Genomic DNA, 115,343 nt, shown 5'->3' with positions numbered 1-115,343 from the left:
GCCGCTGCTCCCACTGCGGCCGAGCCCCACAAGGTGGCGGCGGTATTGATGCCGCGCACGTTGCCTTCTTCGCGCATGATCGCGCCCGCGCCCAGGAAGCCCACGCCCGACACCACATAAGCCACCACATGCACCGCCCCTTCGTGACCGCCCATGCGATTGGCCATGTCGACGAAGACCGCCGCGCCCAGGGCCACCAGCACATTGGTGCGCAGGCCGGCGGTACGTTGCCGGTACTGGCGTTCCAGCCCGATCAGGCCACCCAGGATGAAGGCGGCGGTCAGGCTGATGGAGGTATCGAGCAGGGATTCGAGATTGATGTTGGCGATGATTTGCATGGGACTTCCGCTACGTTCATGGGGCCGCACGAGGGCCGGGCTGCGCAATGGTGCGCGATGATGCCCCAGAAATGCAACAGGGACATGACAAATTCCGGATCACCCATTGTGCTTCTCGTCCCCTGCACGCGGCATCGACACGCACTACAATCGCCAATCCCGCGCAGGACGTCATGATTTCCCGTGCGGCAAGATCACTTATCCACAAGGAGTTTCCATGAGCAGCAAAGTAGCCCTGATCACCGCCGCCGGCAGCGGCATGGGTGCCGCCGCCGCGCGCCGCCTGGCGGCCGATGGCTTCCAGGTCGGCATCCTGTCTTCCTCCGGCCGTGGCGAGGCGCTGGCCGCCGAGCTGGGCGGCATCGGCGTGACCGGCTCGAACCAGTCAGTGGAGGACCTGCAGAAGCTGGTCGACCAGGCCGTGGCCCGCTGGGGCCGCGTGGACGTGCTGGTCAACAGCGCCGGCCATGGTCCGCGTGCGCCCATCCTCGACATCACCGACGAAGACTGGCACCGCGGCATGGATACCTACCTGCTCAACGTCATCCGTCCCACACGCCTGGTGACGCCGCTGATGCAGTCGCAGGGTGGCGGCTCCATCATCAACATCTCCTCGGCCTGGGCTTTCGAGCCCTCCGACATGTTCCCGACCTCAGCCGTATTTCGTGCCGGGCTGGCCGCGTTCACCAAGCTCTTCGCCGACAAGTACGCACCGGAAAACATCCGCATCAACAACGTCCTGCCCGGCTGGATCGACAGCCTGCCGCAGCGTGAGGAACGCCGCGCCGGCGTGCCCATGCAGCGCTATGGCACCAGCGAGGAAGTGGCCGCGACCATCGCCTTCCTCGCTTCCACCGGTGCGGGCTACATCACCGGACAGAACATCAAGGTCGATGGCGGACTGATGCGTTCGGTGTAATACAGCCAACCTGACCCCGTACGACGGCCCTGCCTTGCAGGGCCGTTTTGCTGCCGTGCAGTGTATTTCATTCTCCGAGCCTTTTTGCGCAAAAAAGTATCAGTCCTGCTTCGCTGGTGATGTAGAAGCCGCAGCCAGAGGGGCACTAAGATGCAGTACATGAAGAAAACTGACAACAGCGATTTGTCAGTTTCAATAAGGAAAATGCTCTCGATTGAGAGGAGACACGATGCAGCCCGACCTGGAACTGGTCCATATCCGCAAGGGCGAATCCTTTGCGGCATGGATGCACGGCTACCCCTTCCGTACCGTGCGCTGGCACTACCATCCGGAGTACGAGATCCACCTCGTGGTGGCGACTTCGGGACGTTTCTACGTCGGTGACCACATCGGCGACTTCGCGCCGGGCCAGCTGGTGATGACCGGCCCCAATCTTCCGCAGAACTGGATCTCCGACATCGGCCGCGATGAGGTGGTCCCAGTGCGCTCGCTGGTGATCCAGTTCCCCGAGCAGCTGGTGGATCAATGCGCCGCCAGCATTCCCGAGATGGAAGCCATCATGCCGCTGCTCGAACGCAGCCATCGCGGACTGCTGTTCGATGCCGCCACCAGCGACACGGTACGCCCGCTGATGCAGCGCCTGATCGACCAGCGCGGCCTGAAGCGGCTCGCCCTGTTCTGGGAAATCCTCGACGTGCTGGCCAATTCGCCCGAGCCGGAAGTGCTGGCCAGCCTCTCCTACAAGCTGGACCTGTCGGGCGTGAACAGCAGCGGTCTCAACCGCGCCATCGCCTACCTGCGCGAACACCTCACCGATGACATCGGCGAACAGGACCTGGCCGACATGGTGGGGCAGAACCTGAGCACCTTCTCGCGCGCCTTCAAGCGCCACACCGGGACTACGCTGGTGCGCTACAAGAACCAGCTGCGCGTGGACCTGGCCTGCCTGGCGCTGCTCAACAACCCGGAAGCGCGCATCACCGACATCTGCTACGAGACCGGGTTTTCCAATCTCTCCAACTTCAACCGGCACTTCCAGAAGATCAAGGGCATGTCGCCTTCGGAGTTCCGCAATACCTTCGCCAGCAATGGCCTCTTTGCCGCGACCGGATAGCGTCGGCCGCTTGCCGTAAATAATTTAAATCATTTAAATCATTTCCTTGTCAGGGAAACCGCATTCAGGAAAGCCCCCGCTTTCCGGAACAGGACAGGTGTTGCCTGTCACTTCGCAACGAGCATGCCGGGCAATCCCGTCATCAAGCACACGACCAACAACAATGGAGACTGCAATGAAGAAAGCACTGACCGCACTGGCCCTGTCCACCGCCACGCTGGTGGCGTTCACCGCGCCGGCAGGCGCCCAGGAACTGTCCAAGCTCAAGATCGGCATGAGCTTCCAGGAAATGAACAACCCGTATTTCGTCTCGATGAAAAAGGCCCTGGATGATGCGGCCAAGTCCTTCGGTGCCAAGGTCATCGTCACCGATGCCGCCCACAACGTGGCCAAGCAGATCGCCGACATCGAAGACATGCTGCAGCAGAACATCGACATCCTGCTCATCAACCCGACCGACTCCGCTGGCGTGGAAGCGGCAGTGAAAGCGGCCAAGGCGCGCAACGTGATCGTGGTGGCGGTCGATGCCAATGCCTCCGGTCCGGTGGACATGTTCGTCGGTTCCAAGAACAAGGACGCCGGTTACCAATCCTGCCGTGCGCTGGCTGATGCCATCGGCGGCAAGGGTGAAGTGGCGATCCTCGACGGCATCCCCGTGGTGCCCATCCTGCAGCGCGTGGAAGGCTGCAAGCAGGCCCTGGGCGAATACAAGGACATCAAGCTGGTGGCCACCCAGAACGGCCGTCAGGACCGCTCGGTGGCGCTGGGCGTGGTGGAGAACATGATCCAGTCGCGTCCCAACCTCAAGGGCATCTTCTCCGTCAATGACGGCGGTGCGATGGGCGCGCTGGCCGCCATCCAGGGCAGCGGCAAGGACATCAAGCTGACCTCGGTGGATGGTGCTCCGGAAGCCGTCAAAGCCATTGCCGATGGCGGCCCCTTCATCGAAACCACCGCGCAATTCCCGCGCGACCAGGTGCGCGTGGGCCTGGCCATGGCGCTGGCCAAGAAGTGGGGCGCACGCGTGGTGCCCAAGGAAGTGCCCATCGACGTCATGCCGGTGACCAAGAAGAACGCGGCCGGCTTCAGCTGGTAAGCCGCTGGCGCGGCAGCCCTGGGTTGCCGCGCCTCCCTTTCCCTTGATGGAGGCAGCCATGCTCCAACTGACTGGTATCAAGAAGAACTTCGGCCCGGTGACGGTGCTGCGCGGCGTGGACCTGCAGGTGCGCGCCGGTGAGGTGCACGCGCTGTTGGGCGAGAACGGCGCGGGCAAGTCCACCCTGATGAAGATCCTGTGCGGCATCGTCACGCCCGATGGCGGCGAAATCCGCATCGATGGCCAGGCCTGCCGTTTTGCCAGCTATCACGAGGCCATCGCCGCCGGTGTCGGTGTGGTGTTCCAGGAATTCTCGCTGATTCCTTACCTGGATGCGGTGGACAACATGTTCCTGGCACGCGAGCTGCGCAGCTCCTTCGGCCTGCTGCAGCGTGCGGCCATGAAGCGCCGCGCGGCGCAGATCATCGCGCAGCTGGGTGTGGAGATTCCGCTGGATGTGCCGGTGTGCAAGCTCTCGGTGGCGCAGCAGCAGTTCGTCGAGATTGCCAAGGCACTGGCGCTCGATGCCCGCCTGCTGGTGCTGGATGAGCCGACCGCGACCCTCACGCCCGGTGAGGTCGAGCACCTGTTCAAGGTGATGCGCGGCCTGCGTGAGCAGGGCGTGGCGATCATCTTCATCTCGCACCATCTGGAAGAAATCTTCGAGATCTGTGACCGCATCACCGTCCTGCGCGATGGCGCCTACATCGGCACCTGTGCTGTCAGCGAAGTGGACCAGTCGCGCCTGGTGGAGATGATGGTGGGGCGGCGCATCGAGAACTGCTTCCCGCCCAAGGCCGCGGCCGCCCCCGAAAGCGATGTGGTGCTGGAGGTGGAGGCCTTGCAGCTCAAGCGCAATGGCCCGGTATCGCGCTTCCGGTTGCGGCGCGGCGAAATCCTGGGCTTTGCCGGCCTGGTCGGCTCGGGCCGCACCGAGACCGTGCTGGCCATGCTGGGCGCGCATCCGGCGGTGCAATGCAAGCTCTCCATGCGCGGTGTGCCGTTGCGCTTTACCGATCCGGCACAAGCCCTGCAAGCGGGGATCGGCCTGCTCCCGGAAAGCCGCAAGGAGCAGGGGCTCATTACAAGCTTTCCGATCCTGCACAACATCTCGCTGAACAATTACGGCAAGTATCGCGCGGCGGGCCTGTTCCTGGATCGCCGCCGTGAAGCCGAAGCGACGCGCATCGCCATGCAGCGCGTACGCGTGAAGGCGCCTGATGCCCAGGCGCGGGTCGATACCCTGTCCGGCGGCAACCAGCAGAAGGTGGTGATCGCGCGCTGGATCAATCACAACATGCAGGTGCTGATCTTCGATGAACCGACACGCGGCATCGATGTGGGCGCCAAGGCCGAGATTTACCAGCTCATGCGCGAATTCACCGCGCAGGGCTATTCCATCATCATGATTTCTTCCGAGTTGCCGGAGGTGGTCGGCATGTCCGACCGGGTCTGCGTCTTCAAGGGCGGCGGCATCGTGGCCACCGTCGAAGGCGATGCCGTCACCGCCGAAGAGATCATGACCCATGCCACCACCGGGAGACTCCACCATGCAGCATGACGCAAATACCCTGGGCAACGCCCCCGTGCGCGCCTCTTCGCAGGCGCGCTGGCGCGCCCTGATCCATTCACCGCTGGCACTGCCGCTGGCCGGGCTGGTCGTGGTCTCGCTCCTGATGGGGCTGGCTTCGGACAATTTCTTCACCGTCTCCAACTGGCTCAACGTGCTGCGCCAGGTGTCCATCGTCGGCATCCTCGCTGTGGGCATGACTTTCGTCATCCTCACGGGCGGCATCGATCTGTCGGTGGGTGCGGCCATGGCATTGGCCGGCACCTTGTCGGCCGGGCTGATCGTCAACAGCGGCCTGCCTGCACCGCTGGCATTGCTGGCCGGGGTGGCGCTGGCGGTAGGCATCGGCCTGCTCAACGGCGCGCTGGTGGCGTGGGGGCGCATGCCGGCCATCATCGTCACGCTGGCCACCATGGGCGTGGCGCGCGGGGTCGGGCTGATCTACTCGGGAGGCTATCCGATCTCGGGCCTGCCCGGCTGGATCTCGTGGTTCGGCGTGGGCCGCATCGGCATGATCCCGGTGCCGGTGATCCTGATGCTGGTGGTCTACGCACTGGCCTGGGTGCTGCTGCAGCGCACGCCCTTTGGTCGCCACGTCTATGCCATCGGCGGCAATGAGATGGCGGCGCGGTTGTCGGGCGTAAAGACCACGCGCATCAAGCTGGCGGTGTATGCGATTTCCGGTTTCACCTCGGGCCTGGCCGCCATCATCCTCACGGGCCGCCTGATGTCGGGCCAGCCCAATGCGGGCGTGGGCTTTGAGCTCGATGCGATTGCCGCCGTGGTGCTCGGCGGTACCGCCATCGCCGGTGGACGCGGGCTGGTGGTCGGTACGCTCATTGGTGCGGTGCTGCTGGGCATCCTCAACAATGGCCTGAACCTGATGGGCATCAATCCCTACCTGCAGGACATCATTCGCGGCGTGATCATCCTGCTGGCCATCTATATCGCCCGGGAATGGCGCTGAGCTTTTCCATTCCTTTTTTTCATACTCAATTTCATTCACAAGGAGACAGAACATGACCCAATCTCTCGATGGCAAGATCGCCGTCATCACCGGTGCCGCCTCCGGCATCGGCCTGGCCACCACCGAAAAGCTGCTGGCCAATGGCGTGACCGTGGTGATGGTGGACTGGAACGCCAAGGCCCTGGACGAACTGGCCGCACGGCTGGGTCCGCAAGCGATCCCCCAGGTGACCAACCTGCTGGACGCCGACAACTGCGCGGCGATGGTGCCGGAGATCCTGGCCAAGGTCGACCACATCGACATCCTCTACTGCAATGCCGGTACCTACATCGGCGGCGAGCTGGTCGATACCACGCCCGAGGCCATCGACAAGATGCTCAACCTCAACGTCAATGCGGTGATGAAGAACGTGCATGCCGTGGCGCCGCACATGATCGCGCGCAAGACCGGCGACATCATCGTCACCTGCTCGGTGGCCGGGCATTTCCCGACTTACTGGGAGCCGGTCTATGCGGGTTCCAAATGGGCCATCACCTGCTTCGTGCAGACCATGCGACGCCAGATGATTCCCCATGGCGTGCGCGTCGGCCAGGTCTCGCCCGGCCCGGTGATCTCGGCACTGCTGGCCGACTGGCCGGAAGAGAACCTGCGCCTGGCCAAGGAATCGGGCAGCCTGATCGAGCCCTCGGAAGTGGCCGATGCGGTCGAGTACATGCTGACCCGCAACCGCAACGTGACCATCCGCGATATGCTCGTGCTCCCCACCAATTTCGATCGCGTGTGAGTCAGTCAACGCGGCAGGTGGCCCATTTCCAAACCAGCGAGGAAAGATGGAGACCTATCTGATCGGCATCGATGTCGGTACCGGCTCGGCCCGGGCCGGCGTATTTGATCGCAGCGGCAAGCTGTGTGGCAGCGCCAAACATGACATCGATCTCTTCCGCGACGAGCGCCGCGCGCGCGTCGAACAATCCAGTGCCCAGATCTGGGACGCGGTATGCCACGCGGTGCGGGGTGCCGTTGCCAAGGCCGGCATTGATCCGCAGAGCGTCACCGGCATCGGCGTGGATGCCACCTGTTCGCTGGTCGTGCAAGGCGCGCCGGCCGGCGTGGGCGATGCCGACCATCCCGAGCGCGATGTGATCGTGTGGATGGATCACCGTGCGCTGGAGCAGGCGCAGCGCATCAATGCGGGCGGGCATGCGGTGCTGTCCTATGTGGGTGGCGTGATCTCGCCGGAGATGGAGACGCCCAAGCTGCTGTGGTTGAAGGAGCACTTGCCGGAGGTGTATTTCGGCGCTGCTCAGTTCTTCGATCTCACCGACTTCCTGACCTGGAAGGCGACGGGTTCGCTGCAGCGCTCGTCCTGTACCGTGACCTGCAAGTGGACTTATCTGGCGCATGAAGGACGATGGGATGCCGATTACTTCCGCCGCATCGGCCTGGGCGATCTGGCCGAGGAAGGCTTTGCGCGCATTGGCCAGGAAGTGGTGTGGCCCGGTACCGCTTTGAATGGCGGCTTGTCGCCCGAGGCTGCGCAGCAATTGCAGTTGCGGCCCGGCATCGCGGTGGCGGCCGGACTGATCGATGCGCATGCGGGCGGCGTCGGCACGGTCGCTGCGCGCGGTGGTGCGGAGGATGCAGCAGCTTGCATGGCCTATGTGTTCGGTACGTCTTCCTGCACCATGACCAGCAATGCCGAAGCCGTCTTCGTGCCCGGGGTGTGGGGTCCGTATTACAACGCCATGGCGCCCGGCATGTGGCTCAACGAAGGCGGGCAGTCTGCGGCGGGCGCGGCCATCGATCATCTGCTCACGCTGCATCCGGCCACGCCGCAAGCGCGCCAGCTGGCCGCCGCTGAAGGGATGGAATTGCCGCAGTGGCTGGCCGCGCGCGCGCTGGCGTCGGTGGCGCAACCGGCGCAGGCGGTGTGGCTGGCCGGACAGCTCAACGTGGTGCCGGAATTCCTCGGCAACCGTTCGCCGCTGGCCGATCCGCAGGCCCGTGCGGTGCTGCTGGGGCTGGGCATGGAGCACGACATCGACAGCCTGGTGGCGCTCTATGTGGCGGGACTGTGCAGCCTGGGCTACGGCCTGCGCCAGATCATCGAAGCGCAGGCGGCATGCGGGGTGCGCATCGCCAGCATTTCGGTCTCGGGCGGTGCCGGTACGCATCCGCTGACGCGCCAGTTGCTGGCCGATGCCACCGGCCTGCCGGTGGAAATCACCGCCTGCCCGGAGCCGGTGCTGCTGGGATCGGCCATGCTGGCGGCGGTCGCGGCCGGCACGCATGCCGACCTGCAGACCGCGATGGCATCCATGTCCAGCGTGGCCGGGCGCAATGCGCCAGTGGGGGAGGCCATCGGCCGCCTGCATGAGGTGCGTTATCAGGCCTTTCTCAAGAGCCAGCAACTGGCGCGCGAGGTACGCGACAGCCTGGCCCCGCTGTTGGCGGCGCAGTCCGCGCCCGCCGCAGCGTCTCACTGAATGGAGACAAGCAGATGGAATTTTCAGGAACGTCGGTCATCATCACCGGCGCCGGCAAAGGCATAGGCCGCGCCTGTGCCAGGTTGATGGCGCAGCGCGGCGCCGAGGTGATCGCTTTGTCACGCACGGCCAGCGACCTGGCGAGCTTGCGGGAGGAAATCGGCGGCCGTTCGGTACAGGTCGACCTGGCCGATCCGGCGGCCGCCCGGCGCGCCATGGCACAGGCCGGCACCGCGGACTTCCTCATCAACAGCGCCGGCATCAACGTGCTGCAATCCAGTACGGAAATGACCGATGCAGGCTATGAGGCCGTGCTGGGCGTCAACCTGCGCGCCGCCCTCATCACCTGCCAGGCCTTCGCCCTGGCCCGTATCGCGGCTGGTGGCGGGGGTGCCATCGTCAACATCACCTCCATTGCCGGCCATCGCGGCTTCGCCGAGCATCTCTGCTATGCCGCTTCCAAGGCCGGCCTGGAAGGCGCGACGCGGGTACTGGCCAAGGAACTGGGCGTGCATGGTATCCGCGTCAATGCGGTGGCGCCGACCATCACCCTGACCGAACTGGCCGAGGCAGCCTGGAGCGATCCGGCCAAGTCGGCACCGATGATGGTGCGCCATCCTTTGCAGCGCTTCGCTTCCGCCGAGGACGTGGCGCGCAGCATCGCCATGCTGCTCTCAAGGGATGCGGCCATGCTCACGGGGGCGGTGGTGCCGGTGGACGGCGGCTTCCTGGCCGTCTAGCGGTGCCCGCCATGGCCCTCTCCAGACGCGACAAGGGCGGCCCGAAGACCGCCCTGGCGATGCTGCGCGCGGCATTCGCCGCGCAAATTTGACGAAACTTGACGAAACTTGACGGGGATCAGCGGCCGATCTGGTGACCGATCACGCCGCCCACGGCCGCACCGCCGGCGGTACCGATGCCGCTGCCGCCGGTGAGGATGGCGCCGCCCACGGCACCGACGGTGGCCCCGATGGCGGTGTTCTTGTCGCGGGTGCTCATGTTGCTGCAGCCGGTCATGGCGGTGAGCGCAATGGCAGTGATGGAAATGGCAGCGATCTTGTGCAGTGTTTTCATGATTTTTTCCTGATCGAAAGTTGGGCTGGTTCCCGACGTTTTTTGAATGAGGGTCCGGCTCGCGCATGCTGCCCTATGGAGGTCTTCACACGGGAGCGGGTATGGCAATAGACCAGCTTGACCTCGAAAAGATTCGAGTTGCAACACGTTCTCTTACAGTTGTTACATACTTTGGCCTGCGCCGTACCAGCCCTTGGGAAAAGGGGCGGTGCGTCGACTATTTTTGACAATAAACAGACCAGAGAGACCTCATGAACCTGACCTCAAGCCTGCGCCGGGCGGCCCGCCTGTTGCTCACCTCTGCCAGCCTGCTGCTGGCTGCTGCGCCGCTTTGCGCTGCCGAACCGGCCAAGCCGGTGGAAGGCAGCTGGGTGGCGCCGCACTTCCAGTTCCATACCGGCCAGACCTTGGAGAACCTGCGCCTGCACTACGTCACCCTGGGCGAGCGCAGCAATCCGGCGGTGCTGGTGCTGCACGGCACCTACCAGAGCGCCGGTGCGATGCTGTCCAAGGACTTCGGCGGCCAGCTCTTTGGTCCCGGCCAGCCACTGGATGCCAGCAAGTACTTCATCATCATTCCGGACGGCATCGGCGTGGGCAAGTCCACCAAGCCCTCCGACGGCCTGCGCGCGGCTTTCCCGCAATACAACTATGACGACATGGTACTGGCGCAATACCGCATGCTGACCGAGGGCATGGGCATTTCGCACCTGCGCCTGATCATCGGCAATTCCATGGGCGGCATGCAGACCTGGATCTGGGGCGGTACCTATCCCGGCTTCGCCGATGGCCTGGTACCGATGGCCTCGCAGCCGACCGAAATGGCCAGCCGCAACTGGATGATGCGGCGCATGCTGGTGGAGTCGATCAAGCAGGACCCGGCCTGGAACAACGGCAACTACACCACCCAGCCGCCGTCGCTGCGCCTGGCCAACAACATGTTCGTCTTCGCCACCAATGGCGGCACGCTGGCCTACCAGGCCATGGCCGGCACCCATGCCCAGGCCGACAAGCTGGTCGACGAGCGCCTGGCCGCGCCGGTGACGGCGGATGCCAATGACTTCATCTACCAGTGGGGTTCCTCGGCCGACTACAACGCCGCGCCGGGTCTGTCGAAGATCAAGGTGCCGGTGCTGGCCATCAATTCCGCCGACGATGAACGCAACCCGCCCGAGACCGGCATCATGCAGGCCGCGCTGAAGGAAGTGCCGGGCGCACAGCTGCTGCTGATCCCGGCCAGCGCCGAGACGCGTGGCCATGGCACCACCGGCATGGCGCGCTTCTACGTGCGCGAGCTGACGCAGTTCATCCAGGGCCTGCCCGCCCGCTGACTCCGGAGCCAGTGATGCACAAGCGCAACGGGCGTGCCGGCCTGGTGCTGGCCGTGCTGCTGCTGGCCGCCGGGGTGCGGCCGGCGCAGGCCGGCACCGGCTACTACCTGGTCAGCGTCTATTCCGACCCCGGCCAGTGGACGCTGGATTACAAGTATTGGAACGCCAAGGCCAGCGTCGGCCCGCCGATCGGCTCGCCCGAGCTGGGGATCGCTTATGGCGTCAATTCGCGCTGGTACACCGAGCTGTATGGCGTGACCCAGCAGGATGCCGTGCAGGGCACGCAGATGCTGAGCATGAACTGGCAGAACGATGTCCTGCTCACGCAAGGGGAATATCCCTTCGACCTGGCCATCCACACTGATGTCGGCCAGTATCGCAACAGCCAGCGCGACGGCTATTCACTGGAGTGGGGACCGGCGCTGCAAACCGAATGGTGGCGCACGCAGTTCAACGCCAACCTGTTCCTGCAGCGGGACTACCGCAGCCAGCGCGACGGACCGACACAACTGGTCTATCAATGGCAGGTGCGTCAGCACTGGCGGCCCTGGTTCAACTTCGGGCTGCAGGGCTTCGGCGAGCTGGGACGATGGGATCACTGGGCCACGCGCGATCAGCAGTCGCATCGCGCCGGACCGGCGCTGTTCGGTACGCTGCGCATGGGGCATCAGTTCGTGAAATACGAGGCCGCCTACCTGTTCGGCAGCAATGCCACCCTCAGTGCGCGTACCTTCACCATGCGGCTGCAAGTGGGCTTCTGACAGGCGCGCTGCGCCTTATCCTGCGGTGTAAAGTTCATATCCGCTCTTTCCCCGGTGCTTGACGTGATACATGGCCGCATCGGCCTGCTCCAGCAGCCGCGACAGGTCTTGTCCATGGCTGGGATACAGGCTGATGCCGATGCTGGCGCCCAGGACGAATTGCTGGTGTCCGACCTCGATGGGGGCGGCCAGCTTGGCCAGCAGCTTCTTGGCGATTTCCGGGGCCTGGTCCTGGCGCTCCAGCTGGGTGGCGATCACGGTGAATTCATCCCCGCCCAGCCGGGCGCAGATGTCGGTGCTGCGCACGGCCTCCTTCAAGCGCTGCGCCACGCACATCAAGACCTTGTCACCGACCGCATGCCCGGCCTGGTCATTGACGGGTTTGAAGTTGTCCAGGTCGATGTAATACACGGCCACCAGGTGATGCGGACGCGTGGCCAGCAGCAGCGCCTGGTCGAACAGGTTGTTCATGAAATGCTTGTTGTAGAGGCCCGTGAGCGGATCCTTGAATGCCAGTTTGAGGGCCTTGGCCTCGGCCTGCAGCAGGCGCCGGTGGAACAGTGCCAGGATGGCCGTGAGCAGGCTCATGTACTGCAGCGCCACCAGCGCCGTGCCCAGCAGGAAGCCATAGCGCAGCCAGGGCGGATAGAAGTGCCCGACCAGGCCACCGCTGGCCCAGTGCACCGTCAGCGCAATGCAGGCAGTGGCCATGCAGCGGCGGATGAGGCGCGGGCAATCGATGTCGTCGCGCAGCAGCATCCAGCTCAGGCTGGCCAGCACGAAGACGTTGAAGAGGGCATAGCTGGTGCTCTTGATGAGCGGCAGGGCCAGCTGGTTGTTGGACCACAGCATCCACAGTTCGGCAACGGCGGCGCTCACGCAGATGGCGCGTACCAGCATGGTGCGATGTTGCAGCTCGAAGAAGCGCACGAAGCCCATCACCAGCAGCACCTTCTCCAAGATCAGGAAACTGCCATACACCGGATTGGCCAGTGCCAGTTCACCCAGCGGCGTGAGATAGAGCACCGCCAGCCGGCCCAGCAAGGCACAGCTGATGGCAGCGGCAAACCAGTTGGCACCGGGCGGCGTGCGCGGGATGCGCGCGGCCAGCAGGAACAGCGCGATGAAGACGCAATACACTCCGGCCCCGAAGGCGTGCACGATCTGATAATGCATAGCGTCCCCTTGCGCTTTGCCATCCGCCTGTCCCGGCAGGCTAGTCCCCGCTAGCGATCATAGCCAAGCGCAATGGGCGAGTACAGGGGAAATGAAGGCTTCTTCACACATCCCTTCCGGCAATATTTCCGATGCGCAAAACCAGGGCGCAAACGCACGCCCTGCAAGGCTCTCAGGACAGGCGCGCGGCGCTGGGCGGATGTCCGATGATGCGCTTGAAAGCGCGACTGAACGATGCTTCCGAATCGTAGCCCAGGCGGTTGGCCACCACCGCCACCCGCAAGCCGTCGCGGGCGATCCAGTGGCGCGCCTGGAACATCTTGACGCGGGCCACGTACTTGGCCGGGGTCTCGCCCACGGTGGCCGAGAACTTCTCGATGAAGCTGGAACGCGAGGCTCCCATCAAGGCCGCCAGTTCATTGACTGACCAGTCGCGTTCCGGATGCTGGTGCACCGCCGCCAGCACCCGTCCGACCAAGGGGCAGCGCACGGCTGCGATCCAGCCGCTGGCATCGCTGCAGGCGCATTCCACCCAGCCACGGATGATGCTGGCGGCCAGCACGTCGGCCAGGCGCGCCAGGATGCCGCAGGCACCGATGCGATTGAGGGCCACTTCGCGCTCCATCGCATCGAGCAGGGCCAGCACCGCCGGATCGCGCTGGGCCAGGTCACAGGCACGCATGGCCTCGGGCATCATCATCAAGAGCGGGTGCAGCGGGTCGAGGTTGAAGCGCAGCGTACCGGAGAACACCACATGCGTAGGCGGCGTGGCCATGCCGGTATCGGATTGGGCATGCGCACTGTCATCGACCAGGAACAGATTGTCCGCCACCGCCTTGCGTGCCAGCTTGCCGATCGCCACCGTCGGCAGGGCAGGCGCACTGGCTAGCGCATGCGCCGAGCCGCGCGGCAGCAGTACCGCATCGCCTGCATTGAGCTGCAGCCAGTCTTGCTGGCCGACCTGTATCCAGCAACTGCCCTGGGCGATGAAGTGGAAGGTCGCCTCGCGCCGCGCCGGGAAGGCCACTGCCCAGGGCTCGTGCAGCACATAGCGGGCGTACTCGACGCCATCGAGCCGCAGGCCCAGCAGGATCTCGGTCAGGGGATCGACGCCATCGGCGGGACGGTCCTTGGGGGCGCACTCCGTGATTTCCGGGAGATTTGGACGAATAGTCATATCTTTGCGAAATATCGGCATGGAAAGTCCAGACATTTAACCATAGACTGCGCTACCCAGTCATAAAACGTCACAAGAAAGGTTTTCCCATGTCCAACCCCGGCATCATCGAGGCCCCGCTGACCGAGACGGCGGCCCCGGCCAGCGGCCCTGCGGCGCCTGCCCACAAGGCAGCGCAAGACATCCCGGCCAACTGGAGCGGCATTGCCAGCCTGGCATTGGGCGTGTTCAGCCTGGTCACTGCTGAATTCCTGCCCGCCAGCCTGTTGACGGCCATCGCCACCGACCTGCACGTCTCCGACGGCGCGGCCGGCCAGGCCGTCACTGCCACGGCCATCGTCGGTGCCGTGGCCGCCCCCAGCATCCCGCTGCTGACCCGCAACATCGACCGCAAGCGCGTGGTGCTGATGCTGACCCTGCTGCTGCTGGTGTCCAATGTCCTGGCCGTGACCGCGCCCAGCCTGCCGGTCCTGCTGGTAGCGCGCGTGCTGCTGGGCGTGGCGCTGGGCGGCTTCTGGTCGATGGCGGCGGCGCTGGCCATGCGCCTGGTACCGGACCATCTCTTCGCACGCGCCATGTCGCTGATCCTCACCGGGGTCTCGGTGGCTACCGTGTGTGCTGCGCCCATCGGCGCCTACATGGGCAACCTGTGGGGCTGGCGCAGCGCCTTTGTGGCAGCCGGCGTGGTGAGCCTGGTGGCCTTTGCGATCCAGTGGATCGCCATTCCGCGCCTGCCGCCCAAGGACCATCCCAGCCTCAAGGTGCTGGCCGAACTACTGGGCCGCAAGGATGTGCGGGTGGCGCTGCTGGCGGTGCTGCTGGTGGTCTCCGGCCACTTTGCCGGGTTCACCTACATCCGCCCCCTGATGGAGCAGATCACCCACATGTCGGTGGCGACGATCTCGGCCGTGCTGCTGGGCTATGGCGTGGGCGGTTTCTTCGGCAACTTTGCCGGGGGCTTCATCGCTGAACGCAGCGAACGCTATGCCATCGTCAGCGGCGGCACGCTCATCGCGCTGCTGGCCGCTTCCCTGTGGGTGGCAGGCAGCTCGCCGCTGGTGGCGGCCATCGCCATCACGCTGTGGGGCTTCGCCTTCGGGGCCTTCCCGGTCGGCTTCCAGACCTGGATCGTGCGGGCTGCGCCGGACCACGCAGAAGGTGCGGGTGGCTTGCTGGTGGCCGCCTTCCAGGTGGCCATCGCCAGTGGCGCCATCGGCGGCGGCGTATTGGTGGACCATGTGGGCGCGCTGGGCGGACCGATCTTCGCCCTCATCGCCATTACGCTCGGCACCTTGCTGACGCTGCGCTATGGACCGCGCGGCGGCGGTGCGCCGGTCGGGGGCAATGCGCATTTCTGAACGGATACGCCGGGTCCCGTGCTGGCCCGGTGTGAGCGCCTGACGGCTTCCGGCTTGTCACCGGAAGCCGTTTTCATTTCCGCTGCATTATTCCTGCCTGTGCAATAAAGAAGTGCCGATGGCACGGATTCTCTTCATCTGCGCTTGGCTCCACACTGGCGTCACGGTCAAGGAACAACTCCCTGACCGACCCAACCCACCAGGAGCCCTCCCATGAAGATCCATCATTTCTCCCTCTCCGGCCACGCTCATCGCGCCGTCCTGTTCGCTTCGCTGCTGGGCCTGGAGGCCGAGCTGGTTCACGTGGACCTGGCCGGTGGCGCCCACAAGCAGCCGGCCTTCCTCGCCTTGAATCCCTTCGGCCAGGTGCCGGTGCTGGAAGATGGGGAAGTCGTCATCGCCGACTCCAACGCCATCCTGGTCTACCTGGCCAAGAAGGCCGGCCGCACCGACTGGCTGCCCGAGGATGCCAAGGGCGCCGCCGCCGTGCAGCGCTGGCTGTCGGTGGCCGCCGGTGAGCTGGCCTATGGCCCGGCCGCCGCACGCCTCATTACCGTCTTCGGCGCCCGTTTCAATCCGGAAGAAGTGATCCAGCGCGCGCACCTGCTGCTGGGCCGCATGGAGCAGCATCTGGCAACGCGCCAGTGGCTGGCCGCCGATCACCCGACCATCGCCGATGTGGCCGTCTACAGCTACCTGGCCGGCGCACCCGAGGGCAACGTCGACCTGAGCGCCTATCCGGCCGTGCTGGGCTTGCTGGAGCGCATCGAGGCCCTGCCGGGCTTCGTACCCTTCCCGCGCACGGCCGCTGGCCTGCGGGCTACCCAGGCCTGATTGTCCGGGCCCATTTCCCTGGCCGTCGTCACGGCGATTGCTTGCACTGTCTTTTCGAGAGGTCCGTCATGAGCACTTTCCCCAAGCTACCGACCTGGCATGCCGGTGAGAAACAACTGCAAGCGCAACTCGGCGTGGCCGACAAGATGGAGTCCGTGGGGCAGCGCGTGGTCCGCGACTTCATGCCCGAGCAGCACCGTGATTTCTACGGCCAGCTGCCCTTCATCGTAGTGGGCAGCGTCGATGCGTCGGGCGATGCATGGGCCACCTTCCTCGAAGGCCATCCGGGTTTCCTGGCCTCGCCTGCGCCGACCCAGCTGGACATGCACGCCCGTCCCGCCGCCTGCGACCCGGCCGCCGCCGGCATGGCCGCAGGCGCGCCGGTCGGCCTGCTGGGCATCGAGATGCACACGCGGCGCCGCAACCGGATGAATGGCGTGCTCGCGCCGCTGGCCGACGGATGGCGCGTGCAGGTGGACCAGAGCTTCGGCAATTGCCCGCGCTACATCCAGCTGCGCGACTATTCCTTTGCCCGCGAGCCGGGCGAGGCGCGCACCGACCAGGTCGAGAGGCTGGCCACACTGGACGAAGCAGCCCGTGCCTTGATCGCCGGCGCCGATGCCTTCTTCGTGGCCACCTATGCCGACCTGGAAGGACGGCGCCAGGTGGATGTCTCGCATCGGGGCGGCAAGCCGGGGTTCGTCCGGGTCGATGAAGAGGGCGTGCTGACCGTGCCGGACTTCAACGGCAACCTGTTCTTTTCCACCCTGGGCAACATCGTGCTCAATGGCCGTGCGGGTTTGCTCTTTGTGGACTATGCCTCGGGCGATGTCTTGCAGATGAGCGGGCAGGCCGAGGTGATCCTCGATTCCCCCGAGATCGCCGCCTTCGAGGGGGCCGAGCGGCTGTGGACCTTCCGCCCGCAGCGTATCGTGCGCCGTCCTGCAGCACTGGCCTTGCGCTGGGCGTTCCAGGAGCACGCCTTTTCGCCGTATGCGGTCATGACGGGCGACTGGCAGCTAGCCGCCGAGCGCCTGCGCGCCCAGGCCCTGGCGGGCCAGTGGCGCAGCCTGAAGGTGGCGCGCATCGTGCAGGAAAGCGACACCATCCGTTCCTTCCACCTGGTGGCCGATGATGGCGCCGGGCTGCTGCCGGCGCTGCCGGGCCAGCACCTGCCGATTCGGGTGCAGACCGAGGCCGGGACCGCGCCGTTGATCCGCACTTACACCTTGTCCTCGGCGCCGCACGAGGGGCACTACCGCATCAGCGTCAAGCGCGAGGGCGTGGTGTCGCAGTACCTGCATGCGCAGCTGCGCGAGGGCGACCGCATCGAGGCGCGCGCCCCGGCGGGCGACTTCATCCTCGATACCGCCTCGGACCGGCCGGTAGTGCTGCTGGCCGCAGGCGTGGGCATTACGCCGATGATGGCCATGCTGCGCCACCTCGTCCAGGAAGGACTGCGCCGCCAGCGCATGCGCCCGGCCATCTTGTTTTATGCCGCCCGTACGCTGGGCGAGCGCGCTTTCGACACTGAGCTGGCCGAGCTGGTGGCGGCCTCACGCGGTGCGGTCCAGCTGGTACGGGTGCTCAGTGACACCACCGACGCCCGCGAGGGCGACGCGTTCGACGCCGCCGGCCGTATCGACATGAACCTGCTCTCGCGCAGCCTGCCGTTTGGCGATTACGAGTTTTACCTGTGCGGTCCGGGCGGCTTCATGCAGGGGCTCTATGACGGCTTGCGCGGATTCGGCATCGATGACGAGCGCATCCATGCCGAAGCCTTTGGTCCAGCCTCGCTCACCCGCACGGGAAACACCGTCACGGCGGCCGTGCCGCTGCCACCGGTGGCGGACACGGCCGTGCCCGTGATCTTCATGGAAAGCCTCAAGGAAGCCCGCTGGACACCTGATTCCGGCAGCTTGCTGGAGCTGGCCGAAGCACGCGGCCTCTCGCCCGAGTTCAGTTGCCGCGAAGGCCACTGCGGTACTTGCCGCACCCGTTTGCTGGGTGGCGAAGTGACTTACCTCAAGCCGCCGCAGGCCAGCGTGGGCGAAGGCGAGGTGCTGCTGTGCTGTGCGCGTCCGGCCAAGCCATCTGGCACGGATGCGCGGCGCCTGGAGCTGGCGCTGTGAGGGCGAGATGAAGGCTTTGGAAAGTCCCGCTCCGGATGCCGCTGAAGAGGGCATAATGCGACCTTCTCCGACAGGCAGGCAAGGAAGGCACATGGACCGATGGCTGGCAATGCGAATCTTCGTGCAAGTGGCCGAGACCGCCAGTTTTGCCAAGGCGGCGCGGCAGATGCAGTTGAGTGCGCCGGTGATCACCCGCACCGTGGCGGGGCTGGAAGAGCTGGTCGGTGCGCGGCTGCTGGTGCGCACCACGCGCTCGGTCAAGACCACCGAAGCCGGGGCCCGCTATCTGGAAGACTGCCGCCGCATCCTGGCCGAAATCGCTGAAGCCGAAGCGGCCGCGGCCGGTCATTACGACCAGCCCTCGGGCACGCTGTCGGTGACGGCGGCCCTGCTGTTCGGGCAGTTGCATGTGCTGCCCATCGTCACGGAATATCTCGATCTCTATCCGGGCATGCGGGCGCGCACGTTCTTCGTGGATCGCCCGGTCAACATCGTGGAAGAGGGGATGGATGTGGCGGTGCGCATCGGCCATCTGCCGGATTCGGGATTCACGGCCATCCAGGTCGGTTCGGTCAGCCGCGTGATCTGTGCCTCACCCGACTATCTGCGCCAGCATGGCACGCCGACCTCGCCCGCCGATCTGAAGCAGCATCGCATCGTCACGTCCACCAGCGCCTGGGCTTCGCCGGAATGGCGCTTTGCCGATGGCCAGCGTGTGGTGATCGACGCGGCCCTGCAGACCAATACCAATGAAGCCGCCATCAGCACTGCCCGCCAGGGCTGGGGCTTGACGCGCGTGCTGGCCTACCAGGTGGCGGCCGACCTGCAGGCCGGGCGCCTGCAGCGGGTCATGCGCGAGTTCGAAGAGCCGCCCCTGCCTATCCACGTGCTCTATCCGGAAGGACGGCGCTCGCCGGCCAAGGTGCGCGCCTTCATCGATCTGGCCGTGAGCCGCTTGCGGGCGCATCCTGCATTCCTCTGAGCGCTGCCGGGCTCATCCGTAATACGCGGGTGCCCGCACTGAAATGCGCAGGGGGCGGTCCAGCTGGCGTGTCCAGGCCGCGTAGGCCTGGTCGGCGACCAGGCGCAGGGCGGCGATGCGCTCCGGCAACTGGTCAAGGATCTGTGTTTGGCTCTGTGCAGCCGGGCCGCATGCACGCAGCAGTTCGCCGCGACCGGCGGCACACCAGCTGCGCACGCTCTCTTCGGTCACTTCGAGATGCCCCTGGAAACCCCATTGCCTGCCGCGCATGAATCCCTTGTTGAGGCAGTGGCTGCCATACATGGTGCGCACGGCGCCGACGGGAATTTCAAAGGTGTCGTAATGCCAGTTGAAGATGGTGACCTGGCGAGCCAGTCCCATGTGCTGCTGCGCGGGCGGCGTGACCCAGACCGGGCTCCAGCCGATGTTGGCGCAGAGGTTGCGGCTGACCTGCGCGCCCATGGCGCGGGCCAGCAATTGGGCCCCGAAGCAGTGGCCCAGCACCGGAACGTCGCGGGCCAGGGCATCTTGCAGGAGAGCGTGTTCGGCGTGGATCCAGGGCAGGTCTTCATTGACGCTGCGGTCGCTGCCCAGCGTGACGATGCCGGAAAACTGGCTGGCATCGCGCGGGGCATCGCCTCCTGCGGCGGGATGGAACAGGCGATAGGGCAGGGCGTGTTGTTCCAGATGATCGAGCAGGACACCGGGACCCTGCGTGCTTTCATGCTGGAGGATGGCGATCGGTCTCATGAACGGGGGACGGGCTTGGGCCGGTCCGTAGTGGAGGAGACGTCAATGTAGGATGGGGGACGTAAAAATCTGGTTGTATTTTTGGTTGAATGTGTAAACGCCGGGTAAAGCGCTTGGCGCTTGGCGACGAACAATCGGCCACTGCTGTGTTGAGATGTTTTTAGTTAAAAGAGCAAAATTGCTCTGTTAAAGAAATAATCGACTCAAACACGATGAAAAGAGCAATTTCGCTCTTTTAGCTTGAATGCCAAGGTGTCAGCAAGCGCAAGCCAACGTGCTCCTGAGCAGGCTCATCGTCATCCGTTCACGCCGTCCTGACCTCCAGCGGCACCCGCTGGAGGAATCGCTCGAAGGACGACAGAAATGCTTGTTCCGGCGCAGACAGCTTGCGCCCTCCATGCCAGGTCAGGAAGACGTCGATCTCGGCCACCGGCCCGCCCAGTGGCAGTTCCTTCAACTGGCCATCGGCCACGTCCGGTCCGATCAGGTGCTCGGGCAGGAAACTCAGGCCGACGCCTGCGATCACCAGGCGACGGATCTCTTCCACGTGCGGCGAGGTGGCCACAATATGGCCGGTGAACCCCTGCTGATCCCGAAAGACTGTCAATGGCGAGAGCGTATCGCCCAGCTGGTCGCTGGCAAAACAGACGAAATTCTGCACCAGCAGTTCGGCCATGCTGACACTGCGTTGGGCAAACAGCGGATGATGCCGTCCGCACACCAGCACATAGCGATGCCGCAGGAACAGCCGCCGTTCCAGTTTATCCACTGGCTTGCGGCACAGACACAAGCCCAGCCCGCTGCTGCCCTTGGCCAGGGTGTCGAGAATGGCGGCGCTCTGCATGACATCGATACGGAATTCCACGCGCGGATAGCGACGATGGAATCGCGCCAGGAAATCGTCATACGCCGTGCTCTGCACCCGGCTCATCAGCAGCAGGCGCAGCGTGCCCGCCACGTCCTCGCCAGCATGGCCGGCAGCGACCTCGATGCGCGCCACCATGCCATACATCTCGCGCGCCACGGCATAGATTTCCTCGCCCAACGGGGTCAGGCGGAATTCGCCATGGCGCCGGTGCAGCAGCACGCCCCCCAGGTTGTCTTCCAGCCGCCGCAGCGCCTGGCTGACCGCCGGCTGGCTCAGGCAGAGTGTGCTGGCGGCGCGGCCAACGCCGCGCTCCTGCACCACGAACATGAAGGTGCGCAACAGATTCCAGTCCATGCGCTCGGAGGAGAACGCGGGCAGGGGCGGGCGCAGGCTGGCGGGATCGTGGCGCATGAGGGGCTCGGCGAAGGAAGATCGTAATGATTCAAGCGGACTCCAGTCCGGCAAAGAAGCGTGCCGCGTTGTCCTGCAATCCGGCTAGATAGTAACCGCCTTCCTGCACTACCAGCGTGGGCAAGCCCAATGCGCCGACCTCGCGCCCCAGCCGCTCGAACCCGGCGCTGCTCACGCCCACCACGGCCTGCGGGTCTTTCTCGAAGATGTCGAAGCCCAGCGCGAGTACCAGTACCTCCGGCTGATACAGCGCAATGGCGCGGCAAGCCTGCGCCAGCCGCGCAAAGAACACCGCTTCGGGCGAGCCGTGCGGCATGGGCAGATTGAGGTTGTAGCCCAGCCCCTCGCCGCTGCCGCGTTCCTCTTCGAAACCCGCCACTGCGGGATAGAAATTTTCCGGGTCGCCGTGGATGGAGATGTACATCACGTCACGCCGTGCGTAAAAGATTTCCTGGATGCCCTGGCCGTGATGCATGTCGGTATCGAGGATCAGGACGCGGCGGTGCTTTTCACTGAGCATCTGGGCGGCGATGGCGGCATTGTTCAGGTAGCAGAACCCGCCAGCCGCATCGCGCCGCGCGTGGTGGCCGGGCGGGCGGCACAGCGCATAGGCACGCCGTTCGCCCTCCAGCAGCGCCTGCGCGCCGGCCATGGCGCATTGCGCCGACCAGTAAGCCGATTGCCAGGTATGCGGCCCGACCGGACAACTGCCATCGGCCAGGTAGCGTGCCGCCTTGGCCAGCACGCCACGCAGTGGATTGGGTTCGCGCACGAAGACGTTGGAGACCACTTCCTGGCCCCAGTCATCAGGCAAGGCCATCCACTGCGCATGCGCCTCCTGCAGGAATTGCAGATAGTCCAGCGCGTGTACGGCGCTGATGGCGGCTGCTCCCGCATCCGGTGGTGCCTGTACCGCAAAGCCAAGATGCGTGGCTTGGGCGGCCAGTTCGTCCAGCCGTTCCGGCACTTCCTGCGGTATGCGCATCTTGCCGCGCGAGAAGTAGCTCTGGGGGTGGTGCAGCTTTTGTGCGGGATGGTAAAAAGTTTTCATCAGCTCTCCTGCACGTGCAGACGTTCAGACATGGAGATGGCGCGATCCCGGCCCAGCCGCGCCACGCACAGCATCGACAGCAGCGAGATACATGAGAACAGCAGCGCCAGCGGCCACCACTGGCCCCGGAACTGCTCGGCCAGGACCGTACCCAAGAGCGGTGTGAGGCCGCCGAAGATGGCCCCCGAGACCTGGTAGGCCATGGAGATGCCGGTATAGCGGATCCGCGTCGGGAAGGCTTCGCTGACGAAGCCGGCGATGACCGCGTAATACGCACCGATGAAGAGGATGGCGATGGCGACCCCGGCCGTGACGCTGGCCAGCGAACCGAGGTCGACCAGCGAGAACATGGCATAGGGCGAGACGACCGAGAGCGCCGCCATCGTCACCAGAAAACGGTGATTGCCCGACAGCCGCGCCAGATGGGCGGCTACAGGCGTGATGAAGAATTGCATCACCGACACCAGCAGCAAGCCGTTCAATACCAGGGCTCGCTCCAGATGCAGGTATTGGGTGGTATAGACCAACATGAAGGTATTGGTAAAGTAGAAGCCGGCGATTCCGAGTACGTTTGCACCGATGGCCAGCATCAGCAGTCCGGGCGCACCGTGCAGCACTTCGGCCAGGGGGGCGCTTTCTGCTTTGGCGGCAGCGGGTGCGCCGGCGCGGCGCCGCTGTTCATCCAGGAAATCCGGCGACTCCTGCACCGAGAGCCGGATCGCAAAACCGACCGCCAGCAGCAGCGCGCTCATCAGGAAGGGAAGGCGCCAGCCCCAGTCGAGGAAGGCGGCATTGTCCAAGCTGCTTACCAGCTTGAACATGAGCGTGGCCAGGATCAGCCCGGCCGGACTGCCCAACTGCGCGAAGGAGGCCAGGAAGGTGCGGCGGCTTTGGTCCGGCGAATGTTCACTGGCCATGAGTACGGCACCGCCCCATTCGCCGCCCACCGCGATGCCCTGGATGAAGCGCAGGGCGACCAGGGCGATGGGGGCCCAGATGCCGATGCTGGCATAGGTCGGCAGCAGTCCGATGAGGACCGTGACCGTGCCCATCATCAGGAGCGTGATGACCAGCGATTTCTTGCGGCCTGCGCGGTCGCCGATATAGCCGAACACAGCACCGCCCAGCGGCCGCGCCAGGAAGCCCACGGCGAAGGTGCCGAAGGAAGCCAGCGTTCCGTAGAAGCCGCTGGTCGTGGGAAAGAACAATTTGCCGAACACCAGGGCGGAGGCCGTGGCATAGATGTAGAAGTCGTACCATTCGATCATGGTGCCGACGAAGGCCGCCAGCGAGGCGCGTACGGGCTGGTGACGTGATGCTGCGGTAGGCATGGTTCAGTCTCCCGAGGGGTTGTCGAGGTGAGGGGGAACTGAAGTTATACGACTGCCGCGCTCATAAGAAAAATTAGCTTTTTGAATCCTTTATATTCGGAATTCTTATCTATTGTTTTGACCGCCAATTTTTTTTATTTCACCCGCATGGATGATTTGGGCATATTTGATTCTGAAGCGAATAGTGACGATTCGATGATGAGGAAAAAATGCATCCCCAAGACGAGACCAAATCCAAGCCGAAAGCCGATGTGCCCATCGGAGAAGCCTGCTCCGCGAGCACGGAGGAATCATGCTCTCCAGGCGTGCGTACGAAAAACCAGCGCCGTCCTACACCGTTGGAGATGCTCGAAGGGAGTGTGTTGCGCTATGAGGACCCGTTCAGTTCCTTGTTTGGCAACTAGCGGCCGTTCGCATTCAACCCAAAAAAATCCGGCCGCTTTCGCGGCCGGATTGACTTCGTTGATCAGTACCACAACGGGAGAATCAAATCCCTCCCATGCACAAATACTTCACCACCAGATAATCATCAATCCCGAAGTGCGACCCTTCACGCCCCAGTCCCGATTGCTTCACGCCGCCAAACGGCGCGACTTCATTGGAGATGAGCCCGGTATTGATCCCCACCATGCCCGACTCCAGCCCTTCTGCCACACGCCAGATGCGGCCGATATCGCGTGAGTAGAAATAGCTGGCCAGCCCGAATTCGGTATCGTTGGCCAGCGCCACCGCTTCGTCATCGGTCTTGAAACGGAACAGCGGTGCCATCGGACCAAAGGTCTCTTCGCGGGCCACCTGCATGGCCGGCGTCACATCGGCCAGCACGGTGGGTTCGAAGAAGCTGTGGCCCAGCGCATGGCGCTTGCCGCCCAGCAGCACGCGGGCACCCTTGCCGACGGCATCGGCGATGTGCTGCTCGACCTTCTTGACGGCCTGCTCGTTGATCAGCGGGCCTTGCGTCACGCCGTTCTCCATGCCATCGCCGACCTTCAGTTTCTTGACCGCTTCCACCAGCTTGGCAGCGAAGGCGTCATACACCCCGTCCTGCACGTAAATCCGGTTGGCGCAGACGCAGGTCTGGCCGGCATTGCGGTACTTGGAGGCAATCGCTCCTTCCACCGCAGCGTCCAGGTCGGCATCGTCAAAGACGATGAAGGGCGCATTGCCACCCAGTTCCAGCGAGAGCTTCTTGATGCTCGATGCACTCTGTTCCATCAGCAGCTTGCCCACGCCGGTGGAGCCGGTGAAGCTGATCTTGCGCACGATGGGGTTGGAGGTCATCTCGCCGCCGATGTCCTTGGCGCTGCCGGTGACCACGCTGAACACCCCGGCCGGAATGCCGGCGCGCTCGGCCAGCACCGCCAGGGCCAGTGCCGAAAAGGGGGTGGCTTCCGCGGGCTTCAAGACCATCGGGCAGCCGGCGGCCAGTGCGGGACCGGCCTTGCGGGTAATCATTGCAGCAGGGAAATTCCACGGCGTGATCGCAGCGCAGACACCGATGGCTTCCTTGATGACCACGATACGGTTCGACGGCGAGGGCGACGGAATGGTATCGCCATAGGTGCGCTTGCCTTCTTCGGCAAACCACTCGATGAACGAAGCGGCGTAGCCAATCTCGCCCTTGGCCTCGGCCAGCGGCTTGCCTTGCTCGGCCGTCATGATCAGCGCCAGGTCGTCGGCATTGGCCATCATCAGTTCATACCAGCGGCGCAGGATGACGCTGCGTTCCTTGGCGGTTTTCTTCTTCCACGCCGGCCAGGCGGCGTTGGCGGCTTCGATGGCGCGGCGGGTTTCGGCCGCGCCCATCATGGGCACGCTGCCCAGCAGGCTGCCGTTGGCCGGATTGTGGACCTCGTGCTTGCCACCTTGGTCGGCATCGCACCACTGGCCGTTGAGGTAAGCCTGCTGGCGCAGCAGGGAAGGATCTTTGAGTTGTTGCAGCATGTCGGTTCTCCGTAAAAGAAGGGGCCGGCTCAGAAGCGCGCGGCCGCCTTGTTGCGCCCGCGCAGCCATTCCAGGGCCAGCAGCAGGCAGGTCGAAAACAGAATCAGGATCGTCGCCAGGGCGGCGATGGTCGGGCTGATGTTGTCCTTGATGCCGGCAAACATCTGGCGTGGCAAGGTGGCTTGCTCAGGCCCGGCCACGAACAAGGTCAGAACCACTTCGTCGAAAGAAGTTGCAAAAGCGAACAAAGCCCCCGAGATCAGGCCCGGCGCAATCACCGGCAAGGTGATGCGGAAGAAAGTGCGCAGCGGACTGGCCCCCAGGCTCAGGCTGGCGCGCACCAGGTTGTGGTTGAAGCCCTGCAGTGTGGCCAGTACCGTCGTGACCACGAAGGGCGCACCCAGTGCGGCATGCGCCAGGATCAGGCCGAGATAGCTGTCGGAGAGGCCGATGCGCGCAAAGAACAGATAGACACCCACGCCCACCACCACCACCGGCACGATCATGGGCGAGATCAGGATCGCCATCAGGATGCCCTTGCCGCGAAAGTCCGACTTGTTCAGGCCGACCGCCGCCAGCGTGCCCAGTACGGTGGCGATGACGGTCGCGGCTGGAGCCACGATGAAACTGTTCTTGGCGGCTCGCACCCATTCGTCGGAACTGAACAGGTTCTCGTACCAGCGCAGCGAGAAGCCCTTGATGGGATACATCAGGAAACTGCTGTCGGAGAACGACAGCGGGATCATCACCAGGATGGGCGAGAGCAGGAATAGCAGCACCAGCAGGTTGAAGCCGCGCGAGGCGAAGAACCAGGCGCGTTCCACCAGCGAGGTGTAGGGCGGGAAGAGGGGCGGTTTGTTCATGGCGTACTCCTTGGATTCTTCAATGGTTCAGCTGACACGGACTGGCATCAGCTGATGCCCACATCGACCTTGGCAAAGCGGCGGTAGACGCCATAGAGCAGCAGGGTCGCCGCCAGCAGCAGGGCACCCAGGGCGCAGGCCATGCCCCAGTTGATGGTGGTGTTGATGAAGTAGGCGATGAAGTAGCTCACCATCTGTTCGTTCGGTCCGCCCAAGAGCGCCGGGGTGATGTAGTAGCCGCCGGCCATGATGAAGACCAGCAGCACGCCCGCACCGATGCCCGGATAAGTCTGCGGCACATACACGCGCCAGAAGGCCGCAAAGGGATGGCTGCCCAGCGACACGGCAGCCTTCAGGTAGGTCGGCGGCACCGATTTCATGACGCTGTACAGCGGCAGGATCATGAAGGGCAAGAGGATGTGCGTCATCGAGATGTAGACGCCGACGCGATTGAACACCAGCTCCAGCGGCGACTGCGTGAGACCGGCCAGCATCAGCGCCTTGTTGACCAGACCTTCTGATTGCAGCAGCACGATCCATGCGGCCACGCGCACCAGGATCGAGGTCCAGAAAGGAATCAGTACCAGGATCATCAACAGGTTGGCGCGGCGCTCCGGCATGGTGGAAAGCCAGTAGGCCAACGGATAGGCCAGCAGCAGCGTGATGAGGGTGACCACTGCGCTCATCCACAGCGTGCGGCCGAAGATGGTGCGGTAGATCGCCGATTCAGGGGCGGCCGCTTCGATGTCGCCGAAGACGTTCTGGCGCAGGTCCAGCGATGCCAGCAGATAGTAGGGCGAATAGACCGAGCCGTTCTGGGCGATCACGCGCCACACCTCCGGCTGGCCCCATTGTGCATTGAGGGCGATGATGGCCTCGCGCGCGGCGGCGGGGCTCAGGGCTTTGCCATCGGCATCGCGCAGCGGCATGGCACGCGCCGTGCCCATCACCAGCGAGCGCGCACCGGACAATTCGATATTGAGACGGCGTGCCAGGTTGCCGGCAGTCGTGTCTTCCTTGGCACGGGCCAGGTCTTCCGCCAGCGCTGAAAAGGCCTGGTCCGGCAGGGCCGACTTGCGATCCCACTTCGAGAGCACCGCCACGGTCTGCGGCAGGGTGGTGGCCACTTCCGGATTCTCGATGGCGCGCTGCAGGAGGGCTACGATGGGGGCCACGAAGGTCAGCAGCAGGAAGATCGCCAGCGGCGCGATCAGGGCCAGCGCACCCAGGCGCTTGCGGGTCTGGGCGGCGCGCAGTTCGCGCTTGAGTTGCTGCGGATCAGGTTCGGCCAGGGGCATGGCGGCGGCGGAGCGGGTGGCGATGGTGGTCATGTCTCGGGTGTCCGGTGGCAGCGGAATTGAAGGCAGCGATCCCGCCTGTCGGGGGCGGGATCGCTGTCAGTACGGCGTGCAGGCTTACTTGGCGATCCAGGCAGCGAAGCGCTGTTCCAGCTCTTCACCGTGGTCGGTCCAGAACTGCAGGCTCAGCTGCACCGCATCCTTGGCATTGGCCGGCGAGGTCGGCAGATTGCCCAGGGTCTTGGCATCCAGCATCTTCAAGGCACCCTTGTTGACCGGGCCGTAGGCGATGTTGTTGGCGTAGACCTTCTGGTTTTCCGGCTGGCTGACGAAGTTGATGAACTTCTCGGCCAGTGCCTTGTTCGGCGAACCCTTCGGGATCACCCAGTAATCCAGGGTGTAGACGCTGCCGGCCCACACCACCTTCAGGTTCTTGCCTTCGCGCTGGGCGGCATCGATGCGGCCGTTGTAGGCATTGGCCATGACCACGTCACCCGAGGCCAGGAACTGCGCCGGCAGGGCACCGGCATCCCACCACTGGATGTTGGGTTTCAATTGATCCAGCTTCTTGAAGGCGCGATCCACGCCTTCCTTGGTGGCCAGGACCTTGTAGACATCCTTGGTCGGCACGCCATCGGCCATGAGTGCGAACTCCAGGTTGTACTGCGCGCTCTTCTTCATGCCGCGCTTGCCGGGGTACTTCTTGGTGTCCCAGAAATCGGCCCAGCCGGTCGGTGCGGTCTTGAGCTTGTCGGCGTTGTAGGCCAGCACGGTGGACCAGACGAAAGCACCCATGCCGCATTCGCTCACCGTCGCTTCGGGGATGTAGTCATCCTTCTTGATGGTCTTGGCCAGGTCGAGCTTTTCGATCAGGCCATCATCACAGGCGCGGGTCAGGTCGCCGCCGTCGATTTCCACCACGTCCCAGCTGACCTTCTTGGCCTCGACCATGGCCTTGACCTTGGCCAGTTCGCCGTTGAATTCAGCCGTCACGACCTTGGTGCCGGTGCTCTTCTGGAAGGGCTCTACGTAAGCGACCTTCTGGGCGTTACCGTTGGCGCCGCCGAAGTTGACCAGGGTCAGTTCTGCGGCAGAGGCCGCGCCGGAAAAGAGCAGGCCCAGGAAGAGCGGGGACAGCAGGGCGGGTGTCAGGCGTTTCATTGTTGTTCCTCGTTGGTTATCGTGCGTGTTGACTGTGTTGAACTAAGGTAGAGCCGAGCGGCAATCTAAGTTGCCTCACTCATCGAGCGGTACTGCAGACCATCAGGTGCGACTAAAGAACAAAAACGGAATAACTCAAAAACTAAGTAAACGGGAGTGTTAGAAAAATCAGAGGAAGCAGCGCAGGCGATCCTGCGCCACATGCAGGACCACGCTGCTGCCCTCGCTCAGTCCTGCCAGTGCCGGGTCGGACAGGGAGAGCTTGACGAAGCAGTCTTCCTGCCCCTTCACCGTGCAGCGCACGCGCACGTGATCCCCAAAATAGATCAACCCGGCGATGGTGGCGCGGATGCTGTTGGGTTCGGCGCTGCCGCCTGCGGCCAGGCGGATGCGTTCGGGGCGTACGCAGGCGGTGATGCTTTGTCCCGCATGGGCGCGATGCAGGTTCAGGCCGGTGACCACGGTGCCATCGGCCAGGCGCACCGTACAGTGTTCGCCCTGTACCGATTCCACGCTGCCCTTGAGACGGTTGTTGTCGCCGATGAAGTTGGCGACGAATTGATTGTCGGGATATTCGTACAACTCGGTGACCGGGGCCAGTTGCTGGATCACGCCCTGGTCAAAGACGGCCACGCGGTCCGACATCGTGAGCGCTTCGCTCTGGTCGTGGGTGACGTAGACGAAGGTCACGCCCAGGCGCTTGTGCAGGGCCTTCAGTTCGAGCTGCATGTGTTCGCGCAACTGCTTGTCGAGTGCGCCCAGTGGTTCATCCATCAACACCAGTTGCGGATCGAACACCAGCGTGCGGGCCAGCGCCACGCGCTGCTGCTGGCCACCGGAGAGCTGGGTCGGATAGCGGTCGCCGAATTTGCCCATCTGCACCATGTCCAGCGCCTGCTTGACCTTGGCTTCGCGGGTGGCGCGATCCATCTTGCGTACCGACAGCGGATAGGCCACGTTCTGCGCGATGGTCATGTGCGGGAACAGCGCATAGTTCTGGAACACCATGCCGATGTTGCGCTTGTGCGGCGGCACGCGATTGAGCAGCTGGCCATCGAGGCGGATCTCGCCGCCGGTCGGGAATTCGAAACCGGCCAGCATCATCAGGCAGGTGGTCTTGCCGGAGCCGGACGGACCCAGCAGGGTCAGGAATTCACCGCGACGAATGTCGAGATCCAGGTTCTTGACGATCAGGTTTTCGCCGTCGTAAGTTTTCTTCACGCCACAGAACTGCACCAGCACGTCAGTGCCGCTGCCGGCGGCCGGCGCGGGTGCTTGCGCCGATTGCTTCATTGCATGAGCTGCCATCATCGATCCTCTCTTCTACGCAGGCCGGAGTCTTGGTCCGGCCCGTCTACCCTGTTCTGAAAGCTGCCTTGCAATGCAAGACTCAGGCCAGCTTGATCGCCTTGGCCAGGATGCCCAGCGCCTCGTCCATGACGGTATCGGGAATCGTCAGCGGGAACAAGAAGCGGATCACGTTGCCGTAGCTGCCGCAGGTCAGCAGCAGCAGGCCGTTGTTCAACGCATGCTGTTGGACCTTCTTGGTGTACTCGGCATCGGGCTTGCCGGTGGCCGGATCGGCAAACTCCACCGCCACCATCGCGCCCACGCCGCGCACTTCGGCGATCTGCGGCACGGCCGAGCGCCATTCGTTCAGGTGTTCCTGCAGCTTGTCACCCAGGCGCTGGCCACGGGCCGGCAGCTTTTCTTCTTCCATCACCTCCAGTACCGCCAGCGCCGACGCCACGGCCAGCGGGTTGCCGGCATAAGTGCCGCCCAGGCCGCCGGGGGCGGGCGCGTCCATGATCTCGGCGCGGCCGTTGACGGCCGACAGCGGCATGCCGCCGGCCAGGCTCTTGGCCATGGTAATCAGGTCGGGCAGGACATCGTAATGTTCCATCGCAAACAATTTGCCGGTACGGCCATAACCGGACTGCACTTCGTCGGCGATCAAGAGGATGCCGTGCTCGTCACAGATGGCGCGCAGCCCGCGCATGAAGTCGGCCGGGGCGGCATAGAAACCGCCTTCGCCCTGTACCGGTTCCAGGATGATGGCGGCCACGCGCTTGGCTTCGATGTCGTTCTTGAAGAGGGCTTTGACCGCATCCAGCGCTTGCTCGGTGGTGATGCCGTGCAAGGCGCTGGGGAAGGGCGCATGGAACACTTCGCCGGGGAAGGGACCGAAGCCCAGCTTGTAGGGCGCGACCTTGCCGGTGAGCGCCATGCCCATCATGGTCCGGCCATGGAAAGCGCCGCCGAAGGCGATCACGCCTGGACGACCGGTGTAGGCGCGGGCGATCTTGATGGCGTTTTCGACCGCTTCGGCGCCGGTGGAGAAGAAGGCGGTCTTCTTGGGATAGTTGCCGGGGGTGACCGCATTGATGCGCTCGGCCAGTTCCACGTAGCTGGCGTAGGGCACGATCTGGTAGGCGGTGTGGGTGAACTTGTCGAGCTGGGCGCGCATGGCGTCGAGCAGCTTGGGATGGCGGTGGCCGGTGTTGAGCACCGCAATGCCGGCGGCGAAGTCGATGAAGCGGCGGCCTTCCACATCCCACAGTTCGGCGTTCGACGCGCGCTCGGCATAGAAGTCGCACATCACTCCCACGCCGCGCGGGGTGGCGGCGTTCTTTCGTTGTTGCAGCTCTTGGTTGGTGGCCTTGCTGGTCATGGCTTGCTCCGATCTTGCTTCGTTGATGCGCCGCAGGGCGCGGAAATGTGCAGCAAATTGCTGAATCGGGAAACAATATAAAACTCCAGTGGCACTGTAATATAGAGCCAATTTCAATTATTTGATGGTGCCACTTGAAACTCGCCTCCTTGTCCGACTATCTGCTGCTGCGCATCAATCGCAGCTCCGCCAAGGCCGCGCCGGGCAAGGGCAAGGCGGCAGCCAGCCGCGAAAGCGGCGCAGCGAAGGCCCCCAAAAACGCCAAGCCTGGCAGCGAGCGCATGCCCGTCAACCGCCAGATTTACCAGTTGATCCGCGAAGCCATCCTGGCCCACACGCTGCCGGCAGGAATGCAATTGCCGTCCTCGCGCGACCTGGCCCTGGAGCTGGGCACCTCGCGCAATACGGTGACCTATGCCTATGAACAATTGCTGGCCGAGGGTTATCTGGAGAGCCGCACCGGTGCCGGGACCTTCGTGGCCGACACGGCGCCGGACCAGATCCCCGAGGCGGTCGAACGCAAGGAGCCGCTGACCGATCCTTCCGGCAAATCCGAACTGTCGGCGCGCGGCGCATTGCTCACACGCCAAGCCGGCGTGGGCGAGCGCCAATGGGGGGCCTTCATGCCGGGCGTGCCCGACGTGACCTGCGTGCCGCACAAGATCTGGGGACGCCTGCAGAACAAGCATTGGCGCCGTTCCAATTCGGACCTGCTGACCTACGGGCCGGGTGCCGGTTATGCCGGCCTGCGCGAGCAGATCGCCGAGTACCTGCGGGTGGCGCGCTCGGTCAATTGCACGCCCTCGCAGGTGCTCATCACCACCGGCATCCACCAGTCCATCGACATCGTGGTCAAGCTGCTGGGCGAACATGGCGATACCGCCTGGGTGGAAGACCCGTGCTACTGGGGCACACGCAGCGTGCTCAATTCGCTGGGCATCCAGTCGGTGCCGATTGCGGTGGACCAGGAAGGCATGCGCATGCGCCTGGCCAACCTGCGCCGGCCACCGCGCTTCATCTGCACCACGCCCTCGCACCAGTATCCGCTGGGCATGGTGATGAGCCTGTCGCGGCGGCGCATGCTGCTGGAGTACGCGGCCACCCACAAGGTGTGGATCATCGAGGATGACTACGACAGCGAATTCCGCTACGGTGGCCGTCCGCTGGCGTCGCTGCAGGGCATGGATACGCAGGACCGGGTGCTGTACATGGGCACCTTCAGCAAGATCATGTTTCCAGGATTGCGCATCGGCTTCCTGGTGGTGCCGGAGTCACTGGCCAAGGCCTTTGCTACCGGCATCGCCGAGCTCTATCGCAACGGCCAGGTGTTCCTGCAAGCCACGCTGGCCGACTTCATGGCCGAGGGCCACTTTGCTTCGCACATCCGCAAGATGCGCGTGCTCTATGCCGAGCGGCTACGATTGCTGCAGCAGTCCATCAATCGCCACTTCGGCGAGAAGATGACCATCACCGGCGGCGAAGCCGGCTTGCACCTGGTGCTGGGCCTGCCGCAGGAATGCGACGACGTGCTCATCTGCGAAGAGGCGCTGGCGGCCGGCATCGTGGTGCGGCCGCTGTCGCGTTACTACATGCATGCGCGCGGCGCACGGCGCGGCCTGCTGCTGGGCTATGCGAGCGTGCCCAATGAGGAGATCGCACGTGCCTTCGACAAGCTGGCTGCGGTGATCAAGCCGCATCTGGCCTGAAGCCGCGGCCGGTGCTGGATGGGGCCGGATTTTCGCTTGTATGAAGAAACTCTTTCGCGGGTCCGGGAGTGGTTGTCGGGTGGGCGCTGTCCTAAGATGCCTGCATCCATTGATCTTCAACGTGAAGGATTTAGCCATGAAAGCCATCATCACCAACCCGCAAGCCCAGGCCATCGACAATGCGGCCTCCCTGACCGAGACCACTTTGCCCGATCCGGTTCCCGGCGAGCATGACCTGCTGGTCGAAGTCAACGCCATCTCCGTCAATCCGGTCGATACCAAGATCCGCGCCAGCGCCAGCGAAGCCCGCGTACTGGGCTGGGATGTGAGCGGTGTGGTACGTGCCGTCGGTGCGGCCGTCACGCTCTTTGCCCCGGGCGACGAAGTGTTCTACGCCGGTGCCATCGATCGTCCCGGCGCCAACAGTGAACTGCACGTGGTGGATGAGCGCATCGTCGGCCGCAAGCCCGCCAGCCTGGGCCACGCTGATGCCGCAGCGATCCCCCTGACCGCGATTACTGCGTGGGAACTGCTGTTCGACCGCGTTGGTGTGAAAGAGGGAGAGGGACAGGGCAAGCGTCTGCTGATCATCGGTGCCGCCGGTGGTGTGGGGTCGATCCTGACCCAGCTGGCGCGCAAGCTGACGCAGCTGACCGTCATCGGCACCGCCTCACGCAAAGAAACGGCGCAATGGGTGAGCGAGTTGGGCGCGCATCACGTGATCGACCACAGCCAGCCCTTCAAGCCGCAGCTGGAGCAGCTGGGTTTTCCGGAAGTGGATATCGTCATCAGCCTGACCCATACCGACCAGCACTATGTGCAGATCATCGACGCACTGGCGCCGCAAGGGCAGCTGGCCCTCATCGATGACCCGGCCACGCTGGACGCGGTGCCGCTCAAGCGCAAGAGCATTTCGCTGCATTGGGAATTGATGTTTACGCGCTCGCTGTTCCAGACCGCTGACATGATCCGTCAACATGAGCTGCTGCAACGGGTGGCGCAACTGCTCGACGAAGGCATGCTGCGCACTACCACGGGCGAGCATTACGGCCGCATCAGTGCCGAGAACCTGCGCCGCGCGCATGCGCTGCTGGAGTCGGGCAAGGCCAAGGGGAAGATCGTGCTGGAAGGGTTTGCCGGCTAAGCCGGGCGGACCGCGGAGCGGCAGGTCCGTCACGGGCAGCCCGCTCCGCCAGTTGGCTTGCCAGTCCGGGCAAGGCCACATTCATGCAGACTTTGCATAAGTTTCTTTTTTGATAACGAATCGGGTTCCATGCCCCATGCATGGTAAATTACGGAGTCCGGACCGGCTCATGGTGTCCGGGCCCTTTGACAACCCCGATAGGAACCCTCGTTGGAAAACATATTGCTGATCGTCGCAGCCTTCTTCCTGGTTGCGTTGAACGGTTTTTTCGTTGCAGCAGAATTCAGTCTGGTCAAGTTGCGTCAAACGCGCATCCGGGCCATCGCAAAGACACAAGGCATGCGCGGCCGCATCCTGGCCGTGGTCCACAACCAGCTGGACGCCTACCTCTCCGCCTGCCAATTGGGCATCACCCTGGCCTCGCTGGGCCTGGGCTGGATCGGTGAACCTGCTTTCGCCCGCTTGCTGGAGCCGCTCTTCTCGCTGGTTGGCGTGACCAACCAGGAGCTGATTCACGGCGTGTCGTTCGTATTCGCCTTCTTCGTCATTTCCTTCCTGCACATCGTGGCCGGTGAACTGGCTCCCAAGTCGATGGCCATCCGCAGTCCCGAGAAGCTGGGCCTGTGGTGTGCCGTGCCGCTGTATGGTTTCTATTGGGGCATGTATCCGCTGATCTGGGTGCTCAATGCCAGCTCCAACTGGCTGCTGCGCGTGGCCGGCCTGGGTGCGGGCCACGGCCACGATGCGCATTATTCCTCGGACGAACTCAAGTTGATCCTGCGCGCAGGCGGTAAGAGCGGCAAGAGTGGCAAGTTCACCCGCGACGAGTGGAACGTGCTGGCGCAGAGCCTGAACTTTGCCGAGCTGGACGTGGCCGACATCATGCGTCCGGCCAGCGAGATCGTCTCCCTGGGCGATGACAAGAGCCTGGAAGAAAACCTCGACATCATTTACCGCAACCGCTATTCGCGCTATCCCTATTTCGATGCCGAGCGCCAGCAGGTGTTGGGCCTGGTGCACCTGAAGGATGTCTTCCTGGCGCAGCAGGATGGTCGCGCCATCAGCAACCTGAAGGATTACCTGCGTCCCGTGCAGTTCATCTCGCCGGCCTTGCCGGCACTGGACCTGCTGCGGCGCTTCCGTACCGGCATGCCGCACTTTGCCATCATCGGCAAGAAGGGCCAGCCGCCGCAGGGCTTCATCACGCTGGACAACATGTTGAGCTTCCTGGTGGGTGAGATCCGCGACGAATTCCGCCACAACACCGGCGAGTGGAGCCGTCAGGACGACGGTACCTTGCTGGGCAAGGGCAGCCTGCCCATCGTGACGCTGGAACACATGCTGGGCATCGACATCGAGTATGACGACAGCATCGACTCGGTCGGCGGCCTGGTGATGGAGAAGCTGGGCGACTTGCCCAAGGAAGGACAGAAGATCGAGTTCGCGGCCTTTGATGTGGTCATCAAGCGCATGTCGGGGCCGAAGATCGTGTTGGTGAAGGTTTACCCGAAGGGTGGCGACGCGCGTGAGTGAATCTCGGGTGGGGCTGGCGGTCTCTTGAAGTTCGCCAGTGGCATCGGTCGAGGCAAGCTGGTTTGTCCGGCCAGCCGTTGACAAGGTCAGTGAATGCGAACAGGCAGGTGGTGGCGAGAGGCCATCACCTGCCTGTTTTTTTTGTGGGGATCGTTCCTGGCTTTTGTTCCTTGCCTTCGGCCAGGAAGCTCGCCGTATAGATCAGGAAGGCTTTGCCGTTGGCATCGGCGCGGTCGTAGTCGGCCACCAACGCAGCGATTTCGCGCTTGAGCAGGCTGCTGGTGGTGCTCGCGCTGTGGCCGCTGAGCAGCCAGGTGATGTCGATCCCGACCAGTATCCGGAGGTAGGTGTCCGCATCGGACAGCTTCAGGACGGTAACGGTCATGGTGGTACTCCCTATAAGGTGACAAGTCGATATCTGCGTCACGCACGGCTGCATCGCACAACGCAAGTCCCCAACCGGACAAAGGATGTGCCGGATGATCAGGCGCCAGACCGGCGCGCAAAGCATGGAGACTTGGTAGGGCGAAAGCCGTGTTCAGTGACAAACGCATGCCATAGTGATGGCGCGCATTTGTCCTGATAAGGGGATCAAGGGAATAAAGCGCAAAAACAAAAAAATATCGAAATGACCTTCTTCGGATTTCGATATTTGCCTCGAACAATTTCTTTTGGTGTCTCGAATATGTTCAAGTGCCGGCGCGAAAATAAAGTGGCATGATCCGCAGAGCCGCCATGGGAGCGGATTTTCAGATGGAGGGTGAATCAATCAAACCGGAAATGAATGAGTAAAGAGAAAATCCGGAAGAACTCGAATAATTTTATTGTGCCGGATTGAAAATAAGTTTTTACGGAGGGGGCTCACGTTCATTCCGGCAATTCCGAAAGTGAAGGGAAACTTGGCTGGAATTGGCCAATGACCGTGAATCGAGGGTCGTCACATTCCGCGTTTCCATAAAAAATGGCTCCCGAACATGCATCCGGGAGCCATCTTCAAGCGAAGGGAAGCAAACGCTTCAGCGCTTCAGCGCATCAGAACCCCATCGTTCGTCCATCCGGATTGCGCGGGTCCGAGAAGCCATCGAAGCCATCCTGGCGGATCTGGATGGTATGGGTGCGGCCCATGGAAGGCTGCACGCTGATCTTCTGGCCCTTGTCCTGCAGGATCTTGAGCGTATCGGCCGACAAGCCCTTTTCAACGCGCAGCTGGTCCGGTGCCCACTGGTGGTGGATACGCGGCGTGATGGTGGCTTCGGCCACGTTCATGTCGTGGTCGATCACGTTGAGGATGGTCTGCAAGGTGGTGGTGATGATGCGGCTGCCACCCGGGCTGCCGGTGACCAGGAAGGGCTTGCCATCCTTGAGCACGAAGGTCGGCGACATCGACGACAGCGGACGCTTGTAGGGGCCGACCGCGTTGGCGTCCCCACCGATGAGGCCGAACGCATTGGGCACGCCCGGCTTGGCGGCGAAGTCATCCATCTCGTTGTTCAAGGTGATGCCGGTGCCAGTGGCGACGATACCGCTGCCGAAGTTCAGGTTCAGCGTGTAGGTGGTGGCGACCAGGTTGCCGTCCTTGTCGGCCACCGAGTAGTGGGTGGTCTGGTCGCTTTCATACGGCTGCGGCTGGCCCGGCTTGATCTCGGTGGAGGGCGTGGCGCGGTCCGGGTTGATCTTCTTGGCCAGTTCGTCGGCATAGGCGCGCGAGGTCAGGCCCTTGACCGGAACCTTGGTGAAATCCGGATCGCCCAGGTATTCGGAGCGGTCGGCATAGGCCAGCTTCATGGTTTCGGCCATCAGGTGGATGGTCTGGGCGCTGTCGGCACCGTATTGCTTCAGGGGGTAGCGTTCCAGGATGTTCATCATCTGGATGATGTGCACGCCGCCCGAGCTCGGCGGCGGCATCGACATGACCTGGTAGCCGCGATAGTTGCCGGAGACCGGCACGCGTTCGACGACCTTGTAGTTCTTCAGGTCCTCGGCGGTGATGAGGCCGCCGTGCTTGTCCATCTCGGCCACGATCTTCTTGGCGATGGCGCCGTCATAGAAGGCCTTCGGACCTTCCTTGGCGATCAGGCGCAGCGACTTGGCCAGGTCCTTCTGGACCAGCATTTCGCCTTCCTTGAGCGGACGGCCTTCCTTGAAGAAGATCGCCTTGGACGAATCCCACTGGCCCAGGTGTTCGCGCTCGGCCGAGAGGATCAGCGCCAGGCTGCGGCTGACCGGATAACCCTTTTCGGCCAGTTCGATGGCCGGCTGGATCACCTGCGACAGCTTCATCGTGCCGTACTTGGAGAGCGCATGCGACAGGCCCGCCACGGTGCCGGGTACGCCCACGGCCAGGTGGGTGTAGAGCGAACGGCCGGGCACCACGTTGCCCTTGTCGTCCAGGTACATGTTGCGGGTGGCGCGCTGCGGGGCCATCTCGCGGAAGTCCAGTGCCACGTTCTTGCCGGTCTTGGCGTCGTGGATCATCATGAAACCGCCGCCGCCGATGTTGCCCGCATTGGGCAGCACCACGGCCAGCGCGAAGCCTACGGCTACGCCGGCGTCGACGGCATTGCCGCCCTTCTTGAGGATGTCCACGCCGACCTTGGTGGCCAGCTCCTGCTCGGTGGCCACCATGCCGTGCTGGCTGTGGACCGGGCTGATGATGTCATAGGTCAGGTCGTACTTGACCACGGGGGCCGACGGCGCGGCCGTCTGGGCCGAGGCCGGCAAGAAGGCCAGCGCGCCGCACAGCGGCAGCAGGGCCATGGCGGCGGGTTTGCAAAGACCGGTGAATGTCTGCATGAGGGTTGCTCCTGGTGATCTGGACTTGGAAATGTACATATTATTTATATGGATGTCGTCTGCGGGGCTGCATCCCTGCATCAGCGGACTGCTGTGCTGCTGCATTCTTGCAGAGCAGAACGACACCGGGAGATTGTAGAGAATGGCGATTTTCTGTCCAGAGCCAGGAGCCGGCGATGGGTGGATTATTGACGCCGATTCGTCCACGGATGTGGGGGATGCAGGTGCGAGCGTGAATGCGAACGGTCTCAGGTACTCTCGCGTACCGCCAGCTCGAAGCCGAGATCGAGCCGCCCCTTGGGAATGTCTTCGCCCTTGAGCTGGCGCACCAGCATCTCGGCCGACTTGTAGCCGATGTCATAACGCGGCGTGACCACGGTAGTGATGGAGGGCGTGGCGCAAGCTGCCCAGGAGAGATCGTTGAAGCCTGCAATGGCCATTTCGCGCGGCACGCTGATGCCCTGGCGCTGGCATTCAAACAGCGCGCCCAGGGCCAGGTCATCATTGCAGCAGAACACGGAGTCGCACTCCGGGTGCTGCTGCAGCACGCGCCGCAGCAACTGTGCGCCCATGTCGACCGTGGTCGGCTCGGGCAGCAGTACTTCAATCTCGGGCGTGATCCCGGCTTCCAGCAAACCTTTGCGGAAACCCTCGCGGCGCTTCATCATGCGCGGGTCGAGCTGGGCCGCCAGGAACGCCGGGCGCCGGTAGCCGCGCTCCACCAGGTGCCGGGCCACCGCGTGCCCGGCGCGCGTCTGCGAGAACCCCACCGAGAAATCATGCTGGCTGCGCCCCAGGTCTAACATGCGTACCGCCGGGATGTCGCGGCTGCCCGGGCGCGCCTGCAGGATGTCGTGCTGCTCGCTGCTGGAGAGCAGGAAACCGGCTGGTGCATGGGCCAGGTAGGTGGCGATGAGCTGCTCTTCCTTGGCCCGCACGTAGCCGGTCTCGCCGATCAGGAACTGGTAGCCGGCGCCGGCCAGGTAGTCACGGATGCCGGACAGCGTCTCGATGAAGACCGCATTGGTCAGCGACGGCACCAGCACCGCGATCACCTGCGAACGTGCAGAAGCCAGCGTCGAGGCGGCCTGGTTGGGCACATAGCCCAGGCGATCGATGGCTTCCAGGATGCGCTGGCGCGACTGTTCCTGCACCAGGCCGGGATTTTTCAGCGCCCGGGAGACCGTCATCGGGCTCACCCCGGCCTCGGCCGCCACGTCGATGATGGTGACGCGCCCGGTAGCGCGGCTGCCGCGCACGGCGGGTAGGGACTTCGGCTTGGACTTGGGTGCTGCGCGCTGGGTCATGGATGCGGGGGAGGGCGGTCATTCAGGGTGGCGACATGATACCTGCTTGCGGGGGCCTCTTGGCGTCCGGGAAGTCCCTTCCGGTGTTTCTGCAAAACAATTTATCTCCCTGCGACGCCCCGTCAGGCCACGCTTCTGACGCACCGCAACACAACAAGTGTTTGACCCGTGCAAAATGTTAGCGTTATCATCGCGCCCCATGTTAACGCTAACATCCGTACCTCCGGGCACACGGCGGCGGAGCTGGCGGCGGCATACCACACTCAGGAACGGAACTCAGTGCAGCCCTCGTGGGTTCCTCAATAAAACACTACGCAGATAGTGCAGATGTCCGTGCCTTCCCCAGGAGAGGCCGCAGGAGACGCTCGCCCTACCGCCATGCGCGGGGCCGCGCCGCTGCGGTGAACCGGGGATCGTGCGCCATCGGCTATCGGCAATCGGAGATCCCATGCTGGGCATGAGCCACGACGCCACCTTGCTGTTCAATGCAGTCATTGCGATCCTCGCGCTGATCCTCATGATCACGCGCCTGCGCATCCATCCCTTCATCGCCCTGACCATCACCTCGGGCTTCCTTGGGCTGATCTCCGGCATGCCGCTGCCCAAGATCGTCAAGTCTTTCCAGGACGGCTTCGGCGGCGTGCTGGGTTTCGTCGGCATCGTGCTGGGCCTGGGTACCATGCTGGGCAAGCTGATGGCCGAGTCCGGCGGCGCTGACCAGATTTCCCAGACGCTGGTGCGCGCCTTCGGCCGCGAGCGCGTGCACTGGGCCATGATGATGGGCGCCTTCCTGGTCGGCATTCCGCTGTTCTTCGAGATCGGCTTCGTGCTGCTGATCCCGCTGGTGTTCATCGTGGCGCGCCGCTCGGGCGTGCCGCTGTTCAAGATCGGCATGCCCATGCTGGCCAGCCTGTCGGTGATGCACGGCCTGGTGCCGCCGCATCCGGGCCCGCTCTTGGCCATCGGCATCTTCGGCGCCGACATCGGCAAGACCATCTTCTACGGTCTGCTGGTGGGCCTGCCGACCGTCATCATCGCCGGCCCGCTGTTCGGTGCCTTCATCTCGCGCTACGTCGACATCAAGCCCTCCGAGGAACTGATGGCGCAACTGGCGCGTGAGCCGCAGACCACCAACCTGCCGGGCTTCACCACCACCCTGGTGACGGTGCTGCTGCCGGTGTTCCTGATGCTGCTCAAGACCTTCGTCGACGTCACCCTGCCGGAAGGCCACGCCGTGCGCGACCTGATGGACTTCATCGGCAACCCCATCGTGGCCCTGCTGGCCGCACTGCTGCTGGCGATCTGGACCTTCGGCATCGCCCGTGGCTTCACCCGCCAGCAAGTGCTGAAATTCGTGGACCAGAGCCTGGCCCCGACTGCGGCCATCGTGCTCATCATCGGTGCCGGCGGCGGCTTCAAGCAGATGCTGGTGAACTCCGGCGTGGGCACTGCCATCGGCCAGCTGGCCGTGCATGCGCAAATCTCGCCCCTGCTGCTGGCCTGGTTCGTGGCTGGCGTGATCCGCGTGGCCACCGGTTCGGCCACCGTCGCCACCATCACCGGTGCCGGCATCGTCGCGCCGCTGGTGGCCCTGATCCCCGGCACCAACAAGGAACTGCTGGTGCTGGCCACCGGCGCCGGTTCGCTGATCCTGTCGCACGTCAACGATGCGGGCTTCTGGCTGGTCAAGGAATACTTCAACATGAGCGTCGGTGAAACCTTCAAGACCTGGACGGTGATGGAAACGCTGATCTCGGTTGTTGCTATCATCTTCATCATGTTGCTCAACCTGGTCGTCTAAGACTGAATGCAACGCCCGGCTGGTCCGGGCGTCTTGCTTTGTTTCTCAAGGAAAATTCACATGTCCTCTTCCGCACCCTACATGCTCGGCGTCGATATCGGCACCACCAGCACCAAGACCGTGGTCTTCACGCTCGATGGCAAGGTGGTGGCCCAGCATGCAGAGGAATACCCGGTCCTCTGTACCGAACCGGGCATGGCGGAACAGGACCCGGAGCAGATTGTCGCCGCCGCGCTGGCCTCCATCGCAGGCGCCGTCAAGGCCGCCAAGGCCGCACCGCAGGAGATCGCGCTGCTATCCTTCAGCGCGGCCATGCACAGCGTCATCGCGCTGGACGCCGACAATCGCCTGCTCTCCAACAGCATCACCTGGGGCGATATCCGCGCCTCGGTCTGGGCTGAACGCATCAAGCACGAGCACGACGGCAATGCCATCTACCGCCGTACCGGTACGCCCATCCACCCCATGTCGCCCCTGTGCAAGCTGATGTGGATGCGCCATGAAAAGCCTGAAGTCTTCAACCGGGCCGCGCGCTTCGTCGGCATCAAGGAATACCTGCTGTACCAGCTCTTCGGCCAGTGGGTGGTGGACCACTCCATCGCCTCGGCCACCGGCATGTTCAACCTGCGCGAGCTGGCCTGGGACCAGGGGGCGCTGGAATTGCTGGGTGTACGTCCCGAACAATTGCCCACCCCGGTCCCGACCACGCACCGCCTGCCGGCGCTTTCGCCGGAGATGGCGCAGCGCCTGGGGCTGTCGGTGGACACTCCCTTCATCATCGGCGCCAATGACGGCGTGCTTTCCAACCTGGGCGTGAACGCCATCGAGATCGGCCATGTGGCCGTGACCATTGGTACCTCCGGCGCCATGCGTACCGTGATCGATGAGCCGCTCACCGATCCGCATGGCCGCCTGTTCTGTTATGCACTGACCGAAAAACACTGGGTGGTCGGTGGCCCCGTCAACAATGGCGGCAACATCTTCCGCTGGGTGCGCGATGAACTGGCTACCGCCGAAGCGGCGGCGGCGCGTGAAGAGGGCGTCGATCCCTATGAGGCCCTGACCCGCATCGCCGAGAAGGTGCGCCCCGGTGCCGAAGGATTGCTGTTCCATCCCTTCATGGCCGGCGAGCGTGCCCCGCTGTGGAATGCCGACCTGCGCGGCTCCTTCTTCGGCCTGGCCCTGCATCACGGCAAGCACCACATGATCCGCGCCGCCCTGGAAGGGGTGATCTTCAACCTCTACAGCATCCTGCCCGCGCTGGAAGAACTGGTCGGCCCGACCAAGCGCATGATGGCCACCGGCGGCTTTGCCCGCTCGGCCCTGTGGCGGCAGATGATGGCCGACATCTTCAACCGCGAGGTGGTGGTGCCCGAGAGCGTGGAATCGTCCTGCCTGGGCGCGGCCGTGCTGGGCGCCTGGGCACTGGGCCTGCTGCCGTCGCTGTCGGTGATCTCCGGCATGGTCGGCTCCACCAACCATCACGCTCCCGAGGCCGAGGCGGTCGCCGTCTATGGCCGCCTGCAACCCATCTTTGCAGCCATTCCGGCCAAACTGGAGGCGGAATATCACGCTATCGCCGCCTTCCAGCGCGAGACTGGAAAGCAGCACTGAGTCCTGTTTTGCGCCATCAAGGGCAAGGCAGGTGTTGACACTGAAATTTCCGACAAGAAGAAAGAGACATCATGACCATCAAGACCACCCCCTTGCCCGCAGGGTTGCAGGGCTTTTCGCTGGAAGGCAAGCTGGCGCTGATCACCGGTTCCTCCGGTGGCATCGGCCTGGCGCTGGCACGCGGCATGGCCCAGGCTGGCGCGGCCATCGTGCTCAACGGACGCGATGCCGGCAAGCTCGCCACCGTCGCGGCGCAATTGCGTGCCGAGGGCCACACCATTCATGAAGCCAGCTTCGATGCCACCGTCAATGACGAAGTCAAGGCGGCGGTACAGAAGATCGAAAGCGAGATCGGTGCCATCGGCATCCTGGTCAACAACGCCGGCATCCAGCGCCGCAATCCGCTGGAGGAGTTCAAGGAATCGGACTGGCACGACCTGATCAACACCAACCTGAACAGCGTCTTCTATGCCGCCCAGGCGGTAGCGCGCCACATGATCCCGCGCGGCGCGGGCAAGATCATCAATATCTGCTCGGTGCAGAGCGAACTGGGCCGTCCCGGCATCGCCCCCTATACCGCCACCAAGGGCGCGGTGAAGATGTTCACCAAGGGCATGGCCATCGACTGGGGCAAGTACGGCATCCAGGTCAACGGCCTGGGTCCCGGCTACTTCAAGACCGAGATGAACATGGCCCTGGTCAACGATGCCAAGTTCACCGACTGGCTGGTGGGCCGCACCCCTTCGCGCCGCTGGGGCGATGTGGAAGACCTGGTGGGCGCGGCCGTGTTCCTGGGCAGCGATGCCTCGCGCTTCGTCAACGGCCACATCCTCTACGTGGATGGCGGCGTGACCGCTACCTTGTAAATCATTGAGATCATTTCGGAGACAAACATGCAACAAGGCCTCGTCATCCATGCACCGCACGACCTGCGCATCCAGCCGCTGGAGTCCGCCCCCCTGCAACCGCAGCAACTGAAGGTCAAGGTCAAGGCCGGCGGTATCTGCGGCTCGGACCTGCACTACTATCATCACGGCGGTTTCGGCGTGGTGCGCATCAAGGAACCGATGGTGCTGGGCCATGAAGTCTCGGGCCAGATCGCCGAAGTGGGTTCGGCCATCACCGACATCGCACCCGGCACGCGCATCGCCATCTCGCCCAGCCGCCCCTGCGGCGTTTGCAAGTACTGCCAGGAAGGCAAGCAGAATCATTGCCTGGACATGCGCTTCTACGGCAGTGCCATGCGCACCCCGCACGTACAGGGTGCGTTCCGCCAGGAAATCATCATCGAACGTGCGCAGGCCCACATCGTGGCCGACCATGTCACCGATGGCGAAGCGGCCATGGCCGAGCCGCTGTCGGTGGCGCTGCACGCGGTGCGCCGTGCCGGTCCGCTGGTGGGCAAGCGGGTGCTGGTGACCGGCTGCGGTCCCATCGGCGCCCTGGTGGTGGTGGCGGCACGCCGCGCCGGTGCGCTGGAAGTGGTGGTCACCGATGTGGCCAGCATGCCCTTGCAAGCGGCCCTGCAGGTGGGTGCCGACCGCGCCATCAACATGGCCGAGACGCCCGATGCCTTGAAGGCCTTTGCCGCCGACAAGGGGACTTTCGATGTCCTCTTCGAAGCCAGCGGCAATGAACGTGCGCTGGTGGGCGCGCTGGAAGCGCTGCGTCCGCAAGCCGTCATCGTGCAGGTCGGGCTGGGGGGCGACATCCAGTTCCCCGCCAACCTGCTGGTGGGCAAGGAACTGGATTGGCGCGGTGCCTTCCGTTTCCATGAGGAGTTTGCCATGGCGGTGGAACTGATGAACCGCAAGCTGGTGGACGTGAAGCCCCTGATCACCGCGACCTATCCCATCGCCCAGGCGGTGGAGGCCTTCGAGATCGCTGGTGACCGGTCGAAGATGATGAAGGTGCAGATCAGTTTTGACTGAGCCCGCATGGTGGCTTCCTTGCGGGGCTGCCGTCAGGGAAAGTGAGAACGCCATCGCGCAGTGTTGCGCGGTGGCATTTTTGTTTTTCCCGCCCTGCAGGGTGGATGCCGGCCTTGATTGACAAGCCTGGCTGCGCGCTATAAGTTCGTTGCCAAAACGGCAGCGCGCGGCTCGGAGGGGGGCGCGCTCTGGCATACCGCCATCGCCACACCTCTGGGGGGAGGAAATCATGTCCAGGCCAGGACTTCGCACCTTGACCGTCGGCCAGCGCCTGTCGGTGCTGATCCTGCTGGCCTTGCTGGGGCTGGTCGCCACGGCCGCCGTCAGCTTGCGCCAGATCGAGAATGTCTACCAGGCGGCCAGTTACGCCCAGGTCAATACGGTGCCCAGCGTGACCACGCTTGATGATGCACAGGCCGCCTTCAATGCCATCCAGGGACGCATTTACCAATACCTGTTCAATCACGATCCGCACGACCGCGCCCGCTTGCTGCAGGAGATCGAAGTGCAGCGCACGCGGTTGAACCGGCATCTCAAACTGTACGCGGAGGCTTACATCACCGATGAGACCGATGGCGCGATGCTGGCCGATGTCCAGGCCCGCATCGTCGCCTTCGAGGAAGTGGTGCGACGGCTTTTGGCGGTGGCTGATGCAGACCGCATCGAGGACAGCCTGTCGCAAGCGATGCTGGAGTTCCGGGCGGGCGTTGATGGCGTCCAGGTGACCTTTGGGCGACATCGTTCCTACAACATCGCCTTGGGGGAAGCCGGTGCCCTCAGCGCACGGGAGATCATCCGCGACGCCCTGGAGAACGTGCTGCAGGTGGCCGGCGGCGTGCTGCTGGCCATGCTGTTGGCGGGATGGGTGCTCACCCGCACCCTGCTGCGCCAGATGGGCGGCGAGCCCGGCGACGTGGTGACGGTGATGCAGCGCCTGTCCGATGGTGATCTGGTCCAGAAGGTCAGCCTGAAGTCCCGCTGCAGCGACAGCATGATGCATGCGATCCAGAAAACGATGACGCGCCTGGCCCAGGTCGTGACCGAGGTGCGCGACAACGCCGAAGGGCTGGTCAGCACGGCCGAAGAGGTGAGTGCGACGGCGCAAGCGCTCTCGCGCGCCTCCAGCGAGCAGGCCATCGGTGTGGAACAGACCAGCGAAGCGCTGGCCCGGATCCATGCCTCCATCCTCAGCACCGCCCGGAACGCCCGCCAGACCGACCAGATCGCTGCGGCCGCAGCGCTGGAAGCACGTCAATGTGCAGAAACGGTCAGGCAGATGGTAGTAGCCATCCAGCAGATTGCCGGCAAGATCGAAGTCATCGATGACATCGCTTACCAGACCAACCTGCTGGCCTTGAATGCCACCATCGAGGCCGCCCATGCGGGCGAGCACGGCAGCGGCTTTGCGGTGGTGGCGGCCGAAGTGCGGCGGCTGGCCGAGCGCAGCCAGTCAGCGGCCCAGGAGATCGATGCGGTAGCGCGCGAGAACGTGGCCCTGGCCTGCGCGGCCGAACGGCAATTGGATGACATGGTGCCGACCATTGCCCGCACCTCGGCCCTGGTGCAGGACATCGTGCAGACAGCGGATCAACAATCAGACGCCGTCAGCCAGATCAGTGCCGCCGCCAGCGAGCTGGCCCAGGTGATCCAGCAGAATTCGCTGAGTTCGGAAGAACTGGCGGTGACCTCGGAAGAACTCAACCGGCGTGCCATCCACTTGCAGACGACGGTGGGTTTTTTCCAATGCCAGCTGGTGCGGGGAATGCGGGCCAGCCTGGCGTAGATGGCAACAAGGCGAGCACGCAGGTGCTCGCCTTGTGATGGGGGCCGGCTGGCGGGCTGTGCGTTAGTTCAACGCAGGCCGTCCACGATCTGTTCCAGCTTCACTGCATCGGCCGCGAACTGGCGGATGCCTTCGGCCAGTTTTTCGGTGGCCATCGCGTCGCCGTTCAAGGCCAGGCGGAAAGCCTTTTCGTCCAGCGAGATGCGCTCGATATCGGCGGCATCGGCCGCTTCCTTGCTCAGCTTGCGCTCGACCGGTGCGTCGGACTCGGCCAGCTTCTGCAGCAGGTCCGGGCTGATGGTCAGCAGGTCGCAACCGGCCAGTTCCACGATCTGCGAGGTATTGCGGAAGCTTGCGCCCATCACTTCGGTGGTGTAGCCGAACTTGCGGTAGTAGTTGTAGACCGACTTGACCGACTGTACGCCCGGATCATCGCTGCCGGTGTAGTCCTGGCCGGTGGACTTCTTGTACCAGTCATAGATGCGGCCGACGAAGGGCGAGATCAGCTGGACACCGGCTTCGGCGCAGGCGATGGCTTGCGGCAGCGAGAACAGCAGCGTCAGGTTGCAGCGGATGCCATCCTTTTCCAGGATCTCGGCGGCACGGATGCCTTCCCAGGTGGAGGCGATCTTGATCAACACGCGCTCGCGGGCAATGCCGGCTTCTTCGTACAGGCGGATCAGTTCGCGTCCCTTGGCCACCGTGCCTTCGGTATCGAAGGACAGGCGCGCATCGGTCTCGGTGGAGACGCGGCCCGGGATCAGCTTCAGGATTTCCAGGCCGAAGGCAATCAGCAGGCGGTCGATGATTTCATCGGTGCTCTTGCCGGCATGCGCCTTGACGACCGACTCCAGCAGCGGCTTGTACTCCGCCTTCTGCACGGCTTTGAGGATCAGCGAGGGATTGGTGGTGGCATCCTGCGGGGCGAAGGCCTTCATCGCCTGGAAGTCGCCGGTATCGGCCACGATGGTGGTGTACTGCTTCAACTGGTCAAGCTGGCTCATGGAAAGTCCTGTTGCTAAAGAGAATGAAGGGGACAACGGCATTGTACGCATTGGCGCTGCGCTGTCTGTCGGTCAATGACTGATCCTTGATCCGTCGCAGTCCTCTCAACGGAAGAAGGAATCGAATTGCATGTCGAATTTCTGCAGCGATTTCTGGGCGTTCTGCATCTTCTTGCGGAATTCCGGTCCGCGCCGCAGGGCCAGGCCCACGGCGAGGATGTCGATCACCACCAGGTGCGCCAGGCGCGCCGAGATGGGGGTATAGGGATCGATATTGAAGGACAGGTCGATGGGCACCAATACGGTGGCCAGTTCGGCCAGCGGGGTGCCGGACGGGCCCAGCACGATGATGTCGGCACCGCCCTTGCGCGCCAGCTGGATCGAGCGCAGCAGGGCGGCATTGCCACCACGCTGCGAGATCGCCACCACGCAGTCGCCGGCCTTGAGCAGCGAGGCTGCGATGCTGTGGATGTGCGGGTCGGAGTAAGCCACCGTGGGCACGCCCGAGCGGAAGAACTTGTGCTGCGCGTCGTTGGCCACGATGCCGGAGGTCCCCTGGCCGTAGAACTCGATCTTGTTGGCCCGCGCCAGCACGTCCAGCGCCAGCTGGATCGCATCCGGGTTCAGGTGGTTGCGCAGATCCAGCAGCGTGTTGATGGAGCGGCTGCAGATCTTGTTGACCAGGTCGGCCGCCAGGTCATCCTGCGCCAGCGTCTCATCGGCACCGGGCAGGGCCAGCGCCAGGCTCTGCGCGAGTTTCAACTTGAAGTCGTGCCAGCCCTCGTAGCCGATGGCGCGGCAGAAGCGGATCACGGTGGGTTCCGAGACCTCGGCATTCTTGGCCAGCGCCGTCAGGTTCTCCGCCAAGGCCAGCTGCGGGTTGGCGAGGATGGTCGCCGCCACTTTCTTCTCCGACTTGGAGAGGGAGTTGATGTGGGTGCGAATGGAATCGAGCAGCATGGACATGGCAGTGGCCTGGTGACACTAAGCCTGTGGCCTCAGACCTCGGGCAGCGCTTCTTCGCGCCACTGCAGGCCATCGCGGCCGATCAGTGCGCTCGCAGCCGCCGGACCCCAGGTGCCGGCGTTGTAGGGCACGGGATCGGCTTCCTGCTGGTCCCAGTAAGTGAGGATGGGTTCCACCCATTCCCAGGCGGCTTCCAGTTCGTCGCTGCGCATGAACAGGGTCAGGTGACCGCGCAGCACATCCAGCAGCAGGCGCTCGTAGGCATCCATGCGCGGGGTCTTGAACTTCTCGCGGAAGTCCAGTTCCAGCTCCACCGGGCGCAGGCGCATGCCGTCGCCGGGCTGCTTGGCCATCAGGTTCATGTGCAGGCCTTCGTCCGGTTGCAGGCGGATGACCAGGCAGTTGGGGGTGTCGTTCTGGTGCGCGAAGATGGAGTGCGGCACGCTCTTGAAGCGCACCACGATCTCGGCCAGCGAATCGGCCATGCGCTTGCCGGTGCGCAGGTAGAAGGGCACGCCGGCCCAGCGCCAGGTATCGATCTCGGCCTTGACCGCCACATAGGTCTCGGTACGCGAATCGGGATTGGCGTCGGCTTCCTTGCGGTAGCCGGGCACGGCCACGCCATCGACGTGACCGGCGCGGTACTGGCCGCGCACGACATTCATGGCCAGCGTGGTCGGGGTAAAGCGCTTGAGCGAGCGCAGCACCTTCAGTTTCTCATCGCGCACGGCGTCGGCCGAGTTCGATACCGGCGGCTCCATGGCCACGATACAGAGCAATTGCAGCAGGTGGTTCTGCAGCATGTCGCGCAGGGCACCGGAGGTGTCGTAGTAATCGAAGCGGCCACCGACACCGAGTTCTTCGGCGATGGTGATCTGCACGTCGGAAATCCATTCACGGCGCCACAGCGGCTCGAACAGCACGTTGCCGAAGCGCAGCGCCAGCAGGTTCTGCACCGCCTCTTTACCGAGGTAGTGGTCGATACGGAAGATCTGCGATTCCTGGAAATAGCGGCCCACTTGCGCATTGATGTTGCGCGCGCTTTCGAGGTCGCGGCCCAGCGGTTTTTCCAGCACCACGCGCGAGGTCGGGGTGACCAGGCCAGCCTTGGACAGGTTCTCGCAGATGGAGGCGAACAGGCTGGGCGGCGTGGCCAGGTAGAACACGCGGGCCAGGCCGTCGACTTCGCGCAGGGCTTCTTTCAGGTGGCTGAAGCTGTCGGCTTCCTTGGCATTGACCGAGGCGTATTGCAGGCGATTGGTGAAGCGGTCCCAGACGGTGGCGTCCATGTTGGCCGCCGGCACGTGGGGTTTGGAATCCTTTTCCACCAGCTTGAGGAAATCCTCACGCGACTTTTCATCGCGGCCCAGGCAGATGATGCGGGCATCGGCCGGCAGGTCGCGCGCGCGTTCGCGGGCGTACAGCGCCGGCAGCAGCTTGCGCATCGAGAGGTCGCCGGTGCCGCCGAATAAAACCAGATCGAAATCAGAAGTAGCCATGGTGTGTGTTGTCTCTTTGTGCGTGAAGTAGCTGGTCGCAGCTACGTGGTTGCTAGCCTTGTTGCGCAGCGCGGGCTGCTTCGCGCGCCAGTGCGATCAGGGCGCTGGTGGAGGCATCGTGGCGCGAGGCATCCGGTGCGGTATCGGACTTCAGTTCGGCCAGGATGGTCTTGGCCAGGACCTTGCCCAGTTCCACGCCCCATTGGTCGAAGCTGTTGATGCCCCAGATCGCGCCCTGCACGAAGGTCTTGTGCTCGTAGAGCGCAATCATCGCGCCCAGCGCATGCGGGCTCAGTTCGGGCAGCAGCAGGGTATTGCTGGGACGATTGCCATCAAAGGTTTTGTGCGGGATCAAGGCCGCAAGTTCCGCTTCGGGCAAGCCCTGCGCTTGCAGGTCGGCGCGCACTTCGTCGGCATCCTTGCCGCGCATGAAGGCTTCGGACTGCGCGAAGCAGTTCGCCAGCAGGGCTTCCTGATGCTCGGCAATGGCGTGCGAAGGCTTGAGTACGGCGATGAAATCGATGGGCGTGATGTCCGTGCCCTGGTGCAGCAGCTGGAAATAGGCGTGCTGGCCATTGGTCCCCACATCGCCCCAGATGGCCGGACAGGTCTCTACCGAGACGGGTGTACCGTCACGGGTGATGCGCTTGCCGTTGCTCTCCATGTCCAGCTGTTGCAGGTAGGCCGGGAAGAAGCGCAGCCATTGGTGATACGGGGCGATGGTGAGCGAGGCGCTGTCGAGGAAGTTGCGGTTCCAGATCCCGACCAACGCCTGGATCACCGGCATGTTCGATTCCAGCGGGGCTTCGCGGAAATGGCGGTCCATCGCGTGGGCGCCGGCCAGGAACTGCGCGAAGTGGTCGTAGCCGATCAGCAGCGCGATCGGCAGACCGATGGCCGACCACACCGAGTAACGGCCACCGACCCAGTCCCAGAAGGGGAACATGTTCTCGGTATCGATGCCGAAGGCCGAGACTTCCTTGGCATTGGTGGAGACGGCCACGAAGTGCTTGGCCAGGTCTTCGGACTTGCCATGCTGCAAGAACCACGCACGCGCCGACTTGGCGTTGAGCATGGTTTCCTGCGTGGTGAAGGTCTTGGAGGCGACGATGAACAGCGTGGTCTCGGGATCGATGCGCGCGAGCACCTCATCCAGATCATGGCCATCGACGTTGGAAACGAAATGCGCCGTCAGGCGAGCGTGGCGATAATCGCGCAGGGCCGTGCAGACCATCTGCGGGCCGAGGAAGGAGCCGCCGATGCCGATGTTGACGATGTCGGTGATCTCGCGTCCGGTGTAGCCGCGCCATTGGCCGCCGCGCACGCGCTCGGAAAACTCGCGGATGTGCTCCAAGACCGCATGAACCTCCGCTGCGACAGGCTGTCCGTCCACTTGGGCGTCGCAGGCATCGGCCGGTGCGCGCAGGGCAGTGTGCAGGACGGCGCGTTGTTCAGTAAAGTTGATCTTCTCGCCGCTGAACATGGCGTCGCGCAGGGCCTCGACGCCGCGCTCACGGGCCAGGCTCATCAGCAGGGAGAGCGTGTCGGCGTTGAGCCGGTTCTTGGAGTAATCCAGCAGCAGTCCGGCGGCACGCACGTGCATGCGCTCGAAACGGTCGGGCTGTCGGGCGAACAGGTCGCGCAGGTGCCATTGAGCTGCCGTGGCGTGATGAGCTTGCAATGCCTGGAAGGCGGCCGTGTCGGTCAGGGCGGTGGTATGCATGAGTTGGGTGTCGGTTGGCTGTCTTGACCTGACAGGCAGCGCGGCCGGCCGGGGTCATGTGATCGGGACAACGCCGATGACTATACATCAAATGTCGTCAAAGTGGTAGTTTCACTACAGTTTATGACGGCCCCGTTACATTGCCGTGAAGCATCGGCGCTGTGGGCTGCAAAGTGCGAAGTGATAAGGGTTTTGAAGCGCAATGATGATTACCAATGAAAAGACGGGCAGGACTGGCCTGCTGCAGTGCTCTAAGTGTATGATTTCATTCGGTCAAAATTATGTAGTAAAATTACAGTGTTAACGCTAACAGGAAACCGACAATGTCTCTCAACGCTACCTTAGCCAGCGTCACCCAACGCATCGCCGAACGTAGCCGTCCTTACCGGACCGCTTATCTCGAACGCCTGGAAGCCGCTCGCCGCAAGGGCGCGCAGCGTGGCGCGCTGGGCTGTACGAACCTGGCCCACGGCTTCGCCGCCTTCCCCGCCAATGACAAGCTGAAGTTGAAGGAAGACAAGGCACCGTCGCTGGCCATCGTCTCGGCCTACAACGACATGCTGTCGGCGCACCAGCCCTTCGAGCGTTTCCCCCAGATTTTGAAAGAAGCCGCGCGTGAAGCGGGCGCCGTGGCGCAGTTCGCCGGCGGCACCCCGGCCATGTGTGACGGCGTGACCCAGGGCCAGGCCGGCATGGAGATGTCGCTGTTCTCGCGCGACGCCATTGCCATGGCGACTGCCATCGCGCTGTCGCACAACATGTTCGATGCGGCGCTGTACCTGGGCGTGTGCGACAAGATCGTGCCGGGCCTGTTGATCGGTGCACTGCATTTCGGCCACCTGCCGGCCGTGTTCGTGCCCGCCGGTCCGATGACCAGCGGCATGAGCAACAGCGACAAGGTCAAGATCCGCCAGCTCTACACGGCCGGCAAGATCGGCCGGGCCGAGCTGCTGGAAGCCGAGTCCAAGTCCTACCATGGTGCCGGTACCTGCACCTTCTATGGCACCGCCAACAGCAACCAGATGCTGATGGAAGCCATGGGCCTGCACCTGCCGGGCGCCGCCTTCATCACCCCCAACACGCCGCTGCGCGATGCGCTCACCGCTGCCGCGGCCAAGCAGGCGGCCAAGATCACTGACCTCGGTACGCAATACACGCCGGTGGGCCGCATGATCGACGAGAAGTCCATCGTCAATGCCATCGTCGCGCTGCATGCCACCGGTGGCTCCACCAATCACACCCTGCACCTGGTGGCCATCGCCAAGGCAGCCGGCATCGTGATCGACTGGGACGACTTCGACAAGCTCTCCGCCGTGGTGCCGCTGATCACCAAGATCTACCCGAACGGTACAGCTGACGTGAACCACTTCCATGCAGCAGGGGGCACCGGCTTCGTGCTGCGCGAACTGATCGACGCCGGCCTGATGCATGACGACGTCACCACCATCCTGGGCCAGGGCCTGCGCCAGCACTGCAAGGAGCCGATGCTGGCGGCCGAAGGCGAGAACGGCCGTCCCGGCATCGTCACCTGGCACGACGCCCCCGCCAAGAGCGGCGATGAAGGCGTGCTGGGCACCGTGGCCAAGCCGTTCGCGGCCGATGGTGGCCTGAAGCTGCTGCAGGGCAACCTCGGCCGTGCGGTCATCAAGATTTCCGCCGTCAAGCCCGAGCACCGCGTGGTGGAAGCGCCTGCCGTGGTCTTCCACTCGCAGGAAGCTTTCATGGCCGCCTTCAAGGCCGGCGAGCTCGACCGCGACTTCGTGGCCGTGATCACCTTCCAGGGTCCGCGTGCCAATGGCATGCCGGAGCTGCACTCGCTGACCCCGGCGCTGGGCATCCTGCAGGACAAGGGCCGTCATGTGGCGCTGGTGACCGATGGCCGCATGTCGGGCGCATCGGGTAAAGTACCGGCCGCGATCCACGTCACGCCGGAAGTGCTGGGCGGTGGTCCGCTGGGACGCGTTCGCACGGGTGACGTCATCCGCCTGGATGCCGATGCGGGTACCCTGCAAGCCAAGGTGGATGCGGCCGAGTGGGAAGCCCGTGGCCAGGACAGCAGCGACCTCTCGGGCAACCAGCACGGCATGGGCCGCGAATTGTTCAGCATGTTCCGCAACGCGGTGGGAACCGCAGAAGAGGGCGGCGCCACCTTCGGCCTGCCGCCGATTTTTGAGAAAGAGAAAGTCACGGTATGAAGACCACACTGGAAATCATGCGCGCCTCGCCGGTCATCCCGGTGATCGCCATCGACAAGTTTGAACACGCCGTGCCGCTGGCACGCGCCCTGGTCGCAGGCGGGATCCGCGTGCTGGAAATCACCCTGCGCACCGAACACGGCCTGCCGGCCATCCGCGCCATTGCCGAGTCGGTGCCCGACGCCATCGTCGGCGTGGGTACGCTGACTTCGCCGGAAGAGTTCACGGCCTCGCGCGATGCGGGTGCGGTCTTTGGTGTCTCGCCGGGCCTGACCCCGGCGCTGATCGAAGCGGCCAAGCGCAGCGGCCTGCCGCTGCTGCCGGGCGTGATGACGCCTTCTGAAGTGATGGCGGCGCGCGAAGCGGGCTTCCGTCAGTTGAAGCTGTTCCCGGCCGTGCCGGCGGGCGGCGTGGGCATGCTCAACGGTATCGCCGGCCCCTTGTCCGACGTGTCGTTCTGCCCGACGGGCGGTATCACGCAAGAGACGGCACCGCAGTTCCTGGCGTGCAAGAACGTCGTGTGCGTGGGCGGCTCCTGGCTGACCCCGAAGGCGGCCATCGAGGCCGGTGACTGGGACAAGATCACCGAGATCGCCAAGGCGGCGGCTGCGTTGAAGAAGGCTTGAGTTTTCCACAGCCTCACGCGCTCGCGCGTCGATGAAAAAAGGGCGGTACCGAATCACCGGTACCGCCCTTCTTCTTTCCTGCTCAGCTGTCAGCTCTTGGACGCGGCTACCGGCTCCACCGGCGCTTGCGCCTGCTGCTTGAGCTTGTAAGCCAGCACCAGCAAGATGATCCCCAGCACGATCATCGGCACCGACAGCATCTGCCCCGCCGAGATGGTGATGCCACCGAAATGCACCTCGTAATCCGGCACGCGGAAATACTCGGTGAAGAAGCGCGCGCAGCCATACAGCAGCGAGAACATGCCCGCCACCGCCATGCGCGGACGCGAATGGCGCGCGAAGATCCACAGGATGATGAACAGCAGGATGCCATCGACCAGCATCTGGTAGATCGGCGAAGGATGGCGCGGGATGTTGTCCACATTGGGCCAGATCATCGCCCAGGGCAACGAAGGATCGGCCGGACGCCCCGGCAGTTCGGCATTGATGAAGTTGCCCAGGCGGCCGGCCGCGTAGCCCAGCGGCACCATGGGCGCAATGAAGTCCATGATGTCCATCAGGTTGCGGCCGCGCTTGCGGCCCCACAGGTACATCGCCAGCATCACGCCCAGGAAGCCGCCGTGGAAGGACATGCCGCCCTTCCAGACCGCGATCATGTCGGCCGGATGCGCAAAGTAATACGCCGGGTTGTAAAACAGGATCTCGCCCAGCCGCCCGCCCAGCACCACCCCGAGCACGCCATAGAAGAGCATGTCGTCGAGGTCTTCCTTCTTCCAGCCGACGGCGGCGATGTGCGGTTGCTTGATGCGCAGGCGTCCCAGCGCAATGAATTGGGCAAAGGCCAGCAGGTACATCAGGCCATACCAGTGGACGGCTAGCGGCCCGATGTGGATGGCGATCGGGTCGGGCATGGGGTGGACGAGCATGAGTTTGATCTTTCTGTTGTTGGGCGGAACGGCGGTTGGAGCGCGCCGGCTTGCGCAAGTTCGCAGCAGCGATTCCCGTGCAATGGGATCAGGCAGGCATGTCCAAGAGGTCCAGCAGGGCACGCAGCACGCCGGACGGGTTGTCGCGCCGCCAGGCCAGGCCGGTCTGGATTTCCGGTGCCGGATCGGAGAGCCGGCGGTAGTCCACGCCCGGGCGTTTCAAATTCGAGACGGATTGTGGCACAAGCGCCATTCCCATGCCAGCCGAGACCAGGCCGACGATGGTCTGCATCTGGATTGCCTCCTGGCCGATATGGGGCGTCACGCCCGCATCGCGAAAGCAGGACAGGATGGTGTCATGGAAGGCCGGCGCAATGCGGCGCGGGAAAATGATCAGCGGCAGTTCGCGCAGGCTCTTGAGCGCTACCGGCCCGCGTTTCTTGACCGCGCCTTCGGGCAGCGCTGCAATCAGCGGTTCCGACAGCACCGGGCGCACATCCAGCACGGCCGCGGCTTTCTCCGGCAGCGGCGGCAGCAGCAGGCCGGCGTCGATCTTGCCTTGCATCAGGTCTTCCAGCTGGATATCGGTGGTGGCTTCGCGCAATTCGATCTGGACTTGCGGATAGCGCGCCCGGAAGCGCTGCAGGAGCGGGGGCAGGATGCTGTAGTCCGCACTCGATATGAAGGACAGCGATAACAGCCCCGATGCCCCGCTGGCCGCGCGCCGGGCCAGGTCGGGCAGGGCGGCGGCCTGTTGCAGGATGCGCTGTACCTCCGGCAGCAGGGCTTCGCCGGCAGGGGTGAGCGCCACACTGCGCTTGGTGCGCTGGAACAGGGGGGTGCCGAGTTGCTCCTCCAGCGCGGCGATGGTCTGCGACAGCGGCGGCTGGGTCATGTGCAGGCGCGCGGCGGCGCGGCCGAAATGCTTTTCTTCGGCGACGGCGGCAAAGTAGCGCAGCTGGCGCAATTCCAGGCGGGGATGGTCGGACATGGACTGATATCGGATCCGAATGAGTCGGGCGTCCATGATATCTCCGGCCTTGCACGGCGACAAGGCGAGGGGGGCGTGATATTTCCGTCATGGAATTTGATCTATGACAGATATACGCGCGGGCAGATAGAGGGTGCGTGGCGAAGCCGGGTAGAATAGCCCCGCCTGCGAAGCGCCTGGAGAATGCCGCTGCAGGCGTGACCGTCGTCCACCGCTTGCTGAGGAGCCCCCATGAAATACCTGTTGTTGATCGCCACCCTGGTGGCCGGTTCGGCCATTTCCGCCGAAGCCATGGCCAATGCGCAACTGGCCAAGTCCAAGAATTGCATGGCCTGCCACTCGGTGGACGCCAAGATCGTCGGCCCCGCCTTCAAGGAAGTGGCCAAGAAATACGCCGGCCAGAAGGATGCCGAAGCCAAGCTGACCCAGAAGGTCCTCAACGGCGGCGGCGGTGTCTGGGGCGCGGTAGCGATGCCGGCCAACAAGGGCCAGGTGACCGAGGCTGAGGCGAAGGAGCTGGTGAAGTGGGTGTTGAGCCTGAAGTAAGCCCCAGCAATACGCCATGAAAAAAGGAGACCGAGGTCTCCTTTTTTCATGCAATCATCATCGCTTTCCAATCACTGTCAGCCTGGAAGGATCAGCATGAGCAAGCGTATTTCCCTCGCAACGCTACCACCTTTCGATGCAGCCTTGTTCCTTGTTCCTTGTTGATGAAGACAGCATTGACGTGTATCTGCGCGAGATACGTGCCAGCAACGATGCTGTTTTACTGGCTAGCGCAATCAAAGACGTCGAACGTGCGCGCCTGATGAACCAGTTTGCTCGCCCGTTGGACTGACCGAACTGATTCATCACTACCTCGCGCGTCTGCTTACTTCAACCACTCCCTGATCCGCCGGCTCAACACCTCGCAACTGATCCCATACCGGTCATGCAAGGTCGGCAGCGCGCCCGCATCGAGGAAGGCATCGGGCAGGCCGGCCATCTGGAAGCCCGCCGGCTGCACCCGGTGGCGCATCAGCGTGGTGGCGACGATCTCGCCCAGGCCGCCGATGACCGAATGGTTCTCGGCTACCACCACCAGGCGGTTCTTCTTCCTGACCTGTTCCACCACCGTGGCTTCGTCGAAGGGCTTGATGGTCGGGCAGTGCAGCACGCCCACGCTGACGTTGTCGGCCTCCAGCGCCTTGGCCACTTCCAGCGCGCGCATGGTCATGAAGCCGCTGGAGATGATGAGCACGTCGTTGCCGTCGCGGATTTCCTTGGCTTTGCCCAGCTCGAACTGGTAGTCGTATTCATCCAGCACCAGTGGCACATTGCCGCGCGCCAGGCGCATGTAGACCGGGCCCTGGTGTGCCGCGATCTGCGGCACGGCCTGTTCCAGGTCCAGTGCATCGCAGGGGTCGACGATGGTCAGGCCGGGAATGGCGCGCATCATCGCCAGGTCTTCGGTGGCCTGGTGGCTGGGACCGTAACCGGTGGTCAGTCCCGGCAGGGCGCAGCAGATCTTCACGTTCAGGTTTTCTTCGGCAATCACCTGGTGGATGAAGTCATACGCGCGCCGCGTGGCGAAGACCGCATAGGTGGTGGCGAACGGCACCAGGCCTTCCTTGGCCATGCCGCCAGCGGCGGCCATCAATAACTGCTCGGCCATGCCCATCTGGAAGAAGCGCTCGGGATACGCCTTCTGGAACAGGTGCAGGTCGGTGTACTTGGCCAGGTCGGCGGTCAGGCCCACGATCTCGGGGCGGTCCGCAGCGTATTCCACCAGGGCCTTGCCGAACGGGGCCGCCTGCACGCGCTGCCCTTCAGCAGCGATGGAGGCGATCATGGCCGACGTGGTCAGGCGCGGTTTCTTGTCTGCGACGGTGTTCATGCTTGGCTTCCTTGTTGATTAGACTGGTCGAGGATGGACAGCGCCTGCTGCCATTCAGGCGGATCCACACGGATGAAGTGGTTCTTCTCGCGCTGCTCCAGGAAGGGCACGCCCTTGCCCATCAGGGTATCGAACAGGATCACGCGCGGCTTGGCGTCCCTCAGGTTGCGCGCATTGTCGAAGGCCTGCACCACGGCCGCCAGGTCGTTGCCGTCGACCCGCTGCACGTACCAACCGAAGGACGCCCACTTGTCGGCCAGCGGCTCAAAACCCATCACCTTGCTGGAAGGACCATCGGCCTGCTGGTTGTTGATATCGACCAGGCAGATCAGGTTGCCCAGCTGGTGGTGCGCCGCGCCCATGGCGGCTTCCCAGGTCGAGCCTTCATCCAGTTCGCCATCGGACATGGAGTTGTAGACGAAGGCCGGATTGCGGTTGTAGCGCAGGCCCAGCGCCATGCCCACGCCAATGGCCAGGCCCTGGCCCAGCGAGCCGCCGGAGATTTCCATGCCCGGCGTATAGGTCGCCATGCCCGACATGGGCAGGCGGCTGTCATCGCTGCCGTAGGATTCCAGCTCTTCATCGGGGACGATGCCGGCCTCGATCAGCGCGGCATACAGGGCGATGGCGTAGTGCCCGTGCGAGAGCAGGAAGCGGTCGCGGCCGCTCCACTCGGGATCATCCGGGCGCAGTTGCATGGCGTGCTTGTAGGCCACGGCCAGCACGTCGGCCCAGCCCAGCGCCTGGCCGATGTAGCCCTGGCCCTGGACCTCGCCCATGCGCACGGCATTGCGGCGGATGCGGTATGCGCTTGCGCGCAGGTTTGCCAAATTGTCAGACATTGCGAGTCCTTGCGAGATGAGTGAAAGCGTCAAAATCAGAGGAAACCGATCGAGAACCATGGCACGAAGGCGACGATCAGCAGGCCCACCACCAGCGCGCCCAGGTAAGGCCAGATGCGCTTGACGGCCACGTCCGGATGCACGCGGCCGATGGTGCAGGCGGCGTAGTAACCCAGGCCGAAGGGCGGCGCAAACAGGCCCACGCCCATGGAGAGGATGATGACCATGGCGTAATGCACCTCATGCACGCCAATGGCCTTGGCCACCGGGAACAGCAGCGGCGCAAACAGCACCATCGCCGGGATTCCCTCCAGCACGCTGCCCAGCACGATGAAGGCGGCGATCGACACCAGCAGGAAGCCATACTTGCCCCCCGGCACACTGGTCATGGCCTCGGCCAGCGCATGCGAGAAGCCCGACTGCGTCAGCGCCCACGACATGCCGGTAGCGGTGCCAATGATGAACAGGATCGCGCCCGACAAAGCGGCGGTGTCGACCAGCATCGGATAGAGCCGCTTCCAGTCGAACTGGCGATACACCAAGAGACCCGCCACCACCGAATAGGCGATGCCGATGGTGGAGACTTCGGTGGCCGTGGCCACGCCTTCGACCACGGCAGTACGGATGAGGATGGGCAGCAGCAGCGCAGGCAGGGCGATGATGAGCGTGCGCAGTACCACGCGACCGGGCGCGCGCTGGATGCCTTCCATGATCTCGGCACTGCGCCAGCGCGCGAGGATCGCCAGCAGGACTGCCAGCACGATGCCCGGCATGATGCCGCCAGTGAAGAGCGCCGCAATCGATACCCCGGCCACCGAACCGATGGTGATCAACACCAGCGAGGGCGGAATGGTCTCGGCCATGGCACCGGAGGCGGCCAGCAGCGAAATGAGTTCTCCCTCGTGATTGCCACGCCGCTTCATCTCCGGCAGCAGCACCGGAGCCACCGCCGCCATGTCGGCAGTCTTGGCGCCGGAGATGCCCGAGACCAGCAGCATCGCGCCCAGCAGCACATAGTTCAGCCCGCCGCGCACGTGGCCCAGTAGCGACGCCAGGAAATCCACCATGGCCTTGGCCATGCCAGTCATCTCCACCAGGTGGCCCAGCAGGATGAACAGCGGCACCGCCAGCAGGATCAGCGAGGACATGCCTTCATCGAAGCGTCCCGCCACCACCGCCAGCGGGCTGGTGGTGACCGTGAGCATGAAGGCCACCGTCGCCAGCCCGAAGCAGAAAGCGATGGGAATGCCCAGCAGCACCGACACCCCCAGCACCACGCCGAAGAACACCACCAGGTTCCAGTTGCCGATGGCCTGCAGCCAGCCTGCGCCCAGGACCATGGCACCGGCCACCACGGCCAGCAGGGCCACCACGCCGGCCAGGTCGACCAGCTTCTGGCGCGAGATGCGCAACAGCGACAGCGCGATCATCAGCGCCGCACCGACTGCCACGGCAGCGGCTCGCACGGTGTTGGGCCAGCCCAGCGCCGGGGTCTGCACGAACATTTCGTCTTCGGCGTATTCCCACATCGGATGCATCAGGATCAGCAGCATCACGCAGGGCGCGATGATGGCCAGGGCTTCCGCCCATGCCTTGCCGCGTTCGCTCATGAAGCCCACCAGCACGGTGGTGCGCATGTGGGTGCCGCGCCGCAGGGCCACGGCCGCGCCCAGGTTGGCCAGCCAGAGGAAGAGGATGGAGGCCAGTTCATCAGCCCAGGGAATCGGGTTGTTGAAGATGAAGCGCATGATCACGCCCGCCAGCAGGACCACCACCTCGCCCACCACCAGCGCCGCGGCAGGAATCTCGATGGCCAGGCCCAGCCAATTTTCCAGGCGCGCCGCCAGCGAACGGTCATCCGTCACCGGCTGCTCCAGCGACAGGGCGCTCATCCCAGGCTCCCGACGGCGTTCTGCAGCAGCTTCCAGGCTTCGTCGCCGAACTTGGCGCGCATGTCCTTGTAGAAGTTGGCCTGGGCCAGTGCCGCCTTGAAGGAATCCTTGTCGGCCTCGATGATCTGTACGCCCTTGCCCTGCAGGTCATTGCGGGCGAAGCCGGCCAGCGAGGCGATATCGGCGCGTTCATCCGTGGCGGCCTTGTCCAGTTCACGACGTACGATTTCCTGGATGTCCTTGGGCAGCTTCTCGAAGGCGCGGCGGTTGCCGAGGATCCAGTAGGCATCCCAGACGTGGTTGGAGATGGTGCAGAACTTCTGCACTTCGTACAGGCGCGCAGTGCTGATGATGGCCAGCGGATTTTCCTGGCCTTCGACCAGCTTGGTCTGCAGCGACGAATAGACTTCGTTGAAGTTGATCGGCGTGGGGCTGGCACCCAGTGCCGTGAAGAGCGAGGTCAGCATCGGTGCGGCCGGCACGCGCAGCTTCAAGCCCTTGAGGTCGCCCGCCGTCTTGATCGGCTTGGTCGAAGTGGTGATCTGGCGGAAGCCGTTGTCCCAGGGTTTGGACATGGTCAACAGGCCCACCTTCTCGATCTGTGCGCGCACGTAGGCGCCCAGCGGGCCATCCATGGCCTGCCAGACTTCCTTGTAGTCGTGGAAGGCGAAACCGGTGTTGACGATCCCGGCCGCCGGCACCAGGGTCGACAGCACCACGCTGGCCTGGTTGAAGAATTCCACGCCGCCATTGCGGATCTGCGACATCAAATCGGTATCCGAGCCCAGCTGGTTGGCCGGGAACAGCTTGATGTCCAGCCGGCCGCCGGTGGCTTCACGGATACGGTCGATGGCCTGCTGCGCACGCTTGTTGACGGGGTGCGACGGATCCTGGCCGGTGGCGAACTTGTAGTTGAACTCGGCCGCACTGGCCGGACGGCTCATGATGGAAAACAGCGGCAGTGCCGCACCCACCGTACCGGCCTTGAGCAGCTGGCGGCGGCTCAGGGTAGTCTTGCCGGGTTTGCTGTTGTCTTGGGTCATCTCTGGTCTCCTGTTTGTTCTGGTATCGGGAAAGATGCCGGCCAGGCCGGCGCGGACTAGCATTAAGCTGCGTTTAATGGATCAGCATTCCACCATTAACGTCCAGCGTGATGCCGGTGCAGTACTGAGAGAGGTCGCTGCCCAGGAAGACGCAGGCGCCGCCGATGTCCTCGGCACGGCCCAGGCGCCCCAGCGGAATGGTCTCGGCGATCTCGGCCTTCTTTTCTTCGGTGAGCTTGCCCTTGATGATGTCGGTGCCGATCAGGCCGGGGGTGATGCAGTTGACGCGGATGCCTTCCGGACCGAACTCGCGCGCCATGGCACGTGCCAGGCCCAGGACGCCCGCCTTGGCCGCCGAATAGTGCGGACCGCCCAGGATGCCGCCACCGCGCTGGGCCGACACCGACGAGATGCAGATGATGGAACCGCCCTGCTGCGCGCGCATGGTCGGCAGCACTGCTTGCGACATGTAAAGCGTGCCGCGCAGGCTGACATCGAGGATGCGGTCGTAATCCGTACCGGTGATTTCCAGCGTCTTGACGGGTTGGGTGATGCCGGCATTGTTGACCAGGATGTCGATGCGGCCGAATTGCTTGACGGCCTCGGCGATGGCAGCTTCGCAGGAAGCCTTGTCGGTGACGTCGGCCACCAGTCCCAGGTGCTGGCTACCGATACGGGCGGCAGCACCGGCCGGGTCGGCTTGCGCCAGGTCCAGCACCACCACGCGGGCGCCTTGCACGGCCATCAGGCGCGCGGTGGCGTAGCCCAGTCCGTTGATTCCTGCACCGCCGGTGATGACGGCAACCTTGTCCTTGAGCAGCATGTCGTGTTCTCCAGATGTTTGCGTTGAGGTGAGCAACAGCGGAGACAGCGCGGATGCGCGATTGCGCGTGCCGCCATGCAGCGTGCAGGGCTTTGACCATGTCTCCGTTTTTGTTCTGATGCGCATGGTCGAACTTTCCTCGCCTGACGACAAGCGAAGTCTCGTCATGTTAAAGTGACAGATCATCATCTTAGCCCGCGAGCCCGTCCATGGCCGTTCTCCCGCCTTTACCCAACCTCCAGGCCTTCGAAGCGGTGGCCCGGCGCAAGAGTTTTGCGCTGGCGGCGGCCGAGCTGCACCTGACCGCCTCGGCAGTGAGCCACCAGGTGGCGCGGCTGGAGTCCTATCTCGGCATTCGCCTCTTCGAACGCAGCGCGCACGGGGTGCGCATCACGACGGCAGGGGAGGGCTACCTGGCGCGCATCCAGGGCGCGATCTCCGCCATCACGGCGGCGTCCATGGATGTGCGGCAGGGTGTGAGCAACACGCTCTACATCCATTCCGCGCCCAGCATCGCCAGCCTGTGGCTGATGGCGCGGCTCAATGATTTCGCGCGCACCTATCCGGAGATCACCTTCAATCTCTCGGCGGCGCACTCGCAGAGCAATTTCGAACTGGGCGAGGTGGATATCGACATCCGCTACGGCATTCCCAACTGGCCGGGACTGGTGGTGGAGCCGCTCTTCGAAGAGCGCATCGTGCCGCTGGCGAGCCCGGCTTTCATCCGTGAGTACAAGCTCAAAAAACCTGCTGATCTGCTGGGCGTGAAGCTCATTCGCAGCAACGTGAGCGTGGTGCAGTGGGCGGACTGGTTCGGGGAATTTGCGGACGTACGCCCGCCGGAGCAATTTGCGGTGCGTTTCGACCGCGCGCAGATGTCACTGGATGCCGCCACCCAGGGCTTGGGTGTGGCGCTGGAGAGCGCGACCGTGGCCGCGCGGCACATCGAGGAAAAGAAACTCAAACCGGTCTTTGGACTGGAGCGCGCCATCAAGGTCAAGGCGCACTTTGCGGTCTATCCTGCGCATCATGCGCGCCGGCCGGCGGTGGCCGCGTTCCTGGAGTGGCTGCGTGAGCAGGCCGGCTTGCAGGACTATTGAGCGGCCTTCTGCTGCCGCGCCACTTCCTTGCGCTTCATCGATAGATAGTCCTCGCGGCTGACTTCATGCAACTGGCGCGGATATTGTTCGGTTGCACCGTACCAGGCCGTGAGCCGCTTCTCCAGCCGTTCTCCCGCCGGTGCTTCCAGACCGGACAGATAGGCATCGATGGCCAGGTAATAGCGCATGGTATTGCGCTCCACCGTGGCACGGCTGCCCGAGACATACTGCGTTTGCCCGTTGGCCTCGCGCTTGACCACGCTGAAGCCGACCTTGTCGCGACCGGCCGTCATCAGGTAGGCGCGCAGCGCCAGCTTGCTGGCCATGCCATAGGAATAGGCATAGCTGAAATGCAGGAAGGAGCGCTTCTCATCCAAGGGCGTCGCTTCGATCTCGATACGGTAGTTGGAAGTGTCCAGCGGTCCCTTGTCGGCCAGCATCGAGGACGAGAAGTAATCGGCCGCGCTGGCCCCGCCGTGATAGCGCAGGTCGACGCGGTAGGTATCGTTGAGATCCTGTTCGGTTTTCTTCCCGACCTGCATGCGCAGGGTGGTCCGTCCGTTCTCGCGCATCATCCGGCAATACTTGGTGTTGAGGTGCAGGATGAGGATGTCACACCAGTGGTCGGGGTTGTCCAGCGACTCGCGCACCTGGGCAAAGGGATAATTCAGCACGGCGTAGATGTCGCCCTTGACGTTGCCGCCTTCCTCGCGCGAATTCAGGTAGAGCGGGCGGTGGTAGCTGTTGTTGCTGAGCTCGCCCTGCAATTCTTCGTAACGGCTCTTCATGGCGGCCGCGCCGGTCTGGGTTTGGGCATATGCCGAGCTGCCGACAGCCAAGGCACAGCTGGCCGCCAGCAACAAGCATGAGGTCAGACGGGGCAACATCGATCGCAAACCGGACTCCTTTTCGATATCAGTACATTGGTTCATTCACCGGCGTCTCCCGCCGCGCTCAAAGCAGGCGGGACCAGACGCTGGCGCCGAATTCCTTCATGCGCTCGCTCATCGGCCGCTGTTCCCACTGTTCCTTTGTGATCTCTTTGGAGGCGCCAAGATCCCGGTCGAACATGGCTTTGGTCTGGGCTCCGAATTGCGGGCTCAGGATCACGGCGTTGATTTCCTGGTTGTAGACGAAGCTGCGCCAGTCGAGGTTGGTCGAACCGATGGTGGACCAGACGCCATCGATGAGCGCGGTCTTGGAGTGCAGCAGCGCGTCCTGGCGCTCGTAGATGCGCACGCCCGCCTCCAGCAGTTCGCTGTAGAAGGAGCGCGAGGCATACAGCACCAGCGAGGAGTCGCTGTGGGACGGCAGGATCAGGCGCACGTCCACGCCGCGCCGGGCGGCATCCTTGAGCGAATCGCGCAGTTGCGGATCGGGCACGAAGTAGGCGTTGGTCAGGTAGATCGAGCTTTCCGCATGCTGGATGGCCGAGATGAAGGTGGCGTAGATGATGCTGTAGGGATCATCGGGCGAGCTGCCGATGGCCCGTACGATCTCGTTGCCGGCGGGAGCCACCGGGGGGAAGTAGCGATGCTCGCCGAGATCGGGACCACGCTGCTTGCCCCAGGTCTCGATGAACAGTTTCTGGAATTCCAGCGCGACCGGGCCATCGATGCGCACCTGCGTATCACGCCAGGGGATTTGCTCGCCATCCTTGTTGAGCTGCGGCTTTTTCTTGCGGGTGCTGAAGGAGCCGCTGGAATAGACGCTGCTGATGTTGATGCCGCCCACGAAGGCGGTCTTGCCATCGACCACCAGCAGCTTGCGATGGTCGCGCTGGTTGACGGCCCAGTCCTTGCGCAGCTGGGTGGGATTGATGGGATTGAATTCCAGCACATTGACGCCCGCATCGATCAGGGGCTGGAAGAATTCGCGCGGGGTATTGATGCTGCCTACGCTGTCATACATCAGGTTGACCTGGACGCCCTTCTTCTGCATGGCGATCAACAGGTCGGCGAACTGGCGGCCGACCTCATCGTCTTCCATGATGTAGGTTTCCATGTTGATGTGATAGCGCGCGGCCTGGATCGCCTGCTGCATGGAGGCATAGGTGGCCGGGCCGTCGATGAGCAGCGTGACCTTGTTGCCGGTGACCAGCGGCGAGCCGGTGATGGCGCCTTCGATGGCCACGTGGCGGTCCAGCAGGGTATTGTCGGCGTTCTGTGCGCGCAGCTTGTCCAGCGCGGCCTTGGCCTGCGCCTCGGAAAGCACGCCGCGTCCGCCCTTCATCTGGATGGTGCGGGCCGATTGCGTGTCCATGTCGGGCACGATGGTGGGCAGCGAGCTGCACGCGGCCAGCATCACCGAGCTCAGCAGCAACAGGAGCCCTGCGGCGGACCAGCTCCTCAGTGTCATTTTCTTGTTGGTCATGGAAGGATCCCGGTTGGGCGCTGCCATGGACCGCGACGCTGTGGGGCGTCCGCAGGCAACGCTGTGCGGACGAGTATATGCCCGGCCGCAGCGCCGTAGCGCGGCCGCAAGCACGAATCGGAACTGTCCTACAGAGGAAAGCGGGAGCTGCCTACAGGTAGGCGCAGGCGCTGTTGCATCCCGCAGGAGAGGCGGATGGATCGGGGATCCATCCGGCGCGATCAGTAGACGTCGCGGCGATAGCGGTTCTGCTCGATCAGGGCATGCAGGCCGGCTTCACCCAGCAGGTCGGTGAGGACGGCGTCGACACCGGCAGCCATGCCCTCCAGGCTGCCGCAGACGTAGAGGACGGCGCCCTGGTCCAGCCACTGGCGCAGCTCGGGCCCGGCTTCGCGCAGGCGGTCCTGCACGTACAGGCGTTCGTTCTGGTCCCGCGAGAAGGCCAGGTCAAGGCGTGCCAGGTGGCCGTGTTCCAGCCAGTCCAGCCATTCATCGGCATACAGGAAATCGTAACGCTCGTTACGTTCTCCGAAGAGGAGCCAGTTCCGGGACTGCGTTTCTCCCGGCTGGATGCGTGCGCGCAGATGGCCTCGCAAGCCGGCCAGGCCCGAGCCATTGCCGATGAAGATGGCCGGCGTGCCGGCCGCGACCGGGGCGAAACCGGCGTTCTCCACCAGGCGCAGTTCGATGGCTGTATCGATGGGTGCAAATTCGGTCAGCCAGCCCGAGGCCAGTCCCAGTCCGTCTTCATGCTGGACCTGGCGCACCAGCAGGTGCACCGCGCCATCCTGTGGCACCGAAGCCACCGAATACGAGCGCGCCGCCAAGGGCTGCAGCTGGTCGGCCAGGGCTTGCGCTTCTCGCGCCGGATGCGGCGGCAGCACGCTGCCGGCCAGCGCTTCGGCCAGCGTCGTCTGCTGCCCTTGATGGCGTACCAAGGCGCTGCCGTCCAGTTGCAGCCGCTGCAGCAGCAGGGCGATCCGATCCGGCGCGTGGCGCGGCTGGATCTCCACCAGTGCACCGGCTTGCCAGTCGGGCAGGCTGCCGTCCTGCGGCTGCATTTCGACGTGATACAGCGGTGCACCCTGGCTGCCCGGATTCATGAGCACGCGTCGTGTCAGCTTCCACTGCTGCCATGCCGGTGCGGTAGTGGGCAGGAGTTCGCTTACGCTGGCCTGCAGTCCGTGGGCGGCCAGTTCGGTTTCCCATTTGCGCAGCGCCACGCCGGCCATGCGATCGACTTCCACCAGCGGGAACAGGGGCTTGGCGCCGCACTGGCGCAGGCCGTGGTCGAGGGTGTGGCCGAAGCCGCAGAACTGCGCGTAGTGACGATCCCCCAGCGCCAGGATGGCGTATTGCACGTGGGCCAGCGACTGGCCTGCAGCCTGGCGCAGGCGCTTTTCGAAGCCGCGCGCGCTGTCGGGCGCATCGCCCTCGCCAAAGGTACTGGCGATGAAGAGGATGCGGCGATGATGGCGCAAGCTCTCCGGCGTGCTCTGCGCCAGCGATTGCAGTTGCACGGCGATGCCGCTGCGGCGCAGGCCGGCGGCGGTATGCAGGGCGATGCGCTCGGCCTGCCCGGTCTGCGAGGCATAGGCCACCAGCACCGGCTCACCTTCGGGGGCGGGTGACGTGCCGTCGAGGCTGGCACGTTCGGCGCGCAGCGCGGCTTTCTTGCGGCGGCGGTCGAGGTAGAGCATCCATCCGGTGATACCGAAGAGCGGCATCATCAGGCTGGCGATGGCCATGATGATGCGCCCTGGCAGTCCGAAGTACGTGCCCATGTGCAGCGGATAGATGGCGGCGATCAGCTTGCCGCCATCGGATTTGTCTTCGTAGCGTTCCAGCTGGCGGATCTCGCCGCTCTGTGGCAAGACCACCATGCGGCTGCGGGCGCGCTCGTGGGGTGCAGCGTGATCGAGGAAGAAGATCTGCACCGGCTGGGAGCCCTGTTCCGGCAGGCGCAGCTGGGCGCTCCGGTAATCGGGAGCCTTGGCGAGGAAGCTGTTCCAGGCCTGGGTCAGTTCCAGCGCAGTGGCGTCTTCCGCTGCGGTTTTCTTCTTGCCTTCACCGCGCTGCATGGCGGGGCGGCGGCTCTCGCCGGCCAGCGTGTTCACGCCGTCCTTGAACCAGTCCAGTGCCCAGTAGGCACCGGTGATGGAGAAGAGCACGTACATCACAAGCGACCAGGTACCGATGACCGAATGCAGGTTCCACAGGAAGGAGCGCCCCTGCAGCTGGAAGTCCAGCCGCAGCCAGGCGCGCAGCGACAGCGGGCGGCGCGGCCAGCGCAGGTAGAGGCCCGAGAGTGCCAGCACCAGCAGCGCCAGCGCCAGCGTGCCCAGGACGATCTTGCCGATCTCGGTGGGCAGCAGCAGCCAGCGGTGGAAGCGTTCGATGAATTCGAAGAATTCCGCGCCCGTCACCGGTGGCAGCAGCGCGCCGGTATAGGGATCGGCATAGCGCGCCTCGCCGCGCCGCACCCCGGGCGGCGGCGCGAAGACCACGCGGGCGGAGGCGCCGGGTTCAGCAGTGAGGGTGAGGGTGGTGACGCGCCGCGCAGGCTCCACCGCGCGCAGTTTGTCCAGCAGCTGCTGGGGCGTGAGCGTGGCTTGCTGGCGCACCTGGACGTGCATGACGCCGGGGCTCAGCGCGTCCATGATTTCCTCGCGGAAAGCCAGGATGGCGCCGGTCACGCCGATGGTCATCAACAGGGTGCCGGCAGTGATGCCGATGAACCAGTGCAACTGGAACCAGATCTTCTTGAACATGTATCAGTGGGCGGCGAGGGCGCGAGGCGCCTTGTTGGTCTTGCCTGCCGTGCCGCAGCGGGGGCGGTTGGCGGGGTGAGCCCGGTATTATAGTTCAGATGAAAATGATTCTTATTGATATCTGGCGTTCGATGGGTGGGATTCTGTAGCGAATTTCTTCAATGCTTGAGGGGGTAGTTGCAATTTGGAAATTACCCGGAACTTCAATTCGTTATCCTTGCGCAGTTGGAAACAACATTCCCGTCCCCCAACGTTTTCCGAAATCGACCCGAGGCTCGTGATGGCTAAATCATTTAAACAATTAAGTGCGGCCCTGAGCCCTGAGGCGCGTCGTCTTGTTCAGTTGCGCGTGCAAATAATACAAAAGAGAATTGATTCAAAAGAGGCGCGAAGGGCTAAATCCGCGCCTGTACAGACTGCTGAAATCAGAAAATAATTACGCCAGGATCAGTCTCAACATCGACTGAGTCAAGCCGCTCCTGGCATCCGCGGCCACATCCACCACGCTCAGGTGATGCTGCTGCGGCAGCGCCACCACTTCCACGGCATGTCCCGACTGGCGCAGGGCGGCGGCGTAGAAGTCGCGCTGGCGCAGGAATTCGGCGGACTCCTCTTCTCCTGCGCACAGCAGCGCCTTCACGCCCTCGGGCATGGCCAGCAGCTGCGGACTGGCCTGCTGGGCGTCCGAGGCGGAGAGGTGCAGCACTTCGTTGAGGTAAGACAGGCGCACCGGCTCCAGGTCATAGATTCCGCTGATGCCGCACACCCCGCGCACCGGCGCCGCCCCCAGCGAAGCGATCAGCGCCGCCAGGTGCGCACCGGCCGAGTGACCCATGAGCCAGATCGCCTCCGGATTGAAGCGCAGCGCCGCGGCCTTGGCATGCAGCAGGCGCAGCGCGCGCCCGCAGTCAGCGGCGATGTCGCCCATGCGCGCCTGCGGGGCCAGCCGGTAATTGATGAGGGCCACGTTGATGTTTTGCGCCAGGTAGGGCAGGGCCAGCTGGCTGAACTGATGCTTGTCCAGCGAGCGCCAGTAGCCACCGTGGATAAAGACAAGCAGGGGCCGGCCATTGCTGCGCCCCGGAAAGAAATCCAGCGTCTGCAGGGCATCCTCGCCATAGGGCAGGTCGGCCAGATGCGGATGCGCTTGCCGCGCTGCTTCCCCCTCGCGCGCAAAGCGGTCGAAATACGCCTGGAAATCCGCAATGCGCAGGCGCACGTTGTACTGCTCGTCCAGCGCCTCGCGGTCATAGCTGCGGTAGATGTGCATGTCTCTCCTCCCTTGCCTCGCGGGCAGTGTCGTCGTTCTCGTTCGGACTCATTCGGCGAAGTGTGCCGAGATCAGGTTGCGCAGCCAGACATTGCCCTCGTCCTGATTGTAGCGGCGATGCCAGAACATGTTGGTCTGCAGTGCCGGCAGGCGCAGCGGTGGTTTGATGTAGCGTAAGCCAAAGGGTGCGGCAGCGCTCTCGGCCAACTTGCGCGGCACCGTCACCACCAGCGACGTGGTGCTGACGATGTAAGGGACCGCCGTGAAATGCGGCACCCGGAAGCGTACGCTGGGCAGGATGCCGGCCTTCTCCAGGTTCTGGTTGATGCGATCATAAGGACTCTCCAGCGAAGACACCATCAGATGCTCGGCCGCCAGGAATTCCTTGAGGCCGACCTCGCCGCGCTTGTCCAGCGCATGGCCGATGCGGAACATGCTCACGTATTCCTGGCGGAACAGTCGCCGCTGGTACAGCGCCTCCGACAGATTGTCGAACGCACCGATGGCCAGGTCCACCCGGCCGGCCTCCATTTCACTCTTCAGGTCGATGGCCCCGGCACGTACCGTCGACAGGCTCACCCCCGGCGCGACCTCGGCACAGGCTTCGATCAGGCGCGGCATGAAATACACCTCGCCCACATCGGTCATGGCAATCGTGAAGCGGCGCTCGCTGCTCTGCGGCGCAAAGCCTTCCTGCAGGTTGAGAGCGCGCGCTACCTGCTGCAGTGCCGCAGCCACCGGCTCGGCCAGCTGTTCGGCAAAGGGCGTGGGCTGCATGCCTTGCGCCGTGCGCACGAACAGCTCATCGCCGAAGCTGCGCCGCAGCCGCGCCAGTGCATTGGACACCGCCGGCTGCGACAGCCCCAGACGACGGGCTACCGAGGAGATCTGGCGTTCCTGGAAGACCTCCTGGAACACCACCAGCAGGTTGAGATCGATGTCGCGTGGTTCGATGAGGGCCATGGTCAGCTCGGCAGTAGCAAAAACGCGTGCACTGCAATATTCATGAAATGAATGGATCGTATTTTCGTATTTATATCGTAAAAGAAGGGCGATTGCACTACAGTGACGTCGCGATAACACCATCAAGAGCCGCGCAGCAGCGCCTGCGCACACGGCCATGCAATCTGCCCATCTGCCATGTTCAGCCTCATCGGCCCGCAGATGGCAGGCAACACAACTAAAAAAACGTAAAGACAGACGAGGAGCAAGACAATGAGCATCCACCAAGGTGGCGCTCTCCCCACGGTCCATGTGGACCAGGTGGTGGAGCAGGGCCGGTTCGGCACTTTTCAATTCGGCCTGCTGCTGCTGTGCGGCCTGTGCCTCATCATCGATGGCTTCGACGTGCAGGCCATGGGCTATGTGGCCCCGGCCATCATTGCCGACTGGGGCGTGAGCAAGGCCAGTCTCGGTCCGGTGTTCGGGGCGGGCCTGTTCGGCATGCTGCTGGGCTCGCTGGTGCTCACCCCCGTGGGCGACCGCTACGGCCGCCGTCCGGTGCTGATCGCTTCGACCCTGTTCTTTGCGGTCTGCATGCTGGTGACGCCGCTGGTCACCACCATCGATCAGTTGCTGGTAGTGCGCTTCATCACCGGCTTTGGCCTGGGCAGCATCATGCCCAATGCGATGGCGCTGGTCGGCGAATACAGCCCTTCGTCCTCGCGGGTGACCCGCATGATGCTGGTTTCCTGCGGCTTTACCGTGGGCGCTGCGGCGGGCGGATTCGTGAGCGCAGCACTGATCCCGGCGCATGGCTGGCATGCGGTGTTCTGGGTCGGCGGTGCGGTGCCCCTGGTACTGGGCCTGGCGATGCTGGTGTGGCTGCCGGAATCGATACAGTTCCTGGTGCTGCAGCGTCGTGCGCGCAGCCAGGTGGCGCGCTGGCTGCGCAAGCTGGATCCTGCCATCCGCATCGATGACAAGACCGAGGTCGTGGTCAAGGAAAGCAAGGCTGAAGGCATGCCGGTGGCGGCCCTGTTCCGCGATGGCCGCGCCGGTGTCACGGTGCTGCTGTGGTTGATCAGCTTCATGAACCTGATCAACCTGTACTTCCTCTCCAACTGGCTGCCCACGCTGATTCGTGACGCCGGCTATTCCACCAGCATGGCGGTGCTGATCGGGACCTCGCTGCAAGTGGGCGGCGTGGTCGGTACGCTGACACTGGGCCGCTTCATCAACCGCTTCGGGTTCACCCGCGTGCTGGGGACCTGCTTCCTGCTGGCTTGCGTATCCATTGCGTTGATCGGCAAGGTGGCGGCCATGCCGGTGCTGCTGTTCCTGGCGGTGATCGTGGCAGGCTTCTGCATCGTCGGCGGGCAGCCGGCGGTCAACGCGCTGGCTGGTACCTTCTATCCGACCACGCTGCGTTCCACCGGCATTGGCTGGGCGCTGGGCATCGGCCGCATCGGCTCGGTGGTCGGGCCGGTCATCGGCGGCCAACTGATCGCGCTGCAGTGGAGCAATGGTTCGCTGTTCATCGCAGCGGCGGTGCCGGCGCTGATTTCGGCGCTGACCATCGCGCGCTTGCATCGTACTTCCCGAGGAGTGTCCGCATGAATACCATCACCGATTCTTCCGTCAGCCATCACGTGCACACGCGCGGCTACCAGACCGGCTTCGGCAACGAGTTCGCCACCGAGGCCCTGCCGGGCGCCTTGCCCGCGCACCAGAATTCGCCGCAGCGTGCACCCTATGGCCTGTATGCCGAGCAGATTTCCGGCACCGCCTTCACCGCGCCGCGTGGTCACAATCGTCGCGCATGGCTCTATCGCATCCGTCCGGCTGCGGTGCATCACCCGTTTGAACCGATGGAACGCGGCCTGCTGGTGAGCCACTTCGACGACGTCGCGCCGCCGCCCAACCAGTTGCGCTGGGACCCGCTGCCCATGCCCGCGGCACCCACCGATTTCATCGAAGGCCTGGTCACCATGGCCGGCAACGGCTCGCCGCAAGCCCAGAGCGGTTGCGCGATCCACCTGTATGCCGCCAATTGCTCGATGACCGATCGTTTCTTCTATTCGGCCGATGGCGAACTGCTGATCGTGCCGCAGCTGGGGCGCCTGCAATTGCGCACCGAGCTGGGCGTGATCGACATCGAGCCGCAGGAGATCGCCGTCATCCCGCGTGGCGTGCGCTTCCAGGTGCGCCTGCCGGATGGCGAGGCACGCGGCTACGTCTGCGAAAATTTTGGCGCGCTGCTGCGCCTGCCGGATCTCGGTCCGCTGGGTTCCAACGGCCTGGCCAATCCGCGCGATTTCGCCACGCCGCACGCCTGGTACGAAGACCGGGAGGGCGACTTCCAGCTCATCGCCAAGTTCGGCGGCAACCTGTGGCAGGCGAAGATCGGCCATTCGCCACTGGATGTGGTGGCCTGGCATGGCAACTATGCGCCTTACAAGTATGACCTGCGCCACTTCAATACCATCGGCTCGATCAGCTACGACCATCCCGATCCGTCGATCTTCCTGGTGCTGCAGTCGCAGAGCGATACGCCCGGCGTGGATACGATCGACTTCGTGATCTTCCCGCCGCGCTGGCTGGCCGCTGAAGATACCTTCCGTCCGCCCTGGTTCCACCGCAACGTGGCCAGCGAATACATGGGCCTCATCACCGGCCAGTATGACGCCAAGGAAGGCGGCGGCTTTGTGCCCGGCGGCGGCAGCCTGCATAATTGCATGAGCGGTCACGGACCGGACGCGGCCACCTTCGAGAAAGCCAGCCGTATCGATACCAGCACCCCGAACAAGGTCGACCACACCATGGCCTTCATGTTCGAGACCCGCAACATCCTTTGCCCGACCCGTCACGCCCTGTCCGCGCCGACCTTGCAGCGCGATTACCAGGACTGCTGGCTGGGCATCCAGAAGAACTTCAACCCGGAGCGCGCATGAGCCTGCCTAGCCTGAAAATGAACGAAACCCATGACACCTCGCTGCGTAGCTGGGTCCAGAGCGCCAATGCAGAAAACAGCAGCTTCCCGATCCAGAACCTGCCTTACGGCGTGTTTCGCCGCAGTGGCAGTGAAGAAGCCTTCCGTGCGGGCGTGGCCATCGGCGACCAGATCCTCGACCTGCCGGCCGCCCAGGCTGCCGGCGCCTTCTCGGGCTTTGATGAAGCCACCCGCACGGCCGCTCATGCAGCCTGCGGCGGCAGCAGTTTGAATGCCCTGATGGCACTCACGCCGGCCGCCTGGTCGGCCCTGCGCCTGGCGTTGTCGCGCCTGCTGCGCAGCGGTTCGGCGCACCAGACCGAGCTGGCCGCCTGCCTGGTGCCTCAGGCCCAGGCCGAATACGATGTGCCGGCCGTGATCGGCGACTACACCGACTTCTACACATCGATCCACCACGCCACCACGATAGGCAAGCTGTTCCGTCCGGACAATCCGCTGCTGCCCAACTACAAGTGGGTGCCGATCGGCTATCACGGCCGTGCGTCGTCCATCGCGATCTCGGGCCAGCAGTTCCGTCGTCCGGTGGGCCAGACCAAGGCACCCGACGCGGACTTGCCCACCTTCGGTCCCTGCAAGCGACTGGATTACGAACTCGAGCTGGGCATCTTCATCGGCGGCGGCAATGCCCTGGGCGAGCCGGTGCCGATGGCGCAGGCTGAGGACAAGGTGTTTGGCCTCTGCCTGCTCAACGACTGGTCCGCACGCGATGTGCAGGCCTGGGAATACCAGCCGCTGGGCCCCTTCCTCTCCAAGAGCTTTGCCTCCACCATCTCGCCATGGATCGTCACGCTGGAAGCATTGGCGCCATATCGTTGCGGATGGACGCGCCCGGCGGACGACCCGCAACCGCTGCCTTACCTGGATGCGCCGACCCTGCGCGAGAGCGGTGCCTTTGACATCGAACTGGAAGTGCTGATCCAGACCGCGGCCATGCGTGAAGCGGGCAGTGCGCCAGAGCGGCTCTCGCTGGGCAATTATCGGGATGCCTACTGGACCGTGGCGCAACTGGTCACGCACCACACCGTCAATGGCTGCAACCTGCGGCCGGGTGACTTCTTCGGTTCGGGGACCTTGTCCGGTCCGGCACCGGACCAGGCCGGTTCACTGCTGGAACTGAGCGGTGGCGGCAAGGCCCCCCTGAACCTGGCCAATGGCGAGAAGCGCGTCTTCCTGGAAGATGGCGATACCATCATCCTGCGTGCCGTGGCTCGTCGCGATGGCTTGCCCAATATCGGTTTCGGTGAAGCGGCCGGCACCGTGTTGCCTGCGCGCAGCCTGGCTTGATCTGATTTTTTTAGGAAGCAAGCGCATGACTACCCTCTACAGCTATTTCCGCAGCTCGGCCTCCTATCGCGTGCGTATCGCCCTGAACATCAAAGGCGTGGCTTATGAAACGGCGGCCGTGCATTTGTTGAACCAGGGCGGCGAGCAATTGCTGCCCGCCTTCACGCAGTTGAATCCGCATGCGCTGGTCCCGGTGCTGGCCGACCAGGGCAAGCTGCTCACGCAATCGATGGCGATGCTGGAGTATCTGGACGAGCGCTATCCGACGCCATCGCTGCTGCCGGGTGATGCATTCGCGCGGGCGCATATCCGCGAACTGTCGCTGGCCATCGCCTGTGAAATCCATCCGCTGAACAACCTGCGCGTGCTGCGTTATCTCAAGCACACGCTTGCCGTGGATGAGGCGCAGAAGACGGCGTGGATCCAGCACTGGATCAAGCTCGGTTTCACGGCGCTGGAACAGCAACTGGCGGCCGACACCACGCGCGGACACTTCTGCGTGGGTGACGCCCCGACCATGGCTGACTGCTTCCTGATTCCGCAGATCTTCAACGCGCGCCGTTTCGATGTGGACATGGCACCGTACCCGACGCTGTGTGCCATCGAGGCTGCCTGCAATGCGCTGCCCGCTTTCGAGCAGGCACATCCGGCGCAGCAGCCCGACGCCGCCTGAGCGTTCAGCCCGGGCTGCGGCGCGGCACCAGCAGGTTGCCGGTCATGATGAGCACGGCTTCGTCGTGCTGGTTGTAGGTGGTCACGCGGTGGTTGAGGAAACCCTGCTGCGGCTTGGATTGCGAGGTCTTGATGCCCAGCACTTCGGCTTCCAGGCGCAGCACGTCGCCCGGGCGGGTCGGACGGGGCCAGCGGAATTCATCAAAGCCGGCACCGATGATGCCGCCCTGGATGTGCAGGGTATCGACCAGCAGGCGCATGGTCAGTGCGGCGGTATGCCAGCCGCTGGCGGCCAGGCCGCGGAAGAAAGTCTGCTGCGCCGCCGCTTCGTCGAGATGGAAGGGTTGGGGATCGTATTGTTGGGCGAACTGCTTGATCTCTTCGGCGCTCACGGCGAGCGTGCCCGGCGAGCGCAATACCTGGCCGGGTTGGAAGTCATCGAGGTAGTTGAGGGTGGTCACTGAGTCTCCCTGATCATTGTTATCGGATTCAGGCCTGCTCTTCGGCAAGCCAGATATGGTCACAGTATAACGACAGTCCGTAAAACAAAAGGCCGCAGCGGGAAATCGCTGCGGCCTTTTGCATGGATGTCCGCGCATGCGGACCTGTGCTCAACGTGATCAGGACGACTTGGACAACTTCGCCAGCTGCTGCGTCAGATAGCTCTGTCGCGACTGCATCGTCGCCAGCGTGATGTTGAGCCGGTTGAACTGGTTGGTGTAGTTGTCCTTCAGGGTTTGCAGCCGATCATTGGCCGCCGTCTGCTGGTCGGTCACGATCTTGAGGCTGTCCTGCAGGCCCTTGGTCTTGCTGGCCAAGGTGCCGCTGTCGCTGAGGATGCCGTCGAGCACCTTCTGCAGCTTGGGCACCACGCCCGAGGTACCGGTGAAGAGCTTGCTGACCGCGTCGAAATCCTTGTTGCCGGCCGTGGTCAGCTTGGTGGCGTCCAGCGCCAGCGTGCCATCCTTCTGGAAGGCAATGCCGACCTGCGAGAGATTCATGCCGCCATCATCCCCCAGCGCCCCCAGCATGGTGCTGCGGATCTGCGTCATCATGTTCAGCACCGAGGACTCGGCGGCCAGCGGGGAGCCGGTGCTGGCCTGGCCCTTGGTGGTGGACGGGGTCTGCTTGGTCAGGTTGGTGATGGCCTTGGCCAGGTTGTTGTAGGCGGTGACGAACGTGTTGGCCGCCGTCGAGAGCCCGCTGGTGTCATTGGCAATGGAGAGCGTGAAATTGTCGGCCGAGGTGGTGACCTTGGCCAGGTTCAGGGTCACGCCCGAGATCGCGTTGCTGACCTTGTTGCTGGTGCTGGTCACGGCCACGCCATCGATGGTCAGCTTGGCATCCTGTGCCTTGGCCAGTTGCCCCATGCTGCTGCCGGAGAGGTCCGCATAGTCATTGCTGCCGACCAGTTTGATGGCGTCCGTGCCGGTGGGGGTGAGCACCAGGTGGTCCTTGCTGCCGTCATTGCTGATGCTGGCGGTCACGCCCGTATTGGCGTCGTTGATGGCCTTCATCACGTCGTTCAAGCCAATGGCGCCACTGCCGTCCAGGTCGGTCGGGGTGATCGTGAAGGACTTGTTGCCCACCTGCAGCGCCAGGCTGCCGCTGGCGTAGGTCTGGTTGGTCGCCACGCCAGTGGTGGTGACGGTGCCGCTGGGGTCGAAGTTGAACACGGAGAAATTGCCCGTGCCACTCACCCGCAGGTTGTTGGCCGCACCGCTGTCCTTGGCGGTCAGGACCAGGTGGTCATTGGTGCCGTCGCTGACGATGGCCGCATTGACGCCCGCGTCGCTGGCATTGATGGCGTCACGCACGCCGGCCAGGGTGTTGGTCTTGGGCTGGATCAGCGTGGTCGAACCGTTGCCGGTCTTGATGGCCAGCACGCCATTGTCGAACGTGGTGCCCGGTGCGATGCCGGCCGAGCTGACCTTGACCGCCTGCGCCAGCTGGCTCACGCCGATGCTGTACTTGCCGGCCGCCGCCTTGGTAGCGTCGCGCGGTGCCTGGATCTGGGTCACCGAGCCGGCCACGGTGGGGTCATAGCTCAGCCCCGAGAGCGAATTGTTGGCCGTGACCTTGATGGTGTTGGCGGTGCCGCCGGTATTGGATTCCATCACCAGGTGGTCGCCGCTGCCATCGGTGACGATGGAAGCCGTCACGCCCGCCTTGGAGGCATTGATGGCGTCGCGCACGCCAGCCAGGGTGGCGTTGGCCTGCAGCGTGATGAAGGTGGGCGGATTGGTGCCGACCTTGATGGCAATCGAGTCGCCGGCATTGAAAGTGGTGCCGCTGGCGTAGCCGCCGGATTTCAGTTTCTGCGCCAGGACCTTGGTCGAATCGTCACTGTTGGCATCGGCCGTGAACGGATCGGTGGTCAGGTTGGTGCCGGTACCGGCATTGGCCACCGTGGTCTTCTGGGCGCTGAAGCTGGCCGCCGTCATGGTCTTGAGCGCGCTTTGGTAGCTCGACAGCGCATTTTTCAGCGAACCGTAGGCGGAAATGAGCGTATTGAACCCGCTCTCCTTGGTCTTCAGCGGTGTGAGCTTGGACTTGCTTTCGACTGCAATGAGCTGGTTGACCAACGTCGATACGTCTAACGGACCGGCCGATGTCGAGATCGTCCCCGTGGAAGTTGCCATCTTGACCCCTGGATGATGATGATTTTCTTATCTTTCGGGAAACTGACGCAATGTCAGTGACCCGTGAAGGTTAACGGCAGGTCTTTACAAAAGTAAAGGGCAGTTTGCTGACCAGAAGTGGCGTTTTCAGGGGGTTTTTGTGGAGATTCGATGGAGAAGCCGCAATCCGGGCTTGCCACGATGCCGAAATGTAAAGATTCGGCCTGGCCCATGCAGGCCGGAAAGCCCCGGTGGCGCTGCCTGCGGGGCGATATGAAGGATATTTCAGGAAAGCAGGACGGCAGCCCTGCCCGGCGGGCAGGGGCGCGGGCCGTCTCAGGTCTGGATGAACTTTTCCAGCGGATAGTGATGCTTGATGAAGGGCGACTTGATGACGATGTAGCTGAAATACTTCTCGATGCGCAGGTTCTGTTCCAGCAGCGACTCGATCACGCTCTGGTAATGCACCACGCTGCGGGTCATGAACTTGAGCAGGTAGTCATAGCCACCGCTGACCAGGTGGCATTCGATGATCTCATCGACATTGCGGATGGTGGCCTCGAACTTGGCGAAGTCTTCGCGGCGATGGTCCGAGAGCGTCACTTCGGTAAACACGATCTGGACGTCGGCCAGCTTCTCCAGCCGGATGTAGGCGCCATAGCCGCTGATGTAGCCAGCTTTCTCCAGGCGCTTGACGCGGATCAGGCAGGGGCTGGGGGAGAGGCCGACGGCGTCGGCCAGGATCACATTGGTAATGCGGCTATTTTGCTGCAGGTGACACAAAATCCTCAGATCGATCCGGTCCAGTTTCAACGCGCCGTTAGTCATCATGTTGCCTCGGGTTATTCGACTCAGCCCGCCGGCGCTCCTGGCATGGCGTGCACAGGGAGAGCCGGCGGGATGTAGCAGGGCATTTTAACCCCTCCTGCCGTGATTTCCCCATCGGGCAGGGGGCATTGCTCGCGATGGTGTGCTCAGCGCAAGGCCGCGCGCACCTCGGGTTGGGCCAGCACCTCGTCCAGGATGGCCCGCAGGCGCGCAAACATCAGCGCGAAATCCTCTTGCGTGTAGCACAGCGCAGGCGCAAAGCCGAGGATGTTGTCGCCGAACGCGCGGAACACCAGGCCGTGGCGATAGGCCACCTGGAAGATGCGGTCATGCAGTTTCAGCTCGGGCGCAAAGCGGGCCTTGGTCTGCTTGTCGGCCACCAGTTCCAGCGCACCCAGCAGGCCACGGCTGCGGGCATCGCCCACCAGCGGATGGTCGAGCAGGGCGCGCAGGCCGCCGGCGAAGACCGGTTCCAGGCGCCGGCCGTTTTCCAGCAGGCCACCTTCTTCATACAGCCGCAGGACCTCCAGCGCCACCGCCGCGCTGACCGGATGGGCCGAGTAGGTCTGGCCATGGCCGACCACGGTGCTCATCGGCGCGCCATCGGCAATGCCGTTGTAGACACGGTCCGACATCATCACCGCACCCATGGGCGCATAGCCGGCGGTCAAGCCCTTGGCCATGGTCATCAGGTCGGGCTGCACGTCTTCGTCCAGGCAGGCGAACATCGGGCCGGTGCGGCCGAAACCAGTGATGACCTCATCCACCACGAACAGGATGTCAAGCTGGTTGCAGGCCAGCTGCATGGCTTTCAACCAGCCCTTGGGCGGCACCACCACGCCCCCGGAACCCTGGATCGGTTCGCAGAAGAAGGCGGCGACATTGTCCGCGCCCAGTTCGTCGACCTTGTCGCGCAGCGATTGCACCGAGGCCGCAATGATGGCTTCATCGCCCTGCAGCTCGCTGCGGTAGGGATAAGGCGAGGGCAGGTAATGCTGGGTCGGCAGCGGCAGGTTGAAGTGGTAATGGAAATTGGGCAGTGCGGTCAGGCCCGCGCCCACCGAGGACGAACCGTGATAACCACGTTGCAGCGAGATGAAATGCTTCTTGGCCGGCTTGCCGATGGAGTTGTGATAGTGCGTGATGTAGCGAATGGCGGCATCCACCGCATCGGAGCCGCCCAGCGTGAAATACACGTGTTTCAGCGACGCCGGGCTGATGTCCACCAGCTTCTTGGCCAGCAGGATGGCCGGTTCCGAAGCGAAGTGGAAATAGCCGGTGGCGTACGGCAGGCGCTGCATCTGCTCGGTGGCCGCACGGATCACGCTCTCCTGGCCATAGCCGGTATTGACGCACCACAGTCCCGAGAAAGCATCCAGCAACTGCTTGTCCTGGTGATCGGTCAGGTAGGCGCCCTGGCCGGACTTGAGGATGATGGGGCCCAGCTCTTCATGCTCGCGGAAGCTGGCAACAGGGTGGATCAGGTGGCTGCGGTCAAGCGCGGCCAGGGCGGAAGTTTGCATAGAGAGGGACTCGCTGAAGATGCGTTGAACAAGGCCGTGCAGGCAAACGGCACAACCGGCATGTGTTCTATCCTATGCCCCTGGCCTCGCAGCCGATGCGCAAGATGCGGGCCTGAAAAAGCATCTTCATGGGTTTTGCGCGCTGCTGCGGCATTTTCTGCGGCAGCAGCACGAGCACCTCAGCCCAGCGCCTGGTTGACGATGGAGAACAGCTGCATGCCCGCATCGCGCGCCGGTGCTTCACCCTTGCACATGCGCGTGACGTGGTCCACGCAGGTCAGGCCCAGCTTGTCGAACCAGGCCGGCAAGCCGCTCGATTCGAACACGTCGATGCGGATGAACGAATCCGAATAGGTATTGATCCAGTGCGCGATCAATCCCTTGGCACGTTCCGCGTCCGGCGCCACCACCGGCCCGATCACGCGCCCATGGCCGAAGCGGCGCACCAGCGCAAAGCCCAGCATCTCGCCATCACGGTCCAGTGCCACACCTTCGGATATCTCCAGCAATGCCAGCAGCAGCTTGCTGCGATCCATGCCGGTGGCTTGGGCATCCAGTTCCAGCAGGCGATGCACGTCATTCTTGCCCATCGGCCGCACGCGCTCGCCCGGTGGCAGCGAGACCAGCACCGGTTGCGCCGAGGACCCCTGGAACTGGTGCAGCACATCCTGCTGCACGAAACCCAGTTGCTTGTAGAGCGGCATGCCGGCCGCCGTGGCATTGACGATGAGGCTGCGGCCATTGACCTGGCTGGCGGCGTGCTGCATGAGCCGCCGTCCGAGGCCGCGCCGCTGCAACTCGGTCTGCACCAGCAGCATGCCGATGACGGCGTGGTGCTCGCCATAGGTGGTGCAGACCACGCTGCCCACCGTGCGCAGCGGGGCATCCGATGCCGTGTTTTCCAGCAGGTAGCCTTGCCCCATCTGCAGCAGGAAATTCCAGTCTTCCAGCCGGTGCGGCCACTTGAAGCGCAGCGACAGCCGGTGGCAGTGGCCCAGGTCATCCGTTGCAATCGGCCGCAAGAGCAAGTCGGGCAAGGGCTCGCGGGCGGTCTCGGGCTGGTGGTTGGACAGCGCGGGCATGGGGGCTCCTGTTGGTTTCAGTGAGAGGGACAGCAAGGCCGGGGATGGCTCAGAGCTGGCCCTGGCAAACGTATTTGGTGTGCAGGTAGTCATCCAGGCCATGCACCGAGCCTTCGCGGCCATAACCGGATTCCTTGACGCCGCCGAAGGGCGCGGCTTCGGCCGCCAGCGCACCTTCATTGACGCCCACGATACCGCTTTCCAGCGCATCGGTGACGCGATGGATGCGGCGCACATCGGTCGAATAGAAATACGCAGCCAGGCCAAAGGGCGTGGCATTGGCCGCGGCAATCACTTCCTCTTCCGTCGCGAAGCGGGTAATGGGTGCCACCGGTCCGAAGGTCTCTTCGCAGCTGCATTGCATCTCGCCGGTGACGTTGGCCAGTACCGTCGGGGCATAGTAATTGTCGCTCTTGAAGCCTGGGCCCTGCAGGCGCTTGGCGCCGGTGATCACGCGCGCACCGCGTGCGATGGCATCGCGCACGTGCTGGTCGATCTTGGCGATGGCGCGGGCGTTGATCATGGGGCCGATCTGCGAAGCTGGATCGGTCGCCGGGCCGACCTTCAGTGCGGCCACGCGCGCACCGAGTTTGGCCACGAAGTTTTCATAGACCTTCTCCTGCACGTAGATGCGGTTGGGGCTCACGCAGGTCTGGCCGCCATTGCGGAACTTGGCGGCCATCACGCCATCGATGGCGGCGTCCACATCGGCATCGTCAAAGACGATGAAGGGCGCATTGCCACCCAGTTCCAGCGAAAGCTTCTTCAAGGTATCGGCCGAATGGCGCGCCAGGTGCTTGCCCACGGCGGTCGATCCGGTGAAGCTGATCTTGCGCACGCGCCCGTCGGCCAGCCACACGTCGACCACTTCCGGGGTGCGTTCGCGCGAGGCGGTCACGATGTTGATGACGCCAGCCGGCACGCCTGCTTCCAGCGCCAGGCGGATCAGCGCCAGCGAAGTCAGCGGCGTATCCTCGGCCGGCTTGCACACCACGGTGCAGCCGGCGGCCAGGGCCGGCGCGATCTTGCGGGCAATCATCGCGGCCGGGAAATTCCACGGCGTGATGGCCGCCACTACCCCCACCGGTTCCTTCAAGGCCATCATGCGGCGGCCGGTGACCGGTGCCGGGATGATGTCGCCATTGGCGCGCGTGGCCTCTTCGCCGAACCATTCCACGTAGCTGGCGGCATAGGCCACTTCACCCTTGGCCTCGGCCAGGGGCTTGCCCTGTTCGCGCGAGATCAGGCGACCCAGGTCTTCCTGGTGCGCCAGCAGCAGGTCGTTCCAGCGCTTGATGATGGTGGCGCGCTGCTTGGCCGGCGTGGCACGCCAGGCCGGGAAGGCGGCCACGGCCGCATCGACGGCGGCGCGGGCATCGGCAGCACTGCCGTCAGGGACGGTGGCGAACACCTGGCCGGTGGCCGGGTCGGTCACCTCCAGCACACGGCCGTCGGCCGCAGCGCGCCACTCGGCGCCGATCAGTTGGGTGCCGGGCATCAGGTCCTGGCGTTGCAGAGTCAGAGTCAGAGAGGTCATGGTGAGCATTCAGCAAAAGTTAATGCAACTATCAACGAGCATTCAGTAAAAGTTAATGCAGCCAGCGGCGCGCCATCAAGCCATCAAGCCATCAAGCCAGTTTGTCCTTGAGCTGGTAATACAGGCCGATTACCGGCAGGAACCATGGCGGCCCGAAGTGGCCGGGGATGGCCGGCCATTCGCGTTCGCGCCAGGGGTTGGCCAACTCGTCACCGGCCATGACCTGTGCCATGCACTGTCCCATGTGCACCGACATCTGGGTGCCGTGGCCGCTATAGCCCATGGAGTAATACAGCCCGTCGCGTTGGCCGGCCTGCGGCAGGCGGTCGCGGGTCATGTCGACCAGGCCGCCCCAGCAGTAATCCAGGCGTACCTGGCCCAGCTGCGGGAAGGTCTCGTGCAGGCCCTGGCGCAGGATCTCGCCGCTGGCCGCATCGGACTGCGGGCTGGAAATCGCGAAGCGCGCCCGTCCGCCAAAGACCAGGCGGGTATCGGGCGTCATGCGGAAATAGTGGTGGATGTTGGCCACCGTCGTGTAAGTGCGCTGCTTGGCCAGCATGGTAGCGGCGCGCTCGGCCCCCAGCGGTTCGGTCACCACGATGAAGCTGCCGATGGGCACGATGCGCCGGCGCAGCCAGCCGAAGCTGCCATAGGCACCGTGGCGGCTGGCGCCGGTGGCCAGCAGCACCTGCTTGGCCGTGATGGTGCCGCGCGCGGTGTGGACGCGATGCGCGTGGGTGTTGCCGATGCGTTCCAGGCGTCGCACTTCGGTGCCGGTATGGATGGCCGCGCCGTGGCGTTCGGCCGCCGTGGCCAGGCCCCAGGCGAAGCGGCCCATGTGCATCTGGCCGCTGCGCTTGTAGAGCAGGCCGCCGTGGAAGCGCTCGCTTTGCACCTCGGCGCGCACGCGTGCGGCATCCAGGATCTCCACGTCGCTGTCCACGCCATCGGCGATGAGGCGGTCGGCGCTGCGTTGCAGGGCATCCATCTGATAGGGTTTGGTAGCCATCTTGAGCTTGCCGTGGCGCAGGAAATCGCAGGCGATCTGTTCCTGCTCCACCAGTCGCGCCACCGTGTCGACCGCGTCGTCATAGGCGTGATACCAGGCGCGGGCACGCTCCACGCCGACCTTGGCGGCGACCTCGGCATAGTCCACGGCCAGGCCGTTGTTGACGTGGCCGCCATTGCGGCCCGAGGCTTCAGCGGCCACATGCGGGCCGGCTTCCAGCACCACCACCGAGGCCCCGCGCTTGGCCAACGCCAGTGCCGCCGACAAGCCGGTAAAGCCGCCGCCGACGATGGCCACGTCGACCTGCGTGGGCAGCTCGCGCGTGGGGGAGATGAACAGCGGGGCAGAATCGGTCCAGTAGGATTCCAGCTTCATGGTCGGGGCTTCAGGCAGGTGAATGGGGAAAGGTGGGCTTGCAGACGCACTGCGCCATGTCATCAAGGATAGAACGCACAGGCCAGCGCCGTGACGCGAACTGCCCTGCGCCAGCGGCATGGCATGCCGTTGTGGCGGCGGTGTTCGGCATTTTGTTTGCCATGCGGCATCTCCGGATGAAGTGGCGGGGCGGCATCAATAACCGCGCTGGCGATCGATCAGGCCCAGCAGCGGCAGCCCCTCGCGATGGCGGCGCAGGTTCTCCAGCACCGCCTCGACCGCGCCATCGGGCTGGGTCATGCTGGCGATATGGGGCGTGAGCACGATGTCGGGATGGGTCCAGAAGGGATGGCCCTGCGGCAAGGGTTCGGTCTCGCACACGTCCAGTACGGCGGCGCTCAACTGGCCGTCATTCAAGGCGGCCAGCAGGTCGTCTTCGACCAGGTGGCCCCCGCGCCCGACGTTGACCAGTGCCGCACCGCGCGGCAATTGCGCAAACAGCTCGCCATTGAGCAGGCCGCGTGTATCGTCGGTCAGCGGCACCAGGCACACCAGCACATCGGTGCGCGCCAGGAAGTCACGCAGGCCATCGCTGCCGCTGTAGCAATCGATGCCGTCCATCTGGTGGGCCGAACGGCTCCATCCGGCGCAGGGGAAACCCAGTCCGTGCAACTGCTGCAGCACGGCCCGCCCCAGCATGCCCAGTCCCAGCACGCCCACGCGGCAGGCCGAGGCCGGGCGCACGCGATGGGCGCGCCATACCTGGTCACGCTGCTGGCGCGCGTAAATGCGGCTGTCGCGATGCAGGCCCAGCACGGCGTGCGTCACGTACTGCACCATGCCGGCGGCAATGCCGGGCTCGGTCATGCGCACCACCGGCAGGTCCGGGGGCAGGGTGGACATGTCGAACTGGTCGATGCCGGCGCCGACCGAGAACAGGATTTCCAGGTTGGGGAAGCGTTGCGCGATATCCTCCGGCGGCGTCCAGGCGGCCAGGTAGCGCACGCTGCTGCCGTCGCCTACATGCGGCCAGATGTGGAAGGGCAGCTCGGGGGCCTTCTCGGCAAACAGTTGCGCCCATTCGGCGCCACGGACCGGATCGGCCTTGTAGAGAAAAGTCATGGTGGTGTTACGCCGGTCGTTCAGCCCAGCGCCTGGTTGATCATGGAATAGGTGCGCCACGCGGTGGCGGGTGCGGGCGGGGTGCCACGGCACATGCTGACCACGTTGTCCACGCAGGTCAGGCCGATCTCCTCCAGCCAGGGTTTGAGGCCGGTGCGGCCCGGCACGTCGATGCGCAGGTAAGCGCCCGGATAGGCGTTGATCCAGTAAGCGATGAGCTTCTTGGCATCCTCCACATGGCTGGCGATGACCGGGCCGATCACGCGTCCGCGCCCGAATTCGCGCAGGTAGGCCACGCCCTTGACCTGGCCGCCCTGTTCCAGCACGGCCACTTCGGAGGTGTCCAGCAGCGGCACCAGCAGGGCACTGCGGTCCATGCCGCTGGCCTGGCGGTCCAGCGCCAGCAGGAAGGGCAATTCGTCCTTGCGCAACGCACGGATGCGCTCGCCTGCGGCCAGCACCGGGGTGGCATGCGCGGTGGTGCTCTGGTGCTGGCTCAGCGTGTCGGTGACCACGAAGCCCAGCTTTTCATAGAGCGGACGTCCGGCCTCGGTGGCATTGAGGATGACGTTGCGCGTGCCGGCATCCTGCAGCAGGCGCTGCATCATGGCGCGCCCCAGGCCACGGCCCTGCAGGGCATCGGCGATGATGACCAGGCCCAGCGAGGCATAGTCCTCGCCCAGCGGGCAGAGCATGCCGCTGCCGGCCACGCTGCGCGTGCCATCGGGCTGTTCCAGTTCCACCGCCCAGCTGCTGCTGACCTGATGATGGAACTGCCAGTCGGCCAGCCGGTGCGGCCAGTAGAGATGCAGGCTCATGGCGTGGCAACTGGCCAGGTCCTCGGGGCGCATGGGGCGCAGGGTGGTCTGTACGGTCTGCCCGGCCGGCAGCGTGCTTTGGGTAGTCATGCAGCGTGTCCTTGTCGATACGGTGGCGGTGCGGATCAATCGAGGGCGGGAGTCGCCCCTGTTCCGCCAAATCATATAAATGGTTTGCTTGATTCAGTCATCTCGCGCCGCGGCCCTGCCCGTTGGCCGGGCCTGCAACGCTACCCCAGCGATGATGCACCCGGCGCGGCATAGTGCGGCAGTTTTCGGGCCTGCCAATTCGCAATCTTATGGCGATCTGCCCCCTCTTCTCGGCACAAAATTGGGCGCCACCGGCAGTAGCATGGTGCAGCCCCGCAGGCTCTGCCCAGGCAGTGCAGCGAGGTGCGCAGGCCGATGCGACGGTCAATGGCCTGTGCGACGGCAGCCTCGGACATGCGCCAGCTTGCGGACACAATCCGCACCAGCTTGGTGAAAATGCCCCAAAGCAGCGCACCCGGCTCGCATTGCTGCACTGCTCGGCAAGCTATGCTGATTGGACCGCTGAAAACACATATTTCTGTTTCGCGGCCCGGTCAAAAAGGAATAAATCGCAAGTTTCGCTATGTTGTAATCCTTCTCATGCAGTCAACCGTAATCCCGCAAGCAAGCAGCCTCCAGCGCAGGCCTACCAGGTGATGCGCCCCCTTTTTTGACAGGACGATTTTCCATGAGCATTTTCAAGCCCAAGTTCATTACCTTCGATTGCTACGGCACCCTGACCCGTTTCCAGATGTCGGAAACCGCACAGAAGATCTACGCCGATCGCGTCTCCGCCGAAGACATGCCGTTCTTCCTGCGCCAGTTCGCGGCCTACCGCCTCGATGAAGTGCTGGACCAATGGAAGCCCTACGAACAGGTCTGCAAGAACGCCATCACCCGCACCTGCGCGCGCTGGGGCATCAAGACCACCGATGAGGAAACCGGTGCCTTCTACAAGGCCGTGCCGACCTGGGGTCCGCACGCCGACGTGCCGGCCGGCCTGTCGAAGGTGGCCAAGGAATTCCCGCTGGTGATCTTCTCCAATGCCGACGACAGCCAGATCATGCACAACGTCGAGCAACTGGGCGCACCCTTCCACAAGGTCTTCACCGCCCAGCAGGCGCAAGCCTACAAGCCGCGCCTGAGCGCCTTCGAATACATGCTCGACAACCTGAACTGCAATCCGGAAGACGTGCTGCACGTCTCTTCCAGCCTGCGTTACGACCTCATGCCGGCCTCCGACATGGGCATCAAGAACAAGGTCTTCGTGGCACGCGGCCATGAACCCTCGACCCCGTATTACGGCTACACCGAGATCAAGGACATCTCCGGCCTGCCGGGCGTGCTGGGTCTGTAAGGCGCTTGTCAGTAGTGAGGGAGCCGTGTGGCTCCCGTGCAGTTTCCGTCATTCCCGGTGTGCTCCCGAGCTGGTATCAATGTTGCGAGGAGTCTGCCGGACCCAATAAGCGGCATGCCCTCCCGAGGGATCTGCAACATGCAGACGGCAGGGCAGGCCGGTGGTCTTCGTGGTTGAACATTTATCGTGAGGCATTTCATGAGCAAGCAGGAAAACGGACATTACCCCAAAGAGGGTTCCATCATCACCGGCGATTCGCTGGACCAGGCCCCTGGCAGTTTCACCCGCCGCGACATGATGCGCACCCTGCTGGCCGGCAGCCTCATGACGGTCGGCGGCACCGGCCTGTTGACCGCCAGCGGCAGCGTCATGGCGCAGACCGGCAAGCGCGGCGGCAAGATGCGCATCGCCACCCAGACCAGCTCCACGGCCGACACCCTGGACCCGGCCAAGACCGCGCACTCCACCGACTACACCCGGGTGCACATGTTCTACAACGGCCTGACCAAGCTCGATGGCAAGCTCGCACCGCAGATGGTGCTGGCCGAAGAAATGCTGACCACCGACGCCATCACCTGGACCGTCAAGCTGCGCAAGGGCGTGGTCTTCCATGACGGCAAACCGCTGACCCCGGCCGACGTGGTCTATTCGATCATGCGCCACAAGGATCCGGCCACCGCCTCCAAGGTCAAGGTCGTGGCCGACCAGTTCGAATCGGTCAAGGCCACCGGCCCCAACGAAGTCCAGATCAAGCTCACCAGTGCCAACGCCGACTTGCCGGTGATCCTGGCGACCGCGCAGTTCCTCATCATCCGCGACGGCACCACCAACTTCAGCACCCCCAACGGGACCGGTGCCTTCAAGCTCAAGGAGTTCACCCCGGGCGTGCGCACCATCGGCGTGCGCAACGAGAATTACTGGAAGCCGGGCCTGCCCTACCTGGACGAAGTCGAACTCTTCGGCATCCCCGACGAAGCCGCGCGCGTCAATGCGCTGCTTTCCGGCGACGTGCACTGGATCAACGACGTCAACGCCCGTTCCACCGGCCGCGTCAAGGGCACGCCGGGCTATACCGTCATGGAAACCAAGTCGGGCCAGTACACCGACCTGGTCATCCGCCAGGACCAGGCCCCGGGCAACAGCATGGACTTCACGCTGGGCATGAAGTACCTGCTGGACCGCGAACAGATCAAGATGGCCGCCTTCCGTGGCTATGCCGTGACCGCCAACGACCAGCCGATCGACCCGACCAACCGCTTCTACTTCGCCGGCCTGCCGCAGCGTCCCTTCGATCCGGAGAAGGCGAAGTTCCACCTGGAGAAGGCAGGCGTGCTGGGCAGCACCATCCCCATCGTGGCCTCGGTGGCCGCCACCGGTTCGGTCGACATGGCCGTGCTGATGCAGCAGAGTGCCGCCAAGATCGGCCTGAAGCTGGATGTGAAGCGCGTACCCGCCGACGGCTACTGGTCCAACCAGTGGATGAAGGTGCCGGTCGGCTTCGGCAACATCAATCCGCGCCCCAGCGCCGACATCCTGCTGACACAGTTCTTCAAGTCGGATGCACAGTGGAACGAGTCGGGCTGGAAGAATCCGCAGTTCGACCAGCTGGTGGTGGCCGCGCGCGGCGAGACCGACTTCACCAAGCGCAAGGCGATGTATGCCGACCTGCAGACCATGATCCACGAGAAGTGTGGCCTGGGCATCCCGGTCTTCATCATCAACCTGGAAGGCATGAGCACCAAGGTCAAGGGGATCGATCCGGTGCCGCTGGGTGCGTTCATGAACTACACCTGTGCGGAGTACGTCTGGCTGGACGCGTGAGTCCGGGAAAGTCTCACGCCTGACCTACGCTGTCAGTGGAAGTCGCGCGGGACCGGTCCATCTCGATGGCCGGCCCCGCCACTCGTTACCGAGGAAAGCTATGAATGCAATGATCCTGCGTCTGATCGTGCGCCGCCTGCTGCAGGCTGCGCTGACGCTGCTGCTGGTCTCGGCCGGCGTGTTCTTCATCACCAACCTGTTGCCGGGCGACGCCGCCCAGACCGCACTGGGCCAGGCCGCCACGCCCGAGACGGTGGCCGCGCTGCGCCTGCAATACGGCCTGGACCTGCCGGCCCCGCTGCGTTATGCGCACTGGCTGGGCAACCTGCTCTCGGGCAACCCCGGCATGTCGCTGGTCAACAATGTGCCGGTGGCGCAGATGATCGGCGGCCGCCTGCCGGCCTCGCTGATGCTGGCGGCCGTCACAGCCCTGGTGTCGGTGCCGCTGGCGCTGTTCCTGGGCATCTTCTCGGCGATGTATCGCGGTTCCTTCTTTGATCGCGCCGTCAACGTCAGCGCGGTATCGATGGTGTCCGTGCCGGAATTCCTGGTGGCCACGGTGGCCGTGATGATCTTCGCGGTCAAGCTGCGCTGGTTGTCGGCCCTGTCGCATGCCAGCGATGCCGCCACCCTGGGTGCTTTCATCAAGGCCTATGCGATGCCGGTGCTGACCCTGTGCTGCGTGATCGTGGCCCAGATGACGCGCATGACACGCGCGGCCGTGATCGACCAGCTGCGTTCGTCCTATGCCGAAATGGCGCTGCTCAAAGGCGTCAAGCGCACCCGCATCGTGCTGCGCCATGCGCTGCCCAACGCCATCGGCCCGATTGCCAATGCCGTGGCGCTGAGCCTGTCCTACCTGCTGGGCGGCGTTCTCATCGTCGAAAGCATCTTCAATTATCCCGGCATCGCCACCCTCATGATCGATGCCGTGACCACCCGCGACATGCCGCTGGTGCAAGCCTGTTCCATGATCTTCTGCACCGGCTACCTGCTGCTGGTGCTGACCGCCGATGTGCTGGCCATTGTTTCCAATCCAAGGTTGAAGACCCGATGAAAGCCCTCCACGACTCCCCTGGCACCGAAGCGGGCGCGCCTGTTGCACCGGCTGCCGCAGCCACCGCACCGGCCAAGCGCGTGCGCCGCCATTCGAACATGGCCTGGATCGGCATGGTGATCGTCGGCTTCTGGATCCTGATGGCCATCCTCGGCCCCAGCATCTCGCCCTACGACGCCACTGCCATCGTCGATACCGACGTGTTCTCCGGCATGAGCCACAAGTTCCTGCTGGGCAGCGACTACCTGGGCCGCGACATGTTGAGCCGCATCCTCTTCGGCACCCGCGCCACCATCGGCCTGGCCTTGCTGTCGACCGTGGTGGCCAGCCTCTCCGGTACCGCCATCGCCTTGTTCGCGGCCTTCTCGGGCGGCTGGCGCGATGCCGTCATCAGCCGTGCGCTCGATGCCCTGATCTCCATTCCCAGCAAGATGTTCGCGCTGATGATGGTAGCCACCTTCGGTTCTTCCATGTTCCTGCTGGTGCTTACCGCGGCCATCACCTACATGCCCGGCGCCTACCGCATCGCCCGTTCGCTGGCGGTCAACGTGCAGGCCATGGAATACGTGCAGGCCGCGCGCGCTCGCGGCGAGGGCGTGTGGTACATCATGACCGTGGAAATGCTGCCCAACATGATCCGCCCGGTGCTGGCCGATTTCGGCCTGCGCTTCGTCTACGTGGTGCTGCTGCTGTCGGGCCTGAGCTTCCTCTCGCTGGGCGTGCAGCCGCCGGATGCGGACTGGGGTTCGCTGGTGCGCGAAAACATTTCCGGCCTGGGCGAAGGGGCCCTGGCGGTGATCATGCCGGCCCTGGCGATTGCCTCGCTGACCATCGGCGTGAACCTCTTGATCGATAACCTGCGCAGCAAGCGCGCTGCCAAGGAGTAAGCCTGTGAAGCAATTCGATATCTTCCTCGGCAAGGAAAGCGGCGCCGGTGCTGGCGCTGCGGCGGGCGGGGCGGCAGTGCGGCCGCTGGTGGAAGTGCAGGGCCTGCGCGTGAATGCCCGCAAGGACGACGGCAGCCAGGTCGAGATCGTCAAGAACGTCAATTTCACCGTCGCCCCCGGCGAAGTGCTGGCCCTGATCGGTGAATCCGGTTCCGGCAAGACCACCATCGCACTCTCGCTGTTGGGCTATGCGCGTTCCGGTTGCCAGATCGTTGGTGGCCAGGTGCGCATCGGCCAGCGCCAGATCGACCAGATGGATGAAAAGGCACTGCTGGCCATGCGCGGCCACCACGTGGCCTACATCGCCCAGAGTGCGGCCGCCGCCTTCAATCCGGCCCGCACCCTGATGGACCAGGTGATCGAAAGCGCCCTGCAGCACGGCGTGATGGACAAGCCGTCCGCCATGCGCAAGGCGGTCGAGCTGTTCCGTGCGCTGGCCCTGCCGAACCCCGACAAGATCGGTGAACGTTATCCGCACCAGGTGTCCGGTGGCCAGTTGCAGCGCGTGATGGCGGCCATGGCCCTGATCACCGATCCGGAACTGGTGATCCTGGACGAACCCACCACCGCGCTGGACGTGACCACCCAGATCGAAGTGCTGCGCGCCTTCAAGAAAGTGGTCAAGGAAATCGGCACCACCGCCGTCTACGTGTCGCACGACCTGGCCGTGGTGGCGCAGATGGCCGACCGCATCATCGTGCTGCGTGATGGTGCCGTGCGCGAAGTCGGTAGCACCGAGCAGGTGCTGCATGCCCCGGCCGATACGTATACCCAAAGCCTGATCGCCGCCGCCTGCCCGGCGGCGCGCGTGGTGCAACTGCGCGAGATCCTGCCCGACGCCGTACCGGCCGAAGCCCGTGCCCCTCTGCTGCGCATCAGCGGCCTGGTGGCCGGTTACGGCGCACCGGACCGGCTGGGCCTGCCGGGCGTGCGCATCCTGGATGACATCAACCTCACCATCCAGCGCGGCAGCACCGTGGGCATCATCGGCGAATCCGGTTCCGGCAAGACCACCCTGGCGCGTGCCGTGGCCGGCATGATCGCACCGGCGCGCGGCAGCATCCAGCTCGATGGACAGAACCTGTCACCCACGCTCGAAGGCCGCACCCGCGAACAATTCCGCCGCGTGCAGATCGTGTTCCAGAACGCCGATACCGCCCTCAATCCGGCGCACTCCATCGGCCGCATCCTGAATCGTCCGCTGTCCTTCTACCATGGCTTGAAGGGCGATGCCATGCGCCGCCGCACGGCCGAACTGCTGGACCTGGTCAAGCTGCCTTCCAGCGTCATCGACCGCCTGCCCGCCGAACTCTCCGGCGGCCAGAAGCAGCGCGTGAACCTGGCCCGGGCATTGGCCGCCAAGCCCGACCTGATCCTGTGCGACGAAGTGACCTCGGCGCTGGACACCGTGGTCGCCGCCGCCATCCTGGAACTGCTGGCCGAGCTGCGGCGCGAGCTGCAGGTGTCCTACATGTTCATCAGCCACGACATCAGCACCGTGCGCGCCATCTGCGACGACATCGTGGTCCTCTATGCCGGCCGCATGGTGGCCAACCGTCCGCGCGAAGCCATGATGGCGCCGCCCTATCACCCGTATTCGCACCTGCTGCTGTCGTCGGTGCCGGCCATGCAGCAAGGCTGGCTGGAACAGGTGGCCGGCGCCGGCCAGCACAAGCTGCCGCCGATTGGCGCGGTCGATCCGTCGCCGGAGATCTGCGCCTTCCTGCCGCGCTGTGCGCAGCGCATCGATGGCGTCTGCAACGTGGTGCCGCCGCGTCGCCGCAACATGGAGCATGGTGGCGAAATCCTCTGCCACCGTTCGGATTCGGATCTGCAGCAGTCGCAGCTGCCGCTGGTGCCGGTGGAGGGCATCACCGTCTGACCCGGTTACCCACCCAGCCGCCCACGTGGCCATGTGCCATGGCGGGCAGGCAAGGCAGGCCACGAGCATTAAGCCGCATTTAATGCTGGATTCGTTGAGCATTAATCACAGGATCAGGCGCGGCTCGTAGCATCGTCATGGATAGCATGCTGTCGGCCCCGGCGCCGGCCATGAAGCAAAGATTCGGGCAGGACCGCAAGAGCACCGTGGAGTCGGTCTCGCAATCCTGCCCATCCCCAAGGAAACAGGAGAAGAAATGACTGCAGCGTTGGTGTTGTACCGTGCCTCCGGCACCCCCGTATCCACCCCATTCCATCCGGGCGCGCTGGGCGCCTCCGACCCCTTCGCCGCCGTGCGCGAAATTGCCTGGCAAGGCGTCGGCGGCATGAGCGCAGGCCGCCTGCGTGTTGAAGGCAGCCTCGACATCGCCCGCTTCCCGCACCAGGAAACCCTGGTGGTGGTGCAAGGCGAACTGCGCATCGAAGCCGAAGGTGCCGCGCCGCTGGTGATCAAGCCCGACAACGGTGTGGTCATCGCCACCGGTGCCGCCCTGCGCATCACGGCCACGCAGCCGACCCTGGCCATGTTCTGCGCGGCCGACTGCCCGCACCCGGTGCAGCCGGGCGTGTTCCCGCTGGTGGCCGAGGCCAACTTCAAGCCCTCGGCCAATTCGCTGCCCAAGGAAATCCTGCTGGGCGAGGTGCCCACCTGCCGCAGCGACAACGTGATCGATGAAAGCTCCATCGGCTGCAAGATCGGCACCTGGGATTCCACCCCTTACCACCGCATCGTGCGCGCCCATCCGGTCAATGAATTCATGCATATCCTCGATGGCGGCGTGCGCTTTGCCGAACCCGATGGCAGCGTGGTTTCGGTGGAGCGGGGCGACGCCGTCTTCGTGCCGCTGGGCGCAGCCATCGGCTGGGAGAGCAGCGCACGCGTGGCGAAGTACTACGTCGTGCAGACCGTCGCCGCCGAGGGAGGAAAGTAAGATGTCGCCCCCACTCGTGCAGGTCCAGAGCCCTACCATTCCCCCGGCCTCCGCCGATGTGGTCGTCATCGGTGGCGGCATCGTCGGCATCTTCACCGCCTACTATCTGGCCAAGCGTGGCATCTCGGTGGCGGTGGTCGAGAAGGGCCGCATCGGTGCCGAACAGTCCAGCCGCAACTGGGGCTGGTGCCGCCAGCAGAACCGCGACGCGCGCGAACTGCCGATGGCGGCCAAGAGCATCGACCTGTGGGAACAGTTCTCCGCCGAGACCGGTGAAGACACCGGTTTCACGCGCTGCGGCCTGCTCTATCTTTCCAACGATGATGAAGAAATCGCCCGCTGGGCAGCCTGGGGCGACTTCGCCAAGACGGCCGGCGTGACCACCTACATGCTCGATGCCAAGCAGGCGGCTGAACGCGGCCATGCCACCGGACGCGCCTGGAAAGGCGGCGTCTTCTCGCCCACCGACGGCACCGCCGACCCGGGCAAGGCAGCACCGGCCGTGGCGCGCGCCATCATGAAGCTGGGCGGCCACGTGATCCAGCAATGCGCCGCACGCGGCATCGAAACCGAAGGCGGCCGCGTCTCGGGCGTGATCACCGAAGCGGGTGTCATCAAGACCAAGGTGGCCGTCATGGCCGGTGGCGCATGGGCTTCGTCGTTCTGCCATCAGCTGGGGATCCGCTTCCCGCAGGCATCGGTGCGGCAATCCATCATGAGCGTGGCGCCCATGGAACAGCCTTTGCCGGGCGCGCTCTACACCTCGGGCGTCGCTGTCACCCGCCGCAGCAATGGCTCGTATGCGCTGGCCATCAGCGGCCGGGCGCGGGTCGATCCGACCATGCAATTCCTGCGCTTCTCGCCCCAGTTCCTGCCGATGTTCGCCAAGCGCTGGCGCAGCCTGTCGCCGGGAGGGCTGGAAGCCTGGCGCAGCGGCCACGAGACCCTGACGCGCTGGCGCATGGATGCGCCTACGCCCATGGAACGCATGCGCATCCTGGATGCGTCGGCCGATCCGGTCTCGATCCGCGCCACCCATCGCCGTGCGGTCGAATTGCTGCCGCAGCTGGCGCAGGCCAAGGTCACGCATACCTGGGCCGGTTATGTGGACAGCACGCCCGATGGCGTGCCGGGCATCGGCGAGCTGCCGCAGACACCGGGCCTGATCCTGGCCGCCGGTTTCTCCGGCCACGGCTTCGGCATCGGGCCGGGGGCGGGCCACCTGATCGCGGACCTGGCCAGCGGTGTGGAGCCCATCGTTGATCCGCGTCCCTATCACCCCAATCGTTTTTCGGATTCGTCCTGGGGCAAGGTGGCGGATTTCTGAAGCGGCTCAGCGCCGCCAGGGCACGGGCTGGAAGGCCCGCTTGGCGGCGTCGAGGAAGACGCGCTGGCGCAGCGTGAGGCCCTGGCGGCCCGGCAGCAGCGCCATGATGGGTGCGGGATCGAGCTGCCAGCCGGGCAGCACGCGCTTGAGGCTGCCATCGGCCACCAGATGCGCGCAGTCCCATTCGGAACGCGCCACGAAGCCGTCGCCATCGAGGGCCCAGTCGCGCGTGATGGTGCCGTCATTGGACGAGAGCGCGCCATTGAGCTTGACCGTGAGCGCCTTGCCGGTGCGGCGGCCAGCACTGTCGACGGGCGTAAAGCGCAGGCGGCTGAGGTCGTCGTCGTTCTCGCGCAGGCTGAGGTAGGGATACTCGGCCAGGTCCGAAGGATGCTTGATGCGCTGCATCCGTTTGGCCAGCACCGGCGCGGCACACAGGAAGCGCGCATTGGGCGCGAGGAAGTGCCCGACCCAGGAAGAGCCCTTCACACGGCCGATGGAAATGATCGCATCAGCGCCGGTGGAGGCCGCCAGCGGACTTTCGGCCAGCAGCAGCGAGATGTTCAGCTTGGGATGGCTGCGGTGCAGGTCGCGGATCAGCGGCGCCACGTAGCGACGCCCGAAGCCGAAGGGCGCGACCACGCGCAGCGAACCGCTGACGTTGGCCAGGTTGCCGCCGGCACCGCGATCCGATTCGCGCGAGACGCTGGCGGTGATGGATTCGATGCGCTCCAGGATGTCCATGGCTTCCTGCACCAGGCGCTGGCCTTCGTCGGTGAGCGCGAAGCCGCGCGCGGCGCGATTGGCCAGGCGCACACCGACGCGGTCCTCGATGCGCTGCAGGCGCACCGTCACTGCCGGCGGCGTCAGGTCGAGCAGGCGGGCAGCACCGGCCAGCGAGCTGGCCGAGCCCAGGGCACGCAGCAGTTGCATGTCATCGAGTTGCAGCATTAAAAACCTCTTAATGGTGAATTGAACGAACATTAAACATCGCTGAAGGTCTTTTGGCTACAGTCCATCACAGGAAATGCGTCGGTTATCCTGACCGGCCTTCCTTCCACTTCAGCCTGGCCCATCATGAACAACACAGCACACACCACCCCCGTCACCCTCAACCCGACCGGCCTGGCCACACCGGGTGGCCACTACAGCCACGTCGCCATCGGCAATGGCATGGTCTTCATCTCGGGCCAGTTGCCCATCGATGCGAGCGGGCACAAGCTCACCGAGGCCAGCTTCGAGATGCAGGCCCTGCAGGTGCTGGCCAATGTGGAAGCCGCACTCGCCGGTGCCGGCAGCGACATCGGCAAGCTGCTGCAGGTCCGCATCTATCTCACCGATGTGGCGCACTGGCCTGCCTTCAACGAAATCTACGCACGCTGGGCCGGCAGCGCCCGCCCGGCGCGCGCCGTGGTGCCGGTCCCGGCGCTGCACTTCGGCCTGCAGGTCGAAGTGGAGGCCACGGCACTGCTGTGACACTGCGCCGCACGCGCAACCAACCCGAAACAAGGACAACCCGACATGACCCGCACCGCTTCCACCGACACCGTTTCCCCGCTGGCGCACCTCAAGCGCAACGGCCGCCTGGATCACTTCTACATCGATGGCCAATGGCAGCGCCCGCAAGGCGAGGGAGTGGCTGCCGTGGTCTCGCCGGCCACGGAGGAACGCGTCTGCGAGATCGCACTGGGCAACGCCGCCGATGTTGACCAGGCGGTGCAGGCCGCGCGCCGGGCGTTTGCCGCGTGGGCGGCGACCTCGCCGCTGGAGCGCGCCGCGCTGCTGGGCCGGGTGCATGCGCTGCTGGTGGAACGTACCGAGTTGTTCGCGCAGGCACTGACGCTGGAGATGGGCGCCCCCATCACCTACGCCCGCACCGCCCACGTGCCGCTGGCCGCCGAACACCTGCGCGTGGCGCGCGACAACCTGGCGGACTATCCCTTCATTCGCCCGCGCGGCACCACGGCCATCGTGCGCGAGCCGATTGGTGTCTGCGCCCTCATCACGCCCTGGAACTGGCCGATCTACCAGATCACCGCCAAGGTTGGCCCGGCACTGGCCGCCGGTTGCACGGTGGTGTTGAAGCCCAGCGAACTCTCCCCGCTGTCGGCGCTGCTGTTTGCCGAGATCGTGCATGAGGCCGGCATTCCGGCTGGCGTCTTCAACCTGGTCAACGGCAGCGGTCCCGAGGTCGGTGCGGCCATGTCCTCGCATCCGCAGGTGGACATGATCTCGATCACCGGTTCCACCCGCGCCGGCGTGCTGGTGGCGCAAGCGGCCGCTGTCACCGTCAAGCGCGTGGCCCAGGAGCTGGGCGGCAAGTCGCCCAATGTGGTGTTGCCGGATGCGGACCTGGACCGTGCCATCCCGCCGGGTGTGGCGGCCGCTTTCCGCAACATGGGCCAGTCCTGCAGCGCGCCCACGCGCCTGATCGTGCCGCGTGCGGCGCTGGATCGCGTGCATGAACTGGCGTTGGCAACGCTGGCCCAGATGAAGGTCGGCGACCCCACCGATGCCGCGACGACCCACGGTCCGCTGGCCAACCGTGCGCAATTCCTGCGGGTGCAGCAGATGATCGAGGCCGGCATGCAGGATGGCGCGCGCCTGCTGGCCGGTGGTGCCGGACGTCCTGACGGTCTGGAGCAGGGCTACTATGCCCGGCCCACGATCTTCTCCGACGTGCATACCGACATGGTGATCGCCCAGGAAGAAATCTTCGGACCCGTGCTGGCCATCCTGCCCTACGACACCGTGGAAGAAGCCATCGCCATCGCCAACGACACCGTCTATGGCCTGGGCGCGCACGTGCAGGGTACCGACAAGGACCAGGTGCGCGCCGTGGCCGCCCGCATCCAGTCCGGCCAGGTGCACCTGAACTATCCGGCATGGGACCCGCAGGCCCCCTTCGGCGGCTACAAGCAGTCCGGCAACGGGCGCGAGTATGGGGTGGAGGGCATGGAGGAATACATGGAAGTGAAATCGATCCTGGGCTACTACGCCTGATCGCCTTCGTCACCGCCGTCACGACGGCATGAACACATGAGCATCATGGAACACACCGAACATCCGCAAGACACCCTGCACCAGCACCGCGCCCACTGGGCCGGCCTGCGCCGCGACCTGCACGCGCATCCCGAGCTGCGTTTCGAGGAACATCGCACAGCCGACGTGGTGGTGCGAGAGCTGCAGGCGCTGGGCTATGAGGTCACGCGCGGCCTGGGCGGCACCGGCGTGGTGGCCAGCCTGGCGGGCAGCGATCCGCAGCGCGGCATCGTGCTGCGCGCTGACCTCGATGCCTTGCCCATCGTCGAGGCCAATGACTTTGCGCACGCCTCCTGCAGCCACGGCATCATGCATGCCTGCGGCCATGACGGCCACACCGTCATGCTGCTGGGCGCGGCGCGCGTGCTCAAGCAGCAGCCGACATTGCCGGGCAGCGTGCACTTCGTCTTTCAGCCGGGAGAAGAGGGTGGGGCGGGGGCGCGCAAGATGATCGATGACGGCCTGTTCGAGCAGTTCCCGACCGAAGCCGTGTTCGGCATGCACAACTGGCCAGGCTTGCCGGCCGGGCAGTTCGGCTTGCGCACCGGTCCCATCATGGCCGCCGGTTCGCGCCTGAAGATCACCATCACCGGCAAGGGCGCCCATGCGGCCCAGCCGCACCTGGGGCTGGACCCGATCCCGCTGGCCTGCTCCATGGTCCTGCAGTGCCAGACCATCGCGGCACGCCACAAGGATCCGGTCGACCCTGCCGTCATTTCGGTCTGCATGTTCCATGCGGGCGATACCGACAACGTCATCCCGGACCGCGCCGAATTGCGCGGCACCATCCGCACGCTGTCCTCCACCTTGCAGCAGAAGCTGCAGGAAGACATCCGCCGCATGTGCCATGCGTTGGCCGACGCCTATGGGGCCAAGGTCGAGGTGGAATTCTTCCAGTACTACCCGGCCACCATCAACACCCCGGCCGAGACTGACTTCTGTGAACGCGTGATTCGCCAGACCTTCGGTGATGAACGCATCCGCACCGGTATCCCGGCCAACATGACCTCCGAGGATTTCGGCTTCATGCTGGAGGAGCGGCCCGGCACCTACGTCCTGATCGGCAATGCGCCGCAGGACCGCGCCTCGCACTCGCTGCACCACCCGCACTACGACTTCAACGACGACATCATCGTAGAAGGCGTGCGTTACTGGGTGGCGCTGGCGCAGTCCTGGTTTGGCAGCGGCCTGAAGGGCGGGGCGCTTACCAGCCGTTGAAGCGCGGCCAGGTGGCCACGCTGCCATCGGCGGCGATGGCCTGGTATTGCTGGTACTGCGCCCCGGTGGCACAGGCGTGGTTGGGCAGGATGCGCAGGCGCGTGCCGATGGGCAGGTGCTCTGCGATCTGCGCATCCGGACTGCCCTGGCGCGACAGGATGCCGTGTTCCTGGTTGGCCCCGCTCATGAGGTAGCCCTCCAGCACCTTGCCGTCTTCCGTACAGACCTGGCCATAGCCGAAGTCGTGCTTGCGTCCTTGCGTGCCGCGGTCGCGGCTCATGGCCATCCATCCTGCATCGACGATGGCCCAGCCTTTCTCGGGCTGGTGGCCGATCACGGTGGTCAGCACGCTCAGGGCGATCTCGTCCATGGTATTGACGCCCACGTTGTGCATCACCAGGTCGAACATGGCATAGACACCGGCACGCACTTCGGTCACGCCCTGCAGGTGTTCGGCACGCAGCGCGGTCGGGGTCGAGCCGATGCTGACCACCTCGCAGGGCAGCCCGGCTTCGCGCAGGCGTTCGGCGGCACGCACGGATCCGGCGCGTTCCTGTTCGGCCACGGCGATGAGGGCGGCGTCGTTGTCGTAGTCATAGCTGGAGCCGGCATGGGCGATCACGCCGCCGATACGCATGCCGCCGGCGTGGAGCACCTTGCCCACGGCCAGCAGGGTGGCGTCTTCCGGGGCGATGCCGGAGCGATGGCCATCCACGTCGATTTCAATCCAGACTTCGAAGCATTCCTCTTGCGCCTGGCCGAAAGCGACGATGGCTTCGGCGCAGGCCACGCTGTCGGCCACGATCTTGAGGTCGCAGCCCTGGCGGCGCAGCGCCAGCGCCTGGCCCAGCTTGGTGGGGGCCATGCCGACGGCGTAGACGATGTCGGTGATGCCGGCGGCAAAGAACTGTTCTGCTTCCTTGAGGGTGGAAACGGTGATGCCGCGTGCACCGGCCTGGAGTTGCGCCTGCACCACCTGCTGGCACTTGGTGGTCTTGACGTGCGGACGGAAGCGCACGCCCAGCGCATCCATGCGCTGCTGCATGCGGGCGATGTTGTGCTCCATGCGGGAGATGTCGATCAAGGCGGCGGGCGTGGGCAGGGTAGCCAGGCTCATGGGGAACTCCTGAAGAGGGTAGGTCGATGAGCCTCGACTATAGGAGATCGGGATTGCGCTGTGCTTAATGCTCGGTGAATCGAGCATTAAGCTGTGTTTAATGCACCGTCCTGCGGTCCACGCGCCGCGTCAGGCCTGCTGGAACTGCCGTATCGTCTCCAGCACGTTCACGGTGGCCTTGTCCAGGTTGGGCAGGGCGCGATGGGCCACGCCGATGTGGCGCTTGAGCACCGGGGACAGCGGCACGATGCGCACGTCCTTGTGGCGGTCCAGCTCGGCGGCCAGGGGCTGTTCCAGCGGCAGGATGGCCGCGCCGTAACCGGCGGAGACCAGGCTCTTCATGGCTTCGTTGTAGTTCAGTTCGATGCGCGCGCGCGGGTTTTCACCGGCCTCGGCAAACCAGGCCATGGTGAGCCGGTACATCTGCGTGGTGGCGTCGTTGAAGATCATGGGCTTGTCCATCAGCCAGCCCGGCTTGATGGCGGCGGGCGATTTCCAGGTGGCCGGCAGGAAAGCCATCATGCGGTCGCTGCGCCAGTGCGTGATCTGGATTTCCTTGGAGGCCGTGATGGGGATGGCGACCAGGCCGATGTCGAGCGTGCCTTCCTGCAGGCGCGCCATCGTCTCGTTGGAGCCCATGATGTTGACCTCCACGTCGATGCCCGGGAAGCTGTTTTCCAGCTGGCGCAGTACGCGGGGCAGCAGGTTCACCACCACGCCCGTCGACGTCCCGAGGCGCACCCGGCCGACCTTGCCTTCCACGTGTTTCCTGGCGACATCGAGCAGGTCGTCGGCATCGCGCAACAGGCGCCGCGCCCGGTCGATCACCAGCGCGCCCAGCGCCGTGGCCTGTACGCGACGGCTGCCGCGCATGAGCAGGGCGCTGCCCAGGCGCTCTTCGAGGTCGCTGACATGCAGGCTGATCGTGGGCTGCGCCAGGTGCAGCGCATTGGCCGCAGCGGAGAAGGTGCCGAGGTCGACGATGGTGACCAGGGTGCGCAACTGGTCTAGGCTGAGTTCTCTCATCAGGGTTCCTGATAGTGGCGGTTATTGGGGAGAATTTTACCAATGGCTTCGAGCGCTGGTGGCAGGACTTCCATCTCCGTGCGGACAGCAGGAGCTGGCATTGACGGCGTCGACAACGGAGTGCTTGCGGCGCCGGTTCGTCATGTCATACCGGTCAGTGCCGTTTGGATAATGAAATAGACATGAAGCCTATCAAAGGTATTTCTCATCAGATCAAAAAACTGATCTTCGAAAGTGATCAAATCTGCCAGAACCCCTGCCATTAAGTTTTTTGGAAATGAGACATTTCTGATATTTCAGAAAGAGACAAGAAAATAGACTGCGCCTCGAATCGATAAGCTGAGCAAGCAGTGGGATGCGCAGGCGCTGCAGGAGTTGGAGACTGAACAGAACGCATTGGGTTCACGTGTCAATCAATTCCTGATGGGTATGCGTGGCTGTTCTGCTTCATCCAGCGCAAGCTGCTTTGATGAACTGAAGGAGAAGACCGAAAGAGATCGGCAGTCATTCAATGCAAGGTTGGAGAATGCGTGCGCTAGCGGTAGCGCATCTCTCTTAAGTTGCCAAGACATGATCCGGACAGGGCAGAGCGCTTATCCCTACATCGGCCTGGCAATGCTGTATGCGAAGACGGGCGAACAAAAGGAATACGTCAGGCAAAAGCTGGCCGAGCAAGAGAATGATTTGATTGCCCAGTATCCGAGACTGGAAGCGCTTGGGGCCAACGCATCGCTGACAGAACGCATGCTCGTTGAGTTAGCGTCGACGGTGGATAATCCTGCGGGAGCTGTCGTCACGTTGAATTCGCTTCGAGAGCGAATTCTGGCTATAAAGTCCTCAACTAAAGGCGGCAGCGCACTTCCGGTGCCAGAAATAGTTATCGCGCGGAATGGACTGCGCTACAAGTCCAATTCTAAGCATACAACTGGTAGTGCAGGCAATTACAAAAAGGCAGGAATTGAACCTCAGAATTCGCTTGACCTATTTAATTCATCAATAGAGACGAGCAACAAAGGAACAAGGTTGACGCTCGATAAGCAGGGGAACATCCATCGATTCTTTGACGATAATACGGGTACTTATCACTGGAGTGGCAGTACTGCAGACAAGAATGCCCCGTTGACGATAGATGAGTTACGACAGGCGGGCCTGTCTCGTGACTTAAGAAAGCTAGGAGTGAAATAGATGATCATCGGCGATACAGCGACCTTTGCATTTTGGTATGACATTCATTCGGAGACCAATGGTTTCTGCTTCGGTCCATTTAACATCTTTATCAATGGAAAGACAGTCCTCAGGAGCACTGAAGATAGTTTTACCTTGAACATGATTGCCGCAGATTTGGATCGATCTTTCGACGGGTGGCAAACGGTTACGCAGGTCGCGAGTGGCTATGACACAAGAGAGCTATTCGTTACCGCAATGCAGAGCAGGGGCTATTTTCCAGCCACTGATCCAGAATTTCCAAGCGTGTGGTGGAGAGATGATGGTGGAAAAAGGGGGCAACTGACAGACCTCTATATCGATATCGTTGACGAAAGAAGAAGCCCCCCTTTCGGATTAGAGCTTTCGATGTATTCAGATATTGGGGACGCTGGATGGCACTTCTTCCTTTTTCAGAGCCAGGGTACGGAAATACTAATTTACTCCAAGGACCGAGGGAAAAATGTTTTCAGCGCTGTAATGAACGAAGGCGAGATAGAAAATGTCATCCAAAAATATTCCAAGGCGATGAAGCAAATTTTCTTATGAGAATGCAACGGATCTATTTAGTGATCGAGAAGCGAGTGATTTCACTTGCTAATCATTTGTTCTAGAACGAGCGCACGCATCCACCCAAGCGCAAGCGTGCTGAACAATTTATTTTTCCCAGTTTGAATGATGAGGGATTCGGATGTTGGCAGGAAATTCTCGATATTTTGCCCTGTGGTACGACGTAGTGAAAACTACGCCAAAGAAAATTTATGGGCCATTTAACGTGTTCGTGGCGGGCGCGTTATTGTTGGATGAAGTTGACGCCGAATCCGAGCTTATCTCTATAGCCTCGGACCTAAAGAAGACACTTGCTGAAGGTCATACGTTATCGGAGATCCCGAAATGGGGGAAACCTCAGGAGCAGTTTGTTCGCTCTCTCCATGAACATGGCTATCTCAGCTTCGAAGACCCAATAGTTCCTGATCATTGGCGGCTAGCGGGCAGCGAAAAGATAAAGGAGTTCATGCAGTTGTTTAATGACCTTATAGAGGAGCGACGAGTAGATCCTCCATTTGGTCAGGAAATCCTCATGGGACCAAAGCTGCGTGAACTCGGGTGGAGATTTTTCCTATATTCAAGGGGAAAAAGGGAAGTCGTACTGATTTCTGGTGATCGTGGACTAACGGTTATGAAACGTGTGTTACCAAAAGGAAGCGTCATTGCAGCGATCTATACCTTCTTAAATTCTGAGGAATTTTTACCGCTTTCTGACCCAAAGCGCTCAGACTCTTGACCATGCCGGCAGCGAGCCGAGGGTATTGTCAGCGGCGGCGTCATCAAGATCACCGATGAGAAGCAGCAGCAGGCGCTGACAGGCAAGACAGCAGAGCAGACGGTGGCCTCGGTGAATCGGACCTACGTGCGCAACTGGTTGAGGCTGAGTTCTATCATCAGTTTTACTGATAGTAGCTGTCATCAATCTCAATTTTACCAATGACTTCGATTGGCGGATGATCTGCCCATTCATCCAGGGAGAAGTCCATGTGGCACATCGTCAGGGAGGTCCTTGTCCGCGTCCTCGGGGACCATCACGCTTCGCAAGGGGGCGCCGCGCAGGAAATGCGGGAGATGGGCGCGCGCGAGCTCAATGACCTGGGCATCGGTGCCAGCGAGGTGCCGTTCTTCCTGGAAAAACAAGCCAATGAGGAACGTCCTCACCGCCAAAAGGAGGTTATCCATGCAACATCTTGCTGAAATGATCGGACTTGCCGCCACGCTGAGCCTGGCCACCATGAGCCCCGGCCCCAGCTTCGTGATGGTGGCGCGCACCTCGGTGGGCGGCGGACGGCCCAATGGCCTGCTGGCGGCACTGGGTATGGGTATCGGCGGCGTGCTCTTTGCCGCAGCGGCCTTGCTGGGGCTGCAGGCAGTGCTGCTGGCAGTGCCTTCGCTCTATCTGGTGTTGAAGTTCGGGGGTGGTGTTTATCTGGCCTACATGGGATGGCGCATCTGGCGCGGGGCGCGTACGCCCCTGATGGCCGACGACATCGCACCGCGCGACCAATCACCCTCCTTGTCCCGCCGGTCCCTGTGGCTGGGCCTGGTCACCCAGATCAGCAATCCGAAAACCGCCATCGCCTACACCAGCGTGTTCGCCGCCTTTTTGCCGGCCCAGACTTCCCTGTCCTTCAAGGCGCTGACGCTGCTGCTGGTCTTCGTGATCGAAGCGGGATGGTATGGCCTGGTGGCCGTCGCACTCTCTTCATCGCGTCCACGCCGCTGGTATGTGCAGGGCAAGCACTGGTTCGACCGCATCGCGGGCGGCGTCATGATAACCCTCGGGTTCAGGCTGCTGCTCTCGCGTACCGGACCGTGACCGCCTGAGCTTGGCTGCACGCGAGGCCAGCGCACGCGGCCGACACCAGGCAATCTGGCGTCGGCCATATCGCTTCAATCCAGCTTGAACTTGCCCACTACGGCTGCGAGATTGCCTGCCTGTCCCTTCAGTGAATCCGCCGCCGCCGCCGCCTGCTCCACCAGTGCGGCATTCTGCTGCGTGGTCTCATCCATCTGCGTGATGGCGAGATTGACTTCATTGATGCCGCCGCTCTGTTCCTGCGTGGCCGCGCTGATCTCGGCCACCACGTCAGTAACGCGGCGCACGCTGGCCACCACTTCGGTCATGGTGCTGCCGGCGCGTTCCACCAAAGCGCTGCCGGCGCTGACCTTCTGCACCGAGTCGTCAATGAGCTCCTTGATCTCCTTGGCCGCACCGGCCGAACGCTGCGCCAGTGAGCGCACCTCCGAGGCCACCACCGCAAAGCCGCGTCCCTGCTCGCCGGCACGGGCCGCTTCCACCGCTGCATTGAGCGCCAGGATGTTGGTCTGGAAGGCGATGCCATCAATCACGCTGATGATGTCGGCAATGCGGCGCGAACTCTCGGTGATGCCTTCCATGGTCTGCACTACCTGGCCCACCACTTCGCCACCCTGGCTGGCGATGTCGGATGCGGTGGCCGCCAGCTGGTTGGCCTGGCGCGCATTGTCGGCATTCTGGGTCACGGTGGAGGTGAGCTGCTCCATGGCCGATGCGGTTTCTTCCAGGGAGCCCGCCTGCTGTTCGGTACGGTTGGACAGGTCCAGGTTGCCGCGCGCGATTTCGTTGGAGGCAGTGGCGATGGTGTCGGTCCCCTGGCGCACCTCATTGACGATGTCGCGCAGGCTGTCATTCATCACGCGCAGGGCTTCCATGAGGCGTCCGGTTTCATCGCGGCCGGCCGGGCGGATGCGCAGGGTCAGGTCGCCACGCGCCACGCGCTGGGCGATTTCCACCGCTTCCTTCAATGGACGCGAGACATTGGCCGCCACCACGAAGGCCAGCAGCGAACCGATGGCCACCGTTGCCACCAGCAAGCCCACGATCCAGCGCTGCGCCGCACGGAATACGCCCGAGGCCTCTTCGTCGGCACGCGCGCTGCCGCTGGCATTGACCTTGACGATGGCATTGAGGTTGCCGACCATCGCGGCGTAGAGCTTGGCGGACTCGCCGTTGAAGAGGGCGCGTGTCTCGTCATACTGCTGGTTGGCCGCCATCTCGGCCAGTTGTTCATCCACCTTCAGGTAGGCCGCGAGATTCTTGCCGAACTGGGCATATTGTTCCTTCTCCTCGGGTTCGGACATGCGCTGCTCGAATACCGCGCGCTGCTTGGCCAGCGCATCCAGGCGCTTCTTGATGGACTGGTTGGCGGCGGTGCGCTCCTGGGGCGTGACGGCGGTGACCAGCTCCAGTTCATTGAGCCGCAGCGGCGGCAGCGAACCCTGCAGTTCGCGCGCGGCATCCATGGTCGGCATCCACTTGTTGACGATCTCGCCGGAAGCACTGTTGACCTGCTTGAGTTCCTTCATGGCGAACAGGCCCTGCAACAGGGCCAGCGCAATCACCACCGCAAAGGACAGGGCCAGCTTTTTGGCGATGTTGAGGTTGTAGAACCAGATCATGTCTTCCTCGCATTCGATTTATATCGTTTTCAGTGTCGGATCCGAACGCTGCGGTCGAACGATTCTGCGAGGCCGCCCGTTTGGCGTGCGGGCGTCAAGAGCGGCAACCGGCCGGGGCGTGGTTGCGGGAGCAATGAAGTGCTGGTGATGTCATGCTGTCATGCCGTCACGAAGCGTCGGCTTCCTGCCCATCCTGTCTCTCTTGTTGCCAACGGCCTCCCTTGGCCGCCGGCGCTTGCTGTTCGATGGTCGCATGGCTGGATCGGACTTGATCTTAACGACCGACAAGATTTCCATCCAATGAAATTAATCATGCTGGCCATGCGTTAATTGATATCGATTGTTTGATAGCGATTGTTGTCATGATGTCGTACAAGATTATTCAATGACGGACGATGGAAGACGCCGCAGCTGCGATAAGATGTGCATAAAATTCACTTCAATGCCTTTTTCGCACGATGCGCCGAAAGATTCCTTCCACCCAGGCCATGGCCGTCTTCGAGTCGGCCGCGCGGCACCAGAGCTTTACCAAGGCCGCCCAGGAAATGGCCGTGACGCAAAGCGCCGTCTGCCGCCAGGTGGCCGCGCTGGAGGAATTCCTGGGCCTGAAGCTGTTTCGCCGCACCAAGCGCGGCGTGCGCCTGACCGAGGCGGGCGTGAGTTACAGCCATCAGGTCGGCCAGCGCCTCGATGAAATCGAACGCGACGCCCTGCACCTGATGTCACGCGACGGCCATGGCGATACCCTGGAGCTGGGCGTGATGCCGACCTTCGCCACCCGGTGGCTGCTGCCGCGCCTGCGTTCCTTCCTGGAGGCGCATCCCGGTGTGACCGTCAACCTGCGCCCGCGCACCCGGCCCTTCCTCTTCGAAGAGACCAATCTCGATGCCACGCTCTACGCCGGGCAAGCCAGCTGGCCCGGGACCGAGGGCGTGTTCCTGATGCGCGAGAGCATGGTGGCCGTGGCCAGCCCCGAACTCATCGGTCACGACCGCAAGCTCACGCCCACCGAGCTGCTGGCCTATCCGCTGCTGCAGCAGAGCACGCGGCCCTATGTGTGGCGGCAGTGGTTCGCCTCCTTCGGCATGCAGGTGCAGAACGACCTGGTGGGCACGCAGCTGGAACTGTTCTCCATGCTGACCCAGGCGGCCATCGTAGGCATGGGCGTGGCGCTGATCCCGCGCTTCCTGATCGAGGATGAGTTGCGGCGCGGCCTGTTGGTGGTGGCGGTCGATCACGATTACCTGAGCACACATTCCTACTACCTGATCTATCCCGAGCGCACCTCCGAGCGGCCGCTCCTGCGCCTGTTCCAGGACTGGCTGGAAGAGCAGGCCAAGGCCTATCGCCTGCCCAGCGGATTGGGTTGAGTGCGGGTTGGAAGGCTGTCTCGACACGCGGAACCGGAGTGCGTAAAACGCACATGGTGATGCAAACAATTCGTTTGCGCCACGGCGGGGCAGTCCGTATATTTTTGTCCACCGCCGCTGCGCGAGGACGGTCTGCGAAGACAGTACTGCTGCAGCGATTCCTGATGCACAAAAGAGGCTTCCATGAGCAAAACGCAGCAACGACATGCATTCGATTACGCCGACCCCCTGATGCTGGAGCAGCAACTGAGCGACGATGAGCGCCAGGTGCGCGATGCCGCCCAGGCCTATTGCCAGGACCGCCTGGCCCCGCGCGTGCTGGAAGCCTTCCGCCACGAGAAGATGGATGTGAGCATCTTCCGCGAGATGGGCGAACTGGGCCTGCTGGGCGCGACCATCGATGAGCAGTACGGTGGTGCCGGTCTGAATTACGTTTGTTATGGCCTGATCGCGCGCGAAGTCGAGCGCGTCGATTCCGGCTATCGCTCCATGATGAGCGTGCAGTCCTCGCTGGTGATGACCCCCATCAATGCCTTCGGCACCGAAGCGCAGAAACAGAAATACCTGCCCAAGCTGGCCAGCGGCGAATGGATAGGCTGCTTCGGCCTGACCGAACCCAACCACGGTTCCGACCCCGGCAGCATGATCACCCGCGCGCGCAAGGTGGACGGCGGCTACAGCCTGTCCGGCAGCAAGATGTGGATCACCAACAGCCCGGTGGCCGACGTCTTCGTGGTGTGGGCCAAGGATGACGAAGGCGAGATTCGCGGCTTCATCCTCGACAAGGGCGCCAAGGGCTTGTCGGCCCCGGCCATCCACGGCAAGGTCGGCCTGCGTTCTTCCATCACCGGGGAAATCGTGATGGACAACGTCTTCTGCCCGGAAGAAAACGCCTTCCCCGACGTGCGCGGATTGAAGGGCCCCTTCACCTGTCTGAACAGCGCGCGTTACGGCATCGCCTGGGGCGCACTGGGCGCGGCCGAAGACTGCTACGAGCGCGCGCGCCGCTACACCATGGAACGCCAGCAGTTCGGCCGTCCGCTGGCGGCCAACCAGCTGGTGCAGAAGAAGCTGGCCGACATGCTCACTGAAATCTCGCTGGGCCTGCAAGGCTGCCTGCGCCTGGGACGCCTGAAGGATGAGGGGTATTCCGGTATCGAGCAGACCTCGATCATGAAGCGCAACAGCTGCGGCAAGGCACTGGACATCGCCCGCATGGCGCGCGACATGATGGGCGGCAACGGCATCTCCGATGAGTTCGGCGTGGCGCGTCACCTGGTGAACCTGGAAGTGGTCAACACCTACGAGGGTACGCATGATGTGCATGCGCTGATCCTCGGCCGCGCCATCACCGGACTGGCGGCTTTCTCCAACTGAAGCGACATCGCCTGCAAGCCGCCTCTACGGTGGCTTGCAGGCGATGTATTTCCGCTCCCGCTCTTTTCTCGCTACAGCACGCCCCGTTCGCGCAACGCGGCGATCTGCGCTTCTTCCATCCCCAGCAGCGACTGCAAGACTTCTCCCGTGCCTTCACCCAGGGAGGGCGGTGCCTTGCGCACCGGCAGGCGTTCGCCATCGAAACGATAGGGCGGTGCCAGCACCTGCACACTGCCGGCTTCCGCATGTGGATGCGTGCTGACCAGGCCGGCAGAGGTGGCGCGCGGACTGGTCAGCGCCTCATGCAGGCCCAGCACTTCACCGCAGGGAATGCCGGCCTGGTGTAGCTTGGCCAGCAGGTCGGCACGTTTGCGGGCCTTGAGTTCGCGGTTGATTTCCGGGACCAGCACGTCGCGATGCTGGCCACGGCTGACATTGGTCTTGAAGCGCGCATCCTCGGCCAGGTCGGGACGGTCGATGACGCTTTGGCAGAAACGCTGGTACTGGCTGTTGGTGCCCACCGTAATGACCAGCCGCCCATCGGCCGCATCGAAGACGCCATAGGGAATGATGGAGGGATGCGCATTGCCATAGCGCGGCGGATCGTCGCCCAGGATCAGCGCTTCCAGACCGTAATACGAGGTGATCATGACGCCGCAATCGAACAGCGCCATTTCCACATGCCGGCCCTGTCCTGTCTGCTGGCGCTGGTACAGCGCGGCCAGCACGCCCTGGGCGGAATACATGCCGGTGAACAGGTCCACCGCCGCCACGCCCAGTTTCAGCGGGGGCTGGGTGGCCTCGCCATTGAGCGACATCAGGCCGGATTCGCCCTGGATCACCAGGTCATAGCCGGGCCGCGTGGCTTCCGGCCCGCTGCTGTCGTAACCGGTGATGGAGCAATACACCAGGCCGGGATTGTCGCGGCGCAGGGTCTCGTAATCGAGGCCAAATTTCTGCACGCCGCCGAACTTGAAATTCTGGATCACCACATCGCTCTTGCGGGCCAGCTGGCGCACGATATCTTGGCCTTCTTCGGTCTGCAGGTCCACGCTGATGGAGCGCTTGTTGCGGTTGACGCTGTTGAAATACGCGGTCTCGGTCGAGCCGATGCGGGTCCCCCAGTCGCGCGTGTCGTCGCCGCGTTCGGGGTGCTCGACCTTGATCACTTCGGCGCCCAGGTCGCCCAGTACCATCGCACACCACGGACCGGCCAGCACGCGCGAGAGGTCCAATACGCGCACGCCGGCCAGCGGCAGGGATGCAGTTTGTTCAGTCATGTTGTCTCCTCATGGACGGGATGCGTGCTGCGCTTGTTGTTCTGTATGACGTCGTTGCGCATCCCGGTACCGCTATTGTTCCGGTGCCTGCCGCAGCCGCCGGAAATCGGCAGGCCGTTTTTCAAGGAAGGCGTGAATGCCCTCGGCCGCTTCGTCTTCGCCCTGCGAGAGCACCATGTGCTGTGCTTCCTGTTCCAGCTGTTCTTCCAGCGTGGCGCCGTAGGCATGCTGGCACAGGTGCTTGATGCGGGCCATCGCCTGCGCCGGTCCGTCGGCCAGGGTGGCGGCCAGTTGCACGGCGGCTTGCAGTGCCTGTCCCTCCTCGACCAGTTGATTGACTGCGCCCATGGCATGCAGGCGTTCGCCATTGAATCGCTCACCGGACAGGCACAACTGGGTCAGCACCTGGCGCGACAGGAATTGCGCCAGGAAGGCTGTCACGCCGCCATCGGGCGTGAGCCCGACCTTGACGTAGGCTACCGAGAACTGCGCTTGGCGGGTGGTCACCAGCAGATCGCATGCCAGGGCCAGCGACAACCCGGCCCCGGCCGCGCCACCTTCGACGGCGGCGATCACAGGCTTGCTGCAGCGGCCGATATGGCGGATCAGGTCGTGCAAGCCTTCCAGTTTTGCACGCCGTTGCTGGGGGGCCATGCTGCGCCGCTGGGCCAGCAGGCGCAGGTCGCCGCCGGAACAGAAGAAGTTGCCGCCCCCGGCCAGCACGATGGCCCCTACCTGCGGATCGGCCTGGGCCTCGTCGAGCGCGGCCGCCAGCGCCGCGTACAGGTCGGCGTTGAGGGCATTGCGCGTGGCCGGATCATGGTTGATGAGCACGCGCACCGCGCCGCGCTGCTCGCACAGGACTTCGCTCATGCCGGTACTTCGCGGCCCAGCGCGATGTAGCGTTGCAGGTGATGGTCTTCGTCGCCGAGCTGGTGATCGATCATCACCAGGCGCTTGGCGTAGTGCGACAGCGGCAGTTCCCAGGTCATGCCGATGCCGCCATGCAACTGGATGGATTCTTCGGCCACCAGCGTGCCGATGCGGCCGATGCTGAACTTGGCCGCCGACAAGGCACGCTCGCGCGTGAGGCGGTCGGCGTCCAATGCAGCAGCGGCATTGATGACCGCCGAGCGCGCCTGTTCCACTTCCAGCAGCAGGTCGGCCATGCGGTGCTGCAGGGCCTGGAAGCTGCCGATGGGCAGGCCGAACTGCTTGCGGGTGCGCAGGTAATCGAGCGTGGCCTCCTTGGCCACCTCCATCGCGCCCAGTGCTTCGGCACACAGCGCCAGCACGCCGCGTCCGAGGATGCGCTCCAGCAGCGCAGCGCCTTGGTCCGCGCTGCCCAGCAGGGCGTCGGCGGGCAGGGCAACCTCTTGCAGCAGCAGGTCGGCTACGCGGCCACCGTCGATGGCGTCGCTGCCTTGCAATTGCAGGCCCGCCGTATTGGCCGGGATCAGGAACAGCGAGATGCCGTCAGCGTCATCGCTCGCGCCGCTGGTACGGGCTGAGACCAGCAACACATCCGCCGCTTCCGCTTGCACCACGACCGCCTTGTGGCCTTGCAGGCGCCAGCTTCCGTCGGCTTCTTGCGTGGCGCGCGTGGTCACATGCGTGGGTGCATAGTGGCTGTCGGCTTCTTCATGGGCCAAGGCGGCCAGGGTCTGGCCGGCGATGATCGGTTCCAGCAAGGCCTTCTGTGCGGGCGTGCCAGCGGCCGCGATGGCCTCGCCGACCAGGATGGCACTGCCCAGCAAGGGCTCCAGCAGCAGGCCGCGGCCGATCTCTTCAAACACCACGGCGATATCGAAACCCCCACCGCCGTAGCCGCCGTCTTCCTCACGGAAGAGTGCGCCGATCACGCCCATTTCGGCCAGTTGCGACCACATGTCGCGGCTCATGCCGGGCTTGGATTGCAGCAGGTGCTTGCGGGCTTCAAAACCATACTGTTCGGTAATGAGACGGCGCAGGCTGTCGGCCAGCATGCGCCGTTCTTCGGTGTGCTCGAAATTCATGGGCGTTTCCTCACAGGCCAAGGATCATCTTGGAGATGATGTTCTTCTGGATTTCATTGGAGCCGCCGAAAATCGACAGCTTGCGATTGTTGAAGTAATGCGCGGCCGCACCGGCAGCGGCCTCCGGGCCGAGCGTGTGGCCATCGTGGCCTTCATCCTGCGCCTGCCACTGATAGGGGCGCGCGTAAGGGCCCATGGCGCGGCGGGTGAGGGCGGTGATTTCCTGGCGGATCTCGGTGCCGCGTATCTTGAGCATGGAGCTTTCCGCACCGGGC

At 63.9% G+C, this 115,343-nt stretch carries 97 protein-coding genes (2 of these 97 cut by a window edge); 47 read left to right on the top strand and 50 right to left on the bottom strand.

What is annotated here, in order from left to right; all coding sequences use genetic code 11:
• Window positions 1–338, bottom strand: the beginning of a protein-coding gene (locus CEJ45_RS11955) for an MgtC/SapB family protein (protein ID WP_088755327.1). Its footprint begins 379 nt before the window's first position; 338 of the gene's 717 nt are visible here — the first part of the coding sequence; the start codon lies at window positions 336–338; the stop codon falls past the left edge of the window.
• 217 nt (window positions 339–555) lie between these two features.
• Here CEJ45_RS11955 and CEJ45_RS11950 point away from each other — a divergent pair, with 217 nt between their 5' ends.
• The 8 genes from CEJ45_RS11950 (at window position 556) to CEJ45_RS11915 (ending at window position 9,230) form a co-directional block, all read left to right on the top strand.
• Complete coding sequence (locus tag CEJ45_RS11950) at window positions 556–1,257, top strand: SDR family oxidoreductase (RefSeq protein ID WP_088755326.1); 702 nt, start codon at window positions 556–558, stop codon at window positions 1,255–1,257.
• A 229-nt stretch (window positions 1,258–1,486) separates the two neighbouring features.
• The gene (locus tag CEJ45_RS11945; RefSeq protein WP_034340275.1) at window positions 1,487–2,371 is read left to right on the top strand and encodes an AraC family transcriptional regulator; all 885 of its coding nucleotides are present in this window, start codon (window positions 1,487–1,489) and stop codon (window positions 2,369–2,371) included.
• A gap of 175 nt (window positions 2,372–2,546) precedes the next feature.
• A complete protein-coding gene (locus tag CEJ45_RS11940; RefSeq protein WP_088755325.1) occupies window positions 2,547–3,467 on the top strand; it encodes an ABC transporter substrate-binding protein in 921 nt (306 codons plus the stop codon).
• Between the two features lie 58 nt (window positions 3,468–3,525).
• Window positions 3,526–5,028, top strand: coding sequence for a sugar ABC transporter ATP-binding protein (locus CEJ45_RS11935; protein ID WP_088755324.1), 1,503 nt, complete (start codon window positions 3,526–3,528; stop codon window positions 5,026–5,028).
• Window positions 5,018–6,004, top strand: coding sequence for an ABC transporter permease (locus CEJ45_RS11930; protein ID WP_206601748.1), 987 nt, complete (start codon window positions 5,018–5,020; stop codon window positions 6,002–6,004). The genes CEJ45_RS11935 and CEJ45_RS11930 overlap by 11 nt, the downstream gene beginning before the upstream one ends.
• A gap of 52 nt (window positions 6,005–6,056) precedes the next feature.
• Window positions 6,057–6,788, top strand: coding sequence for an SDR family oxidoreductase (locus CEJ45_RS11925; protein ID WP_088755323.1), 732 nt, complete (start codon window positions 6,057–6,059; stop codon window positions 6,786–6,788).
• A gap of 46 nt (window positions 6,789–6,834) precedes the next feature.
• On the top strand, window positions 6,835–8,490 hold the full coding sequence (locus CEJ45_RS11920) for an FGGY-family carbohydrate kinase (protein ID WP_088755322.1): 1,656 nt from the start codon (window positions 6,835–6,837) through the stop codon (window positions 8,488–8,490).
• Between the two features lie 14 nt (window positions 8,491–8,504).
• The gene (locus CEJ45_RS11915) at window positions 8,505–9,230 is read left to right on the top strand and encodes an SDR family oxidoreductase (RefSeq protein WP_088755321.1); all 726 of its coding nucleotides are present in this window, start codon (window positions 8,505–8,507) and stop codon (window positions 9,228–9,230) included.
• A 118-nt stretch (window positions 9,231–9,348) separates the two neighbouring features.
• Here CEJ45_RS11915 and CEJ45_RS11910 read toward each other — a convergent pair whose 3' ends face one another.
• Window positions 9,349–9,564 carry a glycine zipper 2TM domain-containing protein gene (locus tag CEJ45_RS11910; RefSeq protein WP_088755320.1) on the bottom strand — a complete coding sequence of 72 codons (216 nt, stop codon included), beginning with the start codon at window positions 9,562–9,564 and terminating at the stop codon, window positions 9,349–9,351.
• Window positions 9,565–9,815: 251 nt separating this feature from the next.
• On the opposite strand from CEJ45_RS11910, the gene CEJ45_RS11905 reads away from it, so the two are divergent.
• The gene (locus CEJ45_RS11905; protein WP_088755319.1) at window positions 9,816–10,895 is read left to right on the top strand and encodes an alpha/beta fold hydrolase; all 1,080 of its coding nucleotides are present in this window, start codon (window positions 9,816–9,818) and stop codon (window positions 10,893–10,895) included.
• 14 nt (window positions 10,896–10,909) lie between these two features.
• Window positions 10,910–11,656, top strand: coding sequence for a hypothetical protein (locus CEJ45_RS11900; RefSeq protein WP_088755318.1), 747 nt, complete (start codon window positions 10,910–10,912; stop codon window positions 11,654–11,656).
• 15 nt (window positions 11,657–11,671) lie between these two features.
• Here CEJ45_RS11900 and CEJ45_RS11895 read toward each other — a convergent pair whose 3' ends face one another.
• On the bottom strand, window positions 11,672–12,832 hold the full coding sequence (locus CEJ45_RS11895; protein ID WP_088755317.1) for a GGDEF domain-containing protein: 1,161 nt from the start codon (window positions 12,830–12,832) through the stop codon (window positions 11,672–11,674).
• Window positions 12,833–13,004: 172 nt separating this feature from the next.
• Window positions 13,005–14,009 (bottom strand): AraC family transcriptional regulator, encoded by a 1,005-nt coding sequence (locus CEJ45_RS11890; RefSeq protein WP_241517330.1) that lies wholly within the window; start codon window positions 14,007–14,009, stop codon window positions 13,005–13,007.
• Between the two features lie 89 nt (window positions 14,010–14,098).
• On the opposite strand from CEJ45_RS11890, the gene CEJ45_RS11885 reads away from it, so the two are divergent.
• The 4 genes from CEJ45_RS11885 to CEJ45_RS11870 all read left to right on the top strand — a co-directional run bounded on the left by CEJ45_RS11885 (window position 14,099) and on the right by CEJ45_RS11870 (window position 19,315).
• Window positions 14,099–15,367: an MFS transporter gene (locus CEJ45_RS11885; protein ID WP_088755315.1), complete on the top strand. Its 1,269-nt coding sequence runs from the start codon at window positions 14,099–14,101 to the stop codon at window positions 15,365–15,367.
• A gap of 213 nt (window positions 15,368–15,580) precedes the next feature.
• Window positions 15,581–16,201 (top strand): glutathione S-transferase family protein, encoded by a 621-nt coding sequence (locus CEJ45_RS11880; protein WP_088755314.1) that lies wholly within the window; start codon window positions 15,581–15,583, stop codon window positions 16,199–16,201.
• Between the two features lie 68 nt (window positions 16,202–16,269).
• Entirely contained in the window at window positions 16,270–18,333 is a 2,064-nt protein-coding gene (locus CEJ45_RS11875) for a 2Fe-2S iron-sulfur cluster-binding protein (RefSeq protein ID WP_088755313.1), read from the top strand.
• Between the two features lie 91 nt (window positions 18,334–18,424).
• Entirely contained in the window at window positions 18,425–19,315 is an 891-nt protein-coding gene (locus tag CEJ45_RS11870) for a LysR family transcriptional regulator (RefSeq protein ID WP_088755312.1), read from the top strand.
• A 12-nt stretch (window positions 19,316–19,327) separates the two neighbouring features.
• On the opposite strand, the gene CEJ45_RS11865 is transcribed toward CEJ45_RS11870, so the two are convergent.
• The 10 genes from CEJ45_RS11865 to CEJ45_RS11820 all read right to left on the bottom strand — a co-directional run bounded on the left by CEJ45_RS11865 (window position 19,328) and on the right by CEJ45_RS11820 (window position 31,663).
• The gene (locus tag CEJ45_RS11865) at window positions 19,328–20,065 is read right to left on the bottom strand and encodes a type 1 glutamine amidotransferase (RefSeq protein ID WP_088755311.1); all 738 of its coding nucleotides are present in this window, start codon (window positions 20,063–20,065) and stop codon (window positions 19,328–19,330) included.
• A 304-nt stretch (window positions 20,066–20,369) separates the two neighbouring features.
• Window positions 20,370–21,344 (bottom strand): LysR family transcriptional regulator, encoded by a 975-nt coding sequence (locus CEJ45_RS11860; RefSeq protein ID WP_088755310.1) that lies wholly within the window; start codon window positions 21,342–21,344, stop codon window positions 20,370–20,372.
• A 31-nt stretch (window positions 21,345–21,375) separates the two neighbouring features.
• Entirely contained in the window at window positions 21,376–22,395 is a 1,020-nt protein-coding gene (locus tag CEJ45_RS11855) for a histone deacetylase family protein (RefSeq protein ID WP_088755309.1), read from the bottom strand.
• Window positions 22,395–23,726, bottom strand: coding sequence for an MFS transporter (locus CEJ45_RS11850; RefSeq protein ID WP_088755308.1), 1,332 nt, complete (start codon window positions 23,724–23,726; stop codon window positions 22,395–22,397). Before CEJ45_RS11850 ends, CEJ45_RS11855 begins: the two co-directional genes overlap by 1 nt.
• A gap of 486 nt (window positions 23,727–24,212) precedes the next feature.
• Entirely contained in the window at window positions 24,213–25,670 is a 1,458-nt protein-coding gene (gene gabD, locus CEJ45_RS11845; RefSeq protein WP_167386295.1) for an NADP-dependent succinate-semialdehyde dehydrogenase, read from the bottom strand.
• A 29-nt stretch (window positions 25,671–25,699) separates the two neighbouring features.
• Complete coding sequence (locus CEJ45_RS11840; protein ID WP_034341087.1) at window positions 25,700–26,533, bottom strand: ABC transporter permease; 834 nt, start codon at window positions 26,531–26,533, stop codon at window positions 25,700–25,702.
• A 47-nt stretch (window positions 26,534–26,580) separates the two neighbouring features.
• The gene (locus CEJ45_RS11835) at window positions 26,581–27,864 is read right to left on the bottom strand and encodes an ABC transporter permease (protein ID WP_088755307.1); all 1,284 of its coding nucleotides are present in this window, start codon (window positions 27,862–27,864) and stop codon (window positions 26,581–26,583) included.
• Window positions 27,865–27,948: 84 nt separating this feature from the next.
• Entirely contained in the window at window positions 27,949–28,992 is a 1,044-nt protein-coding gene (locus CEJ45_RS11830) for an ABC transporter substrate-binding protein (RefSeq protein WP_034341078.1), read from the bottom strand.
• 168 nt (window positions 28,993–29,160) lie between these two features.
• Complete coding sequence (locus CEJ45_RS11825; protein ID WP_187697671.1) at window positions 29,161–30,285, bottom strand: ABC transporter ATP-binding protein; 1,125 nt, start codon at window positions 30,283–30,285, stop codon at window positions 29,161–29,163.
• A gap of 97 nt (window positions 30,286–30,382) precedes the next feature.
• Window positions 30,383–31,663: a 4-aminobutyrate--2-oxoglutarate transaminase gene (locus CEJ45_RS11820; RefSeq protein ID WP_088755305.1), complete on the bottom strand. Its 1,281-nt coding sequence runs from the start codon at window positions 31,661–31,663 to the stop codon at window positions 30,383–30,385.
• A gap of 134 nt (window positions 31,664–31,797) precedes the next feature.
• On the opposite strand from CEJ45_RS11820, the gene pdxR reads away from it, so the two are divergent.
• The 3 genes from pdxR (at window position 31,798) to CEJ45_RS11805 (ending at window position 36,046) form a co-directional block, all read left to right on the top strand.
• The gene (pdxR, locus tag CEJ45_RS11815; RefSeq protein ID WP_088755304.1) at window positions 31,798–33,369 is read left to right on the top strand and encodes a MocR-like pyridoxine biosynthesis transcription factor PdxR; all 1,572 of its coding nucleotides are present in this window, start codon (window positions 31,798–31,800) and stop codon (window positions 33,367–33,369) included.
• 136 nt (window positions 33,370–33,505) lie between these two features.
• The gene (locus tag CEJ45_RS11810) at window positions 33,506–34,513 is read left to right on the top strand and encodes a zinc-binding alcohol dehydrogenase family protein (protein WP_088755303.1); all 1,008 of its coding nucleotides are present in this window, start codon (window positions 33,506–33,508) and stop codon (window positions 34,511–34,513) included.
• Between the two features lie 210 nt (window positions 34,514–34,723).
• Complete coding sequence (locus tag CEJ45_RS11805) at window positions 34,724–36,046, top strand: hemolysin family protein (protein WP_088755302.1); 1,323 nt, start codon at window positions 34,724–34,726, stop codon at window positions 36,044–36,046.
• Window positions 36,047–36,170: 124 nt separating this feature from the next.
• Here CEJ45_RS11805 and CEJ45_RS11800 read toward each other — a convergent pair whose 3' ends face one another.
• The 3 genes from CEJ45_RS11800 to gntR form a co-directional block, all read right to left on the bottom strand.
• Window positions 36,171–36,431: a hypothetical protein gene (locus CEJ45_RS11800; protein WP_187697668.1), complete on the bottom strand. Its 261-nt coding sequence runs from the start codon at window positions 36,429–36,431 to the stop codon at window positions 36,171–36,173.
• 647 nt (window positions 36,432–37,078) lie between these two features.
• The gene (gene ggt, locus CEJ45_RS11795; RefSeq protein ID WP_088755301.1) at window positions 37,079–38,839 is read right to left on the bottom strand and encodes a gamma-glutamyltransferase; all 1,761 of its coding nucleotides are present in this window, start codon (window positions 38,837–38,839) and stop codon (window positions 37,079–37,081) included.
• A 248-nt stretch (window positions 38,840–39,087) separates the two neighbouring features.
• Window positions 39,088–40,146, bottom strand: coding sequence for an HTH-type transcriptional regulator GntR (gene gntR / locus CEJ45_RS11790; RefSeq protein WP_088755300.1), 1,059 nt, complete (start codon window positions 40,144–40,146; stop codon window positions 39,088–39,090).
• A 448-nt stretch (window positions 40,147–40,594) separates the two neighbouring features.
• Here gntR and CEJ45_RS11785 point away from each other — a divergent pair, with 448 nt between their 5' ends.
• From CEJ45_RS11785 to CEJ45_RS11765, 5 genes are all read left to right on the top strand, one after another.
• A complete protein-coding gene (locus CEJ45_RS11785; RefSeq protein WP_034334060.1) occupies window positions 40,595–41,947 on the top strand; it encodes a GntP family permease in 1,353 nt (450 codons plus the stop codon).
• 60 nt (window positions 41,948–42,007) lie between these two features.
• Complete coding sequence (gene gntK / locus CEJ45_RS11780; RefSeq protein ID WP_088755299.1) at window positions 42,008–43,561, top strand: gluconokinase; 1,554 nt, start codon at window positions 42,008–42,010, stop codon at window positions 43,559–43,561.
• A 71-nt stretch (window positions 43,562–43,632) separates the two neighbouring features.
• A complete protein-coding gene (locus CEJ45_RS11775; protein WP_088755298.1) occupies window positions 43,633–44,427 on the top strand; it encodes an SDR family NAD(P)-dependent oxidoreductase in 795 nt (264 codons plus the stop codon).
• Between the two features lie 27 nt (window positions 44,428–44,454).
• The gene (locus CEJ45_RS11770) at window positions 44,455–45,492 is read left to right on the top strand and encodes an L-idonate 5-dehydrogenase (protein WP_088755297.1); all 1,038 of its coding nucleotides are present in this window, start codon (window positions 44,455–44,457) and stop codon (window positions 45,490–45,492) included.
• Window positions 45,493–45,721: 229 nt separating this feature from the next.
• Entirely contained in the window at window positions 45,722–47,275 is a 1,554-nt protein-coding gene (locus CEJ45_RS11765; RefSeq protein ID WP_187697667.1) for a methyl-accepting chemotaxis protein, read from the top strand.
• A 68-nt stretch (window positions 47,276–47,343) separates the two neighbouring features.
• Here CEJ45_RS11765 and tal read toward each other — a convergent pair whose 3' ends face one another.
• From tal to pgi, 4 genes are all read right to left on the bottom strand, one after another.
• Entirely contained in the window at window positions 47,344–48,279 is a 936-nt protein-coding gene (gene tal, locus CEJ45_RS11760; RefSeq protein WP_088755295.1) for a transaldolase, read from the bottom strand.
• Window positions 48,280–48,384: 105 nt separating this feature from the next.
• The gene (locus CEJ45_RS11755) at window positions 48,385–49,239 is read right to left on the bottom strand and encodes an SIS domain-containing protein (protein ID WP_034310514.1); all 855 of its coding nucleotides are present in this window, start codon (window positions 49,237–49,239) and stop codon (window positions 48,385–48,387) included.
• A 38-nt stretch (window positions 49,240–49,277) separates the two neighbouring features.
• Window positions 49,278–50,744: a glucose-6-phosphate dehydrogenase gene (gene zwf, locus CEJ45_RS11750; RefSeq protein WP_088755294.1), complete on the bottom strand. Its 1,467-nt coding sequence runs from the start codon at window positions 50,742–50,744 to the stop codon at window positions 49,278–49,280.
• Between the two features lie 52 nt (window positions 50,745–50,796).
• Window positions 50,797–52,467 carry a glucose-6-phosphate isomerase gene (gene pgi / locus CEJ45_RS11745; protein WP_088755293.1) on the bottom strand — a complete coding sequence of 557 codons (1,671 nt, stop codon included), beginning with the start codon at window positions 52,465–52,467 and terminating at the stop codon, window positions 50,797–50,799.
• 323 nt (window positions 52,468–52,790) lie between these two features.
• On the opposite strand from pgi, the gene edd reads away from it, so the two are divergent.
• Both edd and CEJ45_RS11735 read left to right on the top strand, forming a co-directional pair.
• Window positions 52,791–54,662, top strand: coding sequence for a phosphogluconate dehydratase (gene edd / locus CEJ45_RS11740; protein WP_088755292.1), 1,872 nt, complete (start codon window positions 52,791–52,793; stop codon window positions 54,660–54,662).
• Window positions 54,659–55,288, top strand: a complete 630-nt coding sequence (locus CEJ45_RS11735) for a bifunctional 4-hydroxy-2-oxoglutarate aldolase/2-dehydro-3-deoxy-phosphogluconate aldolase (protein ID WP_034336019.1) — start codon at window positions 54,659–54,661, stop codon at window positions 55,286–55,288. Before edd ends, CEJ45_RS11735 begins: the two co-directional genes overlap by 4 nt.
• Before the next feature lie 89 nt (window positions 55,289–55,377).
• Here the strand turns inward: CEJ45_RS11735 and lgt are convergent, their stop codons facing one another.
• Together lgt and CEJ45_RS11725 are read right to left on the bottom strand one after the other, a co-directional pair.
• Window positions 55,378–56,214 (bottom strand): prolipoprotein diacylglyceryl transferase, encoded by an 837-nt coding sequence (lgt, locus tag CEJ45_RS11730; RefSeq protein ID WP_088755291.1) that lies wholly within the window; start codon window positions 56,212–56,214, stop codon window positions 55,378–55,380.
• A gap of 88 nt (window positions 56,215–56,302) precedes the next feature.
• On the bottom strand, window positions 56,303–57,205 hold the full coding sequence (locus tag CEJ45_RS11725; RefSeq protein WP_187697666.1) for a LysR family transcriptional regulator: 903 nt from the start codon (window positions 57,203–57,205) through the stop codon (window positions 56,303–56,305).
• Between the two features lie 231 nt (window positions 57,206–57,436).
• On the opposite strand from CEJ45_RS11725, the gene CEJ45_RS11720 reads away from it, so the two are divergent.
• On the top strand, window positions 57,437–57,751 hold the full coding sequence (locus CEJ45_RS11720; protein ID WP_088755289.1) for a c-type cytochrome: 315 nt from the start codon (window positions 57,437–57,439) through the stop codon (window positions 57,749–57,751).
• A gap of 325 nt (window positions 57,752–58,076) precedes the next feature.
• Here CEJ45_RS11720 and CEJ45_RS11715 read toward each other — a convergent pair whose 3' ends face one another.
• From CEJ45_RS11715 to CEJ45_RS11695, 5 genes are all read right to left on the bottom strand, one after another.
• Window positions 58,077–59,081, bottom strand: a complete 1,005-nt coding sequence (locus tag CEJ45_RS11715; protein WP_088755288.1) for a transketolase family protein — start codon at window positions 59,079–59,081, stop codon at window positions 58,077–58,079.
• A complete protein-coding gene (locus CEJ45_RS11710; RefSeq protein ID WP_088755287.1) occupies window positions 59,078–59,923 on the bottom strand; it encodes a transketolase in 846 nt (281 codons plus the stop codon). The genes CEJ45_RS11715 and CEJ45_RS11710 overlap by 4 nt, the downstream gene beginning before the upstream one ends.
• A gap of 35 nt (window positions 59,924–59,958) precedes the next feature.
• Entirely contained in the window at window positions 59,959–61,815 is a 1,857-nt protein-coding gene (locus CEJ45_RS11705) for a TRAP transporter large permease (RefSeq protein WP_088755286.1), read from the bottom strand.
• Complete coding sequence (locus tag CEJ45_RS11700; RefSeq protein WP_088755285.1) at window positions 61,812–62,858, bottom strand: TRAP transporter substrate-binding protein; 1,047 nt, start codon at window positions 62,856–62,858, stop codon at window positions 61,812–61,814. The genes CEJ45_RS11705 and CEJ45_RS11700 overlap by 4 nt, the downstream gene beginning before the upstream one ends.
• Before the next feature lie 73 nt (window positions 62,859–62,931).
• A complete protein-coding gene (locus CEJ45_RS11695; RefSeq protein WP_088755284.1) occupies window positions 62,932–63,681 on the bottom strand; it encodes an SDR family NAD(P)-dependent oxidoreductase in 750 nt (249 codons plus the stop codon).
• A 209-nt stretch (window positions 63,682–63,890) separates the two neighbouring features.
• Between CEJ45_RS11695 and CEJ45_RS11690 the strand changes: the two genes are divergently transcribed.
• The gene (locus tag CEJ45_RS11690) at window positions 63,891–64,781 is read left to right on the top strand and encodes a LysR substrate-binding domain-containing protein (RefSeq protein ID WP_088755283.1); all 891 of its coding nucleotides are present in this window, start codon (window positions 63,891–63,893) and stop codon (window positions 64,779–64,781) included.
• Here CEJ45_RS11690 and CEJ45_RS11685 read toward each other — a convergent pair.
• The 5 genes from CEJ45_RS11685 to CEJ45_RS11665 all read right to left on the bottom strand — a co-directional run bounded on the left by CEJ45_RS11685 (window position 64,775) and on the right by CEJ45_RS11665 (window position 72,158).
• Complete coding sequence (locus tag CEJ45_RS11685; RefSeq protein ID WP_088755282.1) at window positions 64,775–65,668, bottom strand: hypothetical protein; 894 nt, start codon at window positions 65,666–65,668, stop codon at window positions 64,775–64,777. The two genes, CEJ45_RS11690 and CEJ45_RS11685, sit on opposite strands and share 7 nt — an antisense overlap.
• 67 nt (window positions 65,669–65,735) lie before the next feature.
• Window positions 65,736–67,154, bottom strand: a complete 1,419-nt coding sequence (gene cls, locus CEJ45_RS11680; protein WP_088755281.1) for a cardiolipin synthase — start codon at window positions 67,152–67,154, stop codon at window positions 65,736–65,738.
• A 221-nt stretch (window positions 67,155–67,375) separates the two neighbouring features.
• The gene (locus CEJ45_RS11675) at window positions 67,376–69,925 is read right to left on the bottom strand and encodes a PepSY domain-containing protein (protein ID WP_088755280.1); all 2,550 of its coding nucleotides are present in this window, start codon (window positions 69,923–69,925) and stop codon (window positions 67,376–67,378) included.
• Between the two features lie 436 nt (window positions 69,926–70,361).
• On the bottom strand, window positions 70,362–71,195 hold the full coding sequence (locus tag CEJ45_RS11670) for an alpha/beta hydrolase (RefSeq protein ID WP_088755279.1): 834 nt from the start codon (window positions 71,193–71,195) through the stop codon (window positions 70,362–70,364).
• 48 nt (window positions 71,196–71,243) lie between these two features.
• Window positions 71,244–72,158 (bottom strand): LysR substrate-binding domain-containing protein, encoded by a 915-nt coding sequence (locus CEJ45_RS11665; protein WP_088755278.1) that lies wholly within the window; start codon window positions 72,156–72,158, stop codon window positions 71,244–71,246.
• A 252-nt stretch (window positions 72,159–72,410) separates the two neighbouring features.
• Between CEJ45_RS11665 and CEJ45_RS11660 the strand changes: the two genes are divergently transcribed.
• The 4 genes from CEJ45_RS11660 to maiA are packed head-to-tail and all read left to right on the top strand — an operon-like array spanning window position 72,411 to window position 77,104.
• The gene (locus CEJ45_RS11660) at window positions 72,411–73,754 is read left to right on the top strand and encodes an MFS transporter (RefSeq protein ID WP_088755277.1); all 1,344 of its coding nucleotides are present in this window, start codon (window positions 72,411–72,413) and stop codon (window positions 73,752–73,754) included.
• Window positions 73,751–75,088 (top strand): homogentisate 1,2-dioxygenase, encoded by a 1,338-nt coding sequence (gene hmgA, locus CEJ45_RS11655; RefSeq protein ID WP_088755276.1) that lies wholly within the window; start codon window positions 73,751–73,753, stop codon window positions 75,086–75,088. The genes CEJ45_RS11660 and hmgA overlap by 4 nt, the downstream gene beginning before the upstream one ends.
• Complete coding sequence (gene fahA / locus CEJ45_RS11650; protein ID WP_088755275.1) at window positions 75,085–76,431, top strand: fumarylacetoacetase; 1,347 nt, start codon at window positions 75,085–75,087, stop codon at window positions 76,429–76,431. The genes hmgA and fahA overlap by 4 nt, the downstream gene beginning before the upstream one ends.
• Before the next feature lie 25 nt (window positions 76,432–76,456).
• Window positions 76,457–77,104 (top strand): maleylacetoacetate isomerase, encoded by a 648-nt coding sequence (gene maiA, locus CEJ45_RS11645; RefSeq protein ID WP_088755274.1) that lies wholly within the window; start codon window positions 76,457–76,459, stop codon window positions 77,102–77,104.
• A gap of 4 nt (window positions 77,105–77,108) precedes the next feature.
• Here the strand turns inward: maiA and CEJ45_RS11640 are convergent, their stop codons facing one another.
• The 9 genes from CEJ45_RS11640 to CEJ45_RS11600 all read right to left on the bottom strand — a co-directional run bounded on the left by CEJ45_RS11640 (window position 77,109) and on the right by CEJ45_RS11600 (window position 88,108).
• Window positions 77,109–77,564: a MaoC family dehydratase gene (locus CEJ45_RS11640; protein WP_088755273.1), complete on the bottom strand. Its 456-nt coding sequence runs from the start codon at window positions 77,562–77,564 to the stop codon at window positions 77,109–77,111.
• A 159-nt stretch (window positions 77,565–77,723) separates the two neighbouring features.
• Window positions 77,724–79,745, bottom strand: a complete 2,022-nt coding sequence (fliD, locus tag CEJ45_RS11635; RefSeq protein WP_088755272.1) for a flagellar filament capping protein FliD — start codon at window positions 79,743–79,745, stop codon at window positions 77,724–77,726.
• Window positions 79,746–80,060: 315 nt separating this feature from the next.
• Window positions 80,061–80,555 (bottom strand): Lrp/AsnC family transcriptional regulator, encoded by a 495-nt coding sequence (locus CEJ45_RS11630; RefSeq protein ID WP_081486017.1) that lies wholly within the window; start codon window positions 80,553–80,555, stop codon window positions 80,061–80,063.
• A gap of 143 nt (window positions 80,556–80,698) precedes the next feature.
• Complete coding sequence (locus tag CEJ45_RS11625) at window positions 80,699–82,075, bottom strand: aspartate aminotransferase family protein (protein ID WP_088755271.1); 1,377 nt, start codon at window positions 82,073–82,075, stop codon at window positions 80,699–80,701.
• 179 nt (window positions 82,076–82,254) lie between these two features.
• A complete protein-coding gene (locus tag CEJ45_RS11620; protein WP_088755270.1) occupies window positions 82,255–83,157 on the bottom strand; it encodes a GNAT family N-acetyltransferase in 903 nt (300 codons plus the stop codon).
• A gap of 49 nt (window positions 83,158–83,206) precedes the next feature.
• On the bottom strand, window positions 83,207–84,703 hold the full coding sequence (locus tag CEJ45_RS11615) for an NAD-dependent succinate-semialdehyde dehydrogenase (protein ID WP_187697665.1): 1,497 nt from the start codon (window positions 84,701–84,703) through the stop codon (window positions 83,207–83,209).
• A gap of 82 nt (window positions 84,704–84,785) precedes the next feature.
• On the bottom strand, window positions 84,786–86,078 hold the full coding sequence (locus CEJ45_RS11610) for an NAD(P)/FAD-dependent oxidoreductase (RefSeq protein ID WP_088755269.1): 1,293 nt from the start codon (window positions 86,076–86,078) through the stop codon (window positions 84,786–84,788).
• Between the two features lie 195 nt (window positions 86,079–86,273).
• Entirely contained in the window at window positions 86,274–87,200 is a 927-nt protein-coding gene (locus tag CEJ45_RS11605; RefSeq protein WP_088755268.1) for a 2-hydroxyacid dehydrogenase, read from the bottom strand.
• A gap of 20 nt (window positions 87,201–87,220) precedes the next feature.
• Window positions 87,221–88,108 (bottom strand): GNAT family N-acetyltransferase, encoded by an 888-nt coding sequence (locus tag CEJ45_RS11600; protein WP_088755267.1) that lies wholly within the window; start codon window positions 88,106–88,108, stop codon window positions 87,221–87,223.
• 628 nt (window positions 88,109–88,736) lie between these two features.
• On the opposite strand from CEJ45_RS11600, the gene CEJ45_RS11595 reads away from it, so the two are divergent.
• The 7 genes from CEJ45_RS11595 (at window position 88,737) to CEJ45_RS11565 (ending at window position 97,430) form a co-directional block, all read left to right on the top strand.
• Complete coding sequence (locus CEJ45_RS11595) at window positions 88,737–89,405, top strand: haloacid dehalogenase type II (protein ID WP_034332087.1); 669 nt, start codon at window positions 88,737–88,739, stop codon at window positions 89,403–89,405.
• Window positions 89,406–89,603: 198 nt separating this feature from the next.
• A complete protein-coding gene (locus tag CEJ45_RS11590; RefSeq protein WP_088755266.1) occupies window positions 89,604–91,226 on the top strand; it encodes an ABC transporter substrate-binding protein in 1,623 nt (540 codons plus the stop codon).
• A 100-nt stretch (window positions 91,227–91,326) separates the two neighbouring features.
• Window positions 91,327–92,283 (top strand): ABC transporter permease, encoded by a 957-nt coding sequence (locus CEJ45_RS11585; protein ID WP_088755265.1) that lies wholly within the window; start codon window positions 91,327–91,329, stop codon window positions 92,281–92,283.
• A complete protein-coding gene (locus tag CEJ45_RS11580) occupies window positions 92,280–93,170 on the top strand; it encodes an ABC transporter permease (RefSeq protein WP_088755264.1) in 891 nt (296 codons plus the stop codon). The genes CEJ45_RS11585 and CEJ45_RS11580 overlap by 4 nt, the downstream gene beginning before the upstream one ends.
• 4 nt (window positions 93,171–93,174) lie before the next feature.
• Window positions 93,175–95,112, top strand: coding sequence for an ABC transporter ATP-binding protein (locus CEJ45_RS11575; RefSeq protein WP_088755263.1), 1,938 nt, complete (start codon window positions 93,175–93,177; stop codon window positions 95,110–95,112).
• Window positions 95,113–95,368: 256 nt separating this feature from the next.
• Window positions 95,369–96,103 carry a cupin domain-containing protein gene (locus tag CEJ45_RS11570; protein WP_088755262.1) on the top strand — a complete coding sequence of 245 codons (735 nt, stop codon included), beginning with the start codon at window positions 95,369–95,371 and terminating at the stop codon, window positions 96,101–96,103.
• A 1-nt stretch (window position 96,104) separates the two neighbouring features.
• Window positions 96,105–97,430, top strand: a complete 1,326-nt coding sequence (locus CEJ45_RS11565; protein ID WP_088755261.1) for an NAD(P)/FAD-dependent oxidoreductase — start codon at window positions 96,105–96,107, stop codon at window positions 97,428–97,430.
• 6 nt (window positions 97,431–97,436) lie between these two features.
• Here the strand turns inward: CEJ45_RS11565 and CEJ45_RS11560 are convergent, their stop codons facing one another.
• Window positions 97,437–98,381: a LysR family transcriptional regulator gene (locus tag CEJ45_RS11560; RefSeq protein WP_088755260.1), complete on the bottom strand. Its 945-nt coding sequence runs from the start codon at window positions 98,379–98,381 to the stop codon at window positions 97,437–97,439.
• A 126-nt stretch (window positions 98,382–98,507) separates the two neighbouring features.
• On the opposite strand from CEJ45_RS11560, the gene CEJ45_RS11555 reads away from it, so the two are divergent.
• The 3 genes from CEJ45_RS11555 to CEJ45_RS11545 are packed head-to-tail and all read left to right on the top strand — an operon-like array spanning window position 98,508 to window position 101,690.
• Window positions 98,508–98,906, top strand: coding sequence for a RidA family protein (locus CEJ45_RS11555; RefSeq protein WP_088755259.1), 399 nt, complete (start codon window positions 98,508–98,510; stop codon window positions 98,904–98,906).
• Window positions 98,907–98,951: 45 nt separating this feature from the next.
• Entirely contained in the window at window positions 98,952–100,433 is a 1,482-nt protein-coding gene (locus tag CEJ45_RS11550; protein ID WP_088755258.1) for an aldehyde dehydrogenase family protein, read from the top strand.
• 45 nt (window positions 100,434–100,478) lie between these two features.
• Complete coding sequence (locus CEJ45_RS11545; RefSeq protein ID WP_088755393.1) at window positions 100,479–101,690, top strand: M20 aminoacylase family protein; 1,212 nt, start codon at window positions 100,479–100,481, stop codon at window positions 101,688–101,690.
• Here CEJ45_RS11545 and CEJ45_RS11540 read toward each other — a convergent pair.
• On the bottom strand, window positions 101,677–102,807 hold the full coding sequence (locus tag CEJ45_RS11540; RefSeq protein ID WP_088755257.1) for a DSD1 family PLP-dependent enzyme: 1,131 nt from the start codon (window positions 102,805–102,807) through the stop codon (window positions 101,677–101,679). The two genes, CEJ45_RS11545 and CEJ45_RS11540, sit on opposite strands and share 14 nt — an antisense overlap.
• A 129-nt stretch (window positions 102,808–102,936) precedes the next feature.
• Window positions 102,937–103,833: a LysR family transcriptional regulator gene (locus CEJ45_RS11535; protein ID WP_088755256.1), complete on the bottom strand. Its 897-nt coding sequence runs from the start codon at window positions 103,831–103,833 to the stop codon at window positions 102,937–102,939.
• Window positions 103,834–104,208: 375 nt separating this feature from the next.
• On the opposite strand from CEJ45_RS11535, the gene CEJ45_RS11530 reads away from it, so the two are divergent.
• From CEJ45_RS11530 to CEJ45_RS11515, 5 genes are all read left to right on the top strand, one after another.
• Window positions 104,209–105,018 carry a hypothetical protein gene (locus CEJ45_RS11530; RefSeq protein ID WP_141106995.1) on the top strand — a complete coding sequence of 270 codons (810 nt, stop codon included), beginning with the start codon at window positions 104,209–104,211 and terminating at the stop codon, window positions 105,016–105,018.
• Entirely contained in the window at window positions 105,019–105,585 is a 567-nt protein-coding gene (locus CEJ45_RS11525; RefSeq protein WP_088755254.1) for an Imm42 family immunity protein, read from the top strand.
• A 142-nt stretch (window positions 105,586–105,727) separates the two neighbouring features.
• Entirely contained in the window at window positions 105,728–106,321 is a 594-nt protein-coding gene (locus tag CEJ45_RS24540) for a hypothetical protein (RefSeq protein ID WP_141106994.1), read from the top strand.
• Between the two features lie 248 nt (window positions 106,322–106,569).
• On the top strand, window positions 106,570–106,782 hold the full coding sequence (locus CEJ45_RS24535; RefSeq protein ID WP_141106993.1) for a hypothetical protein: 213 nt from the start codon (window positions 106,570–106,572) through the stop codon (window positions 106,780–106,782).
• Window positions 106,766–107,404 carry a LysE family translocator gene (locus CEJ45_RS11515; protein WP_088755252.1) on the top strand — a complete coding sequence of 213 codons (639 nt, stop codon included), beginning with the start codon at window positions 106,766–106,768 and terminating at the stop codon, window positions 107,402–107,404. The genes CEJ45_RS24535 and CEJ45_RS11515 overlap by 17 nt, the downstream gene beginning before the upstream one ends.
• A 74-nt stretch (window positions 107,405–107,478) precedes the next feature.
• Here the strand turns inward: CEJ45_RS11515 and CEJ45_RS11510 are convergent, their stop codons facing one another.
• On the bottom strand, window positions 107,479–109,026 hold the full coding sequence (locus tag CEJ45_RS11510; protein WP_088755251.1) for a methyl-accepting chemotaxis protein: 1,548 nt from the start codon (window positions 109,024–109,026) through the stop codon (window positions 107,479–107,481).
• 458 nt (window positions 109,027–109,484) lie between these two features.
• Between CEJ45_RS11510 and CEJ45_RS11505 the strand changes: the two genes are divergently transcribed.
• The gene (locus tag CEJ45_RS11505; protein WP_088755250.1) at window positions 109,485–110,396 is read left to right on the top strand and encodes a LysR family transcriptional regulator; all 912 of its coding nucleotides are present in this window, start codon (window positions 109,485–109,487) and stop codon (window positions 110,394–110,396) included.
• A 183-nt stretch (window positions 110,397–110,579) separates the two neighbouring features.
• A complete protein-coding gene (locus tag CEJ45_RS11500; RefSeq protein WP_088755249.1) occupies window positions 110,580–111,773 on the top strand; it encodes an acyl-CoA dehydrogenase in 1,194 nt (397 codons plus the stop codon).
• 71 nt (window positions 111,774–111,844) lie between these two features.
• Here the strand turns inward: CEJ45_RS11500 and CEJ45_RS11495 are convergent, their stop codons facing one another.
• The 4 genes from CEJ45_RS11495 to CEJ45_RS11480 form a co-directional block, all read right to left on the bottom strand.
• Window positions 111,845–113,053, bottom strand: a complete 1,209-nt coding sequence (locus CEJ45_RS11495) for a CaiB/BaiF CoA transferase family protein (protein WP_088755248.1) — start codon at window positions 113,051–113,053, stop codon at window positions 111,845–111,847.
• Window positions 113,054–113,125: 72 nt separating this feature from the next.
• Window positions 113,126–113,926 carry an oxepin-CoA hydrolase, alternative type gene (locus CEJ45_RS11490; RefSeq protein ID WP_088755247.1) on the bottom strand — a complete coding sequence of 267 codons (801 nt, stop codon included), beginning with the start codon at window positions 113,924–113,926 and terminating at the stop codon, window positions 113,126–113,128.
• Window positions 113,923–115,068, bottom strand: a complete 1,146-nt coding sequence (locus CEJ45_RS11485) for an acyl-CoA dehydrogenase family protein (protein ID WP_088755246.1) — start codon at window positions 115,066–115,068, stop codon at window positions 113,923–113,925. The genes CEJ45_RS11490 and CEJ45_RS11485 overlap by 4 nt, the downstream gene beginning before the upstream one ends.
• Before the next feature lie 10 nt (window positions 115,069–115,078).
• Window positions 115,079–115,343 carry the 3' portion of an acyl-CoA dehydrogenase family protein gene (locus tag CEJ45_RS11480; protein WP_088755245.1) on the bottom strand. 932 nt of this gene lie beyond the right edge of the window, so only the last 265 of its 1,197 coding nucleotides appear in the window; its start codon lies beyond the right edge, outside the window — the gene reads right to left on this strand; it ends in the stop codon at window positions 115,079–115,081.

Origin of the sequence: Herbaspirillum aquaticum (genome assembly GCF_002213425.1) — a bacterium.
Classification (GTDB): domain Bacteria; phylum Pseudomonadota; class Gammaproteobacteria; order Burkholderiales; family Burkholderiaceae_D; genus Herbaspirillum; species Herbaspirillum aquaticum.
This window is presented reverse-complemented; position numbering and strand designations above follow the sequence as displayed.

Bases quoted from the DNA above. Each gene is read 5' to 3' on its own strand.
- CEJ45_RS11950 (WP_088755326.1), top strand. From the start codon at position 556: ATGAGCAGCAAAGTAGCCCTGATCACCGCCGCCGGCAGCGGCATGGGT.
- CEJ45_RS11945 (WP_034340275.1), top strand. From the start codon at position 1,487: ATGCAGCCCGACCTGGAACTGGTCCATATCCGCAAGGGCGAATCCTTT.
- CEJ45_RS11940 (WP_088755325.1), top strand. From the start codon at position 2,547: ATGAAGAAAGCACTGACCGCACTGGCCCTGTCCACCGCCACGCTGGTG.
- CEJ45_RS11935 (WP_088755324.1), top strand. From the start codon at position 3,526: ATGCTCCAACTGACTGGTATCAAGAAGAACTTCGGCCCGGTGACGGTG.
- CEJ45_RS11930 (WP_206601748.1), top strand. From the start codon at position 5,018: ATGCAGCATGACGCAAATACCCTGGGCAACGCCCCCGTGCGCGCCTCT.
- CEJ45_RS11925 (WP_088755323.1), top strand. From the start codon at position 6,057: ATGACCCAATCTCTCGATGGCAAGATCGCCGTCATCACCGGTGCCGCC.
- CEJ45_RS11920 (WP_088755322.1), top strand. From the start codon at position 6,835: ATGGAGACCTATCTGATCGGCATCGATGTCGGTACCGGCTCGGCCCGG.
- CEJ45_RS11915 (WP_088755321.1), top strand. From the start codon at position 8,505: ATGGAATTTTCAGGAACGTCGGTCATCATCACCGGCGCCGGCAAAGGC.
- CEJ45_RS11910 (WP_088755320.1), bottom strand. From the start codon at position 9,564: ATGAAAACACTGCACAAGATCGCTGCCATTTCCATCACTGCCATTGCG.
- CEJ45_RS11905 (WP_088755319.1), top strand. From the start codon at position 9,816: ATGAACCTGACCTCAAGCCTGCGCCGGGCGGCCCGCCTGTTGCTCACC.
- CEJ45_RS11900 (WP_088755318.1), top strand. From the start codon at position 10,910: ATGCACAAGCGCAACGGGCGTGCCGGCCTGGTGCTGGCCGTGCTGCTG.
- CEJ45_RS11895 (WP_088755317.1), bottom strand. From the start codon at position 12,832: ATGCATTATCAGATCGTGCACGCCTTCGGGGCCGGAGTGTATTGCGTC.
- CEJ45_RS11890 (WP_241517330.1), bottom strand. From the start codon at position 14,009: ATGACTATTCGTCCAAATCTCCCGGAAATCACGGAGTGCGCCCCCAAG.
- CEJ45_RS11885 (WP_088755315.1), top strand. From the start codon at position 14,099: ATGTCCAACCCCGGCATCATCGAGGCCCCGCTGACCGAGACGGCGGCC.
- CEJ45_RS11880 (WP_088755314.1), top strand. From the start codon at position 15,581: ATGAAGATCCATCATTTCTCCCTCTCCGGCCACGCTCATCGCGCCGTC.
- CEJ45_RS11875 (WP_088755313.1), top strand. From the start codon at position 16,270: ATGAGCACTTTCCCCAAGCTACCGACCTGGCATGCCGGTGAGAAACAA.
- CEJ45_RS11870 (WP_088755312.1), top strand. From the start codon at position 18,425: ATGGACCGATGGCTGGCAATGCGAATCTTCGTGCAAGTGGCCGAGACC.
- CEJ45_RS11865 (WP_088755311.1), bottom strand. From the start codon at position 20,065: ATGAGACCGATCGCCATCCTCCAGCATGAAAGCACGCAGGGTCCCGGT.
- CEJ45_RS11860 (WP_088755310.1), bottom strand. From the start codon at position 21,344: ATGCGCCACGATCCCGCCAGCCTGCGCCCGCCCCTGCCCGCGTTCTCC.
- CEJ45_RS11855 (WP_088755309.1), bottom strand. From the start codon at position 22,395: ATGAAAACTTTTTACCATCCCGCACAAAAGCTGCACCACCCCCAGAGC.
- CEJ45_RS11850 (WP_088755308.1), bottom strand. From the start codon at position 23,726: ATGCCTACCGCAGCATCACGTCACCAGCCCGTACGCGCCTCGCTGGCG.
- gabD (WP_167386295.1), bottom strand. From the start codon at position 25,670: ATGCTGCAACAACTCAAAGATCCTTCCCTGCTGCGCCAGCAGGCTTAC.
- CEJ45_RS11840 (WP_034341087.1), bottom strand. From the start codon at position 26,533: ATGAACAAACCGCCCCTCTTCCCGCCCTACACCTCGCTGGTGGAACGC.
- CEJ45_RS11835 (WP_088755307.1), bottom strand. From the start codon at position 27,864: ATGACCACCATCGCCACCCGCTCCGCCGCCGCCATGCCCCTGGCCGAA.
- CEJ45_RS11830 (WP_034341078.1), bottom strand. From the start codon at position 28,992: ATGAAACGCCTGACACCCGCCCTGCTGTCCCCGCTCTTCCTGGGCCTG.
- CEJ45_RS11825 (WP_187697671.1), bottom strand. From the start codon at position 30,285: ATGAAGCAATCGGCGCAAGCACCCGCGCCGGCCGCCGGCAGCGGCACT.
- CEJ45_RS11820 (WP_088755305.1), bottom strand. From the start codon at position 31,663: ATGACCAGCAAGGCCACCAACCAAGAGCTGCAACAACGAAAGAACGCC.
- CEJ45_RS11810 (WP_088755303.1), top strand. From the start codon at position 33,506: ATGAAAGCCATCATCACCAACCCGCAAGCCCAGGCCATCGACAATGCG.
- CEJ45_RS11800 (WP_187697668.1), bottom strand. From the start codon at position 36,431: ATGACCGTTACCGTCCTGAAGCTGTCCGATGCGGACACCTACCTCCGG.
- ggt (WP_088755301.1), bottom strand. From the start codon at position 38,839: ATGCAGACATTCACCGGTCTTTGCAAACCCGCCGCCATGGCCCTGCTG.
- gntR (WP_088755300.1), bottom strand. From the start codon at position 40,146: ATGACCCAGCGCGCAGCACCCAAGTCCAAGCCGAAGTCCCTACCCGCC.
- CEJ45_RS11785 (WP_034334060.1), top strand. From the start codon at position 40,595: ATGCTGGGCATGAGCCACGACGCCACCTTGCTGTTCAATGCAGTCATT.
- gntK (WP_088755299.1), top strand. From the start codon at position 42,008: ATGTCCTCTTCCGCACCCTACATGCTCGGCGTCGATATCGGCACCACC.
- CEJ45_RS11775 (WP_088755298.1), top strand. From the start codon at position 43,633: ATGACCATCAAGACCACCCCCTTGCCCGCAGGGTTGCAGGGCTTTTCG.
- CEJ45_RS11770 (WP_088755297.1), top strand. From the start codon at position 44,455: ATGCAACAAGGCCTCGTCATCCATGCACCGCACGACCTGCGCATCCAG.
- CEJ45_RS11765 (WP_187697667.1), top strand. From the start codon at position 45,722: ATGTCCAGGCCAGGACTTCGCACCTTGACCGTCGGCCAGCGCCTGTCG.
- tal (WP_088755295.1), bottom strand. From the start codon at position 48,279: ATGAGCCAGCTTGACCAGTTGAAGCAGTACACCACCATCGTGGCCGAT.
- CEJ45_RS11755 (WP_034310514.1), bottom strand. From the start codon at position 49,239: ATGCTGCTCGATTCCATTCGCACCCACATCAACTCCCTCTCCAAGTCG.
- zwf (WP_088755294.1), bottom strand. From the start codon at position 50,744: ATGGCTACTTCTGATTTCGATCTGGTTTTATTCGGCGGCACCGGCGAC.
- pgi (WP_088755293.1), bottom strand. From the start codon at position 52,467: ATGCATACCACCGCCCTGACCGACACGGCCGCCTTCCAGGCATTGCAA.
- edd (WP_088755292.1), top strand. From the start codon at position 52,791: ATGTCTCTCAACGCTACCTTAGCCAGCGTCACCCAACGCATCGCCGAA.
- CEJ45_RS11735 (WP_034336019.1), top strand. From the start codon at position 54,659: ATGAAGACCACACTGGAAATCATGCGCGCCTCGCCGGTCATCCCGGTG.
- lgt (WP_088755291.1), bottom strand. From the start codon at position 56,214: ATGCTCGTCCACCCCATGCCCGACCCGATCGCCATCCACATCGGGCCG.
- CEJ45_RS11725 (WP_187697666.1), bottom strand. From the start codon at position 57,205: ATGTCCGACCATCCCCGCCTGGAATTGCGCCAGCTGCGCTACTTTGCC.
- CEJ45_RS11720 (WP_088755289.1), top strand. From the start codon at position 57,437: ATGAAATACCTGTTGTTGATCGCCACCCTGGTGGCCGGTTCGGCCATT.
- CEJ45_RS11715 (WP_088755288.1), bottom strand. From the start codon at position 59,081: ATGAACACCGTCGCAGACAAGAAACCGCGCCTGACCACGTCGGCCATG.
- CEJ45_RS11710 (WP_088755287.1), bottom strand. From the start codon at position 59,923: ATGTCTGACAATTTGGCAAACCTGCGCGCAAGCGCATACCGCATCCGC.
- CEJ45_RS11705 (WP_088755286.1), bottom strand. From the start codon at position 61,815: ATGAGCGCCCTGTCGCTGGAGCAGCCGGTGACGGATGACCGTTCGCTG.
- CEJ45_RS11700 (WP_088755285.1), bottom strand. From the start codon at position 62,858: ATGACCCAAGACAACAGCAAACCCGGCAAGACTACCCTGAGCCGCCGC.
- CEJ45_RS11695 (WP_088755284.1), bottom strand. From the start codon at position 63,681: ATGCTGCTCAAGGACAAGGTTGCCGTCATCACCGGCGGTGCAGGAATC.
- CEJ45_RS11690 (WP_088755283.1), top strand. From the start codon at position 63,891: ATGGCCGTTCTCCCGCCTTTACCCAACCTCCAGGCCTTCGAAGCGGTG.
- CEJ45_RS11685 (WP_088755282.1), bottom strand. From the start codon at position 65,668: ATGTTGCCCCGTCTGACCTCATGCTTGTTGCTGGCGGCCAGCTGTGCC.
- cls (WP_088755281.1), bottom strand. From the start codon at position 67,154: ATGACCAACAAGAAAATGACACTGAGGAGCTGGTCCGCCGCAGGGCTC.
- CEJ45_RS11675 (WP_088755280.1), bottom strand. From the start codon at position 69,925: ATGTTCAAGAAGATCTGGTTCCAGTTGCACTGGTTCATCGGCATCACT.
- CEJ45_RS11670 (WP_088755279.1), bottom strand. From the start codon at position 71,195: ATGCACATCTACCGCAGCTATGACCGCGAGGCGCTGGACGAGCAGTAC.
- CEJ45_RS11665 (WP_088755278.1), bottom strand. From the start codon at position 72,158: ATGGCCCTCATCGAACCACGCGACATCGATCTCAACCTGCTGGTGGTG.
- CEJ45_RS11660 (WP_088755277.1), top strand. From the start codon at position 72,411: ATGAGCATCCACCAAGGTGGCGCTCTCCCCACGGTCCATGTGGACCAG.
- hmgA (WP_088755276.1), top strand. From the start codon at position 73,751: ATGAATACCATCACCGATTCTTCCGTCAGCCATCACGTGCACACGCGC.
- fahA (WP_088755275.1), top strand. From the start codon at position 75,085: ATGAGCCTGCCTAGCCTGAAAATGAACGAAACCCATGACACCTCGCTG.
- maiA (WP_088755274.1), top strand. From the start codon at position 76,457: ATGACTACCCTCTACAGCTATTTCCGCAGCTCGGCCTCCTATCGCGTG.
- fliD (WP_088755272.1), bottom strand. From the start codon at position 79,745: ATGGCAACTTCCACGGGGACGATCTCGACATCGGCCGGTCCGTTAGAC.
- CEJ45_RS11630 (WP_081486017.1), bottom strand. From the start codon at position 80,555: ATGATGACTAACGGCGCGTTGAAACTGGACCGGATCGATCTGAGGATT.
- CEJ45_RS11625 (WP_088755271.1), bottom strand. From the start codon at position 82,075: ATGCAAACTTCCGCCCTGGCCGCGCTTGACCGCAGCCACCTGATCCAC.
- CEJ45_RS11620 (WP_088755270.1), bottom strand. From the start codon at position 83,157: ATGCCCGCGCTGTCCAACCACCAGCCCGAGACCGCCCGCGAGCCCTTG.
- CEJ45_RS11615 (WP_187697665.1), bottom strand. From the start codon at position 84,703: ATGCTCACCATGACCTCTCTGACTCTGACTCTGCAACGCCAGGACCTG.
- CEJ45_RS11610 (WP_088755269.1), bottom strand. From the start codon at position 86,078: ATGAAGCTGGAATCCTACTGGACCGATTCTGCCCCGCTGTTCATCTCC.
- CEJ45_RS11605 (WP_088755268.1), bottom strand. From the start codon at position 87,200: ATGACTTTTCTCTACAAGGCCGATCCGGTCCGTGGCGCCGAATGGGCG.
- CEJ45_RS11600 (WP_088755267.1), bottom strand. From the start codon at position 88,108: ATGACTACCCAAAGCACGCTGCCGGCCGGGCAGACCGTACAGACCACC.
- CEJ45_RS11595 (WP_034332087.1), top strand. From the start codon at position 88,737: ATGAGCATTTTCAAGCCCAAGTTCATTACCTTCGATTGCTACGGCACC.
- CEJ45_RS11590 (WP_088755266.1), top strand. From the start codon at position 89,604: ATGAGCAAGCAGGAAAACGGACATTACCCCAAAGAGGGTTCCATCATC.
- CEJ45_RS11585 (WP_088755265.1), top strand. From the start codon at position 91,327: ATGAATGCAATGATCCTGCGTCTGATCGTGCGCCGCCTGCTGCAGGCT.
- CEJ45_RS11580 (WP_088755264.1), top strand. From the start codon at position 92,280: ATGAAAGCCCTCCACGACTCCCCTGGCACCGAAGCGGGCGCGCCTGTT.
- CEJ45_RS11570 (WP_088755262.1), top strand. From the start codon at position 95,369: ATGACTGCAGCGTTGGTGTTGTACCGTGCCTCCGGCACCCCCGTATCC.
- CEJ45_RS11565 (WP_088755261.1), top strand. From the start codon at position 96,105: ATGTCGCCCCCACTCGTGCAGGTCCAGAGCCCTACCATTCCCCCGGCC.
- CEJ45_RS11560 (WP_088755260.1), bottom strand. From the start codon at position 98,381: ATGCTGCAACTCGATGACATGCAACTGCTGCGTGCCCTGGGCTCGGCC.
- CEJ45_RS11555 (WP_088755259.1), top strand. From the start codon at position 98,508: ATGAACAACACAGCACACACCACCCCCGTCACCCTCAACCCGACCGGC.
- CEJ45_RS11550 (WP_088755258.1), top strand. From the start codon at position 98,952: ATGACCCGCACCGCTTCCACCGACACCGTTTCCCCGCTGGCGCACCTC.
- CEJ45_RS11545 (WP_088755393.1), top strand. From the start codon at position 100,479: ATGGAACACACCGAACATCCGCAAGACACCCTGCACCAGCACCGCGCC.
- CEJ45_RS11540 (WP_088755257.1), bottom strand. From the start codon at position 102,807: ATGAGCCTGGCTACCCTGCCCACGCCCGCCGCCTTGATCGACATCTCC.
- CEJ45_RS11535 (WP_088755256.1), bottom strand. From the start codon at position 103,833: ATGAGAGAACTCAGCCTAGACCAGTTGCGCACCCTGGTCACCATCGTC.
- CEJ45_RS11525 (WP_088755254.1), top strand. From the start codon at position 105,019: ATGATCATCGGCGATACAGCGACCTTTGCATTTTGGTATGACATTCAT.
- CEJ45_RS24540 (WP_141106994.1), top strand. From the start codon at position 105,728: ATGTTGGCAGGAAATTCTCGATATTTTGCCCTGTGGTACGACGTAGTG.
- CEJ45_RS24535 (WP_141106993.1), top strand. From the start codon at position 106,570: ATGTGGCACATCGTCAGGGAGGTCCTTGTCCGCGTCCTCGGGGACCAT.
- CEJ45_RS11515 (WP_088755252.1), top strand. From the start codon at position 106,766: ATGCAACATCTTGCTGAAATGATCGGACTTGCCGCCACGCTGAGCCTG.
- CEJ45_RS11510 (WP_088755251.1), bottom strand. From the start codon at position 109,026: ATGATCTGGTTCTACAACCTCAACATCGCCAAAAAGCTGGCCCTGTCC.
- CEJ45_RS11505 (WP_088755250.1), top strand. From the start codon at position 109,485: ATGCGCCGAAAGATTCCTTCCACCCAGGCCATGGCCGTCTTCGAGTCG.
- CEJ45_RS11500 (WP_088755249.1), top strand. From the start codon at position 110,580: ATGAGCAAAACGCAGCAACGACATGCATTCGATTACGCCGACCCCCTG.
- CEJ45_RS11495 (WP_088755248.1), bottom strand. From the start codon at position 113,053: ATGACTGAACAAACTGCATCCCTGCCGCTGGCCGGCGTGCGCGTATTG.
- CEJ45_RS11490 (WP_088755247.1), bottom strand. From the start codon at position 113,926: ATGAGCGAAGTCCTGTGCGAGCAGCGCGGCGCGGTGCGCGTGCTCATC.
- CEJ45_RS11485 (WP_088755246.1), bottom strand. From the start codon at position 115,068: ATGAATTTCGAGCACACCGAAGAACGGCGCATGCTGGCCGACAGCCTG.